The organism is Bradyrhizobium genosp. P (assembly GCF_049949265.1).
GTDB lineage: Bacteria > Pseudomonadota > Alphaproteobacteria > Rhizobiales > Xanthobacteraceae > Bradyrhizobium.
The window spans coordinates 9,678,880-9,791,067 of the sequence record NZ_CP188195.1; the positions used below are offsets into that span (position 1 = coordinate 9,678,880).

General features: G+C 64.2%; 108 protein-coding genes, 1 tRNA gene and 3 pseudogenes (2 of these 112 cut by a window edge). 51 read left to right on the plus strand and 61 right to left on the minus strand.

What is annotated here, in order from left to right; translation table 11 throughout:
- On the minus strand, positions 1-545 hold the 5' portion of the coding sequence (gene maiA / locus ACP2YO_RS46520; protein WP_426437836.1) for a maleylacetoacetate isomerase. Its footprint begins 88 nt before the window's first position; 545 of the gene's 633 nt are visible here — the first part of the coding sequence; its start codon is at positions 543-545; its stop codon lies off the left edge, out of view.
- Between the two features lie 99 nt (positions 546-644).
- Between maiA and gtdA the strand changes: the two genes are divergently transcribed.
- On the plus strand, positions 645-1,685 hold the full coding sequence (gtdA, locus tag ACP2YO_RS46525; RefSeq protein ID WP_426437837.1) for a gentisate 1,2-dioxygenase: 1,041 nt from the start codon (positions 645-647) through the stop codon (positions 1,683-1,685).
- Between the two features lie 185 nt (positions 1,686-1,870).
- Complete coding sequence (locus ACP2YO_RS46530; RefSeq protein WP_426437609.1) at positions 1,871-2,911, plus strand: IS110 family transposase; 1,041 nt, start codon at positions 1,871-1,873, stop codon at positions 2,909-2,911.
- A 304-nt stretch (positions 2,912-3,215) separates the two neighbouring features.
- Here the strand turns inward: ACP2YO_RS46530 and ACP2YO_RS46535 are convergent, their stop codons facing one another.
- The 4 genes from ACP2YO_RS46535 to ACP2YO_RS46550 all read right to left on the minus strand — a co-directional run bounded on the left by ACP2YO_RS46535 (position 3,216) and on the right by ACP2YO_RS46550 (position 7,382).
- Positions 3,216-4,043 carry an ABC transporter permease gene (locus ACP2YO_RS46535; protein WP_426443485.1) on the minus strand — a complete coding sequence of 276 codons (828 nt, stop codon included), beginning with the start codon at positions 4,041-4,043 and terminating at the stop codon, positions 3,216-3,218.
- Complete coding sequence (locus ACP2YO_RS46540) at positions 4,036-4,809, minus strand: ABC transporter ATP-binding protein (protein ID WP_426437838.1); 774 nt, start codon at positions 4,807-4,809, stop codon at positions 4,036-4,038. Before ACP2YO_RS46540 ends, ACP2YO_RS46535 begins: the two co-directional genes overlap by 8 nt.
- 155 nt (positions 4,810-4,964) lie before the next feature.
- Positions 4,965-5,969 (minus strand): ABC transporter substrate-binding protein, encoded by a 1,005-nt coding sequence (locus ACP2YO_RS46545; RefSeq protein ID WP_426437839.1) that lies wholly within the window; start codon positions 5,967-5,969, stop codon positions 4,965-4,967.
- 51 nt (positions 5,970-6,020) lie between these two features.
- On the minus strand, positions 6,021-7,382 hold the full coding sequence (locus tag ACP2YO_RS46550) for an FAD-dependent oxidoreductase (protein ID WP_426437840.1): 1,362 nt from the start codon (positions 7,380-7,382) through the stop codon (positions 6,021-6,023).
- A 107-nt stretch (positions 7,383-7,489) separates the two neighbouring features.
- On the opposite strand from ACP2YO_RS46550, the gene ACP2YO_RS46555 reads away from it, so the two are divergent.
- Complete coding sequence (locus ACP2YO_RS46555) at positions 7,490-8,374, plus strand: LysR family transcriptional regulator (RefSeq protein ID WP_426437841.1); 885 nt, start codon at positions 7,490-7,492, stop codon at positions 8,372-8,374.
- A gap of 72 nt (positions 8,375-8,446) precedes the next feature.
- On the plus strand, positions 8,447-8,689 hold the full coding sequence (locus ACP2YO_RS46560) for a hypothetical protein (protein ID WP_426443486.1): 243 nt from the start codon (positions 8,447-8,449) through the stop codon (positions 8,687-8,689).
- Between the two features lie 16 nt (positions 8,690-8,705).
- Here the strand turns inward: ACP2YO_RS46560 and ACP2YO_RS46565 are convergent, their stop codons facing one another.
- Entirely contained in the window at positions 8,706-9,503 is a 798-nt protein-coding gene (locus ACP2YO_RS46565) for an enoyl-CoA hydratase-related protein (RefSeq protein WP_426437842.1), read from the minus strand.
- Positions 9,504-9,672: 169 nt separating this feature from the next.
- Between ACP2YO_RS46565 and ACP2YO_RS46570 the strand changes: the two are divergent.
- A pseudogene (locus ACP2YO_RS46570) lies at positions 9,673-10,646 on the plus strand (2-dehydropantoate 2-reductase).
- A 39-nt stretch (positions 10,647-10,685) separates the two neighbouring features.
- Positions 10,686-11,465 (plus strand): SDR family oxidoreductase, encoded by a 780-nt coding sequence (locus ACP2YO_RS46575; RefSeq protein WP_426437843.1) that lies wholly within the window; start codon positions 10,686-10,688, stop codon positions 11,463-11,465.
- A gap of 14 nt (positions 11,466-11,479) precedes the next feature.
- On the opposite strand, the gene ACP2YO_RS46580 is transcribed toward ACP2YO_RS46575, so the two are convergent.
- Complete coding sequence (locus ACP2YO_RS46580) at positions 11,480-12,160, minus strand: alpha/beta family hydrolase (RefSeq protein ID WP_426437844.1); 681 nt, start codon at positions 12,158-12,160, stop codon at positions 11,480-11,482.
- 239 nt (positions 12,161-12,399) lie between these two features.
- On the opposite strand from ACP2YO_RS46580, the gene ACP2YO_RS46585 reads away from it, so the two are divergent.
- Positions 12,400-14,238 (plus strand): di-heme-cytochrome C peroxidase, encoded by a 1,839-nt coding sequence (locus ACP2YO_RS46585; protein ID WP_426437845.1) that lies wholly within the window; start codon positions 12,400-12,402, stop codon positions 14,236-14,238.
- Between the two features lie 23 nt (positions 14,239-14,261).
- Here ACP2YO_RS46585 and ACP2YO_RS46590 read toward each other — a convergent pair whose 3' ends face one another.
- Positions 14,262-15,662: an FAD-binding oxidoreductase gene (locus ACP2YO_RS46590; protein ID WP_426437846.1), complete on the minus strand. Its 1,401-nt coding sequence runs from the start codon at positions 15,660-15,662 to the stop codon at positions 14,262-14,264.
- Between the two features lie 72 nt (positions 15,663-15,734).
- On the opposite strand from ACP2YO_RS46590, the gene ACP2YO_RS46595 reads away from it, so the two are divergent.
- The gene (locus ACP2YO_RS46595) at positions 15,735-15,896 is read left to right on the plus strand and encodes a hypothetical protein (RefSeq protein ID WP_426437847.1); all 162 of its coding nucleotides are present in this window, start codon (positions 15,735-15,737) and stop codon (positions 15,894-15,896) included.
- Between the two features lie 39 nt (positions 15,897-15,935).
- Here the strand turns inward: ACP2YO_RS46595 and ACP2YO_RS46600 are convergent, their stop codons facing one another.
- Positions 15,936-17,474, minus strand: coding sequence for an aspartate ammonia-lyase (locus ACP2YO_RS46600; protein WP_426437848.1), 1,539 nt, complete (start codon positions 17,472-17,474; stop codon positions 15,936-15,938).
- Positions 17,475-18,459: 985 nt separating this feature from the next.
- Between ACP2YO_RS46600 and ACP2YO_RS46605 the strand changes: the two genes are divergently transcribed.
- Positions 18,460-19,599, plus strand: coding sequence for an FAD-dependent oxidoreductase (locus ACP2YO_RS46605; RefSeq protein ID WP_426437849.1), 1,140 nt, complete (start codon positions 18,460-18,462; stop codon positions 19,597-19,599).
- A 193-nt stretch (positions 19,600-19,792) separates the two neighbouring features.
- Here ACP2YO_RS46605 and ACP2YO_RS46610 read toward each other — a convergent pair whose 3' ends face one another.
- From ACP2YO_RS46610 to ACP2YO_RS46620, 3 genes are all read right to left on the minus strand, one after another.
- Positions 19,793-19,984: a hypothetical protein gene (locus tag ACP2YO_RS46610; protein ID WP_426437850.1), complete on the minus strand. Its 192-nt coding sequence runs from the start codon at positions 19,982-19,984 to the stop codon at positions 19,793-19,795.
- 160 nt (positions 19,985-20,144) lie between these two features.
- Positions 20,145-20,221, minus strand: a tRNA-Arg gene (locus ACP2YO_RS46615).
- 99 nt (positions 20,222-20,320) lie between these two features.
- Positions 20,321-21,826, minus strand: coding sequence for a flavin-containing monooxygenase (locus tag ACP2YO_RS46620; RefSeq protein WP_426437851.1), 1,506 nt, complete (start codon positions 21,824-21,826; stop codon positions 20,321-20,323).
- Between the two features lie 78 nt (positions 21,827-21,904).
- Here ACP2YO_RS46620 and ACP2YO_RS46625 point away from each other — a divergent pair, with 78 nt between their 5' ends.
- The 4 genes from ACP2YO_RS46625 (at position 21,905) to ACP2YO_RS46640 (ending at position 25,818) form a co-directional block, all read left to right on the plus strand.
- Positions 21,905-22,552: a TetR/AcrR family transcriptional regulator gene (locus tag ACP2YO_RS46625; RefSeq protein ID WP_426437852.1), complete on the plus strand. Its 648-nt coding sequence runs from the start codon at positions 21,905-21,907 to the stop codon at positions 22,550-22,552.
- 10 nt (positions 22,553-22,562) lie between these two features.
- Entirely contained in the window at positions 22,563-23,645 is a 1,083-nt protein-coding gene (locus tag ACP2YO_RS46630; protein ID WP_426437853.1) for a zinc-binding dehydrogenase, read from the plus strand.
- Between the two features lie 232 nt (positions 23,646-23,877).
- Positions 23,878-24,975, plus strand: a complete 1,098-nt coding sequence (locus ACP2YO_RS46635) for a helix-turn-helix transcriptional regulator (protein WP_426437854.1) — start codon at positions 23,878-23,880, stop codon at positions 24,973-24,975.
- Between the two features lie 210 nt (positions 24,976-25,185).
- Positions 25,186-25,818 (plus strand): hypothetical protein, encoded by a 633-nt coding sequence (locus ACP2YO_RS46640; RefSeq protein WP_426437855.1) that lies wholly within the window; start codon positions 25,186-25,188, stop codon positions 25,816-25,818.
- Positions 25,819-25,824: 6 nt separating this feature from the next.
- Here the strand turns inward: ACP2YO_RS46640 and ACP2YO_RS46645 are convergent, their stop codons facing one another.
- Genes ACP2YO_RS46645 through ACP2YO_RS46655 form a run of 3 tightly spaced genes read right to left on the minus strand, consistent with a single transcriptional unit; the run spans position 25,825 to position 27,561 of the window.
- Positions 25,825-26,247: a CAP domain-containing protein gene (locus tag ACP2YO_RS46645; RefSeq protein WP_426437856.1), complete on the minus strand. Its 423-nt coding sequence runs from the start codon at positions 26,245-26,247 to the stop codon at positions 25,825-25,827.
- 24 nt (positions 26,248-26,271) lie between these two features.
- The gene (locus ACP2YO_RS46650; protein WP_426437857.1) at positions 26,272-26,475 is read right to left on the minus strand and encodes a hypothetical protein; all 204 of its coding nucleotides are present in this window, start codon (positions 26,473-26,475) and stop codon (positions 26,272-26,274) included.
- 60 nt (positions 26,476-26,535) lie between these two features.
- Complete coding sequence (locus ACP2YO_RS46655) at positions 26,536-27,561, minus strand: 2-dehydropantoate 2-reductase (RefSeq protein ID WP_426437858.1); 1,026 nt, start codon at positions 27,559-27,561, stop codon at positions 26,536-26,538.
- A 136-nt stretch (positions 27,562-27,697) separates the two neighbouring features.
- Here ACP2YO_RS46655 and ACP2YO_RS46660 point away from each other — a divergent pair, with 136 nt between their 5' ends.
- Together ACP2YO_RS46660 and ACP2YO_RS46665 are read left to right on the plus strand one after the other, a co-directional pair.
- Positions 27,698-28,288 carry a YidB family protein gene (locus ACP2YO_RS46660; protein ID WP_426437859.1) on the plus strand — a complete coding sequence of 197 codons (591 nt, stop codon included), beginning with the start codon at positions 27,698-27,700 and terminating at the stop codon, positions 28,286-28,288.
- Positions 28,289-28,324: 36 nt separating this feature from the next.
- Entirely contained in the window at positions 28,325-28,603 is a 279-nt protein-coding gene (locus ACP2YO_RS46665; RefSeq protein ID WP_426437860.1) for a GlsB/YeaQ/YmgE family stress response membrane protein, read from the plus strand.
- A gap of 132 nt (positions 28,604-28,735) precedes the next feature.
- Here ACP2YO_RS46665 and ACP2YO_RS46670 read toward each other — a convergent pair whose 3' ends face one another.
- A complete protein-coding gene (locus ACP2YO_RS46670; protein WP_426437861.1) occupies positions 28,736-29,518 on the minus strand; it encodes an SDR family NAD(P)-dependent oxidoreductase in 783 nt (260 codons plus the stop codon).
- A 261-nt stretch (positions 29,519-29,779) separates the two neighbouring features.
- Between ACP2YO_RS46670 and ACP2YO_RS46675 the strand changes: the two genes are divergently transcribed.
- The 3 genes from ACP2YO_RS46675 (at position 29,780) to ACP2YO_RS46685 (ending at position 32,931) form a co-directional block, all read left to right on the plus strand.
- Positions 29,780-30,844, plus strand: coding sequence for an acyl-CoA dehydrogenase family protein (locus tag ACP2YO_RS46675; protein ID WP_426437862.1), 1,065 nt, complete (start codon positions 29,780-29,782; stop codon positions 30,842-30,844).
- Positions 30,845-30,866: 22 nt separating this feature from the next.
- The gene (locus tag ACP2YO_RS46680) at positions 30,867-32,027 is read left to right on the plus strand and encodes an acyl-CoA dehydrogenase family protein (RefSeq protein WP_426437863.1); all 1,161 of its coding nucleotides are present in this window, start codon (positions 30,867-30,869) and stop codon (positions 32,025-32,027) included.
- A 103-nt stretch (positions 32,028-32,130) separates the two neighbouring features.
- Positions 32,131-32,931 carry an enoyl-CoA hydratase/isomerase family protein gene (locus tag ACP2YO_RS46685; RefSeq protein WP_426437864.1) on the plus strand — a complete coding sequence of 267 codons (801 nt, stop codon included), beginning with the start codon at positions 32,131-32,133 and terminating at the stop codon, positions 32,929-32,931.
- A 161-nt stretch (positions 32,932-33,092) separates the two neighbouring features.
- Here the strand turns inward: ACP2YO_RS46685 and ACP2YO_RS46690 are convergent, their stop codons facing one another.
- The 4 genes from ACP2YO_RS46690 to ACP2YO_RS46705 all read right to left on the minus strand — a co-directional run bounded on the left by ACP2YO_RS46690 (position 33,093) and on the right by ACP2YO_RS46705 (position 38,161).
- Complete coding sequence (locus ACP2YO_RS46690; RefSeq protein ID WP_426437865.1) at positions 33,093-35,207, minus strand: acetate--CoA ligase family protein; 2,115 nt, start codon at positions 35,205-35,207, stop codon at positions 33,093-33,095.
- A 157-nt stretch (positions 35,208-35,364) separates the two neighbouring features.
- On the minus strand, positions 35,365-36,120 hold the full coding sequence (locus ACP2YO_RS46695; RefSeq protein WP_426443487.1) for a VOC family protein: 756 nt from the start codon (positions 36,118-36,120) through the stop codon (positions 35,365-35,367).
- Between the two features lie 3 nt (positions 36,121-36,123).
- Complete coding sequence (locus ACP2YO_RS46700) at positions 36,124-36,918, minus strand: enoyl-CoA hydratase (RefSeq protein ID WP_426437866.1); 795 nt, start codon at positions 36,916-36,918, stop codon at positions 36,124-36,126.
- 37 nt (positions 36,919-36,955) lie between these two features.
- Entirely contained in the window at positions 36,956-38,161 is a 1,206-nt protein-coding gene (locus ACP2YO_RS46705) for an ABC transporter substrate-binding protein (RefSeq protein WP_426437867.1), read from the minus strand.
- 149 nt (positions 38,162-38,310) lie between these two features.
- On the opposite strand from ACP2YO_RS46705, the gene ACP2YO_RS46710 reads away from it, so the two are divergent.
- On the plus strand, positions 38,311-39,096 hold the full coding sequence (locus tag ACP2YO_RS46710; RefSeq protein ID WP_426437868.1) for a thermonuclease family protein: 786 nt from the start codon (positions 38,311-38,313) through the stop codon (positions 39,094-39,096).
- A gap of 106 nt (positions 39,097-39,202) precedes the next feature.
- Complete coding sequence (locus ACP2YO_RS46715) at positions 39,203-40,636, plus strand: M48 family metalloprotease (protein WP_426437869.1); 1,434 nt, start codon at positions 39,203-39,205, stop codon at positions 40,634-40,636.
- 127 nt (positions 40,637-40,763) lie between these two features.
- Here the strand turns inward: ACP2YO_RS46715 and ACP2YO_RS46720 are convergent, their stop codons facing one another.
- Positions 40,764-42,074 (minus strand): MFS transporter, encoded by a 1,311-nt coding sequence (locus ACP2YO_RS46720; protein WP_426437870.1) that lies wholly within the window; start codon positions 42,072-42,074, stop codon positions 40,764-40,766.
- A gap of 189 nt (positions 42,075-42,263) precedes the next feature.
- Between ACP2YO_RS46720 and cyoA the strand changes: the two genes are divergently transcribed.
- From cyoA to ACP2YO_RS46760, 8 genes are all read left to right on the plus strand, one after another.
- Entirely contained in the window at positions 42,264-43,430 is a 1,167-nt protein-coding gene (gene cyoA, locus ACP2YO_RS46725; protein ID WP_426437871.1) for a ubiquinol oxidase subunit II, read from the plus strand.
- A gap of 9 nt (positions 43,431-43,439) precedes the next feature.
- On the plus strand, positions 43,440-45,449 hold the full coding sequence (gene cyoB / locus ACP2YO_RS46730; RefSeq protein WP_426437872.1) for a cytochrome o ubiquinol oxidase subunit I: 2,010 nt from the start codon (positions 43,440-43,442) through the stop codon (positions 45,447-45,449).
- Entirely contained in the window at positions 45,446-46,075 is a 630-nt protein-coding gene (cyoC, locus tag ACP2YO_RS46735; protein ID WP_426437873.1) for a cytochrome o ubiquinol oxidase subunit III, read from the plus strand. The genes cyoB and cyoC overlap by 4 nt, the downstream gene beginning before the upstream one ends.
- A complete protein-coding gene (cyoD, locus tag ACP2YO_RS46740) occupies positions 46,072-46,455 on the plus strand; it encodes a cytochrome o ubiquinol oxidase subunit IV (RefSeq protein ID WP_426437874.1) in 384 nt (127 codons plus the stop codon). Before cyoC ends, cyoD begins: the two co-directional genes overlap by 4 nt.
- Before the next feature lie 44 nt (positions 46,456-46,499).
- The gene (locus ACP2YO_RS46745; protein WP_426443488.1) at positions 46,500-47,288 is read left to right on the plus strand and encodes an SURF1 family protein; all 789 of its coding nucleotides are present in this window, start codon (positions 46,500-46,502) and stop codon (positions 47,286-47,288) included.
- Between the two features lie 25 nt (positions 47,289-47,313).
- Positions 47,314-48,645: an ATP-binding protein gene (locus ACP2YO_RS46750; protein ID WP_426437875.1), complete on the plus strand. Its 1,332-nt coding sequence runs from the start codon at positions 47,314-47,316 to the stop codon at positions 48,643-48,645.
- Entirely contained in the window at positions 48,635-49,171 is a 537-nt protein-coding gene (locus ACP2YO_RS46755) for a response regulator transcription factor (protein WP_426437876.1), read from the plus strand. Before ACP2YO_RS46750 ends, ACP2YO_RS46755 begins: the two co-directional genes overlap by 11 nt.
- A gap of 198 nt (positions 49,172-49,369) precedes the next feature.
- Positions 49,370-49,972, plus strand: coding sequence for a plasmid pRiA4b ORF-3 family protein (locus tag ACP2YO_RS46760; protein WP_426437877.1), 603 nt, complete (start codon positions 49,370-49,372; stop codon positions 49,970-49,972).
- Between the two features lie 130 nt (positions 49,973-50,102).
- On the opposite strand, the gene ACP2YO_RS46765 is transcribed toward ACP2YO_RS46760, so the two are convergent.
- From ACP2YO_RS46765 to ACP2YO_RS46785, 5 genes are all read right to left on the minus strand, one after another.
- Positions 50,103-50,957 carry a CarD family transcriptional regulator gene (locus ACP2YO_RS46765; protein ID WP_426437878.1) on the minus strand — a complete coding sequence of 285 codons (855 nt, stop codon included), beginning with the start codon at positions 50,955-50,957 and terminating at the stop codon, positions 50,103-50,105.
- A gap of 409 nt (positions 50,958-51,366) precedes the next feature.
- Complete coding sequence (gene fdxA / locus ACP2YO_RS46770; RefSeq protein WP_426437879.1) at positions 51,367-51,705, minus strand: ferredoxin FdxA; 339 nt, start codon at positions 51,703-51,705, stop codon at positions 51,367-51,369.
- Between the two features lie 128 nt (positions 51,706-51,833).
- The gene (locus ACP2YO_RS46775; RefSeq protein ID WP_426443489.1) at positions 51,834-52,103 is read right to left on the minus strand and encodes an RNA-binding S4 domain-containing protein; all 270 of its coding nucleotides are present in this window, start codon (positions 52,101-52,103) and stop codon (positions 51,834-51,836) included.
- Between the two features lie 72 nt (positions 52,104-52,175).
- Positions 52,176-55,673: a helicase-related protein gene (locus ACP2YO_RS46780; protein WP_426437880.1), complete on the minus strand. Its 3,498-nt coding sequence runs from the start codon at positions 55,671-55,673 to the stop codon at positions 52,176-52,178.
- 661 nt (positions 55,674-56,334) lie between these two features.
- Positions 56,335-57,165 (minus strand): DUF3108 domain-containing protein, encoded by an 831-nt coding sequence (locus tag ACP2YO_RS46785; RefSeq protein WP_426443490.1) that lies wholly within the window; start codon positions 57,163-57,165, stop codon positions 56,335-56,337.
- A 348-nt stretch (positions 57,166-57,513) separates the two neighbouring features.
- Between ACP2YO_RS46785 and rpmB the strand changes: the two genes are divergently transcribed.
- Positions 57,514-57,822, plus strand: coding sequence for a 50S ribosomal protein L28 (gene rpmB, locus ACP2YO_RS46790; protein WP_426437881.1), 309 nt, complete (start codon positions 57,514-57,516; stop codon positions 57,820-57,822).
- A gap of 221 nt (positions 57,823-58,043) precedes the next feature.
- Here rpmB and ACP2YO_RS46795 read toward each other — a convergent pair whose 3' ends face one another.
- Both ACP2YO_RS46795 and ACP2YO_RS46800 read right to left on the minus strand, forming a co-directional pair.
- A complete protein-coding gene (locus ACP2YO_RS46795; protein ID WP_426437882.1) occupies positions 58,044-58,406 on the minus strand; it encodes a hypothetical protein in 363 nt (120 codons plus the stop codon).
- The gene (locus ACP2YO_RS46800; protein ID WP_426437883.1) at positions 58,384-58,650 is read right to left on the minus strand and encodes a hypothetical protein; all 267 of its coding nucleotides are present in this window, start codon (positions 58,648-58,650) and stop codon (positions 58,384-58,386) included. Before ACP2YO_RS46800 ends, ACP2YO_RS46795 begins: the two co-directional genes overlap by 23 nt.
- Before the next feature lie 203 nt (positions 58,651-58,853).
- On the opposite strand from ACP2YO_RS46800, the gene ACP2YO_RS46805 reads away from it, so the two are divergent.
- Positions 58,854-59,108: a transcriptional regulator gene (locus tag ACP2YO_RS46805; protein ID WP_426437884.1), complete on the plus strand. Its 255-nt coding sequence runs from the start codon at positions 58,854-58,856 to the stop codon at positions 59,106-59,108.
- A 12-nt stretch (positions 59,109-59,120) separates the two neighbouring features.
- Here the strand turns inward: ACP2YO_RS46805 and ACP2YO_RS46810 are convergent, their stop codons facing one another.
- Together ACP2YO_RS46810 and ACP2YO_RS46815 are read right to left on the minus strand one after the other, a co-directional pair.
- Positions 59,121-59,318: a hypothetical protein gene (locus tag ACP2YO_RS46810; protein ID WP_426437885.1), complete on the minus strand. Its 198-nt coding sequence runs from the start codon at positions 59,316-59,318 to the stop codon at positions 59,121-59,123.
- 931 nt (positions 59,319-60,249) lie between these two features.
- The gene (locus ACP2YO_RS46815) at positions 60,250-60,507 is read right to left on the minus strand and encodes a hypothetical protein (protein WP_426437886.1); all 258 of its coding nucleotides are present in this window, start codon (positions 60,505-60,507) and stop codon (positions 60,250-60,252) included.
- Between the two features lie 105 nt (positions 60,508-60,612).
- Between ACP2YO_RS46815 and ACP2YO_RS46820 the strand changes: the two genes are divergently transcribed.
- The 3 genes from ACP2YO_RS46820 to ACP2YO_RS46830 all read left to right on the plus strand — a co-directional run bounded on the left by ACP2YO_RS46820 (position 60,613) and on the right by ACP2YO_RS46830 (position 63,440).
- Positions 60,613-60,831 carry a hypothetical protein gene (locus tag ACP2YO_RS46820; protein ID WP_426437887.1) on the plus strand — a complete coding sequence of 73 codons (219 nt, stop codon included), beginning with the start codon at positions 60,613-60,615 and terminating at the stop codon, positions 60,829-60,831.
- A gap of 160 nt (positions 60,832-60,991) precedes the next feature.
- Complete coding sequence (locus ACP2YO_RS46825; RefSeq protein ID WP_426437888.1) at positions 60,992-62,197, plus strand: ABC transporter substrate-binding protein; 1,206 nt, start codon at positions 60,992-60,994, stop codon at positions 62,195-62,197.
- A gap of 202 nt (positions 62,198-62,399) precedes the next feature.
- Entirely contained in the window at positions 62,400-63,440 is a 1,041-nt protein-coding gene (locus ACP2YO_RS46830; protein WP_426437609.1) for an IS110 family transposase, read from the plus strand.
- Positions 63,441-63,730: 290 nt separating this feature from the next.
- On the opposite strand, the gene ACP2YO_RS46835 is transcribed toward ACP2YO_RS46830, so the two are convergent.
- The 5 genes from ACP2YO_RS46835 to ACP2YO_RS46855 form a co-directional block, all read right to left on the minus strand.
- Positions 63,731-64,705, minus strand: coding sequence for an alpha/beta hydrolase (locus ACP2YO_RS46835; protein WP_426437889.1), 975 nt, complete (start codon positions 64,703-64,705; stop codon positions 63,731-63,733).
- 38 nt (positions 64,706-64,743) lie between these two features.
- On the minus strand, positions 64,744-64,887 hold the full coding sequence (locus tag ACP2YO_RS46840) for a hypothetical protein (RefSeq protein ID WP_426437890.1): 144 nt from the start codon (positions 64,885-64,887) through the stop codon (positions 64,744-64,746).
- A gap of 7 nt (positions 64,888-64,894) precedes the next feature.
- The gene (locus tag ACP2YO_RS46845; RefSeq protein ID WP_426437891.1) at positions 64,895-66,508 is read right to left on the minus strand and encodes an NAD(P)-binding domain-containing protein; all 1,614 of its coding nucleotides are present in this window, start codon (positions 66,506-66,508) and stop codon (positions 64,895-64,897) included.
- Between the two features lie 63 nt (positions 66,509-66,571).
- Entirely contained in the window at positions 66,572-70,042 is a 3,471-nt protein-coding gene (locus ACP2YO_RS46850) for an acyl-[ACP]--phospholipid O-acyltransferase (RefSeq protein WP_426437892.1), read from the minus strand.
- A 312-nt stretch (positions 70,043-70,354) separates the two neighbouring features.
- Complete coding sequence (locus ACP2YO_RS46855; RefSeq protein WP_426437893.1) at positions 70,355-70,612, minus strand: hypothetical protein; 258 nt, start codon at positions 70,610-70,612, stop codon at positions 70,355-70,357.
- Between the two features lie 52 nt (positions 70,613-70,664).
- On the opposite strand from ACP2YO_RS46855, the gene ACP2YO_RS46860 reads away from it, so the two are divergent.
- Positions 70,665-71,282 carry a TetR/AcrR family transcriptional regulator gene (locus ACP2YO_RS46860; RefSeq protein WP_426437894.1) on the plus strand — a complete coding sequence of 206 codons (618 nt, stop codon included), beginning with the start codon at positions 70,665-70,667 and terminating at the stop codon, positions 71,280-71,282.
- 4 nt (positions 71,283-71,286) lie between these two features.
- Here the strand turns inward: ACP2YO_RS46860 and ACP2YO_RS46865 are convergent, their stop codons facing one another.
- The 3 genes and pseudogenes from ACP2YO_RS46865 to ACP2YO_RS46875 all read right to left on the minus strand — a co-directional run.
- Positions 71,287-71,706, minus strand: a complete 420-nt coding sequence (locus tag ACP2YO_RS46865; RefSeq protein WP_426437895.1) for a hypothetical protein — start codon at positions 71,704-71,706, stop codon at positions 71,287-71,289.
- Between the two features lie 239 nt (positions 71,707-71,945).
- The gene (locus ACP2YO_RS46870) at positions 71,946-72,551 is read right to left on the minus strand and encodes a glutathione S-transferase family protein (protein ID WP_426437896.1); all 606 of its coding nucleotides are present in this window, start codon (positions 72,549-72,551) and stop codon (positions 71,946-71,948) included.
- Positions 72,552-72,591: 40 nt separating this feature from the next.
- Positions 72,592-72,777 (minus strand): annotated as a pseudogene (locus tag ACP2YO_RS46875) (transposase domain-containing protein); the annotation flags it as partial.
- A gap of 303 nt (positions 72,778-73,080) precedes the next feature.
- On the opposite strand from ACP2YO_RS46875, the gene ACP2YO_RS46880 reads away from it, so the two are divergent.
- Positions 73,081-73,272, plus strand: a complete 192-nt coding sequence (locus ACP2YO_RS46880) for a hypothetical protein (protein WP_426437897.1) — start codon at positions 73,081-73,083, stop codon at positions 73,270-73,272.
- On the plus strand, positions 73,253-75,331 hold the full coding sequence (locus ACP2YO_RS46885; RefSeq protein WP_426437898.1) for a recombinase family protein: 2,079 nt from the start codon (positions 73,253-73,255) through the stop codon (positions 75,329-75,331). Before ACP2YO_RS46880 ends, ACP2YO_RS46885 begins: the two co-directional genes overlap by 20 nt.
- Before the next feature lie 19 nt (positions 75,332-75,350).
- Here the strand turns inward: ACP2YO_RS46885 and ACP2YO_RS46890 are convergent.
- From ACP2YO_RS46890 to cobS, 6 genes and pseudogenes are all read right to left on the minus strand, one after another.
- Positions 75,351-75,764, minus strand: a pseudogene (locus ACP2YO_RS46890) (IS66 family transposase); the annotation flags it as partial.
- 68 nt (positions 75,765-75,832) lie between these two features.
- Positions 75,833-76,945, minus strand: a complete 1,113-nt coding sequence (locus tag ACP2YO_RS46895; RefSeq protein ID WP_426437899.1) for an NADH:flavin oxidoreductase/NADH oxidase — start codon at positions 76,943-76,945, stop codon at positions 75,833-75,835.
- 58 nt (positions 76,946-77,003) lie between these two features.
- Complete coding sequence (locus ACP2YO_RS46900) at positions 77,004-78,149, minus strand: esterase-like activity of phytase family protein (RefSeq protein ID WP_426437900.1); 1,146 nt, start codon at positions 78,147-78,149, stop codon at positions 77,004-77,006.
- 3 nt (positions 78,150-78,152) lie between these two features.
- Positions 78,153-80,051, minus strand: coding sequence for a cobaltochelatase subunit CobT (cobT, locus tag ACP2YO_RS46905; protein WP_426437901.1), 1,899 nt, complete (start codon positions 80,049-80,051; stop codon positions 78,153-78,155).
- Positions 80,048-80,458: a GNAT family N-acetyltransferase gene (locus ACP2YO_RS46910; protein WP_426437902.1), complete on the minus strand. Its 411-nt coding sequence runs from the start codon at positions 80,456-80,458 to the stop codon at positions 80,048-80,050. Before ACP2YO_RS46910 ends, cobT begins: the two co-directional genes overlap by 4 nt.
- A 3-nt stretch (positions 80,459-80,461) precedes the next feature.
- A complete protein-coding gene (gene cobS, locus ACP2YO_RS46915; protein ID WP_426437903.1) occupies positions 80,462-81,460 on the minus strand; it encodes a cobaltochelatase subunit CobS in 999 nt (332 codons plus the stop codon).
- A gap of 290 nt (positions 81,461-81,750) precedes the next feature.
- Between cobS and ACP2YO_RS46920 the strand changes: the two genes are divergently transcribed.
- Positions 81,751-82,413: a DedA family protein gene (locus tag ACP2YO_RS46920; protein WP_426437904.1), complete on the plus strand. Its 663-nt coding sequence runs from the start codon at positions 81,751-81,753 to the stop codon at positions 82,411-82,413.
- Between the two features lie 2 nt (positions 82,414-82,415).
- On the opposite strand, the gene ACP2YO_RS46925 is transcribed toward ACP2YO_RS46920, so the two are convergent.
- The gene (locus ACP2YO_RS46925; RefSeq protein ID WP_426437905.1) at positions 82,416-83,639 is read right to left on the minus strand and encodes a citrate/2-methylcitrate synthase; all 1,224 of its coding nucleotides are present in this window, start codon (positions 83,637-83,639) and stop codon (positions 82,416-82,418) included.
- Positions 83,640-83,714: 75 nt separating this feature from the next.
- Here ACP2YO_RS46925 and ACP2YO_RS46930 point away from each other — a divergent pair, with 75 nt between their 5' ends.
- Entirely contained in the window at positions 83,715-84,827 is a 1,113-nt protein-coding gene (locus tag ACP2YO_RS46930; RefSeq protein ID WP_426437906.1) for a citrate synthase/methylcitrate synthase, read from the plus strand.
- Positions 84,828-84,990: 163 nt separating this feature from the next.
- Here ACP2YO_RS46930 and ACP2YO_RS46935 read toward each other — a convergent pair whose 3' ends face one another.
- Positions 84,991-85,632: a J domain-containing protein gene (locus ACP2YO_RS46935; RefSeq protein ID WP_426437907.1), complete on the minus strand. Its 642-nt coding sequence runs from the start codon at positions 85,630-85,632 to the stop codon at positions 84,991-84,993.
- 107 nt (positions 85,633-85,739) lie between these two features.
- On the opposite strand from ACP2YO_RS46935, the gene ACP2YO_RS46940 reads away from it, so the two are divergent.
- Entirely contained in the window at positions 85,740-86,015 is a 276-nt protein-coding gene (locus ACP2YO_RS46940; protein WP_426437908.1) for a BolA family protein, read from the plus strand.
- Positions 86,016-86,141: 126 nt separating this feature from the next.
- Complete coding sequence (locus ACP2YO_RS46945; protein ID WP_426437909.1) at positions 86,142-86,591, plus strand: hypothetical protein; 450 nt, start codon at positions 86,142-86,144, stop codon at positions 86,589-86,591.
- Between the two features lie 61 nt (positions 86,592-86,652).
- Here ACP2YO_RS46945 and ACP2YO_RS46950 read toward each other — a convergent pair whose 3' ends face one another.
- The 3 genes from ACP2YO_RS46950 to ACP2YO_RS46960 form a co-directional block, all read right to left on the minus strand.
- On the minus strand, positions 86,653-87,963 hold the full coding sequence (locus ACP2YO_RS46950; RefSeq protein WP_426437910.1) for an HlyC/CorC family transporter: 1,311 nt from the start codon (positions 87,961-87,963) through the stop codon (positions 86,653-86,655).
- Between the two features lie 95 nt (positions 87,964-88,058).
- Positions 88,059-89,204 carry a 3-dehydroquinate synthase gene (gene aroB / locus ACP2YO_RS46955; RefSeq protein WP_426437911.1) on the minus strand — a complete coding sequence of 382 codons (1,146 nt, stop codon included), beginning with the start codon at positions 89,202-89,204 and terminating at the stop codon, positions 88,059-88,061.
- Entirely contained in the window at positions 89,201-89,836 is a 636-nt protein-coding gene (locus tag ACP2YO_RS46960) for a shikimate kinase (protein ID WP_426437912.1), read from the minus strand. Before ACP2YO_RS46960 ends, aroB begins: the two co-directional genes overlap by 4 nt.
- Here ACP2YO_RS46960 and ACP2YO_RS46965 point away from each other — a divergent pair.
- The 7 genes from ACP2YO_RS46965 (at position 89,742) to ACP2YO_RS46995 (ending at position 97,453) form a co-directional block, all read left to right on the plus strand.
- Positions 89,742-89,957: a hypothetical protein gene (locus ACP2YO_RS46965; RefSeq protein WP_426443541.1), complete on the plus strand. Its 216-nt coding sequence runs from the start codon at positions 89,742-89,744 to the stop codon at positions 89,955-89,957. The genes ACP2YO_RS46960 and ACP2YO_RS46965 overlap by 95 nt on opposite strands.
- Before the next feature lie 21 nt (positions 89,958-89,978).
- Complete coding sequence (locus tag ACP2YO_RS46970; RefSeq protein ID WP_426437913.1) at positions 89,979-90,125, plus strand: histidine kinase; 147 nt, start codon at positions 89,979-89,981, stop codon at positions 90,123-90,125.
- A gap of 17 nt (positions 90,126-90,142) precedes the next feature.
- Positions 90,143-91,120 carry a site-specific tyrosine recombinase XerD gene (gene xerD / locus ACP2YO_RS46975; RefSeq protein ID WP_426437914.1) on the plus strand — a complete coding sequence of 326 codons (978 nt, stop codon included), beginning with the start codon at positions 90,143-90,145 and terminating at the stop codon, positions 91,118-91,120.
- A 168-nt stretch (positions 91,121-91,288) separates the two neighbouring features.
- Positions 91,289-92,251 carry an acetyl-CoA carboxylase carboxyltransferase subunit alpha gene (locus ACP2YO_RS46980; RefSeq protein ID WP_426437915.1) on the plus strand — a complete coding sequence of 321 codons (963 nt, stop codon included), beginning with the start codon at positions 91,289-91,291 and terminating at the stop codon, positions 92,249-92,251.
- A gap of 227 nt (positions 92,252-92,478) precedes the next feature.
- A complete protein-coding gene (locus tag ACP2YO_RS46985; protein WP_426437916.1) occupies positions 92,479-93,930 on the plus strand; it encodes a L,D-transpeptidase family protein in 1,452 nt (483 codons plus the stop codon).
- A 535-nt stretch (positions 93,931-94,465) separates the two neighbouring features.
- Positions 94,466-95,989 (plus strand): Do family serine endopeptidase, encoded by a 1,524-nt coding sequence (locus tag ACP2YO_RS46990; protein WP_426437917.1) that lies wholly within the window; start codon positions 94,466-94,468, stop codon positions 95,987-95,989.
- 120 nt (positions 95,990-96,109) lie between these two features.
- Positions 96,110-97,453 carry a S41 family peptidase gene (locus ACP2YO_RS46995; RefSeq protein WP_426437918.1) on the plus strand — a complete coding sequence of 448 codons (1,344 nt, stop codon included), beginning with the start codon at positions 96,110-96,112 and terminating at the stop codon, positions 97,451-97,453.
- Between the two features lie 178 nt (positions 97,454-97,631).
- Here the strand turns inward: ACP2YO_RS46995 and ACP2YO_RS47000 are convergent, their stop codons facing one another.
- From ACP2YO_RS47000 to ACP2YO_RS47010, 3 genes are all read right to left on the minus strand, one after another.
- Positions 97,632-98,645, minus strand: a complete 1,014-nt coding sequence (locus tag ACP2YO_RS47000; protein ID WP_426434110.1) for an IS5 family transposase — start codon at positions 98,643-98,645, stop codon at positions 97,632-97,634.
- A gap of 123 nt (positions 98,646-98,768) precedes the next feature.
- Positions 98,769-99,836 (minus strand): nickel/cobalt efflux transporter, encoded by a 1,068-nt coding sequence (locus ACP2YO_RS47005; protein WP_426437919.1) that lies wholly within the window; start codon positions 99,834-99,836, stop codon positions 98,769-98,771.
- A 4-nt stretch (positions 99,837-99,840) separates the two neighbouring features.
- The gene (locus tag ACP2YO_RS47010) at positions 99,841-100,119 is read right to left on the minus strand and encodes a metal/formaldehyde-sensitive transcriptional repressor (RefSeq protein WP_426437920.1); all 279 of its coding nucleotides are present in this window, start codon (positions 100,117-100,119) and stop codon (positions 99,841-99,843) included.
- Positions 100,120-100,331: 212 nt separating this feature from the next.
- Between ACP2YO_RS47010 and ACP2YO_RS47015 the strand changes: the two genes are divergently transcribed.
- Both ACP2YO_RS47015 and ACP2YO_RS47020 read left to right on the plus strand, forming a co-directional pair.
- Complete coding sequence (locus ACP2YO_RS47015) at positions 100,332-100,718, plus strand: nuclear transport factor 2 family protein (protein ID WP_426437921.1); 387 nt, start codon at positions 100,332-100,334, stop codon at positions 100,716-100,718.
- 52 nt (positions 100,719-100,770) lie between these two features.
- Positions 100,771-101,334: a dihydrofolate reductase family protein gene (locus ACP2YO_RS47020; protein WP_426443491.1), complete on the plus strand. Its 564-nt coding sequence runs from the start codon at positions 100,771-100,773 to the stop codon at positions 101,332-101,334.
- A gap of 23 nt (positions 101,335-101,357) precedes the next feature.
- On the opposite strand, the gene ACP2YO_RS47025 is transcribed toward ACP2YO_RS47020, so the two are convergent.
- From ACP2YO_RS47025 to ACP2YO_RS47060, 8 genes are all read right to left on the minus strand, one after another.
- Entirely contained in the window at positions 101,358-102,062 is a 705-nt protein-coding gene (locus ACP2YO_RS47025) for an ABC transporter ATP-binding protein (protein WP_426437922.1), read from the minus strand.
- Positions 102,055-102,789, minus strand: coding sequence for an ABC transporter ATP-binding protein (locus ACP2YO_RS47030; protein ID WP_426437923.1), 735 nt, complete (start codon positions 102,787-102,789; stop codon positions 102,055-102,057). Before ACP2YO_RS47030 ends, ACP2YO_RS47025 begins: the two co-directional genes overlap by 8 nt.
- Positions 102,776-103,894, minus strand: coding sequence for a branched-chain amino acid ABC transporter permease (locus ACP2YO_RS47035; RefSeq protein WP_426437924.1), 1,119 nt, complete (start codon positions 103,892-103,894; stop codon positions 102,776-102,778). Before ACP2YO_RS47035 ends, ACP2YO_RS47030 begins: the two co-directional genes overlap by 14 nt.
- A 6-nt stretch (positions 103,895-103,900) precedes the next feature.
- Positions 103,901-105,118: a substrate-binding protein gene (locus ACP2YO_RS47040; RefSeq protein WP_426437925.1), complete on the minus strand. Its 1,218-nt coding sequence runs from the start codon at positions 105,116-105,118 to the stop codon at positions 103,901-103,903.
- A gap of 4 nt (positions 105,119-105,122) precedes the next feature.
- Positions 105,123-105,980 (minus strand): branched-chain amino acid ABC transporter permease, encoded by an 858-nt coding sequence (locus ACP2YO_RS47045; RefSeq protein ID WP_426437926.1) that lies wholly within the window; start codon positions 105,978-105,980, stop codon positions 105,123-105,125.
- 42 nt (positions 105,981-106,022) lie between these two features.
- Entirely contained in the window at positions 106,023-107,537 is a 1,515-nt protein-coding gene (locus tag ACP2YO_RS47050) for an amidase (RefSeq protein ID WP_426437927.1), read from the minus strand.
- Positions 107,538-107,742: 205 nt separating this feature from the next.
- A complete protein-coding gene (locus ACP2YO_RS47055; RefSeq protein ID WP_426437928.1) occupies positions 107,743-108,924 on the minus strand; it encodes a substrate-binding domain-containing protein in 1,182 nt (393 codons plus the stop codon).
- A gap of 64 nt (positions 108,925-108,988) precedes the next feature.
- The gene (locus tag ACP2YO_RS47060; RefSeq protein ID WP_426437929.1) at positions 108,989-110,170 is read right to left on the minus strand and encodes a substrate-binding domain-containing protein; all 1,182 of its coding nucleotides are present in this window, start codon (positions 110,168-110,170) and stop codon (positions 108,989-108,991) included.
- 177 nt (positions 110,171-110,347) lie between these two features.
- Here ACP2YO_RS47060 and ACP2YO_RS47065 point away from each other — a divergent pair, with 177 nt between their 5' ends.
- The gene (locus tag ACP2YO_RS47065; protein WP_426437930.1) at positions 110,348-110,791 is read left to right on the plus strand and encodes a MarR family winged helix-turn-helix transcriptional regulator; all 444 of its coding nucleotides are present in this window, start codon (positions 110,348-110,350) and stop codon (positions 110,789-110,791) included.
- A 218-nt stretch (positions 110,792-111,009) separates the two neighbouring features.
- The gene (locus ACP2YO_RS47070; RefSeq protein WP_426437931.1) at positions 111,010-111,447 is read left to right on the plus strand and encodes a VOC family protein; all 438 of its coding nucleotides are present in this window, start codon (positions 111,010-111,012) and stop codon (positions 111,445-111,447) included.
- 288 nt (positions 111,448-111,735) lie between these two features.
- Here ACP2YO_RS47070 and ACP2YO_RS47075 read toward each other — a convergent pair whose 3' ends face one another.
- Positions 111,736-112,188 carry the 3' portion of a hypothetical protein gene (locus tag ACP2YO_RS47075; RefSeq protein WP_426437932.1) on the minus strand. The gene runs 249 nt beyond the window's last position, so 453 of the gene's 702 nt are visible here — the last part of the coding sequence; its start codon lies beyond the right edge, outside the window; the stop codon is at positions 111,736-111,738.

The following is a 112,188-nucleotide window of genomic DNA, read 5'->3' on the forward strand; positions in this document are numbered from 1 at the left end:
TAGGCCGAGACGTCGACGCCGAAGCGCCGCGCATTGGCGAGCTGCGGCACGAGACAAAGATCGGCGAGCGTCGGCGCATCGCCGAAGCAGAACGGCCCGGCCTCTTCAGCGATCAGCGTTTCGCAAGCCGACAGCCCCTCGCGATTGGCCCAGGCCGCCCATTCCGTCACCTTCTCTTCGGGCAAACCGAGCTGACGCAGCCGCGCCAACACCTTCAGGTTCTGTACCGGATGGGTGTCGCAGGCGATCGCCTGCGCGAACGCCCTCACCTTGGCACGACGCATCGGATCGTCAGGCAGCAGCGGCGGAACTGGATTGATTTCATCGAGCCATTCGATGATCGCGAGCGACTGGGTGAGGATCGCCCCGGCATCGTTCTCCAATGTCGGCACCAGCCCCTGGGGATTGATCGCGAGGTAGGCCGGCGCACATTGTTCGCCCTTGCGAAGGTGATGCGGCAGATGCTCTGGCGTGAGGCCCTTCAGATTGAGCGCGATCCGGACCCGGTAGGACGCGCTGCTGCGGAAATAGCCATGCAGCTTCATCGGAACCTCCCTGCAATTTTCTCGTTCGGCTGGTTGGGTGACGTTGACGCTATCCATATTGTCAGTATGCTGTCAATCTCAACTAACGGGAGGCTAGCCATGGAAGCCGTGCAGAAGACCCCGGAGCGCGAGGCGTTCTACCAGAAGATCGACGGCGAAAACCTTTCGGCGCTGTGGAACGTGATGAACGACCTCATCACGCCGGAGCCGAGAAGCGCCTGCCGTCCGCATCTGTGGAAATTCGACCAGATCCGCGACTACATGAACGAGGCAGGCCGACTGATCACGGCCAAGGAAGCCGAGCGCCGCGTGCTGGTGCTGGAGAATCCGGGCCTGCGCGGCCAGTCGAAGATCACGACCTCGCTGTTCGCCGGCGTGCAGATGGTGGTGCCGGGCGACATCGCGCCGGCCCATCGCCATGCCCAATCGGCGTTGCGCTTCGTGCTTGAGGGCAAGGGCGCCTTCACCGCCGTCGACGGCGAGCGCACCGCGATGTCGCCGGGCGACTTCATCATCACGCCGTCGATGACCTGGCACGACCATTCCAACGAGACCAACGAGCCGATGTTCTGGCTCGACGGGCTCGACATCCCGATGGTGCAATTCTTCGATTGCTCCTTCGCGGAAGGCGCCAAGGAGGACCAGCAGCAAATCTCGCGGCCGGCGGGCGACAGTTTTGCGCGCTACGGCCACAATCTGCTGCCGATCGACCAGAAGCGGACGTCGAAGACCTCGCCGATCTTCAACTACCCCTACGACCACACCCGCGAGGCGTTGGAGCAGGCCAAGGCGAGCAATGAATGGGACGCCTGCCACGGCCTGAAGCTGAAATTCTCCAACCCGGAGACCGGCGACTTCGCGATGCCGACCATCGGCACCTTCATCCAGCTGCTGCCGAAGGGCTTCAAGACCGCGCGCTATCGTTCCACCGACGCCACCGTGTTCGCCGCGATCGAAGGCCGGGGCCGCACCAGGGTCGGCGACGAGACCTTCGAGTGGGGGCCGCGCGATCTGTTCGTGGTGCCGAGCTGGCGCTGGGTCACCCATGAAGCCGACGCTGACTCCGTGCTGTTCTCCTTCTCCGACCGCGCGGTGCAGCAGAAGCTCGATCTGTTCCGCGAAGACAGAGGGAATGCGTGACACCCGTCGTCCCGGGCAAGCGCAGCGCGACCCGGGACCCATAACCACAGGGTGTGGTTATTAGAGATGCTGGAGCCCCAGCCCGTTCCAACAACGACGCCCTGTGGTTGATGGTGTGGACGGCCCCCTACGGCATCAGTGTGCCAGAATGAGGTTGTTGCAAATCTCAGACAAGGGAGCCGTCCGTGAGAGAGATTATCCGCATTGGAATGGATACGTCGAAGTATATTTTTGTGCTGCATGGGGTTGATGCGGCGGAACAGCCTGTGTTGCGCAAGAAGCTTGCGCGCAAGCAGGTGCTGGAGTTCTTCGCCAAGTTGCCGCCGACCGTGATCGGGATGGAGGCCTGCGGGGCCTCGCACCATTGGGCACGGGAGCTTCGCAAGCTGGGCCACGAGGTGAAGTTGATGGCGCCGCAATTGGTGAAGCCCTATGTGTCGCGGAACAAGAACGACGGTCGGGATGCGGAGGCGCTGTGTGAAGCGATGAGCCGGCCGAGCATGCGGTTCGCGCCGGTCAAGACGGTCGAGCAGCAGGCCGCGCTGATGCTGACGGGTGTCCGCGCTGGATTGATCGCCCGGCGCACCCAGCTCGGCAATATGATCCGCGGCCATGCGGCGGAGTTTGGCCTGATCGGGGCCCAAGGGACCGACAAGATCGAGCCGCTGCTGGCGCGGATTGCGCAGGACGAGACGCTTCCTGCCCTGGCACGCGAGCTGTTTACGGTGCTGGGCCGCGACTACACCAGACTCGTGGGCGAGCTGCAGGAGATCGAAGCCAGATTGATGGCCTGGCACCGCTCCGACGCCGTGGGCCGGCGTCTGGCGCAGATCCCTTCTGTCGGGCCGATCGTTGCAACGACGCTCGTGATGAAGACACCCGATCCCCATGCTTTCCGCTCCGGCCGTCACTTCGCAGCCTGGCTCGGCCTCACCCCCCAGGATCACTCCACCGCCGGCAAAACCAGGCTTGGCAAGATCACGCGGGCGGGCGACGAGGACCTGCGCCGCCTGCTGGTGATCGGGGCAACGGCGGTCATCCAGCAGGCCAGACGCGGGCGCGGCCATCACTCGCGCTGGCTGTTGGCACTGATCAAGCGCAAGCCACCGAAGCTTGCCGCCGTGGCGCTCGCCAACAAGGTGGCCCGCATCGCCTGGAAGCTGATGGCGACCGGCGAGAGTTATGACGCCGCACGGATCAATGCCACCGCGGCAGTCGCCGTCTAACAGATTGGCCGGCTGGCGGGCTCGCTCGTCAGCCGACCCGGAGCTGCAGGAGCAGATGGAGCGATCGATCGAGCAACGATGCGAGACAGTCCGTGGGACCCATCGGCCGTCAACAGGCCGCGTGGTTGTTTGGAACTCGCATCGCGCAAACCATCTTGGCCAGCGATCCATCCGATCGCACTCAAAAGGCCGGACATATGGATGCAAGCGATCCGATCCGCTCAAAAAGCTCTTGTGCCACGGGGGCCGTCCACATATGGGTCCCGGCTTTCGCAGGGACGACGTCGTTGTTACGGCGACCAAATCACCGCCAGTGCAGCAGCTTCACCTCGAGCAGGTTGATCAGCCTGCCGACGGCAAGCCCGAACAGCGACAGGATCACGACGCCGGCAAGCAGCTGATCGGTCTGCATGAGGTTGCCGGCCTGCAGCACGAAGGCGCCGATGCCGTATTGCGCGCCAATCATCTCGGCGCTGACGACGAGCAGCAACGCGACCGACGCGGTGATGCGGAAACCGGCGAGGATCGAGGGCAGCGCGCCCGGCCAGATCACGCGGCGCACGATGGCGTGGAACGGTACGTTGAAACTCTGCGCCATCCGGATCAGATTGCGCGGCACCGCATCGACGCCGCTATAGACCGAGATCGCGGTCGAGAAGAACACGCCGAGCGCAATGGTCGCGATCTTCGGCTCCTCGCCGATCCCGAGCCACAGGATCAGCAGCGGCAACAGCGCGATCTTCGGGATCGGAAACAGCGCCGAGATGAAGGTGATGCCGACGCCGCGCGCCATGGTCGACAGCCCGATCGCAAAGCCCACGGTGATGCCGGCGATCGTGCCGATGATCCAGCCCGTGCCGATCCGCATGATCGACCATGAGAGGTGCTGCCACAGCGCGCCTGACATCGCGAGCCGGTAGATCGCGACCGCAATCGCCGACGGCGCCGGCAGGAACAGTGGATTGACCCAGCCGGTGCTACCCGCGAGTTGCCAGACCACGATGACGAGCGCGAGCGCGATCCAGCCCGCATAGCGGCTGCCTGCCGGCGTGAAGCCGCCGCCGCGAAACGCGACCGGCCGCGGCGCTTCGGTGGATGGCTGCTTCGTCTCAGGCGCCGCGCGGTCAAGCATGCTGAACCTCGCGCTCGGCATCGATCGCCTCCTTGCGGATCAGCGACCACAGCTCGCTTTGCAGTGCGGCCAGCCGGCCTCGCGCATCCGCAGCCCCGCGCTCGGCGCGCGTCATCGGTATCTCGACGATCTCCTGGATGCGGCCCGGGCGGCGCGACAGCACCACGATGCGGTCGGCGAGCCGGATCGCTTCCTCGAGATTATGCGTGACGTAGACCGCGCCCATCGCGCCGTCGGCGAGCAGGCGGACGAAATCCTCCATCAGGAGCTCGCGGGTCTGCGAGTCCAGCGCCGACAGCGGCTCGTCCATCAAGAGGATCGCGGGCCGCACCGCGAGCGCGCGCGCAATGCCGACGCGCTGGCGCATGCCGCCGGAGAGTTGCTTTGGATAGGTCGCGCGAAAATCCGTCAGGCCGGTGCGGCGTAGCGCATCGTCGATCACGGCGCGGCGTTCGGCAACGCTCAAGTTCGTATGCAGCAGCGGGAATGCGACGTTCTGCTCCACCGTACTCCAGGGCAGCAATGCAAAATCCTGGAACACAAAGGTCAGCGGATTGAGGCTGCCGGCCGGCGGCGCGCCGCGCAATTCGGCGACGCCCGCGGCTGGCCGCAGCAAACCGCCGAGAATCGACAGCAGCGTGCTCTTGCCGCAGCCGGACGGACCGACGATCGCGACGACCTCGCCGGCGGCGACCTGGAACGAGACATCGTCGAGCACGTCGAGTACGTCGAAGCGATGGCTGATATGGTCGGCGATCAGGTCCATCTAGCGCCCCAATATCAAACCCGTCATCCTGAGGTGCGAGCGGAGCGAGCCTCGAAGGATGAACGGCCATGCTGCATCCGGGCCGTCGATCCTTCGAGACGCCGCTGCGCGGCTCCTCAGGATGACGGTGAAGGAGTTTTGAGCGTGGCTCGACATCAATCCGCCTTCACATAATCCTTGGCGATGATCGCATTCGCATCAAAGCCCTTGTCGACGAAACCCTGCTCCTGGAGCCACTTGATCTGGTTGTCGACGTTCTTCACGTCCAGCTTGCCGTCGGGATCGATATAGGCGCAATTGCCGACCACCTGCTCGACGGGCAGGTTGGTGTATTTGGCGATGATCTCGAGCAGCGGTTTTGTCGTCTCGTCGATCGGGGCCTTGCCGTCCTTGACGGCGGTGAGGATCACGTCGTGATATTCGCGATCTGCACGAGCGAGCGCAGCGAGCAACTTGGTCACCAGCGGCGCGTCGGTCAGCGTCTTCGGCGAGGCGAATACGGCACCTAGCTGCCACGGCGTCTCGTCGCCGACCCAGCCCAGAAGCTTCGCGCCGTTGGAATCCATCAGCGTCCGCGCCGTCGAGACCGGCAGCAGCGCCGCATCCACGGTTTCGCCCTTCAGGGCCGCCGCCGCATTCGACAGTGACTGCAACGGCACGACCCTGACGTCGGACAGCTTGAAACCGTATTTGTCGGCGAGCAGACCGAGCGAATAGTGGAAGCTGGAGCCGACCTGGGTCACCGCGACGCGCTTGCCCGCGAGATCTTTCGGCGTCTTGAGCCCGGCGGCGTACGCGTTGTTGCTGGCGAAATAGCCGATCAGCGGATAGCCGGCCTTCTCGCGGCTCATGCCGCCGATCACCTTCAGCGTGCCCTTGCCAGCGAGATTATAGAGGCCGGCGGTGAATGCGGTGATGCCGACATCGATATCGCCGGACGTCGTTGCGACTGCGATCGGCTGCGCCGCGTCGAAGAATTTCAGCTCGACATCGAGGCCGGCGTCGCGGAAGTAGCCCTTGTCCTGCGCAATGAACACCGGTGCCGAGGAGGACAGGCGCAGCACGCCGATTTTCGCCTTCAGCAGACCATCGGCCCGCGCGACACCACTCCCTGCCAGCGCCAGCAGAGCCGCCACCGCAAGCCGCGCCCAACCTTTCATTGCCTTCCCTCCGCCTCAATGCCATCCGCCACAAACGGACGCGCGCGAATCTTAAAGTCCCGCAGGAACTGCCTGATGACGGCTGATGAAAGCACCCTGCTCGCCAAGCTGTTGTTGCAACTTTTCGACGGAAATGTCGCGTGGAATCGTATTGCCCGACAGCGCCAGCGCAGCCGCGGTTCCCGCCGCCTCGCCCATCACGAAACAGGCACCCGACACACGCGCAGCCGATTGCCCCTCATGGGTCATCGAGGCGCAGCGGCCAGCCATCAAGAGATTGTCAACGCCCTCTGGCACCAGCATGCGGTACGGCAATTCATTGTAGCCGCGCGAATCCGGGATCGGCGGAAACTCGAAGATGACGTCGCCCGCAACATGGGATTCCTTCGGCCAGCCATTGACGCCGATCGAGTCTTCGAACGAGGCGCAGCCGAGCACGTCCTCGCCGGACAGCATGTAGCCGCCGATCACCCGCCGGGTCTCGCGGATGCCGAGCTGCGGCGGCAAATCGACGATGTAGGAATTTTCGAAGCCGGGCACCGTGCGCAGGAACGCAAAGGCCTCGACCGCCTGGCGGCGGCCCTCGATCTCGCCACGCGTCATGTCGTCGGGGTCGATGCCGGAGATCGCGCCGCCATCAGGGCGCGCAAGCTGGGTGAAGTTCACCCGCCATTCGATCTGCGATTTCTGCGGCCGCACGATCGCAGACTTGCGTGGAAATGTGTGGGTGCCGGCGGCCTCGGCCTCTGCCATCAGCGCCGGGATGGTGCGCCACGCATCGCGCGCCCTCGCCGGATCGATGCCATTGAGGCGGAACATCATCGAGGGGTAGAGCATGCCGCCGGCATTGTCGCCGACTTCATAGGGCGCACCGGCCCACACCGCGAGATCGCCGTCGCCGGAGCAATCGATGAAGATGCTGGCCAGTACCGCCTGCCGGCCGGCCTTGGTCTCCACCATCAGTGCGCGGATGCGCGAACCATCCATCACGACGCTGGCGCCGAGCGCGTGGAAAAGGATGCCGACCTTGTGATGCGCCAGCAGACCGTCGGCCGCGATCTTGTAGGCCGCGGTGTCATAGGCCTGCGCGAGGATCTTGCCGAGGATCAAATGCGGCGCATTCAGGCCGCCGAGCCGGTCGATCCGCGCCAGCAGGTCGGAAGCGATGCCCTGCACCACCCGGTGCATCTCGCCGAAGACGTTGGCGTGCAGCCCGCAAAAGTTCGTCACCCCCGCCGCGGTGCCCATGCCTCCGAGGAAGCCGTAGCGCTCGATCAACAGCGTCCGTTGTCCAGCGCGGGCCGCGGCCACAGCCGCGGTGATGCCGGCCGGCCCGCCGCCCAGCACGACCACATCATATTCGCCGTAGACGGGGACCTGCCGCGCAGGTTCTTCGATCTTGCTCGCTACCATTCGAGATTTCCGCCCTGAACAAGTTGATTGAGCCAACTATGAATTGATGCAAATTGGAGTACAATCCACCAAATTATGTAATCAGCTTTCTCGAATCGAGAAAGATCATGGACACGCTGATCAACCTCGAGGCTTTCCTCGCCACCGCCGACGCCGGCGGCTTTTCCGCTGCCGCGCGAAAACTCAACGTCGCGACGTCGGTGGTCGCCAAGCGCGTCACCCAACTCGAGGAGCGGATCGGGACCGCGCTGTTTCACCGTTCGACCCGCCAGTTGCGGCTGACCGAGGCCGGACAACAATATGTGCACCGTGCGCGCGGCGTCGTCGCTGACGTCGGCGATCTGCTGTCGCGGATGGGCGAGAAGGATCGCGACCTCACCGATCATTTGCGCGTCAAGGCGCCGACGTCGCTGACCGTCGCGCGGCTCGCCGATGCCTTCACCGCGTTCCAGACGCAGAACCCGAGCGTGAAGCTCGATATCGTGATGATCGACCGCCCGGTCGATCCGGTCACGGAAGGATTCGACATCGCGATCGGTGCCTTCCCGCATTCCTTTGGCGGCGTCGTCGATGAGCCGCTATGCCGGCTACCGCGGCTGGTGTGCGCATCGCCCGCCTATCTCAAGACGCATGGCACGCCGAAGCATCCGCGCGATCTGGTCGATCATCGCTGCCTCAGCTTCCTGCCGACCGGGCCGGAATGGCCGTTCGAGGGACCGCGCGGCCGCATCGATATCCAGGTACGCCCGTATCTCTCTTCGAATGAGGGCCGCGTGCTGACGCAAAGCGCGATCGCCGGCAACGGCATCACGCTGATCTCGCATTATCTCGTCGAGGATGCACTGCGCGACGGCATGTTGCGGCCGGTGCTTAAGGAGTTTCCAATCCCGGAACTCTGGGTGAAGGCCGCCGTTCCCGAACGCCGCATTGATGCCGCCGCGGTGCAGGCGCTGCTGAAGGCGCTGAAAAGGTCTCTGTCGCAATCGCTGTGACGCGAAGCTGATCTTGCTCGTGCCGTGCGGACCTGAGACAACAGCGCGAAAGGACGGCCCGATTTGAAACTCGTGATAGCTTCGCTTGGTCTCATCGTCGCCACGCCAGCGATGGCGATCGAGCAGTGCCGCTTCATGCAGGCGAAGGCAGAACGGGAAGTCTGCTACCACCGCCAGGAGGACGAGCTAGCGGCTCGCCGCAAGCCCGAACCTGCGCCATCCGCCGAATCAAAGACGTTCGAATCGCTGCAGCAGATGCGCCGCGACGACGAAGAGGTCTACCGCAGCATGCACGGCATCTGCCGCGGCTGTTGAGCCGGTGCTGCAAGACCTACGCCTTGCCACCCCACCGGCCTGCGCGCTTCTCGGCAAAGGATGCCAGCCCTTCAGCCGCTTCGGCGGTCTGCCGCTTGGCTGAGTGGAGGCGGACGAGGCGCGCGTAGGCGTCATCGTCGATCGCCATGCCGCCAAACGAGCTTTCCATCGCGAGCCGTTTAGTCTCGGCCAGCGCATCCGGTGCATTCGCTAGCAACTGCTCCACGACCTTGGCGCCGGCACTCTCGAGCTCAGCCAGCGGCACCACCTCGTGCGCGAGACCGATGCGGTGCGCGTCCTCGGCGCCAAAGCGCTCGCCGGTCAGCGCGTAGCGCCGCACCTGCCGCACGCCGATGGCGTCGCAGAGCTGCGGGATGATGATCGCCGCCGTCAGCCCCCACCGCACCTCCGTGATCGAGAACAGCGCGTTGTCGGCCGCGATCACCACATCGCAGGCCGCGATCACGCCGGTGCCGCCGCCGAAGCAACCACCCTGCACCAGCGCGACGGTGGGAATCGGAAGGGTGTTGAGACGCTGCACGGCTTCGAAGGTCGCCCGCGACGCCGCCTCGTTTTCATCGGCAGATTGCGGCCGTACGCTGTTGATCCATTTCAGGTCGGCACCGGCCTGGAAATGCTTGCCGTTACCCTTGAGCACGACGACGCGCAGCGGCTTGGTCGAGAGTTCGTCGATCGCCGTGAGCACGCCCTGGATCAGCGCGTCGTCATAGGCATTGTTGACCTCCGGGCGGTTCAGCGTGACGGTTGCGACCCCGCGCTCATCAAGGCTCCACAGGACTGGGCTGGCGGGCATGGACGTTTCTCCCCTCGTTCGACATCTTGTAGCGGCACTATGGCGGAGAGCATGTGGGGCGATCCATCACTTTCGAGCGTGTCGGGCCGCGCCACGCGCATGACCGGTTGCGGGAGACAGCGCGCTCGTGGAAACTGGCGCGACACTTTCCAGGGAGTTCGTTCCATCCATGCGGATTTGCATTTTCGGCGCGGGCGCCGTCGGGAGCCATTTTGCGGTCCGGCTGGCGCGTGCCGGACACGACGTGGCCTGCGTGATGCGCGGGCCGCATCTCGACGCGGTCAAGGCTGATGGCCTGACGCTCAAGGTCGGCGACACCAGCATCACGGAAAGGGTGAAGGCATCTGCCGATCCAGCCGATCTCGGGCCACAGGACGTCGTGATCAGCACGCTGAAGGCCACCGGCATCGCTGCGCTTGCAAGCGGCCTCGCGCCGCTCCTGGACGACGACACAGCAATCATGTTCGCGCAGAACGGCATTCCCTGGTGGTATGATCTCGGCCTGCCGCCGCATCATCCTGCCATTCCCGGCCTTGATTTCCTCGATCCCGGCGGCCGCTTGCGCGCGGCGGTGCCGAAGCAGCGGATCATCGGCGGCGTGATCTTCTCCTCCAATGAGGTGATCGCGCCCGGCGTCGTGGCGAACCTCTCGCCCGAGCGCAACCGCCTCCTGATCGGCGAATGCGACGATCGCCAGAGCAGGCGCATCGCAAGGCTTCGCAACGCGCTCAACGAAGCCGCGATCGAATCGCCCGAGGTGACGGAGATCCGCGAGACGATCTGGTCGAAGCTGCTCACCAACATGTCGATGTCGGTGCTGTGCCTGTTGACCGGACTGACCGCGCGTGCGGTCCGCGACGCCCCGGCGATGCAGGAGGTGATCCCGCGCCTGCTCGAGGAGCCAACGCAATTGCGACGCGTTATATCCCGGAGGTCAAGCGCGTCACCCGCTCGGGGGCGGCGCCTGACCACAAGCCGTCGATCCTGCAGGATTATGAGCTCGGCCGCGCCATGGAGATCGACGTGCTGGTCCGCGCGCCAGCAGCGTTTGCCCGCGCCGCCGGTCTCGCCACCCCGATGCTCGACCTGATGGCCGCGCTCGCGGTCCAGAAGGCCCGTGACAAGGGGCTCTATCAGGGCTGACAATACGTAAAGCAACGATAACAAGCAGGACATCGAACCATGCAAGTCAAGGACAAGGTCTGCGTCGTCACCGGCGGCGCGAGCGGCATCGGCGAAGCGGTGGCACGGACCTATGCCGAGGCCGGCGCGCGCGGCGTCGTGGTGGCCGACCTCAAGACCTCGCGCGACCGGCTCGCCAGCGTCGCCGGCGACATCGACGCCCTTGCGGTGACTGCCGATGTCGGGCTGGAAGAGGACATCAAGGCGCTGATCGCCGCCGCCGAGGACAAATACGGCCCGGTCGACATTTTTTTCTCCAATGCCGGGTTGTCGCGCAAGGGACAGGAGACCGCGTCGGACGCCGACTGGGACGTGAGCTGGCGGGTGCATGTGATGAGCCATGTGTTCGCGGCGCGCGCGCTGGTGCCAGGCATGCTCGCGCGCGGCTCGGGCTACCTCCTCAACACCGCATCGGCCGCGGGACTATTGGCCTCGCTGAACTCGATGCCTTACGGCGTCACCAAGAACGCCGCGGTCGCGCTCGCCGAACATCTCGCCATCCAGTACGGCGATCGCGGCATCCGGGTTTCCGTACTCTGTCCGCAATCGGTGCAGACCGGCATGACCCTGCCGGGCCCGAGCGCCGCACGCGTCGATGGCGTGCTGCAGGCCGGTGAGGTCGCGCGCATGGTGATCGAGGCGATGGACGAGGAACGCTTCCTCATCCTCTCGCATCCAAAAGTGCAGGACTATTTGCAGCGCAAGGCCGCCAATCGCGACCGCTGGCTCTCCGGCATGCGCCGGCTGCGCGACAGGGTCTATGGCGGTGCGTCGTCGTGACAATTTCAACCGGGCTACGAAATCCTCGTGACCCACGCAGCGAAGGCATCGAGTATTTCGGCCATCACCTCGTGGTCGTTGCGGCCGGAGCGCTTGAGCACGTGGAAGGAATGGTCGGCCTCGTCGACCAGATGCAGCGTCGCCCGCGGCCCCAGCCCCTTGACCACGGGCTCCAGCAGATCGAGTTCCGCCAGCGCGTCGCGCGTGCCCTGAAGGAACAGCATCGGAATCTTGATCTCGCCGAGATGGTTTGCCCGCTCGCTCGATGGCTTGCCGGCGGAGTGCAGGGGAAAGCCGAGGAACACCAGGCCGCGCACATCCGCGAGCGGCGCCTTCGCCTGGGCCTGCGAGGTCATGCGCCCGCCGAACGACTTGCCGCCGGCAAACAGCGGCAGATCGCCGCAACGACGCACCGCTTCCGCCACCGCCGACCGTGCCGTAGCCTGCGCGATAACAGGCGGATCGGGCCGCTTGCTGCCTTTCTCCATGTAGGGGAACTGATAACGCAGCGTCGCAATACCGCGTTCGGCAAGGCCCACCGCAATCGTCTCCATCGACGCATGCGTCATGCCGGCACCCGCGCCATGGGCAAACACATACGCCGCCCGCGCCCGTGCCGGACGCAACAGCAGGGCGGACACCGCATTGCTGTCCGAGACTGAGATCGTGAGTTGTTGTGCGCCGGTGGCGTTCAAACGGAGGCCTCGCGAAAGACTGGCCGTTTATAGGTTTCCGTCGCCATGCGCGCAAATGCCACTGCCGCCGGTTGCGAAACGTGAGCTGGCTCACAGCCGATCAACATTTCCTTTGTTAGACCATGAGCTGCCACTGTAGGCTGGCATACGGCCTGATACACGCCAGACGCGAATCTGTTTCGGCGATTTTTAATACTTCGCGAATATGACGCGCGGTGACCGCGAATCGGGGGACGGGCATGCGTCGCAAGGCGATCGTTATCATCGGGCTGTTGATTGCCGCAGGCGTCTTCTACTTCAAGGACGATCTGAAATTCCTCGCAGAAAGCTTCCAGGTCAAGGCGGTGGACTATCAGCCGCCGGCGAAGACGGTGTGGCTGGACCAGAAGGTCAGCGCCGAGCGGCTGAGCTGGTTCTACCACGCCGATCAGGGTACCCGGACCTTCCTCATCCCTCATGAATGGTTCATGGTGCTGGAGCAGCCGACCATCCCGTGGCTGCTGTTCACCGCCGCGCCGCGCCTGAGCGACATCAATTACCTCGGCCGCTTCGGCTTCATTCCGGATACCGTGATCCCCGGCAAGCCCGATCCGCTGCCGATCGGATTCGCGCGTGGCACCGCGATGCTGGATGCGAACGGCGCGCCCTGGCGCAACCCGCGCGGCGAGACCGACATGACCGGGATCGGGCTGACCTGCGCGGCCTGTCACACCGGAAGCTTCACCTATCGCGGCACCGAGGTCGTGATCGACGGCGGGCCCGCCAACACCAATCTGTTCGAATTCCAGAACACGGTCGGCCTGTCGCTGCTGATGACACGGTTCTGGCCGGGCCGCTTCTCCCGCTTCGCCGACGAGATCCTCGGCAAGGACGCCAGCCCCGACGACCAGATGGCGTTGCGCGGCCAGCTCGATCTGGTGCTGAAGCAATACGACACAATCAATAATCTTGAGCACAAGGTCGCCGCCAACAGCGTCGAGGAAGGTTACGCACGGCTCGACGCGCTCAACCGGATCGGCAACCAGGTGTTCTCGATCGACCTGAACAACCCGAACAATTACGCCTCGCATTTGGCGCCGGTGCATTTCCCGCGGATCTGGAACGCGCCGTGGTTCAGCTGGGTGCAATATGACGGCTCGATCATGCAGCCGATGGTGCGCAATGCCGGCGAGTCGCTCGGCGTCAGTGCCGATCTCAACCTGCTCGATAAGTCCAAGGGCCTGTTCACGTCGAGTGCGCGGATCGATGTGCTCCACGACATGGAGCAGATGATCGCAGGCGACCCGCCGAGCGAGGACAAGGGCTTTGGCGGCCTGGCGTCGCCGAAATGGCCGGAGAACATCCTGCCGCCGATCAACATGGATCTCGCGAAGCAGGGCGGTGATCTTTACAAGACGCACTGTCAAGGCTGCCATGGTCCGGCGATCGACAGCAAGGCGCTGCCAGCGAGCGAAGGTTTTGCGCTGTTCAAGGACAAGAAGCGATGGATCCAGAACGACGCCGGCCAGCCGCTGCTCGACGTCGAGTTGATTCCAATCAGCCAGATCGGCACCGACAGCGCGCAGGCCGATGGCCTTGCGACGCGCACGGTCGAGACGCCGGCCGATCTTCAGATCAAGGACAACGACTTCGGATTTGCGCTGGGTGACCTGGTCGAGAAGACCATCGACACCTGGTACGACCAGAACAACGTCCCTGCCGCGGACCGCAACCGGATCAACGGCTACCGGCCCAACGAGATCCAGGCGCCGCGCGCCTACAAGGTCCGCCCGCTCAACGGCATCTGGGCGACGCCGCCCTATTTGCACAACGGCTCGGTGCCGACCATCTACGCGCTGCTGTCGCCGGTAAAGGATCGGCCGCCGCAGTTCTGGCTCGGCAGCCGGGAGTATGACGCCAAGGATCTCGGCTACGTCTCGAATGTCAGCATCAAGAACGGCTTCCTGCTCGACACCACCAAGCAAGGCAACAGGAATACCGGGCACGAATTCTCCAACGAGAAGGGTCAAGGCGTGATCGGGCCGGAGCTGACGCCAGACCAGCGGCGTGCGCTGATCGAGTTCATCAAGACGCTGTAGGTCCTCCTCAATCCCACCGAGCCTCATGCCACGGGAACACTCAACGGCACGCTCTGGGCGTGGTGGAACAGATCGTCGGGATCGTATTGCTGTTTCACCGCGACCAGGCGGGCGAGGTTGCCGCCCCAATAGGCGGTCGCGTAGTCGGCAAGGTCGAGGTCGCAGTAGTTGACATAGGACGCGCCTGGCACGAACGGCCGCATGGCGGCATAGACCTTGGCGACATCAGCGATATGCGTCGCGGTGTCGGCGGCGTGGCTCCAGCTCGAGAAATACTGGATGCAGAATTGCGTGCCGGCGCGACGGGGAAACGCGGTCGCATCGGGGGCGACGTCGGCGATCTTGCCGCCATAGGAATCGCACAGCAGCGCAATTGCGCCCGGCGCGAGCGGCGCTACCGCCGCCATCATCGCGGCGATGCCGCTGGTGGGAAGCGGCGTCAGTACGTAGTCCGACTTCGCCTTCATCAGGATCGACTCGTAATCGAGCCCCCCGGCGAAGTGCTTGATGGCATCGAGGAAGCCGAGCGACTGTATCGTCAGCGCCGACGACGGCGGCTGCAGCGAGGTCAGCCCCTTCAGCTCGCTGCGCAGCGCGCTCTCGCTGCCGACCGATTGGCCGATGCAGCGCATGCTGATCAGGCCATTCCCCGCCGGCCCGACCTTCATGATCGAGGTGATGTCCGACGGCGCGTTCGGCGCCCAGCTTTGCCAAGCCTCAAACAATTGCGCGGCATGCGCCCGCGACAATTTCCAGGACACGCCGAACACCAGCGCGGTCTTCAGCGGGAAGACGCTGATCTTGAACTCGGTCACGATGCCGAAACTGCCGCCGCCGCCGCCGCGGCAGGCCCAATAGAGATCGGGCTCCGAGGTGGCATTGGCCTGCAGCGCCCTCGCCTGCGCATCGACGATCGTGGCCTGTTGCAGGCCGTCGCAGGTCAGCCCGTGCGAGCGCGCCAGCAGCCCATGACCGCCGCCCGTGAGGTGACCCGAGATTCCGACGGTCGGACAGCTGCCCGCCTGCACCGCCAGGCCTTGGGCCGCGAGCGCGGAATACAGCTCGAACAGCGACACGCCGGAGCCTGCGGTCACGACCTTCGAGGCCTTGTCGACGGTGATCTGCTGCAATCCGCGCACGTCGATCGCGACGTCTGATGATTGCGAGAGGCCCTCATAGGAATGCCCGCCACAGCGCACGGCGAAGTTCAGGCCGTTGCTGCGCACCCAATCGACCATCACCGCAACGGCATGTTCGGTCTTGCAGACCGCGCGCAGCGCCGGAGCCAGTTGCGTCAGTCTGTTGGCAGCCGGAAGGAAGTCGGCGTAGTGCGGATCCTGCGGCCGCAGGAACTGGACGTCGCTGGCCGGCAGATTGGGCAAGGGCGGCAGCGGCGTTGCAGCCGCCGGGGCGAACGCGGGCATCGCCGCTGTCGATTGGGGCGAGGAAGGCGAAAGCTCGTCGACTCGTTGTGGATGTTCCATGGGAATGCCTCGTTGCGCAATACGCGCATTTTGACACAGAACAACCTGAGATTAAACGCACGTTTCCGCTATCGGTTCGTCGTCATGGCCGGGCTTGTCCCGGCCATCCACGTCTTTGCAGCCAAGACGTCGATGCCCGGCACAAGGCCGGGCATGACGGGTTGGGTCAAATGATCGCATCTATCGCGCGCACTCTACATCACCCTCCCGTCCTCACCCCTTCGGCGGCGGAGGCTGGCGGCGCGCCGGGCGCGTCATCGCTTCCAGTTCGAGCAGCTCGTTGAGCTGATCCTCGGTCAACAGCTTCTCTTCCAGTACGATCTCGGCGACCGAGCGGTTTTCCTTCAGCGCGCGACGTGCGACGCGGGAGCTCGCTTCATAGCCGAGCGACGGCGCCAGCGCGGTGATCAGGCCGATCGAGCCCTGCACCAGGCTGCGGCAGCGCTCGCGGTCGGCCTCGATGCCCTCGACGCAGCGCTTGGTCAGCGTATCGATCGCCGCCGTCAGCATCCGAAGCGAGCTCAGCACGCAATAGCCGATGGTCGGCTCGAAGGCGTTGAGCTGGAGCTGGCCGCCCTCGGCGCACATCGTCACCGTGAGATCTTGTCCGATCACGAGAAAGGCAACCTGGTTGACCACTTCGGGGATCACCGGATTGACCTTGCCGGGCATGATCGAGGAGCCGGCCTGCACCGCGGGCAACCTGATCTCGCCGATGCCGGTGCGCGGCCCCGACGACAGCAGGCGCAGATCGTTGCAGATCTTCGACAGCTTGACGGCGACGCGCTTCAGCACACCGGAGAACAGCACGAAGGCGCCCATGTCGGAGGTCGCCTCGATCAGGTTCGAGGCCAGTGCCATCGGCTGGCCCGACAGCCGTGACAGTTCCTCGACCGCGAGCGCGGCGTAGCGCGGGTCGGCATTGATGCCGGTGCCGATCGCGGTCGCACCGAGATTGATCTCGCGGAACAGCGCCGAGATTTCGTTGAGTCGCGCGACGTCTTCCTTCACCGTGGCGTGGAAGGCATCGAACTCCTGGCCGAGCGTCATCGGCACCGCATCCTGAAGCTGGGTGCGGCCCATCTTCAACACATCGGCGAACTCGACCGCCTTGCCCTTGAACGCATAGGCGAGATCGCCGAGCGCGCGCACCAGCGGCTGGGTCGCGAAGATCACCGCGAGCCGCAACGCGGTCGGGTAGGCGTCGTTGGTCGACTGCGCCATGTTGACGTCGTCGTTCGGATGCAGCGCGTGATAGTCGCCCGGCTTCCGGCCCATCTGCAGCAAGGCGACATTGGCGATCACCTCGTTGGCATTCATGTTGGTCGAGGTGCCGGCGCCGCCCTGGATCGCGTCGACCACGAAGGATTCCGCATAGACCTTGTCGGTCGCGATCGCCGTGCAAGCCTTGTCGATCGCGTCGGCCTTCTCAGGCGAGAGATAGCCGAGCCGCTTGTTGGCGCGGGCCGCGGCCTGTTTCACCAGCGCCAGCGCGCGGACGAAATCCGGGAAATGGCCGACCGGCACGCCGGTGATCGGAAAGTTCACCACCGCACGCTTGGTGTGAATGCCCCACAGCGCATTGGCGGGCACCTCGTCCTCGCCGAGCAGGTCGTGCTCGGTGCGGGACTGCGCCTGCTCGATCGGCACGGTGCGGACGGTCGCGACCGCAAGTTCGCTGGGGCCACTGCTCTCGCCGGACGGCGGCGCGGCGCCTGCATTGTTTGCGGTATCAACCTTGGAATCGGTCATCAGTAACCTCCGTGCACCTTGCAGAATGTCGTCATCGTTGACGCCCGACATGATGCGCCGGGCGGGCGTCGAAAGCCAATGCCTGCCGACAAAATCTTATCCAGACTGGTCAACGGAAATCGGGATTCGTGGCGGCCTTTTGCCACAGCGCAGCAGTTTCGAAGAATTGCCTTATCCTCGGCGATAACAACGGCTTATCGTCATTGCGAGGAGCTTGCGACAAAATTGCAAGGCAATTTGCGCTGAAGCGACGAAGCAATCCATCGCTCCGCGTATGCGGGCCGATGGATTGCTTCGCTTTCGCTCGCAATGACGCAAGAAATGCGTTCGTGTTCTCGCGACATGACTTGTCCGAGTCTTGCATTTCGTTTGCCCTCTCTCTTGGTAGAGGGCGCAGGGAAAGCTGGGTGCCGATTGCACCCATGGGCCCGGTGCAACAGAAAGCACCGGGGTAGGACCACAGGTGTAACCGGAAACAACCCGGCTTTCCCTGCGCGATGGGTTACGGCTTATACGTGCTCTCCCCGGTGAGACTGGGCTCTTTTGTCACCGTCGTCAGCAGAGAGATTTCCCCTCTGCTGATGAGACACCTGCCACCAGGGCGTCAGGCCTGCACGACTTCGCCGTCCGCTGTCTGCCACGATCGTCCATCGTGACATCGGCGTCCACCGCATCCCACCGCAACACTCGTGACGACCGCGACGCGCCCCTCAATCGGGTGAGACGGGTGGATTCATACACTGAGTTGCGCTTCTGATAAAACGAAATATTTTTGCTGCGAGGGCTTGTCACGTCGGGCAAATCAGTGGCATGGGGCCTCGCTCGATCCTCTCTTCATTCCGGGGCGAGCGAAGCGCAAGCTATGACGCGCGATTGGGCATGCGCCTCCGTCACGATCTCCCGCAGCATGGTCACGCGCGGCCTTCCATTCAGCGGAAACCAGGGCAAGACTGTCCGCGTTATCGACCGGATCGGAGGAGCCGCCATGCGAAAGTGCGATGTCGCCGTGATAGGCCTCGGCCTCATGGGAAGCGCGGCCCTCGATGCCTTGCTCAACTCCGGCGTTGATGCGCTGGGTTTCGACCCTGTCGGCCCGGGCGCGAGTCGAGGCTCGTCGCACGGCTCCTGCCGGGTATTTCGTCGCTTCAATTTCGAGAACCCCAATTACACCGCGCTGAGCGACGAGGCTTATGCCGGCTGGATTCGGCTCCAGAACGACCACGGGAAAACCATTCTCACATCGACCCCGGTTCTCGAGGCCGGCCTGCCCGGCTCGAAGATGGTGGCGGCTTCGCGCGCCGCGGCCATCATGAAAGGCCATCCAGACCCCGTTTTGACTCCAGCCGAGGCGAACCGGAGATTTCCCGCTTTTGACCTGCCCGACGATTGGGACGTGGTCGTCCAGGACGGTGGCGCCATACTGAAGACTGAAGTGGTCATGCAAATCATGCGCGCGCGAGCCGGCGACCGCATCATCGCGCAATCGGCGCAGTTCGAGCCACGCCATGACGGCGTGTCAATCCGGACGGCCAACAACGAATTTTTTGCCGAACGCGCCATCCTGGCTCTCGGTCCGTGGCTCGGTCGCGCGCTGCCGAAGCTCGGCACGCTGCTCCGGGTGACCCGCCAGGCGGTTGGCTGGTTCAGACCCGCCAGGCCGGAAATGGTGGAGCTCGACCGCTTCCCGATTTTCCTTCTCGAGCGCGGCCCCAACGATGTCGTCTATGGCTTTCCGAATTTTGAGGCGCGCGGCGTGAAGGCGGCGCCTCACAATCACGGTCCGGCGGTCGGCCCCGACGATTGGGATCCACCGGCGACCGAAGGCGAACTGGGCTCGGTCAGTGAAGCCTTGGCCGCGCTGGTGCCGGGCGCTGCCGGACCGATCGTCGATCGCGATGTCTGCCTCTACACAAACACTCTCGCTGCCGATCGCCGGCCGGATCAGGGCGAGGAGTTCATTATCGATCGATGGCCGGATTCCCGGCTGGTCGTCTGCTCGGCCTGCTCCGGACATGGTGCGAAGTTCGCTCCGGCCATCGGGCACAGGCTCGCGCGCCTGGCGACGGATCCGACCTTCGAAGCCGAACCCTTTTTCCGCCTGTCGCGCTATTCGGCCTTCGACTGACCGCCGCGACGAGGCGCCCCGATCCGAGGCGACTAACGTCAATCCTCCTGTTCGGAAATACGCGATGCGGCGACGGTGCGCTTAGTCGCCTCATCCCGCCATGCCCAGAGCTCTACCGGACACAATCCTGCCGACAAAGAGATAAGTGCACTGTCACCGTAATTCTACGAAGTCACCCGTGCACTGAGCGACGTCATTCAAAATCCACCCCAGAAATGGAACGAAACCGTTGCAGGGTGCCTCCGGCATGAGCGGGGTCGGGCAGCAGCCGCATCCGCACGACCAAAAGGTTTTGGCTGGTGGCTACTTGCCCCGCGCGATTGCGCCGGAATTGATCGCCATCAGGACTCCGACGAGAAAACAGGACGGCCGCCTTCGTCTTCATCAAGATGGTCTCCGCTTGCTGACGGCCGGGGAGGGAGGGCAGGTCGATCGTATCGCACAGAGTTTATCGTCGGACGCGCGTGCGCGAGATCTGTTAGTCAGTACGCGCTATGCGCTGATCTCAAGGTGTAGCTCGAATGGGGTACTCAAAGGCTGGAAAATGGCGATCCCGGCATGACTCGAACATGCGACCTACGGTTTAGGAAACCGTCGCTCTATCCGGCTGAGCTACGGGACCGCGAACCCGCGCGAAGCAGGCGTGCATCCCATAGCAGAGCCGGTGCCTGATCGCTAGCCCGCGCTGCCCTCCGACCTGCGCGAGGCGGCGCGCCGGTTCCTACGCCACCTGCCTCGCCGGCGTCGTATCCGCTCCCGCCGCCGCGGCCCGTCGCGCCGGCAGATACTCGATCGCACCGTCCTTCATCGAGCCGAATTTCAGGCTCACGATATCGAGCGCGTAGTTCTGGTAGAGCCGCCACGGGCGGCGCGAGCCCTGCTTGGGGAATTTTTCGACAGCGCGCTGCACGTAGCCGGAGGAGAAATCGACCCACGGCATTTCGGTGATGGTCGGATCGTTCTGCCGCGGCGTAGCTTGCGCGTAGCCATTGGCCTTCATGTAGTTCAGGGTCCGGCAGACATATTCGCAGGTCAGGTCGCATTTCAGCGTCCAGGATGCATTGGTGTAGCCGAAGGCGGCGGCCAGATTCGGGACGCCCGAATACATCAGCCCCTTGTAGTTCATGGTTTTCGAGAGATCGACCGGCGCGCCGTCGACACTGAGTGCGAGGCCGCCGAGCACCTGAAGGTCGAGGCCGGTCGCCGTCACCACGACATCGGCGTCGAGCACCTTGCCGGACTTGAGCTTGATGCCACCGGGCGTGAAAGTGTCGATCTGGTCGGTGACCACCGACGACTTGCCGCTGCGCAGCGAGGCGAAGAGATCGCCGTTCGGCACCAGGCAGAGCCGCTGGTCCCACGGCTTGTAGCGCGGCGTGAAATGGGTGGCGACGTCGTAGTCCGGACCGAGCGCGTGGCGCACGCCGCCGAGGATCAGGTTCTTCACGTGATCGGGTTTGCGCTTGCACAGCCGGTAGAAATACATGCCGAACAGCACGTTCTTCCAGCGCGTGATGCCGTAGGCGAGCTTGGCGGGCAGCCGCGCGCGCAGCCAGTCGGCGACCTTGTCCTTGTCGGGGCGCGCGACGACATAGGTCGGCGAGCGCTGCAGCATCGTGACATGGTCAGCCGTCTTGGCCATCTCCGGCACCAAGGTCACCGCGGTCGCGCCGCTGCCGATCACCACGACCTTCTTGCCGGCATAGTCGATATCGTCGGTCCATTGCTGCGGATGGACGAGGCGGCCGGCGAAATCGGCGAGGCCGGGGAAATCGGGCGTATAGCCGTGCTCGTATTTGTAGTAGCCGCTGCACATGAACAGGAAGTTGCAGGTGAGCCGCTCGATCGCCTTCTCGGGCCCGCGCTCGACCTCGACCGTCCATTGCGACTCGACTGAGGACCAGTCGGCGCGCACGACGCGGCTGTTGAAGCGGATCTTCTGGTCGATGCCGTAGGTCGCTGCGGTCTCGCGCACATAATTCAGGATCGACGCGCCGTCGGCGATCGCCTTCGCTTCGGTCCACGGCCGGAACGAATAGCCGAGCGTGTACATGTCGGAGTCGGAGCGGATGCCGGGGTAACGAAACAGATCCCAGGTGCCGCCGATGCAATCGCGGCCTTCGAGGATGGCGTAGCTGCGATCCGGGCAGTTGGTCTGCAGATGATAGCCGGCGCCGATGCCCGACAGCCCCGCGCCCACGATCAACACGTCGAAATCAGCGGACATGCGGTCTCTCTCCCGATTTGACAACATCTCTTGTCAGATACCTTGACATTTGACAATGCGCCATGTCAATACCCTTTCATGGCAAGCAGCCCGAAAGCCCGCCTGTATGGCGGCATGGACGCCGAGGAACGCCGCGCCGAGCGCCGCCTCAAGCTGATCAATGCGGCGGTCGAGGTCTATGGCGAGGTCGGCTATCGCGGCGCCACCGTGAAGGCGATCTGCGAGGCCGCCGAGTTGACCGAGCGCTACTTCTACGAATCCTTCGCCAACAGCGAGGCCCTGCTGATCGCGGCCTACAACCATGTCGTCGACCATCTGCATGAGGACATGGCGGCAGCAGCCAGCGCAGCGGGCGACGATGCCGAAGCACGGCTGCACGCGGCGCTGACGCTGTATTTCACGCGGCTGAAGGAGCATCCGAAGCCCGCGCGGGTCTTCCTGCTCGAGATCTCCGGTATCAGCCCCGCGGTCGACGCCGTCACGCTCGACGCCGCGCGTGCCTTCAGCGACATCCTGGCACCGTCAACGACCGATCCGAAGCGAAGCGACAAAGGCGCGTCTGACGTGCTGCTCTCGATCGGACTGGTCGGCGCCGTGATCTCGATCGCGCGGCGCTGGGTGTCGAAGCAATATCCGCACGCCATCGAGGACGTCGTCGCCGTCGCCGCCAGCTTCTGCCGCGTGGCGCTGGATGCGAACCGCGAAAACCATTTGCGTTCATTGTAGGAGACGGACCATGCGCGCCGCCGTGTTCAGGGACGGAAACATCATTACCGATACCATCGCCGATCCCGTGCCGGGCGCCGGACAGGTGCTGGTCAAGACGCTGGCCTGCGGCATCTGCGGTTCCGATCTGCATGCGCGCAAGCATGCCGGACACACTGCGAAGCTGATGAAGCATTTTCCCGGCCGCAAGCCGATGGATCTGTCGCGCGACGTCGTGTTCGGCCACGAATTCTGCTGCGAGGTGCTCGACTACGGCCCAGCGACCCAACGGCGCTTCAAGCCGGGCACGCGCGTCTGCTCGGTGCCGGTTCTGCTCGGCGCAAGCGGGATGCAGGGCATCGGCTATTCCAACGACATCGCCGGTGGCTATGCCGAGCGGATGGTGCTGAGCGAGCCCTTGATGATCGAGGTGCCGAACGGCCTTGCCGCGGAGCACGCGGCCCTGACCGAGCCGCTCGCGGTCGGCCTCCATGCGGTGGCAAAGGCCAACATTCGCGGCGACGAGGTGCCGCTGGTGATCGGCTGCGGGCCGGTCGGGCTCGCCGTCATCGCCGGACTGAAGCTGCGCGGCCTGCATCCGATCGTGGCGTCGGATTATTCGCCGGCGCGCCGGGCGCTGGCCGCGAAGATGGGCGCCGATGTCGTGGTCAACCCGGCGGAGACCCAGCCGTTCACGGCCTGGGCGCAACACGCCGAGATGACACCGGAGCAGAAGGCGGCACGGCCGCCGTTCCAGGCCTTCCTGCCGGCGCTCAAGCCCGGCCTGATCTTCGAATGCGTCGGTATTCCCGGCTTGCTGCAACAGCTGTTCGAGGGTGCGCCGCGCGATGGGCGCATCGTCGTGGTCGGGGTCTGCATGGCGAGCGACACCTCCGAGCCGCTGCTTGGCGTGCTAAAGGAACTATCGCTGCAATATGTCTACGCCTACACGCCGGAGGAATTCGCACTGGCGCTGCGCCTGATCGCCGAGGGCAAGGTCGACGCGGCGGCGATGGTGACCGCCACGACCGGACTCGACGGCGTGGCCCAGGCGTTCAGTGATCTCGCCAATCCCGAACGTCATACCAAGATCATCATCCAGCCCGATCGCTGAGTTCAGGGACACCAGCGAGCCTGTTTGCACGAGCCGGGCGAGACGCGACCGATTACGATGAGGTTTCGCGAGAACACCGGAATCTTACGTGGCGGTCTTTAGACCCGCTGCCGGCGATTTCGCTTGCAAGTTCGGCGGCTTCAGCTTTCTTAAGCACGGTAGCGGGCGCAAGCCGGTGCGGCAGGTTTCGTCTCGCAAAACAAAGCGTTTTGCATCAGGCGGAGCTGAAACCTTGATCGACCTGCGCAAGCTTGACGATGTGACCACGCGTCTCGGCGACGTCGTTCTCGATCCGACGCGCTGGCCGTCCTTCATGGATGAGGTCTGCACCGCCGTCGGTGCGACCGGGGCCGCGATGCTCCAGAGCGACATCCGTACCGAAGACATTCCGCGCACGGATTCGATCTCGGACTATTTCACCAAGACCTATTTCCCCAGCAACCTGCATGTCACCGACATCCGCGCGGCGCGCGGGGTGCCGCGGCTGCTCGCCGGCACTGAAGTGATCACCGACGCGGACCTGTTCGACTCCGAGACCGAGATGCTGCGCGATCCGCTCTACGCCAGCCTCGGCGAGTTCGGGCTGAAATGGTTTGCCGGCGTTGGCTTCCGCGCCGGTTCGGCCTTGTGGGCGCTGACCATCCAGCGCTCGCCCAAGGAAGGCATGTTCGACAATGACGAGGTCAAGGCGTTGTCGCGCGTATCGGCGCGTCTCACGGAAGCTGCAACGCTATCCACTGTCGTCGGCCGCTCCGCGATCACAGGCATCACCAACGCGCTCGAACTGATCCAGATGGCGGCAATCGCCGTCGGGCGCTTCGGCGCCGTCATCGGCATGAACTGCCAGGCGGAATCCTCTCTCGGCCATGACCTGACGATCCGCAACAATCGGCTGATGCTGCGGGATCGGCAAGCCAATGCCGACCTGACGAGGCTGATCGATCAACTGCGCCACACCTCCGATATGCTGACGCTGCCGTCATCACCGATCGTGATGCGGCGGATCGACAAGCGCCCGATCGTGATCCAGATGCAGCCGGTGCCGCCGGCGGCGCGCTCACCATTCCTCGGCGCGCGCGCCATCCTGTTGATCCGCGACCTCGAAGGCAATGCCGCGTTCGACCAGACTCTTCTGGCCACGACCTTCGAGCTGACACCGGCGCAGGCGCGCCTCGCCGTCATGCTTGCACGCGGTGATTCGGTCGAGGAAGCCGCGCGCCAGATCGGCGTTGCGGTTTCGACCGCGCGCAATCAGCTCAAGACGATCTTCCAGCGAACCGGCACGCACCGGCAAGCGGAACTCGTCGCGCTGCTCCACAAGGTGAAATGAAAGCAGCGAAGCGAATTATTGTGGGATGCCACATTCGCGACGCAAATCGCACACGAATTTCTCAAATGTTGTCACGATGTGAATGGGTTCCATCTGACACAGCGGCCGAATAGCGGATCTCCGACCTCAGGAAATCATCAGGTTCCGGGGTGACAAGCGTCACCAAAATGGCGACAATCCGTTAAATCTGTGTCGTTCGAGTTTGACTAAATGTCCGTGATGTCTGTGCGATCATCGACGTTGGCTATCGCTGCGTTTACGGCCTGCTTCGCGCTGGCGCCGATCGGCGCGCACGCGCAATGGTGGCGCAGTGCGCCGAAGGACTTTGAGGATTGCGCCGATCTCGCCGAGAAGGCGAAGACCAAGGAAGACAAGACCGCGCAACTTGCCGACTGCAACGCCAAGTTTGCCGGACGCCGCAAGCCCGGCGGCGGCTACACCTATTACGACTTCATGCAGGACCGCAGCTTCGACATCGCCGGTCCCAATCCGACGCCGGACGAGCAGAAGACGATCGACCAGGAATATACCGTCTATCTGGAGCAGCAGCGCCGCTCAAGCATCGTCGCGGCATTCAACGCCAAGCAGCTTCAGCAGCAGGAAAAGCAGCAGCAGCAACAACCGCCGCAGCCGATCCAGCCGGCGTCGCTGCGCAGCGGCACCGTGAAGATCCCCGTTCCGGTCGCGAGCCCGGTCAAGCAGGCCGCGCGGATCAGGGCGGCTCAGTGCGCGAAAAACGCATTCTCGTGCGAGTGGCCGCGCCTGTCGCAGGGGCTGGACGATCTCAAGAAGCTGTTCACCTCGCAGCCGTCGACACCGACCAGAACGGCGAAGCGCGGCTGAACTGCGTCAGTCGGTAATCACCATCGCCCAGAACCTCCGGTACGGCGACTTCGCGTTGTCGACGTAGGCGACACCGACGCGCTTGGCACCCGGCATCAAGAGATTCTCGCGATGGCCGGCCGAGTCTTCCCACTGCTTCAGCATCTCGGCGAAGGCGATATAGCCGGCGCCGATATTCTCGGCGACGCGCTGTTTCTTCAACGGCGCCACGCGCGTGAAGAAACTGCCGCCTGCGGAGTGGCTGACCGATCCCGTCGCTGACATCGCCTGCGCCTGCTTCAGCGCCATCGCGTTCAGTTTCGCATCGAGCTTCACGGCGGGCATTTTGTGGGCGCGCCGATAGGCGCTGATGGCGCCGGCATAATCGGCGGCGCTTGCCGTCGTGACGAGGCCAAGCACGAGAGCAAACGCGAGGACAAACAGCTTCATCTCATCATCTCTTGCGAAATGGGCTCAGCGCGCGCGGTCGCGCTTGCGGTGCCGTGGCGCGATCCGCTTGGCGGCCGGAGCGGCTGGTTCGCTTGATGCCGGCGCCGCGCGCTGCTCCTGCAGCCGCGCGTCATAGCCCGGTGACGGCGTCACGGTCGGCGGCGCGGCACGGGCGGAGCCGATGCCGAGTGCCGCGAGCGCGAGAACCAAGGCGCAGGATCGTGTCATGATGTCTCCTCCTCTGACGTCTCGACAATGTTGATCAGCGATCGGCGCCATTTCAAGGCGTCATTCCGCACGGACCTGCTCCGGAGTCAGTCCGGGCGAACCCTTGCCGTCGGCTTCCGCCTGCCGGATCAGTTGAATGACACGGCGCGACAGCGGCGCGTCCAGCCCGCGCCGATCGGCGATCGCGGTGATCACGCCCTGCAGATAGTCGATCTCGGTGCGCCGGCCGCGCAGCAGATCTTCCCACATCGAGGAGCGCGCCTCCGGATCGATCTTCATGGTGCGGCCGAGCAGCACATCGAACAGCGTATCCGGCAGCCGCAGCAAGGGAGGCATCCAGTTCGAGGGCAGCGGCGTCGGCGACACCGGCGTAATGCCCTCGGCGCGGATTGCGGCCAGCCCCTCCACCATCTGATCGGCGAACAATCGCCGCCAGCCGCGCTGCGCGAGTTGCCGGCGCAGCGGAATGTTGGAGAGCGCATTCAGCGCGTTGTTGAGGTTGACGATCAGCTTGCCCCATTGCACGCCGTCGATATTGCCGGTTGGGCGCATCGCAAGGCCCAGGACCGACAGCTTCGTGGTGGTGCCGGCATCGTCCTGCGCGATCACGATGTCGCCCGAAGTCGAGCGATGAAATCGGCCGTCGCCCAGCGCGACCACATTGAACGGCACCATGCCGCCGAGCACCCGCCTATCGGGCAAACGGTCGCGCAGCAGCGGCACATTGCCGACGCCGTTCTGCAGGCTGACCACCACGACATCCGATGGCGCGTGGCGTGCGATGAGATCGGCCATCTCGCGCGTGTCGGCGCTCTTCACGGTCACCAGCACGATCCGGGCATCGGCGAAGATCGACGGGTCGTCCGACAGCGCGAGGCTGCCAGCGGCTACCGTCTGCGCCGCGCCGTCGAAACTGGTGACCCGCAGGCCGTTGGAGGTGATCTCCTCGACCATCCGCGGCCGCGCCAGCAGCGCAACGCGGCGGTGGGAGGCCGCCAGCATGCCGCCGACGAAGCAGCCGATGCTTCCGGCGCCGGCAATCCCGATCGGCCGGTCCTTGCTGACCGCTCCTGAACATCCGTTCATCAGGGCTCGATAGCAGACCTCGCGCCGGTTGCCCATTGAACGCGCGCTGCACCCCCGGGCCACGCCTTGTAACCGTCATTTGCCGCAGCTATGTTTCTCCCGCGGGGCATGGTTGCAGTTGCGGCAGGAGACGATCATGGGACTACTCGACGTACTCAATGGCATGCAGAACGGCCCCCGCGGCCCGAGCACGCCAAGCGCACAGTCCGGCAGTGGCGGCGGGATGTCGCCGATCACGATGGCCATCATGGCGCTGCTCGCCTGGAAGGCGGTCAAGCACTTCACCGGCGGCCAGCCCGGCGCTCCGGCGCCCACACCGACGCAGGCGCCGCAGCTCCCCGGTAACGTCACCGCGGGCCTGCCCGGCGGATCGAGCGGCGGCGGCCTGTCTGATGTGCTGAAGGGTGGCCTGGGCGGACTTCTCGCAGGTGGCGCGGCCGGCTCCGTGCTGAGCGGCGGCCTCGGTGACCTCCTCAATCAGCTCCAGCAGAAGGGCCACGGCGACGCGGCCAATTCCTGGGTCAGCAACGGTCCCAACAAGCAGATCGCGCCCGGCGATCTCGCCAACGCGCTCGGCGCCGACCAGATCGACTCGCTGGCCTCGCAGAGCGGCATGTCGCGCGACGATTTGCTTCAGGGCCTGAGCCGGTATCTGCCTGACGCCGTCAATCATCTGACGCCGGACGGGCGGCTGCCCAGCGACGATGAAGTGTCCGGCAGGCTTTGACGGCGGCATTGATTTGAGCGGAGGAGGACGACAGACATGGGCGGCATCATCTGGGTCATCATCGTCGGCTTCGTCGCCGGCATCATCGCGCGACTGTTGTCGCCGGGACCGAACAATCCGAGCGGATTCATCCTCACCACCATCCTCGGCATCGTCGGCGCGTTCCTGGCAACCTTCATCGGCCAGGCGATCGGCCATTACGGACCGGACCAGGGCGCCGGCTTCATCACCGCCACGATCGGCGCGCTGGTGGTGCTGTTCATCTGGAACCGGCTGGTTGCGGCGCGCGTGATCCCGGATCTGGGTAACAAGTGACGGCGTAGGCTGTCATTTCGTAATTTGTCATTGCGAGGAGCGAAGCGACGAAGCAATCCATGGCTCTGCATATGCAGAGGTATGGATTGCTTCGCTTTGCTCGCAATGACAGAAGGCGCCGCTAACGCCGGCTCACTGAAGCAAATGCATGCCGGCGTCCATGCGGACGAACTCGCCGGTCATGTTGCTCGATGCCGGGCTCGCCAGGAAGCAAACCAGATTGGCGATATCTTCCGCCGTTGAGGCAACCTTCAGCGGCACCCGCGCCACCACCGAATCGCGCACCTGCTTGGCGCCGTCAGCGCCGCGGCCCTTGGTGAACCAGGGCGTGTCGATGTAGCCGGGGCACACGGTGTTGACGCGGATCAGCGGCGCCAACGCGCGCGCCAGCGACTGCGTCATGGTGTTGAGCGCGCCCTTGCTGGCGGCATAGGCGACCGACGAGCCGCCGCCGGAAATGCCCGCGACAGAGGAGATGTTCACCACCGCCGATGGCAGCCCCGAGGCCTTCGCGCCCGCCTCGAGCAATGCGCGTGCGGCGCGGACCATCTGGAATGGACCGATGGTGTTGACGGCATAGATGCGCTGGAAATCTTCGGCGGTCAGACCGTCGAGATCGTGATGCGGCACATGCTTGGTGGTGCCTGCGTTGTTGATGAGCACGTCGAGCCGGCCCCAGCCCGCTGCGGCCGCAGCGATCTTCTTGCAATCCTCATCGCGCGAGACGTCGCCCTGCACCACCAGCACCTCGGCACCCTGCTTGCGGAGGAGATCGGCGGTCGCTTCGGCTTCCGCCTTGCTGTTGGAATAGTTGACGATGATGCGCGAACCCTCCGTGGCGAGGATTTGCGCGGTGGCAGCACCGAGGCCGGATGCAGACCCCGTCACGATCGCGCACAAACCATCCTTCGACATCTGCATTTCCTCTGAGTTGTTATGAGCCAGACCAATTGCGGCGGTGGCATACCATATCGCGCGGACAGGTCCCTGAAAATCTGCGAAATCCGCACTGCGGAATTAATTCTTCCGCATGGCTGATAGCATGCCGTTGTCGCAAGCCGCCCTGCGGGCAACGCTTGTCACGGCTATGGCTTTTCAGCATCATTGAGCGCAAGACAAGGCCGCATAAGGGTCAGGCCGAACGGGCCGACTGAGCCAATCAACAAAGGGAACGCTGTGGCGGACAGTGAGAACATCGTCGCCGAGACCGCGGAAAAAATCTTTGCCGATCTCGCCGATGCCCAGACCATCAATCACGACAAGCAGGGCGCATGGAAGGCGCCGCTGTGGCAGGCGCTGACCGAAGCCGGCCTGCCGCTCTCCTGGGTGCCTGACGATCTCGGCGGTTCCGGCGCCAGCCTCGCCGAAGGTTTTGCCGTTCTCAACGTCGCCGGACGCCACGCCATCGCTGTTCCGCTGGCTGAAACCATGTTGGCCGGCTGGCTACTCTCGCAGGCGAAGATCGCCTCCCCCGAGGGCGAGATGACGGTGGTGCCGGCAAGTCCAAAGGACAGCATCACGCTCAATGCCGACGGCAGCCTCTCCGGCCGCAGCCGCGGTGTGCCGTTCGCAAAGGACGCGAAGCATGTCGCCGTGCTGGCGAGCGGCAATGGCGCGCTTTCGATCGCGCTGGTCGATGCCGCAAAATGCCGGATCGAAGCCGGCGTCGGGCTCGGCGGCGATCACAGCGATACCGTCACGCTCGACAAGGTGCAGCCGGTCGCGATCAAGCCGGCACCAAAGGAATTTGACCAGACCGCGCTGATGCTGATGGGCGGCGTCGTGCGCTCCTTGCAGATTGCCGGCGCGCTGGAATCGATGCTCGATATTTCGGTGCGCTATTCCAACGAACGCATAGCCTTCGAAAAGAAGATCTCGAAATTCCAGGCGGTGCAGCACAACCTCGCCCGCCTCGCCGGCGAATCCGCCGCGGCGCTGGCCGCCGCGACCTCGGCGGCCGACGCCATCGTGCATGCCACATCGTTCGACGATGCGGTGTTCCTGGAAGCGGCGTCGGCAAAGATCCGTTGCTCGGAAGCGGCGGAAAAGGGCGGCGGCATCGCGCATCAGGTGCACGGCGCAATCGGCTTCACCAACGAGCACATCCTGCATCGTTATTCGCTGCGCGCATTGGCCTGGCGCGACGATTTCGGCTCGGAGAGCTATTGGGCGGTCGAGCTCGGCAAGCGCGTGGCCGAACGCGGCGCCGATGAATTGTGGCCGCTGGTAGCCTCGCGTTGAGACTGGTGAGAAGAGACGTCAGATGACCGCAGCCCTTCGTTTCGATCCGATCCGCCTGCCCCAGAAATGCGAGCAGCTCCGCAAGGAAGTGCGCGCCTTCCTCGCCGAGGAAATCGCCGCCGGCACCTTCGATCCCTATTCGCCCAACCGCGAGGACAACGACGCGCCGGAATTCTCGCGTCGCGTCGGCGCCAAAGGCTGGCTCGGCATGACCTGGCCGAAGAAATATGGCGGCCAGGAGCGCTCGTTCCTCGAACGCTACGTGGTAACAGAGGAAATGCGGGTAGCAAACGCGCCGACCCGGCGCTTCTTCGTCGCCGACCGCCAGAGCGGGCCGGTGCTTTTGAAATACGCGCCCGAGCACATCAAGATGGACATCCTGCCGCGGATCTGCCGCGGCGAGGTCTGCTTTGCCATCGGCATGAGCGAGCCGAACTCAGGCTCCGACCTGTTCGCGGCCAAGACGCGGGCGACCAAGACCGACGGCGGCTATCTCATCAACGGCACCAAGATCTGGACCTCGTCGGCACACATTGCCGACTACATGATCGCGATCTTCCGGACGTCACCGCCGACGAAAGAGAACCGCCGACACGGCCTGACCCAGTTCCTGGTCAAGATGAAGCAGCCCGGCATCCAGGTGAACCCGATCGGCCAGATCACCGGGCAGTTCGAGTTCAACGAGGTCGTCTTCACCGACTATTTCGTGCCCGACGATCATATGCTGGGCGAGATCGATGGCGCCTGGAAGCAGGCGACATCCGAACTCGCCTATGAGCGAAGCGGCCCCGAGCGCTTCCTTGAGACCTACTATGTGCTGACCGAGCTGGTCCGCGCCGTCGGCAAGAATCCGGACACCCGCAGCGCCGAAGGCATCGGCCGTCTGGTAGCCCAGGTCCATACCATGCGCCGGATGTCGGTGTCGGTGGCGGGCATGCTGCAGGCCGGCAAGGAGCCAGTGGTGGAAGCGTCGATCGTCAAGGACATCGGCACGGTGTGGGAGCAGCAGCTGCCGCATCGCGTCCGCGATCTCGCCGCCTTTGTCGAGGAGACCGCGACCAACCGCGAGACGCTGGAGAAGCAGCTCGATTTCGCTATCAAGACCGCACCCAAGCTGACGATCCAGGGCGGCACCACCGAGGTGCTGCGTGGCATCATCGCCCGCGGGTTGGGTCTGCGCTAACGCCCATGAGTCCGATGATCCAACCACGCGCGCAATTCACCTCTCCCGGAGGGAGAGGTGGGATATTTTGCGCCGAGAGATTGAAGCCTTACGGAGACAACAGATGACCAAGTACACGGATATCGGCGTCGAGACCCACGGCCATGTCGGCCTGATCGAGATTCGCAAGCCGCCGCTGAATTTCTTCGACGTCGCGCTGATCAACCAGATCGCCGACGCGCTGGAGGAGATCGACAACAATATCGAGATTCGCGCCACGGTGCTGGCCGCGCAAGGCAAGGCGTTCTGCGCCGGCGCCAATTTCGGCGATCCGGCGCGCCAGGAGCAGGAAGATCGCGCCAAGTCCGACCCGGCCTCGAACCTGCCGATCAATCACCTTTACGTTCAGGCCGTGCGCATCTTCCGCAACAAAAAGCCGATCGTCGCGGCGATTCATGGTGCTGCCATTGGCGGCGGCCTCGGTCTTGCCGTCTCCGCCGACTTCCGCGTCGCCTGTCCGGAGGCGCGCTTCGCGGCCAACTTCACCAAGCTCGGCTTCCATCCGGGTTTCGGCCTCACCGCGACGCTGCCCGAGCTGATCGGCAAGAACAACGCCGAGCTGATGTTCTACACCAGCCGCCGCGTCACCGGCGAGGAGGCCTATCGCTGGGGTCTCGCCAATGTGCTGGTGCCGCAGGACCAGGTGCGATCAGAGGCGATGAAGCTTGCGCAGGAGATCGCCGAATGCTCGCCGCTCGGCCTGGTCTCGACGCGCGCGACAATGCGCGCCGGCCTCGCCGACCGCGTGCTCGCCGCGACCAACCATGAGCTCGCCGAGCAGACCAAGCTCCGCGCGACCGAGGATTTCAAGGAAGGCGTCAAGGCGACCTCCGAGCGCCGCGTCGCGAATTTCAAGGGGCGGTAGGCCCCGCGCCCGTCTCTCTCAACGGGTCGTCCCTGCGAAAGCAGGGACCCATACGCCGCGGCCTGCGGAAAAGACACAAGCGGCAACGGCTTTCTCTCACGACTTCGTTTGGTGGTTGTGGGTCCGTGCTTTCGCAGGGACGACGATGAGGAGATGGCGCGCTATCGCTTCGGCACCACCAGCGCATCGACGATGGTGACGCCCTGCCCCTCGGCGTGCACCAGCACCGGATTGACCTCGATCTCAGCGATCTCGCGCGCGTGCTCCGCCGCCAGCGCCGACACATCCGAGATCAACTTCGCCAGCGCCGCGACATCGGCCTTCGGCGCGCCGCGGAATCCGTGCAACAGCGGCGCGGCTTTCAGGCTTTCCAGCATCGCGGTCGCCTCAGCGGCGCTCACCGGCGCCGGCCGATAGACGACGTCCTTGAACAGCTCGGTCGTGATGCCGCCGAGCCCGACCATCACCAGCGGCCCGAACGTCTGGTCCGTCATCGTGCCGACGATGATCTCGACACCCCTCTTCGCCATCGGCCCGACCAGCACGCCCTGGATCGCGGCTTGCGGCCGGCGCTTCTGCACGGTCTCCAGCATGTCGCGATAGGCCGTGAATGCCTCACCCTTGGTGGTGATGTTGACGCGGACGCCGCCGACCTCGCTCTTGTGCGGGATGTCGGGCGACTGGATCTTCATGGCAAGCGGAAGCCCAACCCGTGCGACCGCGGCATCGAGCCCGTCGCGGTCGGTGACCAGTACCTCGTCCGGCAGCGCGATGCCGGCTGTGCGCAGCAGCGACTTGCTGTCGAATTCGGACAGCGTCTTTGACGCGAGATGCACCGAGAGATCGTGCGCCGGCGCTGCCACGCTCTCCACCTTCGGCGCCAGCTTGAATTTCGCGTAGTCCGCCAAACGGCGCATCGCGACGCCGACATGCGTGAGGCCCGACAAGACCACCGCGCCTGACTTTGCGAATTCATGCCGCGCAAATTGCGACGGCAGCGTGTAGGAATAGAACACCACCGGTTTGTTCTGCGCCGCAATCACCGGCCTGAGCTCGGCCTCCTTGAACGGCATCCGCACCTCGCTCGACAGCGACAGTACGACCAGCGTCGCATCGACCTCATCGGAGGCATCAAACAGCTCGATGCTCTTTTGCAGGCCGCCGGAGGAGACGCCCTGCGCGGTCACGTCGACCGGATTGCCCGCGGCCCCATAAGAAGGCATCCATTGCTTGATCTGGCTCTGGACCTGTGACGAGAGCTCCGGCACACGCAGCCCCTGCATCGACACGGTGTCGGCGCCCCAGATGCCGGCGCCCCCGGAGACGGTCAGTACCGCGACGCGATCGCCCTTCGGCAACGGATTGGTTGTCAGCAGCGCTGCAATGGTCACGGCCTCGTCGAGATCGTTGGAGACGATGAAGCCATATTTGGCAAACACCGCGTCATAGGCCGCCGACCAGCCGGCCATGCTGGCGGTATGCGAGGCCGCGGCACGCTCGCCGGCGCCGGAGCGGCCGACCTTGGTCACAATGACGGGTTTCTTGATTTCGGCGGCGCGCTTTGCCGCGGCCAGAAACTTATCGACGTCGCGGATGCCTTCGATAAACAGCAGGATTACGTCAGTCGAAGAGTCCTGCACCATGTAGTCGAGGAATTCGCCGGCGCCGAGATCGCTCTCATTGCCGGCGCTGACGACATAGCTGATCGCGACGCCAATCGCCTTGGCACGGTGCTTGATGGCAAAGCCGATGCCACCAGATTGCGCGACAATGCCGACCCGGCGTTTGGTTGCGACGAGGGGCACATGGCCCGGTTTGACGTCGACGGTCGGACTGAAGGTGGCAGCGACCTTCTGCACCTCGCTGTAAAAGCCCTCGGCATTGGGGCCGGAAATCCGCATCCCCGTCCGCTTCGCCAGCGCCACGATCGCATCCTGCATCGCCGCGCTGTCGCCGCCCTCTTCCGCAAAGCCGGACGAGATGATGACGGCATTCTTGACGCCGACGGCCGCGCACTGCTCCAGCGCCGACAGCACCGCGCGGGCCGGAATCACGATGACAGCGAGATCGATCGGCGCGCCGATCTCGGCGATCGACTTGAAGCATGTGAGTCCGTCGATCTCGTCGTAATTCGGGTTGATCGGGTAGAGTTGTCCGGGATAGCCGTTCTTGCGCAGCATCGCGAGCAACCGCCCGGGAATCTTCTCGTGGTCGCGCGAGGCGCCGATCAGCGCGATGCTTGCGGGCGCGAAGAAGGAATCGAGCGGATGCGGCATGGGGGCGTTCCCTTATTGTTGTTAGGCGCGACGATATTGAATCGCCGCCGCCGGCTCAATCCATCCCCGTCATTGCGAGCGAAGCGAAGCAATCCACTTCACCCCTCGGGGAGAGAATGGATTGCTTCGTCGCTTCGCTCCTCGCAATGACGGCCAATTATGCCGTCAGCTTAAACGTCACGCCGCAAAGGAAGAACTCATCGCCCGACACGGCGCAGCCTTTTGCCTTCGCCGCATCAAGCACCTTCGCCTTGTCAGCGACCTTGAACGTCAATCCGCTCATGATCTCAGCCTCGCCCTGCACGAAGCGGAAGGTGCTGTTCGGCAGCTTCACGCTGGCTCCGTCGGCGGGAATGCCGAGAATCCTGCCCCAATGCTCGGCCAACGCTTGCGGCTCCGGGCTCTGCATCTCGACCTCGGTCAGCGCCAATGTCGTGTCGTTGCGGATCGATTTCTGCCAGTCCGGGCCGGCCGGCGGATACGGGCCCAGGATGTCGTCGCTGCCATCGGTGTGGTTGAACTCGATGAAGGCAGCGCGGCAGTCGCGCGGGTGCAACTGCACGCCGTGATAGGGCGCATGCGTGATCACGTTCGCGGTGCGCACGCCGATCGCGTTGGCCCTGGCGCCGCGCGCGTCGGGATCTTCGCAACAAAAGATCGCCATGTAGCCGCCGCGACCGGCGGTCTTCTCGATGAAGCGGCCGGCCGCCGTGCCTGGCCCCGGCTCGAACGGCGCAACGACCTCCAGAAGGATGGTGTCGACCGGCAGCAGCGCGTTTTCGAGACCGTATTTGGCGACATTGCCGTCGCGGTAGCAGACATCGAGGCCCATGATCGCGGAGATGTCCGAGATCACAGGCTTGAGCTGCGGCGCCACCAGGCAGATCTGCCGCAGCCGCATGTAATCGGCCACCACTTACTGCCCCTGGAAGGTGGGCTTGCGCTTCTCGACAAAGGCCTTGGCCGCTTCCTTGTGGTCGGCGGTCTCTCCAGCGCGCGAGTGATGGATCGCCTCGCCGTCGAAGCAGGCTTCCAGCGTCATCGTCTCGGCATTGTTGATGTTGCGCTTGATGTAGCCGAGCGCCACCGACGGTCCCTGCGCCAGCGAGCGCGCAAGTTCTAGCGTCTCTGTTTCGATATCGGCATCAGGCACCACCTTGGTCACCATGCCGAGATTGTAGGCCTCCTGAGCCGACAGCACCGGCGACATCAGATAGAGCTCGCGCGCCTTGGCGCTGCCGAGCATCCTGGTGAGAAAATAAGTGCCGCCGTAGTCGCCGGAGAATCCGACCTTGGCGAAGGCGGTGGTGATCTTGCAGGAGGCGCTGGCGACGCGCAGGTCGCAGGACAGCGCGATCGACAATCCGGCGCCGGCCGCCGCGCCGTCGAGCTGCGCCACCACCGGCTTCGGCATCTGGTGCAGGATGCGCGAGACTTCCATGCCACGGCGCAGGTTCGCCATCTTGGCTTCGAACGACATCGGCGCGCGGCCTTCCGCCATCGACTTGACGTCGCCGCCGACGCAGAACGTGCCGCCGGCGCCCCTGATCAGCACCGCGCGCACCTCGGTATCGTCCTGCGCGCGCCGCGCGGCGTCGACGAGCCCGCGCGTCATGTCGGGATTAAGCGCGTTGCGCCGATCGGGACGATTCATCGTGATGGTGAGAAGGCCCTGGTCGAGGGATTGAAGAACCATCTGATTGTCACTCATGGCATTTTGCCTTTCGTTGTTGTTGGTTGTCGCAGCGTCACTTCTTCACCAGCGGGCAGCGCGAGGCTTCCAGCGGCTGGAAGGCCTGATCGCCCGGCACGGTGGCGAGCAGCTTGTAGTCGTCCCAGCGGCCTTTCGATTCCGACGGCTTCTTGACCTCGAACAGGTACATGTCGTGCACCATGCGGCCGTCCTCGCGAATGCGGCCGTTCTTGGCGAACATGTCGTTGATCGGGGTCTCCTTCATCACCTTCATGACGGCGGCCGAATCCGTGGTGCCGGCGGCCTTCACCGCCTTCAGGTAATGCAATACGGAGGAATAGACGCCGGCCTGAGCCGAGGTCGGCACCCGCTTGGTGCGCTCCATGAAGCGTTTTGTGAAGGCGCGGGTATCGTCGTTGAGGTCCCAGTAGAAGGCCTCGGCGAGCAGCAGGCCCTGCGCGGTCTCGAGGCCAACGCTGTCGATATCGGTGACGAAGGCGAGCAGCGGCGAGATTTTCTGGCCGCCTTTGGTGAGGCCGAATTCGGCGGCCTGCTTGATCGCATTGATGGTGTCGCCGCCGGCATTGGCAAGGCCGATCACCTTGGCCTTGGAGGCCTGCGCCTGCAGCAGGAAGGACGAGAAATCCGAGGTGTTGAGCGGATGCCGCACGCTGCCCAGCACCTTGCCGCCCGACTTCAGCACCACGGCGGTGGTGTCCTTTTCCAAATCCTGGCCGAAGGCGTAATCCGCGGTCAGGAAGAACCAGGTGTCGAGGCCGGATTTCACCGCGGCAAGCCCGGTGACGTTGGCCTGCGCGAAGGTGTCGAACACGTAGTGCACGGTATAGGGGCCGCAGGCCTCGTTGGAGAGGCGAATCGAGCCCGGACCGGAGAACATGATGATCTTGCCGCGCGCCTTCGCGATCTCGCCGGCAGCGAGCGCGGTGGCGGACGCCGCGACGTCGAAGATCATCTCGACGCCCTGATTGTCGAACATGTCACGCGCGATGTTGGCAGCAAGGTCAGCCTTGTTGAGATGGTCGGCGACCACGATCTCGATCTTGCGCCCGAGCACCTCGCCGCCAAAATCCTCCGCCGCCATCTTCGCCGCGGTCTCGCTGCCGGTGCCGGTGATGTCGGCATAAAGGCTCGACATGTCGAGGATGCCCCCGAGTTTCAGCGGAGGCTTGCCCTGCGCCAGCGCCGCAGTCGCCGAGATCGCAAGCGCGCAGGCCAGCACACCGGCCAAAACTCGTTTCATCAAAAGCCTCCCTTGAAGCCCGCGCCGTCGTTGCGGCCGGTCCGTTGTTTCGCGCGGGATCATGCCGCATGGCATCCATAGCGGCAAGCCACGGAGCCGCGACGTGTTTTCCGCTCAACGGAATGGCGGAGATGTGCGAAGATCGATCCATGCAAACAATCTCGATGCGGATTCGGCCTGTTGTAATCCGCAGCCTGTTGCTGGCGTCCGCGACGCTGCTCGCGTGCAACGACGCCGGCGCGGCGGGATGCAATTTCGCCGACCAGGGCGAGGGCCGCGTTGCCGCTGTTGTCGACGCGCGCAGCTTTCGGCTGGATGATGGGCGCGAGGTCAAGCTGGCCGGCATTGAGGTGGCTGACAGGGCGCAGGCCACCGCGGCGCTGTCGACATTGCTGGCCGGCCGCGACGTGACGTTGCGTGGGGCTGACGATGCGCCGGACCGCTACGGCCGCCAGCCGGCCTATGCCTTCCTGGCTGGCGCTGAGGCTCCCGTACAGAGCGAGCTGCTGAGGCAGGGGCTCGCTCTGGTTTCATCCGAGGTTGGCGACAAGGACTGCGCCGCGCTGTTTGTGGCGGCCGAAGCCGAGGCACGGCAGGCCAAATCGGGAACCTGGGCCGGGTCGACGGTCATAAAAAACGCGGAAAGTCCGGGCGATATTTTGGCCGGGATCGGGCGCTTTGCAGTAGTCGAGGGCAGGGTTTTGTCCGTGCGGCAGGCAGGGGCAACGACCTATTTGAATTTCGGCCGAAACTGGACACGGGACTTTGCCGTGACCATTTCAAGGCGCATAGTCCCTGCGTTCGAGGCGGCCGGGCTTGCGCCCAAGTCGCTCGAAAATCGAAGGATTCGGGTTCGAGGCTGGGTCGAAGCACGGCGCGGACCACGAATCGAATTGCTCCGGGTGGGGCAGGTTGAAGTGCTCGGCGGGAACTAGGGGTTGTGTCCCACAGACCATACCCCGACAATTTTGGGTTGTTGACTTGATTGAGCGCGAAGGACGGCGTGAGGGAGTGACAGGCCGCTGCCTTTCGGCTGCGCCGATGCTCGTCTGCGCCGCGCTGACGCTCTCGGCCTGCGGCAGCACCGGCCGCTTCGAACAGGCCTCGCCCACCGCATCGATCACGCCCGCGAAGCCGAACCGCGTGGTGCAGCCGACGCCAGCCAGCGAACGCGAGCATGAGCGCATCCTGTCCTCCTATGGCGGCGCGTACGACGACCCGCAGCTCGAGGCGCTGATCACCAAGACCGTCGACCGGCTGGTCGCGGCCTCCGACCGCCCCGACCAGGCCTACAAGGTCACGATCCTCAATTCCGGCGCGGTCAACGCCTTCGCGCTGCCGACCGGCCAGCTCTATGTCACGCGTGGCCTGATCGCGCTGGCCAGCGACACCTCCGAATTATCCTCGGTGCTTAGCCACGAGATGGCGCACGTGCTGGCCAAGCACGCCTCGATCCGCGAGGACCAGGCGCGGCAGGCGGCTGTGGTGACGCGTGTCGTCACCGACATGAGCAGCGACCCTGATCTCACCGCGCTGGCGCTGGCCAAGACCAAGCTGACGATGGCGAGCTTCTCGCGCCAGCAGGAGTTCGAGGCCGACGGCATCGGCGTCGGGATCGCCGCGCGCGCGCATTTCGACCCCTATGGCGCGGCGCGCTTCCTCACCGCGATGGAACGCAACGCGGAGCTCAAGGTCGGCAGGAGCGCGCTCGATCCGCGCGCGCAGGACTTTCTGTCGTCGCATCCGGCCACCCCCGAGCGCGTCGCCAATGCCCAGGCGACCGCGCGGCAATACTCCTCGCCCGAAAACAACGAGCGCGACCGCGAGACCTATCTCGCCGCGATCGACAACATCGTCTATGGCGAGGATCCGAGCGAAGGCTTCGTCCGCGGCCGGCGCTTCCTGCACCCAAAGCTCGGCTTTACCTTCACCGCGCCCGACACCTTCACACTCGACAACACCGCGCAGGCGGTGATCGGCGTGCGCGAGGGCGGGAGCCAGGCCATGCGCTTCGACGTCGTGCGGGTGCCGGCCGAGCAGTCGCTCGGCGACTATCTCAATTCCGGCTGGATGGAAGGCGTCGACAAGGCATCGACCGAGGACATCACCATCAACGGCTTCCCGGCGGCGTCGGCGACCGCGCATGGCGAGCAGTGGCAGTTCAAGGTCTACGCGCTGCGTTTCGGCAGCGACGTCTACCGCTTCATCTTCGCCGCCAAGCAGAAGACCACCGAGAGCGAACGCAATGCGCGCGAGACCGTCAACTCGTTCCGTCGCCTGACGCTCGACGAGATCCAGGCCGCGCGCCCCCTGCGCATCAAGGTCATCAACGTGCAGCCCGGCGACACCGTGGAATCGCTCTCGCATCGCATGGCCGGTGTCGATCACCCCACCGAGCGCTTCCGCGTGCTCAACGGCCTCGATGCCCACGCCCAGGTGAAACCGCGCGACCGCGTCAAGATCGTGGTGGAGTGAGATCGGTTGCATCCGTGAAGGATGCACCGGCGGCAGGGTTCCCTCCCCCCTTGCGACCCGCAAGGGGGAGGGAGCCTGACTACGGCGCTCGCCTCACATCGCGTGACGGCTAACTATCAGCCGATCGTCAATCGACTTCGGCTTCGTGCAGACCGCTCAGCCACAGCGCCAGCAGCGTCCAGACTGCGCCGGAGAGCAGATAAGCACCCGCCGAGATCAGCCCGAAATGGGTCGCGAGTAACAGCGCTGCCAGCGGCGCGAAGCCGGCGCCGAACAGCCAGGCAAAATCCGACGTCAGTGCGGAGCCCGTGTAGCGATAGGCCCGCGCGAAGCTTGAGGCGATCGCGCCCGAGGACTGGCCAAAGGACAGGCCGAGCAGGATGAAGCCGAGCACCATGTACACAGTCTCGCCGACCGCGCCGGCATCGAGCAGTTGCGGGGCGAAGCCGCTATAGACCGCGATCGCGATTGCCGAGCCCAGCAACAGCGGCTTGCGCCCGACGCGATCGGCGATCACGCCCGAGGCCACGATCGCGCCGACGCCGACCATCGCGCCGACCATCTCGATGATCAGGAAGCGCACCGGGCTCTCGCGGGTGAACAGGAACACCCAGGACAGCGGAAACACCGTGACCATATGGAACAGCGCAAAGCTCGCCAGCGGGGCGAATGCGCCGAGCAGAATGTGGCGGCCTTCCTGCCGGATCGTCTCGGCGACACGCGCCGGCTGCAAATCGCGGCTTTCGAACAGATCCGAATATTCAGGCGTCGCCACCATGCGCAGCCGCGCGAACAGCGCCACGACGTTGATCGCGAAGGCGACGAAGAACGGATAGCGCCAGCCCCAGTCGAAGAAATCCTCGGCCGAGAGATTGCCGGCAAAGAAAGCGAACAGCGCGCTCGCCACGATCAGCCCGAGCGGGGCGCCGAGCTGCGGCACCATCGCGTACCAGCCACGATGGCGCGCCGGAGCATTGAGTGCGAGCAGCGAGGCGAGTCCGTCCCATGCCCCGCCCCAGGCGATGCCCTGCGCCAGACGCGCCGCGGCGAGCAGCCAGATCGCCGCCGCGCCGATCTCATTGTAGCCGGGCAGGAACGCGATCGCGACCGTGGAGGTGCCGAGCAGGAACAGCGCGATGACGAGCTTGGCGCCCTTGCCGTGGCGGCGGTCGACCGCCATGAAGATGACGGTGCCGAGCGGCCGCGCGGCGAAGGCCAGCGCAAAGATCCCGAACGAATACAGCGTCCCGGTCAGTTCATTGACGAACGGGAACACCAGCTTCGGAAACACGATCACCGAAGCGATCGCATAGACAAAGAAGTCGAAGAATTCCGACGTGCGCCCGATGATGACGCCGATGGCGATTTCGCCGGGTTTGGCCTGGCCGTGACTGGCGGCCTCCGGGGCTCCAAGGGTCGTTGCAGGGGCCTGTGCCATCGCCATCACGCCGTTGTCTGTCGTTGAACATGGTGGACCGCGGGCGGATTCGACCACGCGGTCCAGTTGTCTGTTTGGCTTCCTATCCCGCACTGCAACAGTGGACAAATTGTCCAATGTCCACTTTGCTGCATCGCAGCTACCCCTTGGCGGAACTCATAAAATTCCAAGAATCCTGCGGGGTCAGCCGTGCGCGCCTTGAAATTGTTGGCCTTATTGCCGTTTGCGGCCCTGCTCGGCGGGTGCGATTTCGTTGTCCTCGCCCCTGCCGGCGACGTCGCCGTCCAGCAGCGCGACCTCGTCGTCATCTCCACCGTTCTGATGCTGCTGATCGTCATCCCCGTGATGGCGATGACGGTGTTCTTCGCCTGGCGCTACCGCCAATCCAACACCGCGGCCCCCTACGAGCCGGAATGGGATCACTCGACCCAGCTCGAGCTGGTGATCTGGTCGGCGCCGCTTCTCATCATCGTTTGCCTGGGCGCGCTGACCTGGATGGGCACCCATCTGCTCGATCCCTACCGCACGCTCGGCCGCATCGACACCAACCGCCCGATCGCAGGCCAGGATGCCCCGCTCAATGTCCAGGTGGTCGCGCTCGACTGGAAATGGCTGTTCATCTACCCGGACTACGGCGTCGCCTCCCTCAACGAGTTCGCTGCCCCAACTGATCGGCCGATCAGCTTCCGCATCACATCGTCCTCCGTGATGAACTCGTTCTACATCCCCGCCCTCGCCGGCCAGATCTACGCGATGCCGGGGATGGAGACCAAGCTGCACGCCGTCGCCAACAAGGAGGGCACCTTCAGGGGCTTCTCCGCCAATTACAGCGGCGCCGGCTTCTCCGGCATGCATTTCGAATTCAAGAGCCTCTCTTCCACCGACTTCGCCAAGTGGATCGCGGCAGCCAAGGCCAGCGGCGGCATGCTCGGCCGCTCCGATTATCTGCAGCTCGAACGCCCGAGCTCCAATGAACCGGTACGCCTCTACGGCGCGGTCGATCGCGACCTCTACAAGGCGATCCTCAATTTGTGCGTCGAAACCGGCAAGATGTGCATGAGCGAGATGACGGATATCGACGCCAAGGGCGGCCTCGGCCTTGAAGGCCTCAACAATACGCTGCCGCTGGCTTACGACAAATACGCCCGCCGCGGCGCGCCCCTCGGCTCCGAACCCACTTTCGTTGCGGGCATCTGCGCCATCGATGAGATCAAGGATACGCCGACGCGCGAGATCAGCGCGCCGTTCGACATGACGCCGCTGCGCGGCGTCGGCTTGAGGCGCCCGCCCTTCTTGCCCGCACACCCGTCATCGACGTCGCTGCTGTCAGGCGCGCGTCCGAAATCAGAGTCCTAAGAGGGCCACATGTTCGACAATCCTGAACTCATCAAGGCGATCTTCGGCCGCCTCAATCTGGAAGCGCTGCCGCTGCACGAGCCGATCCTGGTCGGCACATTCGCGGTGGTGGCGACCGGCGGCCTCGCGCTGTTTGCGATCGTCACTTACTTCCGGCTGTGGGGCTATCTCTGGCGCGAATGGTTCACCACCGTCGACCACAAGCGCATCGGGATCATGTACATGATCCTCGGCATCGTGATGCTGCTGCGCGGATTTGCCGACGCGTTGATGATGCGATTGCAGCAGGCGATCGCCTTCAATGGCTCCGACGGCTACCTCCCCGCGCATCACTACGATCAGGTCTTCACCGCGCACGGCGTCATCATGATCTTCTTCGTGGCGATGCCGCTGGTGACGGGCCTGATGAACTACGTCGTGCCGCTGCAGATCGGCGCCCGCGACGTTTCGTTCCCGTTCCTCAACAATTTCAGCTTCTGGATGACCGTCGGCGGCGCTGTGCTGGTGATGATGTCGCTGTTCATCGGCGAATTCGCCCGCACCGGCTGGCTCGCCTACCCACCGCTGTCGAACCTCGGCTACAGTCCCGATGTCGGCGTCGATTATTACATATGGGGCCTGCAAGTCGCCGGCGTCGGCACGACGCTGTCGGGCATCAATTTGATCTGCACCATCGTCAAGCTTCGCGCGCCGGGCATGACGATGATGAAGATGCCGGTGTTCACCTGGACCTCGCTCTGCACCAACGTCCTGATCGTCGCCTCCTTCCCGGTCCTCACCGTGGTGCTGGCGCTGCTGGCGCTCGACCGTTACGTCGGCACCAACTTCTTCACGAACGATTTCGGCGGCAACCCGATGATGTACGTGAACCTGATCTGGATCTGGGGTCATCCCGAAGTCTACATCCTGATCCTCCCGGCGTTCGGCGTCTTCTCCGAGGTGACGGCGACGTTCTCGGGCAAGCGGCTGTTCGGCTACACGTCGATGGTCTACGCCACCGTCGTCATCACCATCCTCTCTTATCTCGTCTGGCTGCATCATTTCTTCACGATGGGCTCCGGCGCCAGCGTCAACTCGTTCTTCGGCATCACCACGATGATCATCTCGATCCCGACGGGCGCGAAGATGTTCAACTGGCTGTTCACGATGTATCGCGGCCGCATCCGCTTCGAGCTGCCGATGATGTGGACCATCGCCTTCATGCTGACCTTCGTGATCGGCGGCATGACCGGCGTGCTGCTCGCGGTGCCGCCGGCCGACTTCGTGCTGCACAACAGCCTGTTCCTGATCGCGCATTTCCACAACGTGATCATCGGCGGCGTCGTGTTCGGTGCCTTCGCCGGTATCAACTACTGGTTCCCGAAAGCGTTCGGTTTCAGGCTCGATCCGTTCTGGGGCAAGCTGTCGTTCTGGTTCTGGGTCTCCGGCTTCTACCTCGCCTTCATGCCGCTCTATGTACTCGGCCTGATGGGCGTCACCCGGCGCCTGCGGGTGTTCGACGATCCGTCCCTGCAGATCTGGTTTGTCCTCGCCGCGATCGGCGCGTTCCTGATCCTGCTCGGCATCATGTCGATGCTGGTGCAGTTCGCGGTCAGCATCCTGCGCCGTGAACAACTCAAGGACGTCACCGGCGATCCCTGGAACGCGCGGACGCTGGAATGGGCGACCTCGTCGCCGCCGCCGGACTACAATTTCGCGTTCACGCCCGTTGTCCATGACAACGACGCCTGGTGGGACATGAAGCGCCGCGGCTATCAGCGTCCGCTCACCGGATTCAAGCCTATCCATATGCCCGCCAATACCGGCACCGGCATCATCCTCGCCGGCCTCGCGACCGCAATGGGATTCGGCCTGATCTGGTACATCTGGTGGCTCGCCGCCGTCTGTTTCATCGCCCTGCTCGCGGTCGCGATCGGCCACACCTTCAACTATCACCGCGACTTCCACATCCCGGCGGGTGACGTGGTCCGAACCGAAGACGCGCGCACGCAGATGCTCGCCGCGGGAGCCAAGTCATGACAATTGCCGTCGTCCCCTCACAGAACTCCGAGCCGGTCTTCCATCTGATCGACGAGCACGAGCACCCGGAAGGCGCCAGCACCATGCTGGGCTTCTGGCTCTATCTGATGAGCGACTGCCTGATCTTCGCGATCCTGTTTGCGACCTATGGCGTGCTCAGCGGCAACTACGCCGCCGGCCCCGCGCCGAAGGACCTGTTCGACCTCAAGCTCGTCGCGCTCAACACCACCATGCTGCTGCTGTCGTCGATTACCTATGGCTTCGCGATGCTGACAATGGAGAAGTCGCGGGTCGGCGCGACGCAGGCATGGCTCGCGATCACCGGCCTGTTCGGCCTCGCCTTCATCTGCATCGAGCTCACCGAGTTCGCCCACATGATCCATGAGGGCGCAGGCCCGCAGCGCAGCGCCTTCCTGTCGTCGTTCTTTACGCTGGTCGGCACCCACGGCCTGCACGTCACCTGCGGCCTGATCTGGCTGGTCACGCTGATGACGCAGGTCGCCCGGTTCGGCCTGATCGAGGCCAACCGGCGCCGGCTGATGTGCCTCTCCATGTTTTGGCACTTCCTCGACGTCGTCTGGATCGGCGTCTTCACCTTCGTCTATCTCCTGGGAATGCTGCGATGACATCCGAATCTCACGCCCTGCACGCCGACGCCGGCGACCACGCCCATGATGCGGCCTCGCACGGCTCGCTGAAGAGCTATCTGATCGGCTTCGGCCTCTCCGTCGTCCTCACCGCGATCCCGTTCTGGCTGGTGATGACAGACGCACTCGGCGACAAGCAGGTCACCGCGCTGATCGTCCTGCTGTTCGCCGCGGTGCAGATCGTCGTACACATGATCTACTTCCTGCACATGAACACCCGTTCCGAGAACGGCTGGACCATGTTGGCCCTGATCTTCACCGTGATCATGGTGGCGATCGCGCTGACCGGTTCGCTGTGGGTCATGCATCATCTCAACGTCAACATGATGCCCATGCACGACATGAGCCAGATGCCGTGACGAGGCGCCCCTCCAGGCCCTCGCTGCTGCTGCTCACGCTCGGCATGCTGGGCGTGGTGATGCTGACCGCGCTTGGCGTCTGGCAGATCGAGCGCAGGACCTGGAAGCTGGCGCTGATCGAGCGGGTCGAGCAGCGTATCCATGCGGCGCCGGTCGCAGCGCCGGCACCGTCATCGTGGCCGTCGGTGTCCGCCGCCGGCGACGAATACCGGCACGTCGCTGTGAGCGGCACCTTCCTGCACGAGGACGAGACGCTGGTGCAGGCCGTGACATTGGATGGTCCCGGCTTCTGGGTAGTGACCCCGCTGCGGACCAGCGATGGAACCACGGTGCTGGTCAACCGCGGCTTCGTCACGTTCGACCAGCGCGATCCCGCAACCCGGCGCGAAGGCGACCAGCACGGCACGGTGACCGTCACCGGCCTGTTGCGGATGTCCGAGCCGAAAGGCGGCTTCCTGCGCAGTAACGAACCGGCATCCGGCCGCTGGTATTCGCGTGATGTGGCCGCGATCGCCGCCGTGCACGGATTGTCGCAAATTGCTCCCTTCTTCATCGATGCCGATGCGACTCCCAACCCCGGCAGTTACCCCGTGGGCGGCCTCACCATTGTCCGGTTTCCCAACAACCACCTGATTTACGCGCTGACATGGTTCGCTCTCGCCTTTATGCTGGCCGGTGCGCTCCTGCGCATCATCAGCGGCAGGGGGCGCCCCGGCGCCTCCGATCCAGGGTGGGACTCAAGGCGCGCCGCCGTGCGCCGCCTGATCGGCGCCGCACGCAATCCGTCTCGCACCACAGGCCCAGATGCTCGAGCGCACATCGGATTTGCATGAAGGGGAAGCAGCAGGCGAGGCTGTGATGCCGACCGCTGGAAGCGCACCCACGGGCACGCCCTTCGACCTCGCCTCGCTGCCGACCGACGACGCCGTCAATCGCAAGAACATGGCGCTGCTGATCCAGCTGCGCTGGACGGCGGTGATCGGCCAGATCGTGACGATCGCCTTTGTCGAATTATGGCTCGGCATTGCCTTGCCGCTGGCCGCCATGGTGGCCGTGATCGGCGCGCTGGTCACGCTCAACATCGCGAGCCTGATCTGGGTGCACGACCGCGCCGGGATCGGCCAGCGCGGGCTCCTGATCGCGCTGATGCTCGACGTCGCCGCCCTGACCGCCCAGCTCTATCTGAGCGGCGGTGCGACCAACCCGTTCACCTCGCTGTTCCTGCTGCAGGTGACGCTCGGCGCTGTCCTGCTCGACACGAGGGCGAGTTGGTCGCTGGTGGCACTGGCCTGCTTGAGCTTCGCCTTTCTGACGGTTGCCTATCAGCCGCTTGGGCTGCCGCAGCAAGGTTTCAACGACCGCTTCAGCATGTATCTGGCCGGGATGTTCATCGGCTTCGTGCTGGATGCGGTGCTGCTCGTGGTGTTCGTCACCCGTATCAATTTGAACCTGCGCGAGCGCGACGCGCGTCTCGCCGCGCTGCGCCAGCATGCCGCCGAGCAGGATCACATCGTCAGGATGGGCCTGCTGGCGTCGGGCGCCGCCCACGAACTCGGCACGCCGTTGTCGTCGCTCTCGGTGATCCTCAGCGACTGGCGCCGGATGCCGGCGCTCGCCTCCGATCCTGAATTGTCGCACGATCTCGGCGAGATGGAGACCTCGCTGCAACGCTGCAAATCGATCGTGACAGGCATTCTGCTCTCGGCCGGTGAGGCACGCGGCGAAGGCTCCGCGCCGACGACGGTCACAGCCTTCCTGAGGGCGCTGGTGGACGAATGGCGGACCACGCGGCCGTCGGCGATGCTGTACTTCCGCAACGCGTTCGGCGCTGACCTGTCGATCGTCTCCGATATCGCGCTCAAGCAGGCGATCTTCAACGTGCTCGACAATGCCGCCGAGGTTTCGCGCGACTGGATCGAGCTGATGGCCGAGCGTAAGGCCGACACGCTGGTGCTGTCGGTGACCGATCGCGGGCCCGGCTTTCCGCGAGAGATGCTGCCGCATGTCGGAAAACCCTACCAGTCGACCAAGGGCAGCCCCGGCAGCGGGCTCGGCCTGTTCCTGGTCGTGAACGTCGTGCGCAAGCTGGGCGGCGTGGTGACGGCGTGCAACCGACCGGATATTGGCGCCGCGGTCAGGCTCGAGCTTCCGCTGGCGACGCTTGCGATCGGAGACGGCCTTGACGGATGAACGCCAGCTTCTGATCGTCGAGGACGATGCCGGCTTCGCCCGCACGCTGAAGCGCTCGTTCGAGCGCCGCGGCTACGACGTCGTCGTCGCCGCTTCGCTCGATGAAGTCCGTCACATGCTGGAGGAGCAGTCGCCCGGTTATGCCGTTGTCGACCTCAAGCTCGCCGGCGGCGCCTCGGGGCTGGCCTGCGTCGAGGCGCTGCACGCCCATGATCCGGAGATGCTGATCGTGGTGCTGACCGGGTTTGCCAGCATCGCGACCGCGGTGGAAGCGATCAAGCTCGGCGCCTGCCATTATCTGGCCAAACCGTCGAACACCGACGACATCGAGGCCGCGTTCCAGAAAGCCGCCGGCAACGCCGCCATCGAGGTCGGCGCCCGCCCAACCTCGATCAAGACCCTGGAATGGGAGCGCATCCACCAGACCCTGATCGAGACCGATTTCAACATCTCCGAGACGGCGCGGCGGTTGGGTATGCACCGCCGGACATTGGCGCGGAAGCTCGAGAAGCAGCGCGTGAAGTGAGATGTAGCCCGGCTGGAGCGCAGCGCAATCCGGGATTGTCCAACCGCGGTTCGGCAAAGATCTTGGAGACGAACGTAGTTAAGTGCACTGGCACCGCAATTTCGTGCTCGCGCGGATCAACGCGCACGCCGTCCGCAGGTTCGACGAACTTCTGCCCTGGAACTAGTCCGCTGGGAAGGAAGGGCGTAAGGTCGCGGCATGACCGCCGACACCATTGCTCGCCTCAAGATCACGCTCGACAACATCAAGCCGACGGTTCTGCGCCGGATCGAGGTTCCCCTCGATATCCGGCTCGACCGGCTGCATCTGACTATCCAAGCCGCCATGGGCTGGACCAACAGCCATCTTTACGAGATCCGCGCCGGCGATGTCGGCTGGAGCACGCCGTATCCCGAGGCCGACGGGTCCAGCGATCTCCTCGATGCCCGCAAGGCCAAGCTCGGCGATGTCCTGGAAGACGTCGGCAGGAAGAAGCTCATCTACCTATACGACTTTGGCGATGGCTGGGAACATGTGATCAAGGTCGAGCGCCTCGCCGATCCCGAGCCAGGCGCGCTCTATCCATGCCTGATCGAAGTCGCCGGCCGCTGCCCACCGGAGGACTGCGGCGGCCCCTGGGGCTACAGCGAACTCATCGAAGCCCTCAAAGACCCAAGCCATGAACGCCACGACGAGCTAAAGGAGTGGATCGGCGACGACTTCGATGCAAACGACGATCAGGCCGAATGGCTCATCGCGGAGGTCGCAACGCTCACCAAAAACTGGTCACGCAAGCCCCGTCGCCGAGTCAAACGTCGCTAACCCGTAGTCCTTACCGGAGGGTTGCGCCTCTGTGGGGAAGGTGAAACGGGGGCATACGGAGAAACCCTGCATCAAAACAAAAAGCCCAGTCTTGCGACCGGGCTTTCCGTCTGAATTCTTTGGATGCAGCTCAGGCGGCTTCGTCGGCCACCGCGGTATCGTCGCCGTCGGCATCCTCACCTTCGGCTTCGCCCTCGGCATCGCCTTCACCGGCTTCCGACTTGGCGCCGCGGCGCGGGCTCTTGGCGAGCTGGCTCTCGATCTCCTTGACCGCTTCGGTCTCGGTCGAGTGCTGGACGACGGCGATCTCGCGCGACAGGCGGTCGAGCGCCGCTTCATAGAGCTGGCGTTCCGAGTAGGACTGCTCGGGCTGCGATTCCGAACGATAGAGATCGCGGACCACCTCGGCGATCGCGACGATGTCGCCCGAGTTGATCTTGGCTTCGTATTCCTGGGCGCGGCGCGACCACATGGTGCGCTTGACGCGGGCGCGGCCCTTCAGCGTCTCCAGCGCCTTCTTGACCAGCGCCGGGTCCGACAGCTTGCGCATGCCGACATTGGCGACCTTCGCCGTAGGCACCCGCAACGTCATCTTGTCCTTCATGAAGTTGATCACGAACAGTTCGAGCTTGGCGCCCGCGATCTCCTGCTCCTCGATCGCCAGGATCTGGCCGACGCCGTGAGCGGGATAGACGACGAATTCATTGGCCTTGAAGCCCTGACGCTGGGTCACGACCTTCTTGGGCTCTTCCACGCGCGGCGGAGCGACCGGCTTCGCGGCAACCTTCGGCGCGGCGGCGACGGGGGCGGCAGCCTTCGGGGCAGCCGGCTTCGGCGCAGCGGCAGCCGGCTTGGCTACGAAAGGCTTGGCTACGAAAGGCTTGGCTACGAAAGGCTTGGCAACGGCGGGCTTGGGGGCGACCTTCGCGGCAGCGGGCTTCGCAGCTGTCGCTTTCGCGGCAGTCTTGGCAGTCTTGTCTGGCATCAGGCTTCTTTTGTTCTTTGAGGACTTTGCGGCCGCGGCCTTCTTGGCGTCCTTCACCGACGCCTTGGCACGGCCCTTGGTTGCGCTGCGAGCAACGACAGCGGCTTTCTTCGTCGTCTTTGAAGCACTCTTTTTACGCGTTTTCTGTGACACAGCCTGCGCGCGGAAACTGCCACGCCCCTGTTCGATGTTGCGGGAACCTCGCAGCCACAGGATACGCATGGCCAGGGGGTTCTTGGCTTTAATGTGCTCAATATAGCACATTTTCCGCAAAAATCAATGATTTAGGCCCGATTCAGGGCATATCGAGCGACCTTCCGGTCATATGTCCGTCATTAGGGTTAAATCGGCGGGCGAAACAGGGTCGGGGCGGCCTAAAGGCCGCCGGTTTAGGCCTGAGATCAGCGAATCAGTCGCCGCTTCCGGGCTTCGGGGAGAAATATTTCTCGAACTTGCCTTCCTTGCCCTCCCACTCCTTGGCGTCTTCGGGCGAGTCCTTCTTCTGGGTGATGTTCGGCCAGCTCTTGGCGTATTCGGTGTTGACCTCGAGCCACTTCTCCAGCCCCGGCTCGGTATCCGGCTTGATGGCGTCGGCCGGGCATTCCGGCTCGCACACGCCGCAATCGATGCATTCGTCCGGATGGATGACCAGCATGTTCTCGCCCTCGTAGAAGCAATCGACGGGGCAGACCTCGACGCAGTCGGTATATTTGCACTTGATACAGGCTTCAGTGACGACGTAGGTCATCCAAAACTCCGGAACGGTCAACGTTTTCTGGGGTTGCCTAGCGCAGGAATACCGCAGCCGCAAGGGAAGCGGGCCCCGAAAAAGCGATAGGCATTCCGGCACATATCCGACTTGCCGGCCCTAGATATCTATTCCTTGCCGGCTTGCAAATCCTCACAGAGCAGGCGCGCGGCAGCCGCATCGCCGCGCCGCTCGGCAAAGCCGATCACTTTCAGCACGCGGACGCTGTTGTCGAGCGCGACGGTGACGACGTCACCGAGCTTGACCGCATGCCCCGGCGATTTCTCGCGCGTGCCGTTGAGCCGGACATGGCCGGATTCAACGAGCTCGGCCGCGCCGGTGCGGGCCTTCACCACCCGCGCATGCCACAGCCATTTGTCGAGACGCTGCCGATCCAAAGAGATTCTTTTGTGTAACGCGTTTTCTTCACGCGAACCGGGATCCACTTCGCTCGAAAACGCTACGTTTGACTATTCCTTGCGATTGCCCGCGAGCTGTTCCTTCAGCGCGGCGAGCTTGGCGAATGGCGAATTCGGATCGATCGGCCGGTCGCGCTCGCGCGGCGCCGCACTCGAGGCATAGGGCCGATGCGACGGGCCGCCCTTGTCGCGACCGCCCTTATCGCGGCCGAAATCGCGGCCGCCGCGGTCACGATCGCCGCGCTCGCCCTTGCGGTCGCCGCCGAATTTCTTCGGGCGGTCATTGTCGCGATCGCGGCCCTTGCCCTCGAAGCGCTCGCGGCGCGGGCCGCGATCACCTCTGGTGTCCGGCGCCGGTGCGCCGTCAGCAGGCGCGGCAGCGACAGCGGTTACTGTGGCCTCGGCAGGCGCGCCCTCACGCGGCGGCACGCGGAAATCCTGGTGGCGGCGCGGACGGCGGTGATGCTCGCGCTTCTCGCCCGGGGCTGCTTCGCCCGATGCGGCCGCGGGCGCGCCACCATCGGCGGGCTTGCCCTGATGACGACCACGATTGCGGTCGCGGTTGCGATCGTGCTGACGGGGGCGATGCTCGTCGGAGCGGCCACCGGGGCGCCAGACCTCGACCAGTTGCGGCTCGGCCGGCGCCTCGGGCGCGGCCTCTGACGCGGCTTCGGCGGGAGCAGCCTCAACGCTTGCCGTCTCCGCAGGCGCTTCGGCTGCGGCTTCCAGAGGGGCCTCGGCAGCAGGCGCTTCCTCGGCGACAGGCTCAGGCGCGGCCTCGGCAGCGGGTGCTTCGGCCGGAGCGGCCGGCTCCGGCGCGGTCTCGGCGACAGCCTCCGGCGCGGTCTCGGCCTCCTGTTGTGTCTCGATGAAGGAAGGCGTCTCCTCGCCGGTCACGACCGAGGCGAAGCTGACATCGGGCAGCAGCGCGGCGGAGGGCGCGGGATCGCCGGAGACCGGCAGATCGGCGGCAGCTTCCGCCTCCGGCGCGTCGTGAGCGACCTCGGTGGCGGCATCGACCGGCGCGTCCGCGGCGGCAACGGTCTCCGTGGTCTCGACCGGCGCAGCCTCAACCGGCTTCGGCGGCAGCGGCGGACGGCGGTCCATCCGATAACCGAGCGCGCGGAGGATCGAGGCGAAATCCTCGCCGGCCGATCCGGTCAGCGAGGTCATTGCCTGCGTCACGACAAAGCCGCGGCCGTCGAATGCGCCGGTGGGCTTGTCGCCGGGATTGGTCTCGCGCCAGGCCAATGCGGGACGGATCAGATCGGCGAGCCGTTCCAGGATGTCGACGCGCACCGCGCGCTCGCCGCACTGGCGATAGCCCAGCACGCGATAGGCATCGCGGGCTAACTGCTTGTCGACCGGGAACGAAGTCCGTCCGCTGGAAGCCAGATGCTGCACGTTCGACAGGATGGACATGTCGACATTGCTCTGCTTCTCGGCCCACAGCAGCGAAGCCAGCGAGCGCGCCGCAGGCTTCAGCAGCAGCGGAAAATAGATGTGGTAGGCGCCGAACCGCACGCCGTACTTGCGTAACGTCGCGCGCGAGGGCTGGTCGAGATCCTTCATCTCGGCGGAAATCTTCGAGCGTTCGAGCACGCCGAGGGCTTCCACCAGCTGGAACGCGATGCCGCGCGCGATGCCCTGCAAATCCTCGGCCTTGGAGAGTTCGAACAGCGGCCCGAGCAGCTTCTCGATATGCGTCTTGAGCCAGAGGTCGAGCCGGGTCTGTACGGCTTCGCGCGGCGCGCCGGTCAGCCGCTCGTCGGAAATGATGCGTAGCCGCGGATGCAGCGCGTCTTCGGCGGCGACCAGCTTGGCCACCGCATCGCCGGTCCAGCGGATGGTGCCGTCGGAGGTCAGCACGAACTGATCGTCCGCGCCGGCGCTCAATTTCTCGGCACGCGTGTCGATCTCTTTCGCCAGCACCTGCTGGGCGGCGGCCTGCAGGGCCTTGGCGTCGCTGCCGGCTTCCGCCGCGTCTGGTGCAAAGGTGAAACCGCCGAGGCGGCCAATGGCATGGCCTTCCACGATCACTTCGCCGGTCTTGCCGATTTCCGTATTCAAAACTGAGTTCTCCCGCAGGCGGCGCATCAATACACTGGTCCGCCTGTCAACGAAACGCTCCGTGAGCCGTTCGTGCAGCGCATCGGATAATTTATTTTCGAGCTCGCGCGTGATCCCCTGCCAGTGCTCCGGGTCGTACAGCCAGTCCGGCCGGTTGGCGACGAAGGTCCAGGTCCGGATTTGCGCGATCCGGCCCGACAGCGTGTCGATATCACCGTCGGTGCGGTTGGCCTGGTCGACCTGGGCGGCAAACCATGCGTCAGGGATACGCCCCTTTTGCATCAGGAAGCCATACAGCGTGGTCACGAGTTCGGCATGGGCGGCGGGTGCCAGTTTTCGATAGTCCGGAACCTGGCAGGCCTCCCACAGCCGCTCAACGGCGGCGGCGCCATGCGCCATCGCCCGCACATCGCCGTCGCGCGCGACGTGATCGAGCACGCGCTGGTCTTCGGCGGCCGGCGCCCGCGTCAGCGCCTCATGGCCGGGCGATAGCGCCAGCGACACCTGCAAGGCCCCGAGCGAGGCGAAATCGAGTTTTGCATTCCGCCATTGCAGCATTTTCACGCTGTCGAAGGTGTGGTTCTGCAACGCGTTGACGAGTTCGGGCTCGAACGGCGCGCAGCGGCCCGTCGTGCCGAACGTGCCGTTGCGGGTGGCGCGCCCTGCGCGGCCTGCGATTTGCGCGAATTCCGACGGCGTCAGGCGGCGGAACTGATAGCCGTCGTACTTGCGGTCGGACGCGAAAGCGACGTGATCGACGTCGAGATTGAGCCCCATGCCGACGGCGTCGGTGGCGACGAGATAATCGACGTCGCCGTTCTGGAACATCGAGACCTGCGCATTGCGGGTGCGGGGCGAGAGCGAGCCCAGCACGACCGCCGCGCCGCCATGCTGGCGGCGGATCAGTTCGGCGATCGCGTAGACTTCATCCGCCGAGAACGCGACGATCGCGGTGCGTCGCGGCTGCCGCGTGATCTTGCGGTCGCCGGCGAATTCGAGCTGCGACAGACGGGGCCGCGTGACGATCGAGGCGCCCGGCAGCAGCCGCTCGATGATGGGGCGCATCGTCGCAGCGCCCAGCAGCAGCGTCTCGTCGCGGCCGCGGCGGTTGAGGATGCGGTCGGTGAAGACATGCCCGCGCTCGAGATCGGCGGCGATCTGGATCTCGTCGACGGCGAGGAACGAGACATCGAGATCGCGCGGCATCGCCTCCACGGTCGAGACCCAGAAGCGCGGCGCCTTCGGCTTGATCTTCTCCTCGCCCGTGATCAGCGCGACATTGTCGACGCCGGCACGGTCCGCGATCTTGTTGTAGACCTCGCGCGCCAACAGCCGCAGCGGCAGGCCGATCAGGCCCGACGAATGCGCCAGCATCCGCTCGATCGCCAGATGCGTCTTGCCGGTGTTGGTCGGGCCCAGCACCGCAGTGACGCCTGCGCCGGGGGCACGGTCATTTCCGAACGAAGATGAGAAAGCCATATTTTACAGGTGTTTCTTCTTGCTGCTCGCCGCGCGCACGCGCGCCTAGAAAGTCACCTCGCCCCGCCTGCGGGGAGAGGTCGGCGCGAAGCGCCGGGTGAGGGGGATTCTCCGCGAGCGGCGCTCGTGGCGAGAGCCCCTCACCCCGACCCTCTCCCCGCAAGAGCGGGGCGAGGGAGAACATGCAGCGCGCTCTTTCAATTTGGTCACTCCAGCGCGATCCGACAATCGCCCGTTATTTCGCAAAATCTGTCTCACAATGCGACGTTCCCTGCGCCAACTTAAGCTTCAGAACGAGTCCGGAACGAATCGCGGCCGAATCGCTGACTCGGTTTCAGGCCTGATCCGTTCACCGCAACATCTCGCGTAGGCATCCCCGCGGCGGCACTAGATCAAGTTTGGGAGGGCTCCACAAGCGGGGGATATGGGGACTGAATTCCTTAAGTCTGGGAGAACATCGAGTCGAATCAGAAGCGAACAAGAGTCAACTGGATTCCACGGCCTCCCACCTCCCCTTGAAAAGGGGAGGTCGCTTTGCTCACCAGAGCAAAGCGGGTGGGGATCATGTCTCTCCACGAGCAGCGGTGCGTGTGGCTGACCCCCATCCCGACCTTCCCCCTTGCAGGGGAAGAGAAGCAAGATTCGAAGCCTGCCTCCGCGCCTACTGCGTCTTCGCCACGCGGGGCGGCGCGGCTGTGGTGACGAATGAGGTCGCTTCCAGCACCGCGGGTCCCAGCGGGGTCGGGATCACCATGCGGAACGGCACCAGGATGCGGGTGCCGGCGATCGGCACGAAGGCGATCTCGATGTTGCGCTGGGCGGCGAGGTATTTGATGACCGGGCGATCCGGGATGTAGCCGGCGATCGGCACGAAATAGATCGCGCAGACCAGCGCCGGGCCGTGATAGCCGTGTTCGGCCTTGACGGTTTCCAGCCGCTTGAAATCGAGCTTGAGGTCGTAGCGCATGCGCCCGTCGAACACGCCGGCGGCGGTGCGGCAGGAGTCCGGGCTCATCAGCTCGGTATTGCCCGCCACCCGCAGCATCGAGCCGGTCATCGGGTCGAAGACGCCCTTCTTTTGCGCCTCCGTGACCGGGATGCGGTCGGCATCGACCGGCGGCTCCGGCTCGATCGAGAAATCCTTGATGTTGCCGTTGGCCAGCACCATCCGGATGGTCTCGGATTTCTTCGAGGTGGAGGTGGTCGCGGTATAGGCGGTCGCGACCGGCATGCCGTTGACGACGCGGCCCTGCGAGGCGCCCGCGCCCTTGCCGCCGGAAAACGCCTTCAGCAGCCCCGCGGTACCGCCCTGGGCCGAGGCCTGGAACGTGTCGTCGCCGATTTCGATGGTCCAGGCGCCCTTGCCGACCGGAATACCGGCAAGTGTCGCCTCATACTGGGCATCGAGCCGCCCCTGGGCGCTCGCGGTCTCCGACCCGAACAGCAGGACAACGCCGGCACAAAGGCCGAGCAGCCGCCCGAGCGGGGGCAAAAAGGCAATTGGGGTGGTCACGTACCTGACGGTCCTGCTATCGGGCGCGGCGTCGTGTCCATGTAGGCAGTCCATTCGGCCGGACAACGCGCGCGTCTCGTATGGAACCCAGATTTGCAGCCGAATACGCCCTTTATATGGTTGCAATCTCAGGGGTTAGGTGGCTGCAACGGCTTATGAACCGGGCGATTTGCTTAGACCGCCATCCGCTTTAGAACCTTGACGCTGCGGCGATCTCCCCCTATACACCCGCGGTTCCTGGAAAATGGACGTGAATTCAAAACCCCTGCGCGGGCCGCGTGATCGCACGTGCCGCCCAAGGCGGGGATGGAAAAGGATTTTTGCAAGATGTCCCGGCGCTGCGAACTGACGGCCAAGGGCCCGCAAGTGGGCCACAAGGTGAGCCACTCCAACATCAAGACCAAGCGGCGCTTCCTGCCGAACCTGGCCAACGTGACCTTCATCTCCGAAGCGCTCGGCCGCAATGTGCGCCTGCGCGTCTCGACCAATGCGCTGAAGAGCGTCGACCACAATGGCGGCCTCGACGCCTATCTGATCAAGGCCAAAGCCGACCTGCTCTCGCCCCGCGCCCTCGATCTCAAGCGCGCGATTGAGAAGAAGGTCGGCAAGCCGGTGTTCGTGAAGAAGGCGAGCTGAGTTTTAGCTGCAGCGCAGAAAAGCGCGGAGAGAGTTTTGAGCGGCCGGGTCGGAAGACCCGGCCGCTTTTTGTTTTTTTAGGCGCTGTCCATCCTAAACAATTGACTGTCGGTTGACCGTTTGCATCTATCGGCCATTGGACCACCAAGCTTCCGGTTCGCAAATCGGAGCTTGTAGGCGTTCAACAGTCGAGCTGGCGCCTAAAAAAGGGAGAAGCATTGTCATTCAATATTGATATGGCCAGCGCTGCTAGGCGCAATTTGGAAGCTGCCATCACTCTCGAAACGGCTAATCGGCGAGTAGTTGCTGGTTATCTTTTCGGCATCGCCGCCGAGTGCGCGATAAAAGCGATGATCGGTGAATTTCAACTCCCCTAAGACACCAGACCAGAAGCTCTTTCCCGTGCCACGTGCGCCAACGACGATGGATGTAGCTGGGTCGAGGGCAGCTGCGTGGTTCTGTGGAGCGAAAATGTCATCGAGTCTGGGAACAGCCGATCCTACCGCGTCACTCGAGACGTCAGAAGGAAGCGAGGCAATTCCCAAGCGGATGCTTTGAAAGTCACTGCTCGTTAGCTTTTTCATTTGCTTCTGCCGCCGCCGATAGAGTTTCGTCGACCCACTCTAAGAAAGCACCATATGTGCTCAGATAGATTCTTGGCTGCATCAAGTCAGCTCGTAGCTGCGGGGAATAATGCTTGAATCGTTCGTCTTCTAAGATGATCAGAGGAGGGCGGCTTTCAAGGACCTCTTCCAGAGCGGTTGAGAGATTGACTGTCGCTTCATCTTCCCAAGGCACGTCCCTGAAGGGTTCTGCTGGTATAGGCACGCGCACCAACTCGTCTTGCCGTCTAATCAACCCCGTCGATTGAAAGAGGTTTGTACAACGTTCGGAGAATAGTTCTTGATCCTCTATCGTTCCTTCGGCCTTCGCCTGAGCGTCCCACGCCGCCCTTCAAGCTAGCGAACACGATTCGAGGGGGAGGAGAGGCCGGTTCGCCACGCGAGCACGAGCCTTCGTCTCGCAAGGCGTTGTTCCAGGAGGCGATCCAGGCCCTGCTGGCCGGCGAAACCGATAACGGCCGCGCGGCGCTGCGGGCCTATATCAATGCGACGGTTGGTTTTGACCGGCTGGGCGAGGTGCTGGGACGACCTCCGAAGAGCCTGATGCGCATGTTCGGACCGGACGGCAATCCGACCGCCGAAAATCTGCTTGGCGTCATCAAGGCGCTACAGGACGAGACTGGCGTGCAATTGAAAATTCGCGTGGTCACCGAAGCGGCCTGATCGCCGCCCCGCTCACTTCGGCGACTGCAATCCCGGCGATGCCAGCCACGCATTGACGCGCGATGCGGTCTCGGCCTGGCGGGCCATGCGGATCAGGCGGTCGCGCTCCACGCCGGGAGGCATGGCGCCGGCTTCGTCGCGCAGGCGGATCGATTCGTCGGCGAGGTGCTGCTCGACGGATCGGCGGCGGTTGGAAAGGTTGATCTGCATCACGCTGCTCCGTTCGTTCAAGAAGGCGGGAGCGCAACTGGCGTTCTCGGTCACCGATGTTTGCCGGGATATCGGCGCGGTGATGATGCGAGGCTATACCTGCCTGACAGCGCTGGTCGGTGCACTTGTGAACACAGCGAAATAGGAAATCGCGCGCGTGGCACAAGACGCCGCGGCCGCCCCCCGTAGCGCGAGCGCCCCCCGAGGAGTGCACGGCCTTGGCTTTGGGGGCAGGAGAATGCAAGGCCGTGCAGGCCGGAAACCCAGCCCGCTGCACCAACTCGAAGCCCCGGCGCGGGTTCCTCGGCGGCGGCCAATCGCCGCGGGGTGTGACCATCCGCGGATGGCTGCTTTTCTTCGCCTCTCCCGCTTGCGGGGGAAGCCGAAGCGCTCGGCGACGCACTCGCGTGCCGGAGCGCTGCGGGTTGGGGGTTTCTCCGCGGAAAGAACGCGATTCGTGGAGAGACCCCCACCCTAACCTAACCCTCCCCCGCAAGCGTCGGGGCAATTGCACATGACTACGGCCACGTCCATAGGCCGGCCATGACGACGAAACGCCAGCTGGAGAAGTCCGCAAGTGCCATATGCGATGGCCCGGGGGCGAGCGGCGCCTGCGCGATTTCGGAATAATGGAATAATGCCGCTGATTTGCCCGACGTGTCAAATTGTCGTGTAGAACGCCGGCAGTCGCCGGCTACTTTGCATGGGGTTGTTTTCGGTATTTTGGCAGTGCGCCGCCCGCAAGCGGGAGAGAGAGAGAGTCGGAGTCCAGATTCGGCCACAGATCGCTGCGTCATGGCTTGGCGCGAGCGCGTGGTGACGGCGCGAAGGAGATTTTTCTGCGTGTTGTTGCGAACAAAGCAAAGTCATCCATCGTGCGGTGCGCGGAGAGATGGATTGCTCTCCGTGTTCGTTAACACTCTCGCATTCGTTAACGCCAAGTCGGCGCAAAGCTGCTCACAATGGCGGCAACGCTGCGGAGTGCTGCTGTTACAAGCAAATCATAGCCGTTGGCCGGCACCATCCCGGTGAAGAAAACCCTAACAAAAGCGGGCTGTTCACGGCATTGCGCGCGCATGAGGCGCATGCATCTGGACGCGATCATTTCCAATTGTTTGTATTCAAACGACGCAGTAAACCGCGCGTCCGATTCGGGAGTGGACGCAGCTTTCGGGGCCGTGATGATCACGGCAGGCACAACTCATCGTGAGGCGCGTGCGCTGCACCCTTGGGAAGAAACCGATCCGCTCCTAAATCGTATCTGCGGGAAGACCCGAACAAAGGACTTAATAAAATGCAAGTTCGCGCAATCGATCCGCGCGGAAGACTGGTGCCCGCGCTCGCAACCGCCGCCGTGGCGGTGCTGGCGACGACCGCGCTGTTTCTCCTCGAAATCCACCCGCCCCGCAATGTGCCGACCGGCAGCCCCGGCATGATCACCGCAGCCGCCGCCGACCGCGCCGGCGCCACCGTGCTGCCGACCGACCCGATCACCACGGGCAGCGTGCGCTAGGATTCTCGCCATCGTCGTCCCGGCGCAGGCCGGGACGACGGTAATATTAGCGCCCCATTTTCGCATCCCTGCCCCAGCTTCTCCCCGCAAGCCTGATCCCTGCGACCTGCGTAAGCTCTCCCCCGCGAACAACAAGCAAAACGCGTTAGGGAGGCTAACAATGAGATGGAAGGCCATCACGGCCGCGGCCGTGCTCGCGCTCGCCGCATCGGCCCACGCCGCCGAGAAGCGATACGGCACCGGCGCCAGCGATACCGAGATCAAGCTCGGCCAGACCTCGCCATTCTCTGGCGCGGCGTCGGCCTACAGCGTGATCGCGAAGGCGCAAGCCGCCTACTTCAAGATGATCAACGATCAGGGCGGCGTGAACGGGCGCAAGATCACCCTGATCACGCTCGACGACGGCTACTCGCCGCCGAAGACGGTGGAGCAGACCCGCAAGCTGGTCGAGCAGGAGGAGGTCGCGCTGATCCTCAATCCGCTGGGCACGCCGACGGGACTGGCCGTACGCAAATATCTCAACGACAAGAAGGTGCCGCAGCTGTTCGTCGGCGCCGGCGCCACGCTGTGGGGCGACTATGCGCATTACCCGTGGACGATGGGCTTCCAGGCGTCCTACCAGGCCGAGACCGCGGTCTATGCGAAATATGTGCTGACCAACAAGCCGGACGCGAAGATCGCGCTGTTCTACCAGAACGACGACGCCGGCAAGGATTACGGCAACGGCTTCAAGAAGGGGCTGGGGCCGGAGAACACCGCAAAAATGGTGGTGGCGGAAGCGACCTATGAAGCGACCGATCCGACCATCGACAGCCAGATCGTGAAGCTGAAATCATCCGGCGCCAACGTGCTGTTCGTGCACGCGATCCCGAAGCAGGCGGCGCAGGCGATCAAGAAGATCGGCGAGATCGGCTGGAAGCCCGACCTGTTCTTCCTCGCCGCGACCTCGACCTCGGTCGCCTCGGTGCTGAAGCCGGCCGGCTTCGAGTATGCCAAGGACATCATCTCGTCCTACTCGCTGAAGGATCCCAACGATCCGCAATGGAAGGACGACAAGGATGTGATCGCCTGGCAGAGCTTCATGAAGAGCTACTTTCCGGACGGCAATCTGCAGGACCAGCTGATCGTCTACGGCTATGTGGTGGCGGAGGCGACGGTGCAGGTGCTGAAGCAGTGCGGCGACGACCTCACCCATGAGAACATCATGAGAGAGGCCGCCAACCTCGACATCGCGCTGCCGATGATGCTGCCCGGCATCAAGGTGAAGACCTCACCGACCGACTACTTCCCGATCGAAGCAATGCGGCTGCAGAAGTTCAACGGCGAGACCTGGCAGCTGTTCGGCGACACGATCGGGAATGATTGAGGGGGTAGTCGGACGCTGAACCCTCCACATCGTCGTCCCGGCGAAGGCCGGGACCCATTACCACAGGATCGCGTTGTTGAAGACGGCTGTGGCCCCAGCGTCCCGCAACAATGACCAGCGGTGGTTGATGGTGTGGACGGCCCCCTACGGCATCAGTGTGCCAGAATGAGGTTGTTGCAAATCTCAGACAAGGGAGCCGTCCGTGAGAGAGATTATCCGCATTGGAATGGATACGTCGAAGTATATTTTTGTGCTGCATGGGGTTGATGCGGCGGAACAGCCTGTGTTGCGCAAGAAGCTTGCGCGCAAGCAGGTGCTGGAGTTCTTCGCCAAGTTGCCGCCGACCGTGATCGGGATGGAGGCCTGCGGGGCCTCGCACCATTGGGCACGGGAGCTTCGCAAGCTGGGCCACGAGGTGAAGTTGATGGCGCCGCAATTGGTGAAGCCCTATGTGTCGCGGAACAAGAACGACGGTCGGGATGCGGAGGCGCTGTGTGAAGCGATGAGCCGGCCGAGCATGCGGTTCGCGCCGGTCAAGACGGTCGAGCAGCAGGCCGCGCTGATGCTGACGGGTGTCCGCGCTGGATTGATCGCCCGGCGCACCCAGCTCGGCAATATGATCCGCGGCCATGCGGCGGAGTTTGGCCTGATCGGGGCCCAAGGGACCGACAAGATCGAGCCGCTGCTGGCGCGGATTGCGCAGGACGAGACGCTTCCTGCCCTGGCACGCGAGCTGTTTACGGTGCTGGGCCGCGACTACACCAGACTCGTGGGCGAGCTGCAGGAGATCGAAGCCAGATTGATGGCCTGGCACCGCTCCGACGCCGTGGGCCGGCGTCTGGCGCAGATCCCTTCTGTCGGGCCGATCGTTGCAACGACGCTCGTGATGAAGACACCCGATCCCCATGCTTTCCGCTCCGGCCGTCACTTCGCAGCCTGGCTCGGCCTCACCCCCCAGGATCACTCCACCGCCGGCAAAACCAGGCTTGGCAAGATCACGCGGGCGGGCGACGAGGACCTGCGCCGCCTGCTGGTGATCGGGGCAACGGCGGTCATCCAGCAGGCCAGACGCGGGCGCGGCCATCACTCGCGCTGGCTGTTGGCACTGATCAAGCGCAAGCCACCGAAGCTTGCCGCCGTGGCGCTCGCCAACAAGGTGGCCCGCATCGCCTGGAAGCTGATGGCGACCGGCGAGAGTTATGACGCCGCACGGATCAATGCCACCGCGGCAGTCGCCGTCTAACAGATTGGCCGGCTGGCGGGCTCGCTCGTCAGCCGACCCGGAGCTGCAGGAGCAGATGGAGCGATCGATCGAGCAACGATGCGAGACAGTCCGTGGGACCCATCGGCCGTCAACAGGCCGCGTGGTTGTTTGGAACTCGCATCGCGCAAACCATCTTGGCCAGCGATCCATCCGATCGCACTCAAAAGGCCGGACATATGGATGCAAGCGATCCGATCCGCTCAAAAAGCTCTTGTGCCACGGGGGCCGTCCACATATGGGTCCCGGCTTTCGCAGGGACGACGAGGGGATTAGATGCCCTTCTCCAGCAGCACCTTGAAATCCGCCCGCGCGCGCTGCGCCTCGGCGCGCGCGGCTTCCGAGGCATCGCCGAGGCCGAAATAGCCGTGAATGAGCCCCTCGCCGGAATGGTAATTTACCAGCACGCCGGCGGCAGCTAATGCCTTCGCGTAGGCCGCGCCCTCGTCGCGCAGCGGATCGAACCAGGCGGTGGTGACGACGGCCGGCGCGAGACCCGCGAGACTGTTCGCGCGCAACGGCGAGACGCGCCAGTCGGCGCCATCAACCTTGTCGGCGAGATAATGCCCGGCGAACCACTCCATCACCGCGCGCGACAGGAAATAGCCTTCCGCATTCTCGGCACGCGACGGATATTTCGCGTTCTCGGCCGCATCGGCGAAATTGCCGGCGACGTCGGTGACCGGATAGACCAGCAATTGCGCGGCAAGCTTGATCCCGGCATCGCGGCAGGCGAGCGCCACCGCAGCGGCAAGATTGCCGCCGGCAGAATCGCCGGCAATACCGAGGCGTGACGCATCGCCGCCGAATTCGCCGATGCGGCCGATCACGTCGCGGGTGGCCGCGAACGCATCCTCGAACGCGCCGGGAAAACGCGTCTCCGGCGGGCGGCGGTAGTCGACGGAGATCACCACCGCGCCGGTCTCGATCACGAGGTTGCGCGCCTGGCGGTCATGGGTTTCGAGATCGCCGGCCACCCAGCCGCCGCCGTGGAAGAAGATCACGGTCGGCGCCTTGCCTTGCTCGTTTCCTTGCCCATTGCGATAGAGCCGCGCCGCGAGTTTTCCGGCACCGCCCTCCACCTCGATGTTCTCGGCGCGATCGACCGGCGGTGGCGGCACCGCGGCCCGCGCATCCGAAAGCGCGCGCAACGAGTCGCGCGCGCTCTGCGGCGTCATAACGGCCGGATCGCGCAACGGCAGCAGCGGGATGATTGTCTCAATGACGGGATCGAGCGGGAGCGGCATGGGCATCCTTTAGGTCAGTTGCTTGCAGGTCAGGTCAGTTATTTGGAAAGTGTCCCCGCCTCGATCGCGGCGATTTGCAGCGCGATGAAGCGGCTGAAGATGCGGGCTTGCGAGAAGGCGCCGCCGGTGAACCAGAGGCCGGGTTGCGGCGTGCGCGTCCACATGTTGCGGAGTTCTTGCATGGCATCGTCAAAACCCCAGACACGGCCGACGCGCGCGGCGACATCGGCGCCGAACAATTTGGCCAAGAGATGATCGAGGCCCTTGTCCGGTCGCGAGCACGAACAGCTCGGCATTCAGCGCGGAGCCGTCCTTCAGCGCGAGGCCATCGGCGTTGAATGCGGCGATGTCGGCAGCCTGGATCAGGCGGATCTTGCCGTCGGCGATCAATTCCGAGCAGCCGACGTTGAAATAATAGCCGCCGCCGCGAGAGCGGAATTTCAGCGGCCAGCCGGTGCCGTCCTCGCCGAATTCGAGCCGGAAGCCGGCAGCCTCCAGCCGCGAGAGCAGCGGCGCGTCGAGTGCCTTCACCTCGTCGGTGATGATCTTGTGCGCGATCTTCATCACCGGCAACGGCAGGGAGGAATTGAGGATGTCGCGCACGCCGATCGGCGGGCCGTCGCCGAGATAGGCCCTGTCGTAGAGCTGGGCGGGTTCGACATTGACGATCATGGTCGGGCTGCGCTGCACCATGGTGACGTGGCTGCCGGCCGCGTGCAGCTCCTGGCAGATGTCATGCGCGCTGGTGCCCGTGCCGAACACGACCACGGAACGCCCGGCCCATTCGCGTCCCGCTGCGAACTGGCTGGAATGCAGCACCTGGCCGTTGAAGCGCTCGATGCCTGATATCGCGGGGATGTTCGGCGTGCCGCTGACGCTGGTCGCGAGCACGATATGCTTCGGGTGCATCGTACGCACGCCGCCGGTTCGTTGCAGCGTCACCGTCCAGCGTTGCGTGGCATCGTCATAGGACGCACCCTCGAACGAGGTCTCGGTCCAGAAGTCGAGCTCCATGATATCGACATAGCTTTCGAGCCAGTTCGCAATCTTGTCCTTCGGGATGTAGTCCGGAAAGGCCTGCGGGAACGGCAGATAGCGGAGATGATTGACCGGGGTCTTGTTGTGCAGCTTCAGCCCGCGATAGCGCAGCCGCCAATTGTCGCCGATGCGCCGCTCGCGGTCGACGATCAGCGCGTCGAGCCCGATCCGCTTGCATTCGACTGCGGCCGCGATGCCGGCATGGCCGCCGCCGACGATCAGGACATCGGGCTCGCGGTCGGCATAGGCGCGCGACGCCTGCCGCTGCTCGGTCCAGTCGGGCGCGGCGAAATCGCGGGTATGGGATTCGCTCGCCGCGTGCTCGGCACGCGCCGCGCAGATGCGATCGAAGTCGAGCAGGGTCGAGATCGTCCACGCCACGGAATTTTGGTTGTCGTCACGCAACAGGCGAACGGCACCGGTGCCCGGTCCGTTGGCGGTCTCAAAGGTGAAGATGGCCTCGACGACCTCGCGCCCGGCGACGACCGCCCGTCGCGGTATCAGCGCATCTGTGGCGATGCGAAATTCGCCCGCATGGACGGCGGACGCGCGCTGTAACAATTCAGCGACAACCGTTGGCCTGCCGCTGAACGTCGCAAAGTGCCAGGAGATGCCGAGCAGATTGCGCCAATGGCTGTCGGGGGCGAACAGCGTGGCAAGATCGTCGCTGCTGCGTCCGGCGAGCGCCGCGTTGAGGGCCGCGATCCACTGCGACGCGGCGGTTTCAGGTTGTTCCTCGGCAGCCGGGTTCAGTCTGTCCAGCATCGTCGTGCTTTCTCGGGAGCAGTTGCCGGCTATCTGACAACATGCTCCCGAAAAGCACAACCGTCATGCGACGTGTTGCTGCCGCGACTCCGGCTCGGCCTCGGGCTCCTCGTCGGCGGGCTCGGCCTGCGGTGCAGGCGCTGCGGCGAGTTGCTCAGCGAGTTCCTTGGCCAGCGCCGTGGCGCCGACATAGTCGGTCTTGCCGGTGCCGAGCAGCGGTATCTTGTCGACGATGCGGATATCGGCAGGAACGGCGAGCTCGGAGGCGCCCACGCTCTTGGCCTGACGCTGCATGGCGGCGCGGTCGGCGTCCTTTTGCGTGGTCAGGAGCACGATGCGCTCGCCCTTGCGCGCGTCGGGGATCGAGACCGCCACCGACATCGCCTGCGGCCAGAGTGCCGCGGCCATGGTCTCGACCGCCGACAGCGAGACCATTTCGCCGGCGATCTTGGCAAACCGCTTGGCGCGGCCCTTGATGGCGATGAAGCCCTGCGCATCGACGCTGACGATATCGCCGGTGTCATGCCAGCCGTCCACCAGCGGCTCGAGCACGCCGGGATTCTCCGTGCGGAGGTAGCCGAGCATGACGTTGGGCCCACGCACCGAAAGGCGTCCGCCTTCCTCGATGCCGGGGACCGGATCGAGGCGGTATTCCATCAGCGGCGAGATTCGGCCGACAGTGCCCTGGCGGTTCGCCATCGACGTGTTCATCGCCAGCACCGGCGCGGTCTCGGTGACGCCATAGCCTTCGAGGATACGGATGCCGTAGCGCTCCATGTAGATCTGCCTTGTGCGCTCCTTCACCGCTTCCGCACCGGCGATCACCAGCCGCAGCGTGCGGAAGTCATAGGCATGCGCCGAACGCGCGTAGCCGGTGAGGAAGGTGTCGGTGCCGAACAGGATGGTCGCACCGGTCTGGTAGATCAGCTCGGGCACGATCCGGTAATGCAGCGGCGACGGATACATGAAGATCGGGATGCCGCCGAGGATCGGCATCATCATGCCGCCGGTCAAACCAAACGAGTGGAACACCGGCAGGACGTTGAACACCTTGTCGTTGGCGTTGGCGTCGACCCGCGCAAACGCCTGCGCCGCGTTGGCAAGGATGTTGCGGTGGGACAGCACGACGCCCTTCGGCGTGCCTTCCGAGCCGGAGGTGAACAAAATGACGGCGGGATCGTTCGCCTTGCGGGCGACGCGCGGCGCGATCCCGGCGCGAAAGCCCTGGATCTTATCCGTGAGACTAATTCCCGCCCTGACGTCCTCGAGATAGACGACGCGCGCATGGCCCGCCATCGCCGCGATCAGTCTGTCGAGCTTGCCCTTCTCGATGAACGCCTTCGAGGTCAGCACGGTCTTGACCTGCGCAGCCTTCATCGCAGCCAGCACGTTGATCGGACCGGCAGAGAAGTTGAGCATGGCCGGAACGCGGCCGATGGTCTGCAGCGCCATGAACACGACGGCAACGCCGGCCGAGTTCGGCAACAGCACGCCGATGTTCTCACCGATTGTAGTACCCTGCTCGAGCTTGCGGCTCAGCACCTGCGCGCCGAGGATCAGCTTGCGGTAGGTCAGCTTGGTGCCGAGAGCGTCCTCGATGATCGGCTTGCCGGTGTCGCGGTCGCGATAGGCGTGGCCGAGGCCCTCGAACAGCGTCTGGTCGAGCATCGCGTTCTTGACCATGGCGTCGATCATGACGTCCTGCAGCGCCGCGCCGGCGGCGTTGCGGCGGGCCTTTCCCTTGAGCGACTGGTCGATCGGCAGTTTCACCGGCGGCAGGATCGAGATCGTCACCTTGGGGAACCAGGAGCGCTTGATCTCGCCATGCTTGAGATAGCTGAGATGCGAGCGCTGCGCGCCCTCGATGCGGACCGGCACGACGACCGCATCCGCCTTGTCGGCGATCATCGCGGTGCCGTCATAGACCTTCATCAGCGACCCGGAGAGGGTGATGCGGCCCTCCGGGAAGATCACCACCGGCTCGCCGGCGGCGACCAGCTTGATCAGGTCGCGCGCGGCCAGCGGCTTGCTCGGATCCATCGTGTAGTGCTTGATCATCTTGAGGAACGGCTTGGCCCACCATGCCTTCGAGATGCCGGTGTCGACCGCGAAGCTCGCGTCGATCGGCAGCGTGGCGTGCAGCAGCGGACCGTCGACCAGGCTGACATGGTTGGGTGCGATCAGCATGCGCGTGCCCGCGGGCGGCAGATTCTCGATGCCCCGGACCTCGACGCGAAACAGCGCACGGAACAACAGTGCACCGAAGTCGCGCACGCCCTCCTTGCCCCACTTGCTCAACACGAACCAAACCGTGCCGAAGCTCGCAATCGCAAGGCCAAAGAATATCCAGGCGATCGCGAGACCCGCGGCTTGCAGCAGCGCGACGAACAGCGCACCGGCAACCATGAATCCCGCCTGCAGGATGTTGCCGGCGGCGATGATACGGGCGCGCTCGGTCGGCGCGGTCCAGGCCTGCACCGCGGCAAAGGACGGCACCACGAACAGGCCGCCACCAAAGGCGAACAGGAAGAAGTCCAACAGCATACGGAAGCCACCGAACGAGGTCGCGAAGGCGCCCGCGCTGACTTCCTTGCCGAGCGACGTGTGGCCGACCGCCCATGCGAGATCGAGGCCGACGATGCCCATCACGATGGCACCAATCGGTACCAGCGCGAGATTCGGTCTGGTATGGCTGAGCTGCGCGGCGAACAGCGAGCCGGCGGCGATGCCGATCGCGAAGATCGCAAGGCACAGCGTGACGACGCCTTCGGTGCCACCGACGTCTTGCTTGATCAATGCGGGCAGCAGCGACAGCACGATCGCGCCGACCATCCAGAACCAGGAGACGATGATCATGCCGTCCCAGAGCCGCTGCTCGGCGTAAAGCGCCTTCAACAGACGCACGGTCGAGGTCCAGGGATTTTTGGTGATCGGCAGATCGGGCGCGGACGGCTGCGTCACCGCAATGCGCGATGCAAATCCCCATGAGAGCACCGAAAGGCCGACCACGGCGGCACAGATCCAACCCATGTGGCTCGCACCGGCGACAAACAGGCCGCCGGCAATGGTGCCAATGAGGATCGCCATGAAAGTCGCACCCTCGACCAGCGCGTTGCCGGTCGCGAGTTCCGATACCGAGAGCTGATCAGGCAGCACGGCGTACTTCACCGGTCCGAACAATGCCGCGACCGTGCCGAACAGCCCGAGCGCGACGAACAGCAGCGGGATCGAATGCATGAAGAAGCCGGCGGCGGCAAAGGCCGCGGCGAATATCTCGACGAATTTCAGCCGCCGCGCGACGACCGACTTGACGTATTTGTCGGCGAGTTCACCGCCGAGCGCCGACAGCACGAAGAACGGAAAGATGAAAACCGCGCCGGCGACCGTGACCAGGGTCGGGCCCTGCTCGGTGGCGGCACCGTAAAGCAGCATGATGACCAGCGCATTCTTCAGCACGTTGTCGTTCAGCGCCGAGCAGAACTGCGCCCAGAACAGCGGCGCGAAGCGGCGGGACGACATCAATTCCTTGATCATGACCGTTTCCTTGTGTCCGGGCGTGCGGCCCCGAGGGATCTGCAATCTTGGGTGTCGGGGGAGGAGCGACGCGAAATGAACTGACTGCCGCAGCCTTTAGTCTTCTTCGTCAGGTATCGGTTCGATCCGGCGCAGATCGCGTGCGCCGGGGCGGCGCCACCATGCCCGGTAGAAATGTACGAGACCTTTCCCGGGATTGTGGTCGGCCGATATGGAAAGGCGCTGGCGCGGGACATGGTGAGTGCTTTGTTGAGCATTTGCCGACAATTGGGCGCTCGCATGGCTGCTTCCACCATCAGGTCAGGATTGGCCTCAGGTCAGGTCGCTCAAGCCGCCGAACGGCGAGAGCGGGCAATTGCGCGGATTGCAGCGGCCGCCGGTTCGTAGCGCCGGACGCGGCGCGCGTGCGTCCGCGCGCCGCTGCTCCAGAACGCCTGCAACGTCGCAGGCAAGGGCGATGCGCTCGATCGGCGCGGTCGCGAGGTCGACGATACGGCGGGCGATGCCCTTTACGAATTCGATCGCGTCGTCGACCAGGGTAGTGGTCCGTTGAAGTGCTAGGGTCTGCATTTGAGTGGCCTCCTGCGTTAACTTGAGCAACGCTCAAACAAATAGGACAAAAATGAACATTGTTCAAGAAAAATCGCGTCGAGAACGAAAAAAACTTTCGCGCCGGGCCCTGCTGATCGAGATCGCGCGCGGATTTATTGCATCTAAAGGATTGAGATCATTGAAAGTTCGTGATGTCGCCGAGGCCGCCGGCTGCTCGATCGGCAGCGTCTATAACGAGTTCGGCGACTTCGACGGGCTGATCCTGACGGTGAACCGGGAGACGGTTCAGGCCCTCACGGCCACGCTAGGGGCGGTTCCGGCCGGCGATCCCGTCGATCAGCTTCACGGGCTCGCCGACGCCTATCTCGGCTTCGCGACCGAGCACGCGAATCTGTTGCGCTCGCTGTTCGAGCACCGGATGGAGGATGACCGGCCGTTTCCGGAAGACATCCTGACGATGGTGATGGATGCGTTCGCGTTGATGCATGCGCCGCTCGTGCGGCTGCTGCCCGGTCGCGATGGCGAGGATATTGCGCTGCTGTCGCGGATGATGTTCTCCGCCGTGCACGGCATCATCTCGCTTGGCCTCGAAGAGCGCATGGTCGCGGTGCCGCCGGCGCGGCTGCGCGAGCGGCTGGCGCAATTCATCGACACGCATCTTGCGGGATTGGGCATCTCGCGCCAGTGACGGCTCACGCGCGCATGCGCGCGATCGTACCGGCAACGATCTGCATCGCGATGCCGAGCACCCAGCCCACCATGATCGCCGCGGTCCAGCCGATCTGCGGCTCGCCGCGCAACACGATCACGCCGACCGAGAAGAAGGCGACCAATGTCGCAAGGAAAGTGCCGACCGCGCTGAGGAACTCCGCCGCATCGATGTCGCTGGTCGAGCCGCCATTCTTCGGATGAAAGGCCAGCTGCGGCGTATCGATGCCGAGATAGAAGCCGACGGCGCCGCCGAGCATCATGATCAGCAGGAAGGCCTGCGAGGTCAGCGCCGATACGCTTGAGCCGACATGGATGGCCACGAACAGCCCGCTCCCGGCGCCAGCCATGGCAAGGCCGAAGCGTTCCAGGATATGGGCAAATTTTCGCACGCGGGCCCGCATCACCGTGCCTCACCGATCGCCCCGATGATCAGGCTAGGCCTTTTTGCCGCGTTGCGAAAGGCATGCCATCTCACATGGCCGCGACTGGGTCCGAACCACGCAACGCCGCAGACGTGTGATCGAACTTATAGACACGGTTGTAGACCAGCCGCCATACTCCCCCTGCTAGATGCTCAGCGGAGCGAAGCCGGCACGTTTTTCGAGGCCAAGACCCCAGAGTTGACCTCAAGTCACCGTCGCTAGGACCCAAAGGAAAGCGCTGCGGCCTTTTGGTTCGCCGGCCTCGCCTGGAGCCTCGCACTGTATGCAGTAAGGACCGGATCGTTTGGCAGCGTCTGGCCGTACATTCCCCAGATCACCATCCCTCCCAATGCAACATCGGCAGCGGTGAACCGCGCGCCAAAGAGGTAGTCCTTGCCTCGAAGTGCAGTCCGCAGAGTCTCGACCATTGCGTCGTAGTCTCCCCAACCGACCGTGTTCGCCGGGGCGTCCAATTTCAGCGCGCGGGCATTCAGACCTGGATCAACCACTCCGGTGGAGTAGACCATCCAACGAAGGTAAGGCCCGCGCTCCGGGTCTTCCAACTTGGGTGCGAGTTGGCCGTAGGAATAACGGTCGGCGAGATAGGTGCAGATAGCCGGCGTCTCGGTGATCACGACTCCGTCGATCGTTATCGCAGGAACCTTGCCCATTGGATTCACCGCGAGGTAGGTGGGGCTCTTCTGCTCGTTCTTGCGGATGTCGACCGTTTCTAGACGGTATCGAATCCCAAGCTCCTCGATCATCCAGAGCGCCATGAAAGCGCGACTCGCGGGTGAGAAGTACAGTACGATCTCGTCGGCCATGAGCCCTCCTTGTTCGATAAGCGTCGGGTGTTTGTCTTGCTCAGCTTTTGACAGAATCTTCGGCTTTCCACGTCCACGGCAGCAATTCGTCGAGACGGTTTATCGGGTATCCCTCGACCATGCGCGAGAGCTGCAGGTAGGCACAGGGCTCGACGTCGTTAAGCTTGCAGGTTTCGATCAGCGAACACAGCACGGCCCATCTGTGCCCGCCGCAATCCGAAGGGGCTGCATAATGCAGGGATTTCGGGCAACGAAGTTCGAGTAACATATCCATTCCATCCTGACGCCGGCCGAGACCTAGTCGTGCTCGGCGAACAAATCCACGATGGCCACCGCCACTTCACGGTTCGCCGCGAGAACGGCCGTCTCCATCTTCTGCCGGCTTGGATGACCGAGCCCGAAGCAGCGTCGGCTAAAATTGTAACAGATCCGTTTCTCCCGGTGGACCGACTTCTTGAACTTCGCACGTACCTTGACGTCCTCGTAGCCTCGCGTTGGGAGGAATCGCCTCCCGTCGAGGGAGGAGCCCATGTCCAAGACGATGCAAAAAAGACGGCAACCGGATCTGTTCGCGACGGCGCGAGCGGAGCATCTGCCTCAGGTGGTGCAAGCCGAGGCCGCAAAGTTGCTGTCGCTTCTGCTAAAGGAAGCCGTCGCAAAGGCGCCCGCCGCGCCAGCTCAGTCAGGTCAGGAGGCGGGTCATGACGAAGATCTCCGCTGATCACCTGGCGCGTAGTGCCGTGGTTTACGTTCGCCAGTCATCGGTCGATCAGGTTGTACACAACCTGGAGAGCCAACGCAGGCAATACGGCCTTGAGGCTCGCGCCCGTGCGCTCGGCTGGAGCGAAGTCGAGGTTATTGACGATGACCTCGGCAAGTCCGGTGGCGGCGTTGCAAGACGTGGATTTGAGCGGTTGTTGGCGTTAATCTGCGAGGGGTGCGTCGGCGCAGTGTTTTCGATCGAGGCTTCCCGCCTCGCTCGAAACGGTCGAGATTGGCACACGTTGTTGGAGTTTTGCGGCTTGGTCGGCACGCTCATTGTCGATGAAGATGGCGTCTATGATTCGCGGTCGATCAACGATCGATTGCTCTTGGGGATGAAGGGAACGATGAGCGAGCTGGAGCTCAGCGTCATTCGACAGCGATCAGTTGAAGCCGTCAAACAAAAGGCTCGGCGCGGCGAGCACTTCACGACGGTCGCCGTCGGGTACGTGAAAACGAAAGATGACCGAATCGAGAAAAACCCGGACGTACGTGTCTGCGAAGCGCTGGATCTCGTCTTCAGGAAGTTTGTGGAGTTGCAATCGATCCGGCAGGTCTTGCTCTGGTTGATCCAGGAGAAGATCGCGCTACCGTTCGCCGTTGGAGGTTCGAACGATCCGAAAATCGAATGGCGTACACCAAGCTACACGACGTTGAATCACATGCTCACCAACCCTGTTTATGCCGGGGCGTACGCGTTCGGACGACGGGGTGTCCGGACGACGATTGAGAACGGCCGGAAGAAGGTGAAGCGAAATCCCCAACGAGATTGGAAAGCCTGGGACGTGCTGATCCGCGAACATCACGAGGGCTATATCTCATGGGATGAGTTTGTTCGAAACCAGCGCCTCATTGCGGACAATGCCAACGGCAAGAGCTATCTGGGTCGAGGAGCCGTCCGACGCGGCGAAGCACTTCTCCCTGGGCTTCTGCGCTGCGCGCGATGTGGTCGCCGGTTATACGTTCAGTATTCTGGGAGAGGCGGCGACACGCAGAGATATGTCTGCCGCGGAGACTTCAACAAGGCGGCCGTCGCAGCCTGTCTTGGCTTCGGTGGAATGCGCCTCGATCGGATGGTGGCGCGAGAGGTGCTGGAGCGGCTTCAACCGCTTGGCGTTGAGGCTGCGCTAAATGCAATGAAAGCTCAGGGCGCCGAACAGTCGGAAAAATTGCGTCAGCTCCAAAGGTCTCTCGAACGGGCGCAGTACGAAGCGAGCCGGGCGTATCGCCAATACGATGCGGTCGACCCCGACAATCGTCACGTCGCTGGTGAACTTGAGCGTCGCTGGAACGAGCGCATCCAAGCTGTACGTACGATTGAGCGAGAAATCGAGGGCTTGACCAGCTCGCCTTCTCCTGGACTCTGTGCCGGCGATCGCGAAGCGATGCTTAAGCTCGGGGACGATCTGAATAGAGCCTGGCAACGCCCCGGTGTTACGTCGGAGATCAAAAAGAAGATCTTGCGTACAGTGCTGTCGGAAATCGTCGTCGACGTGGATCAAGACAATGAGCATCTTGACCTCGTGATCCATTGGCAAGGTGGCGATCACACCCGCTTGAAGGTTAAGAAGAACCGTGTCGGCGTGACGCGTTGGACGACCGACACCGAGGTAGTTGATCTTGTGCGCGCGCTCGCACGTCAAATGCCTGACTACGCGATCGCCGCCTTACTCAATCGCTCCGGAAAAACAACCCCGCACGGGGCGTCCTGGACGAGGACCAGCATTTGTTCGTTGCGCAGAACCCGCGAGATCGCCGGTTATCGTGAGGGGGAACGCCAGGATCGAGGTGAGCTCTCGTTAATCGAAGCAGCGGAGATGCTCGACGTCAGTCCATCAACCATACGTCGCATGATCATCGAGGGACGATTGCCTGCGGAGCATTTATACAAGGGCTCGACATGGATCATCAAACAATCTGATCTCACGCGACCGGACGTGCGCCAAGATGCCTCTCGCAGGCGATCGCGCCGCAGTCCGCCGTCTTGCGACGCCAACCAGAAATGCCTTGAGTTATAAGAGGATAGACAGATGGGCAGTATGAAGCGCCGTCGTCGCTGCCCGCGAAGAGATGGTTCTTGCGGCCGAGTGCAACAGGCCTGATCGCGCGTTCAACCGGGTTGGTATCGAGTTCAATAGGACCATCATGGAGGAAGCGCGTCAGACCCTCCCAGCGCGAGAGCCCATAACGGATCGCTTCGGCCAGCGTGCTGCGTCCCGGCAGCAGCGGGAGCTGAGCTTCGAACCAGAGTCGCATGGTATCGACAATGGGCTTCGAGCGATTGTGACGCGCCTCGAGCCGGTGCGCGGGCGACTGACCGCGAACTTCGGCTTCGATGGCATAGAGTTCGGCTATCCGGCGCAGCGCTTTGGTCGCGATCGGCGCGTTGGTGGCCTGCGCCACCTCGTAGAACCGTCGCCGTGGATGGCTCCAGCAGGCAGCGAGCACGACGTCGACTTGGGCATTCAGGAGAGAAGACGTGGATGGCCGGTCAAGCCCGGCCATGACGAAGTCTTGGATTAGCGCGCCCCGAAGGTGGTCGTGCCGAACAGCGCCTTCTGGGTCGAGGGCTGCGAGCGCCAGTATTGCGGCGGGGCCGTCACCTCGCCACCGAGCGCGGCGGCGGCGTGCCAGCCCCAGCGTGGGTCGTAGAGCATGCCACGGGCAAGCGTGACCATGTCGGCCTTGCCGGACGAGACGATCTCCTCGGCCTGCCTGGCTTCGGTGATCAGGCCGACCGCCATCGTGGTGACGCCGGTCGCCTCCTTCACGGCTTCCGCTGCCGGCACCTGATAGCCCGGGCCGAGCGGAATCTGCTGCAACGGTGATATGCCTCCGGAGGAGACATCGATCCAGTCGACGCCGCGCTTCTCCAACTCCTTGGCGAACTCGATGGTCTGGGGGACGTCCCAGCCGCCCTCGACCCAATCGGTCGCCGACACCCGGACGCCGACGGGCTTGCGGCCCGGAAATACGGCGCGCACCGCGTCAAACACTTCCAGCGGGAAGCGCATGCGGTTTTCGAGCGAGCCGCCATATTGATCGGTGCGCTTGTTTGATATCGGCGACAAGAATTGGTGCAGCAGATAGCCGTGCGCGCCGTGCAGTTCGAGCGCGTCGATGCCGAGCCGCGCGGCGCGCTTCGCCGAGGCGACAAAGGCCTCGCGGATGCGCTTCAGCCCGGCATCATCGAGCGCCACCGGCGCCGCTTCGCCATCCTTGTGCGGGACGGCGGACGGCGCCACCGTCTGCCAGCCGCCTTGCGCGATCGGGATCAATTGGCCGCCCTCCCAGGGGCGCTGGCTTGATCCCTTGCGGCCGGCGTGGGCGAGCTGCATCGCCACCGCCGCCTTCGAACGCTTGCGCACCGAAGCCAGGATCGGCTTTAGCGCCGCTTCGTTGGCATCGCTGTAAAGCCCGAGGCAGCCCGGCGTGATCCGCCCGATATCCTCGACATGGGTGGCCTCGATGCAGAACATCGCGGCACCCGACAGCGCCAGCATGTTGATGTGGGTGAAGTGCCAGTCATTGGCCGAACCGTCGTCAGCCGAATACTGGCACATCGGCGAGACCATGATGCGGTTGGCGAGTTTCAGGCCGCGCAACTCGATCGGGGAGAACAGGGTGCTCATGCAGGAATATCCGGACCGTAATGAAAGGGCGCGGCTAACATAGAGACGGCGCGTGCAATCACCAACCGCCCGCAACGCCAAAGAGGCCGGCACGCAGGGCAGCAATGCGGTAACGGCGCCCCCTCGCCACTCGCTGCAACAGCGTGAACTGCAGCAGCAGGTTGCGCTGGATTAGGGAGAAATTGTCGTCGGAGATCATGGTCAGCACGGTCTCGCCCTCCGCCGTCACATGGGCGTCGATGCCTTCCATGTTGTCGATCTCGTTGGTGAGATCGGCATTGAAGATCGCCGGACCGTCGACCACGGCGCCGGGTGCGATCTCGGACAGTGCGAGCCGGCGGATACGGATGCCGACGCCGCCGAGCCAGGAGAATTTCCGCTCCAGGATCAACAGGTCGCCCGAGGGCAGCAGCACGGCATCGCTGATGTCGAAAGTCTCGGTGCGGCGGATGCTGAACTGGCCGGGTGTCTTGCCGCCGACCAGGAAGGCGATCAGATTGCCGCTGGCGTCGAGCCCGCGCTCGGACATCGCGATCAGCGTGCCCGCAAGCGGCAGGCCCTTGGGCACGAAGACCAGCGCCTCAAGCCCCTTGTTGGAGGGAAGCTTGCGCACCGCCGGCGGCATCGGCACCACCTCGCCGGCCGCGCGGGTAAAGCCCTTGGCGAAATCGTAGCGCAGCACCTGGTTGACGCGCTCGAGCCCGACATAGGCGATCGAGCCATCGAACGCGAGCGACTCCGAATCATACCAGCCGCGCGAGGTGATCGGCTTGCCGTCGGGCCCGAGCAGCGGCGCGGCCTCGACATCGTCGAGCCCAGCCATCTCGCGGCCACGATAGACGATGCGGCCGGTAAACCACGTTGCCTTGTCGCTGAGCGAAACGAAGCGTTCGCCCCTGGGATCGAGCCGCAGCGCCGACAGCCCTCCGAACCCCGAAAATGCCGAGGTCAGGATCAAGCCGCTGCGATATTCCAGCGCGCCGAACCGCACCCGTGAACGATCGCGGATGTCGAAGGACGGCAACGGCCGGGCCTTGACCTCGATCGCGACAGGCACGTCGATGGAATACGGGCTGGGCTTGGCGGCGCGTTTCGACAGCGGCCGCGTGGCATTCTGTGCGTGTGCAAGATGCGGCAGCGCGGCGACCGAAAGCCCCGCCACCACATCCTGCACGAAGCGGCGGCGGCTAGAAGTTAAGCGCATGTCTCACGAGTGGAGACGGCGCCGGGGCCCCGGCGCCGGCGCGGCACCGCTGGTCTCGCTGAACAATTCGGCGAGCTTTTCGGTGATGGCGCCGCCGAGTTCTTCGGCATCGACGATCGTGACCGCGCGGCGATAGTAGCGGGTGACGTCGTGACCGATGCCGATCGCGATCAGTTCGACCGGCGAACGGGTCTCGATCTCCTCGATGATGTGGCGCAGATGCCGCTCGAGGTAATTGCCGGGATTGACCGACAGAGTGGAATCGTCGACCGGCGCGCCGTCGGAAATCATCATCAGGATCTTGCGCTGCTCGGAGCGCCCGAGCAGGCGCTTGTGCGCCCAGTCCAGCGCCTCGCCGTCGATGTTTTCCTTCAGCAGTCCCTCGCGCATCATCAAGCCGAGGTTCTTGCGCGCACGCCGCCACGGCGCGTCGGCAGACTTGTAGATGATGTGGCGCAGATCGTTGAGGCGGCCGGGATTGGCCGGCTTGCCGGCAGCAAGCCACGCCTCGCGCGACTGGCCACCCTTCCAGGCGCGGGTGGTGAAGCCCAGGATCTCGACCTTGACGCCGCAACGCTCGAGCGTGCGCGCCAGGATGTCGGCACAGGTCGCGGCGACCGTGATCGGGCGTCCGCGCATCGAGCCGGAATTATCCAGCAGCAGCGTCACCACGGTATCGCGGAACGTCGCCTCCTTCTCATGCATGAAGGACAGCGGATGATAGGGATCGGTGACCACGCGCGACAGCCGCGCGGGATCGAGGATGCCCTCTTCGAGGTCGAACTCCCAGGCGCGGTTCTGCTGCGCCATCAGGCGGCGCTGCAGGCGGTTGGCAAGCCGCGCCACGATGCCCTGCAAATGCGCGAGCTGCTTGTCGAGATAGGAGCGCAGCCGCTCCAGCTCGTCGTGGTCGCAGAGGTCTTCGGCCGCGATCACCTCGTCGAACTTCGGCGCGAACGCATGATACTCCGGCCCGCGCGGCTCGTTCTGCCCGCGCGAATTCGGCCGCGTCGCTTCCCCCGGCGTTTCGTCATCGCCAAGCTCGCCGTCGTCGAAGGTGTCGCTGGTGGAGGCCTGCGCGCTTTCCATCGCGCTTTCGCTCATCTCGTCCGCCGTCGCCTGCGCCTGGTCGGCGCTCATCTCCTGCGCGGCATCGGAATCGGGCGAGCCCTCGGCACCGGACTGATCGTTCTCGCCGTCCTGGTTCTCGTCCTGGTCGTCGTCATCGTCGCTGTCCATGTTGCGGTCGTCGCCGAGATCGAGCGCCGACAGCAGATCATGCACGAGGTCGCCGAATTTGGCCTGGTCCTCGGTGAAACGGCTCAACTTGTCGAGCCGGGTCCCGATCTTGTCCTCCAGCACCGGGCGCCAGAGATCGACCATCTTCTTCGCGGCCGCGGGCGGCGCCATGCCCGTGAGGCGCTCGCGCACCAGCATCGCGAGTGCGTCCGACAGCGGTGCATCGGCGCGGTCGGTGATCTCGTCATACTTGCCGCGGTGGAAATGATCGTCGAGCATCGCGGTGAGATTCTTCGCGACACCCGACATGCGCCGCGAGCCGATCGCCTCGACGCGCGCCTGCTCGACCGCCTCGAACACGCCGCGGGCCTGCGGATTGCCCGGCATCAGCTTGCGATGCACCTTGGGATCGTGGCAGGCGATCTTGAGCGCGATCGAATCGGCGTGACCGCGCACGATCGCGGCGTCGCGCTTGGTCATCTTGCGCGCCGGCTCCGGCAGCCGCGCCTTGCCGGGCGCAAGGCCCGGCCGCTCGGCGGCGAAGGTCACTTCGAGCTCGGGCTTCCTCGCGATCGCCTTCAGGCATGCGCTTACCGAGCGCTTGAACGGCTCGGTCGGCGCTTCCTTTGATCCAGGACGGAATTTGATGTTGGAGGTTGTCATAGCGATTTCGTAAGCCAATGGCGCGTAGCGCCATCGGGATACCCCTCAATCGAGCCGAACTCTTCATAACCGTTGGCGCGGTAGAAACCCGGCGCCTGGAAACTCATCGTGTCGACATAGGCGCGAACAGCCCCAAAGCGCCGCGCCTCGTCCTCGATGGCCTTGATCAGTTTCCCGCCAAGGCCCTTCTTGCGAAACTTCTGCTCCATCCAGAAGTACTGGATGAACAACACCGCGGTCCACAGCTCGCCGATAATGCCGCCGACGATCTCATTGCCTTCACGCAGCGAGATGGCGAAGCGCTTGTAGGTCTGCTTCCCCATCTTCTCGCCGTTGTAACGGCCCAATCCGCCAAGCACCGCCTTCTTCGTCTGGGTCAGCGTGCGCTCGACGGAGATTTTCGGCATGGGTTAGCTGAGCGCCACGTTGACGGAGGATTCCGGCAGCTCGACGTTGAAGCAGCGCTGGTAGAATTCGGCGACCAGCGGCCGTTCCAGTTCGTCGCACTTGTTGAGGAAGGTGACGCGGAACGCAAAGCCGATGTCGCTGAAGATGTCGGCGTTCTCGGCCCAGGTGATCACCGTGCGCGGGCTCATCACCGTCGACAAATCGCCATTGGCGAAGGCGTTGCGGGTGAGATCCGCAAGCCGCACCATCTTGTTGACGATGTCGCGGCCTTCCTGCGTGCGGTAGTGGTGCGCCTTCGCCAGCACAATCTCGACTTCCTCGTCATGGGCGAGGTAGTTCAGCGTGGTGACGATCGACCAGCGGTCCATCTGGCCCTGGTTGATCTGCTGGGTGCCGTGATAGAGGCCCGAGGTGTCGCCAAGACCGACCGTGTTGGCGGTCGAGAAAAGACGGAACGCCGGGTGCGGCTTGATCACCTTGTTCTGGTCGAGCAGGGTCAGCCGGCCGGAGACTTCCAGCACGCGCTGGATCACGAACATCACGTCGGGGCGGCCGGCGTCGTACTCGTCGAACACCAGCGCGATGTTATGCTGCAGCGCCCAGGGCAGGATGCCGTCGCGGAATTCGGTCACCTGCTTGCCCTCCTTGACCACGATCGCATCCTTGCCGACCAGATCGATACGGCTGATGTGGCTGTCGAGGTTGACGCGCACGCAGGGCCAGTTGAGGCGGGCCGCAACCTGCTCGATGTGGGTCGATTTGCCGGTGCCGTGATAGCCGGTGACCATCACGCGCCGATTTCTGGCGAAACCGGCGAGGATCGCAAGCGTGGTGGCGCGGTCGAAGCGGTAATCGCTGTCGACTTCGGGGACGTGCGGGTCAACTTCGGAATAGGCTGGAACTTCCAGGTCGCTATCGATGCCGAAGACCTGCCGGACCGACACCTTCATGTCGGGCAAACCGACGGGTTCCTGCGTTTTGGTCTGGACGGCGGTCGTCATTCATCCTCCGAGGTCCCGGGCGTTTCCCGAAACCAGATTTGTCGTTTGGCTACGGATTGGGTGCTAAGCACAAGCCTAGCAGAGAGCAACGGCGGGCAGAAGCCCGCGGGCCAATCAAAGTTCCGTTGTTCTATCATGAAGATAGGGGCAGGCCTCGGTTTTTGGAAGGCTGCCCTGCGAATCACGCCGTACTTTCGCCGCGCCGCACGCCGAGCAGCGTGGCCAGGCACTTTTCACCCCGGTGGGGAGTTGTTACCTCTCGAACCACACCACCGTCTGACAGGAATTTTGTGACTGCTTTCCTTGATCCCCTGATCGGCTTTGTCTCGGCGCATGCGTGGCTGGCCTATCTAACGCTGTTCCTCGCCGCCCTGCTGGAGGCGGTCCCGGTCGTCGGCTCGCTGGTGCCGGGCTCGACCATCATCTTGGCGCTGAGCGCGCTGATCCCCGGCGGCGAATTGAAGCTGTGGCCGGTGCTCGCGGCCGCCGCGGCTGGGGCGTTGCTCGGCGATGGCACCGCCTACCTGATCGGCCACCGCAGCCAGCGCGAGATCCTCTCGGCCTGGCCGCTGAGCAATTACCCGAGCGTGGTCGCACAGAGCGAGGCCTTCTTCAATCGCTGGGGCGTGCTCGCAGTGTTCTTCGCCCGGTTCGTGCCGCCGATCCGCGCTTTCGTGCCGATCACGGCAGGGGCGCTCGGTATGCCGCCGACGCGGTTCTACGCCATCAACATCCCAGCAATCCTACTCTGGGCGCCGGCTCATGTGCTGCCCGGCGTGTTGGCCGTCACCGCGCTGCACAACTACGCCGGCCTGCCGCATCATGAGCATGTCGGTAAGCATCTCTGGATGTTTGCGGTCGCGGGTGCGGCGGTGATCATCTGGTTGGCGATCTGGACCATTCGCCGCCGCAACGGCGGCGGCCTGATCGAGCCAGCACGACCCGCAAAATAGAGTCAGAGGCTGTTGGTCGTACCGCTGCGTCCCGGCGCGGGGCCGACATAGCGCGCGCGGGGCCGGATCAGCTTGCCGTGCTGCAATTGCTCGCTGGCATGCGCGATCCAGCCGACGCTGCGCGCCATCGCAAATAGCGCAAGCTCGCTGCCCGCCGGCATCCTCAGAGCATGCACCAGCACCGCCAGCGCATAGTCGATGTTCACGAACTCGCCGGTCGCCTCTGCGATCCGCTCCGGCACTTCCCTGGTGAATTTACGCGGCGCGCCGGCGCGCGTCAGCGCCTCGAGCAGCGAAATCGCGCGCGGATCTCCCTTTTTGTAGACGCCGTGGCCGAAGCCGGCGAAGCGCTCGCCGAGCGCGACGCGCTCGCGAATCACCGGGGCGACATCGTTGTCGATCAGCGTTCTGACCAAATGTGAGGCGAGCACGCCGGCGCCGCCATGCTTCGGGCCCTTCAGCGCCACGAGACCCGCGATAACAGCGTCGTAGAGATTGAGGCCGGTCGACGCCGCGCAGCGCACGGTGAAGGTCGAAGCGTTCAGTTCGTGATCGGCGAGCAGCACGAGCGCACGGCGGATCAGGTCCGGCGCGTGCTTGTTGCCTGATGTCCAGACCCGCGCGGCCTGCTCATGCAGGGGATCGGCCGATACTGGCGCGTTCAACATGGTTGCGACCAGCAGTCGCAAAATTCGGGCGCCCACGATTGCGCGGCCGTCGGGCGCGCGAGTGAATGCGCCGGGATCGGCGCTCGCCGCGAGCGCCAGCACCGCGACCGTGCGGTCAATCGGCGCAGCGCGGCGCGCAGCCTCCGCGATCGCGCGCATCTCGTCCGAGACATGCGGGCAATTGTCGGAAGCGAACGGATCGACGCCAGTGACGTCCCACAGCAGCGTCGCGGTATGCTCCAGCGTGTCCCGCTCCGCAAGTTCGACGCAGTTCACCCCGCGATAGATCGGCCCCTGCTCGGTGATGGTCGCAATGGCCGAATCCATCACCGGCAGGTCAGCATCGAAATTCCTCAAGCCGCGCGGCTCCGGCGACGGCACGCGGCGCTCCTTCAGTCCCCTGATGTCTTCGGCGCGGTAGCGGTGGCTGCGCGAATCCGGCGACGGCTCGGAGCGGATCATTCCGCGGCTGACATAGGCGTAAAGCGTCGCCGGCGAGATCGCGAGTTCGGCGGCAGCTTCCCGGGCGGACAGGTAGAGCGCGGCAGATTTTTTCATATTGATTGATATAATCAAGATTGATCAACTCGTCGAGAGGTCCGATCTTTCAAATGTGAAACAGGAGATCAGGCCATGAATATGCATCTCACCAAGAGCCAGATCGGTCTGGACGGCGTTCCGGCCGCCGAGACCGTGTTGAGCCATGTCGACGGCGAGCGCGGCGAATTGATCATCGCCGGCGAGCACGTCGCCGACCTCGCGGACAAATCCAGCTTCGAGGGCGTCACCGCACGGCTGTGGAACGGCGCCACCGGTACGACGCTGAGCGAGGCCAATGTCCGCGCCAGCCTCGGTGCCGGCCGCGAACGCGCGTTTGCGCGCCTGCCGGATCTGCTGCCCGCAACACGCGGCATGTCCATCGTCGATGGCTTCCGTGCCGCGATCGCCGGACTGCGCGGCGAGAACGGGCTGGAGCACGAGGCAACCATCGTCGGCGCGTTTCCCGTGATCGCTGGCGCACTGGTTCAGCGCGCCAGGGGCCTTGATGCCATCGCACCCGACCCGAATGTCAGCCACGCCGCCGACACGTTGCGCATGCTGCTCAACCGCAAGGTCGAGCCGCGCGAGGTCGCGGCGCTGGATGCCTATTTCGTCACCGTCTGCGATCACGGCATGAACGCATCGACCTTCACCGCGCGGGTGATCGCATCGACCCAGGCCGATTTGTTCGCAGCGATCACCGGCGGCTATTGCGCACTGACAGGCCCGCTGCACGGCGGCGCGCCGGAGCCGGTGCTCGAAATGCTCGATGCGATCGGCACGCGCGAGCGCATCGAGCCCTGGGTCGACGACGCACTGGCGCGCGGCGAACGGCTGATGGGCTTCGGCCATCGCGTCTATCGCGTGCGCGACCCGCGCGCCGACGTGCTGAAGGTTGCGATCCAGCGGCTCGAGGCCGACGGCGCCGACCTGCCGTTTGCCGGCGAGGTCGAAGCCTACATCCGCGCAGCCTTGCGGAAGAAGAATCCAGAGCGGCCGCTCGAGACCAATGTCGAGTTCTTCACCGCGATCCTGCTCGATGCGCTGCAGATCCCGCGGCAGGCGTTTACGCCGATTTTCGCCACAGCCCGCGCCGCCGGCTGGACCGCGCACGCGAGGGAGCAGCAGCGCACCGGACGGCTGATCCGGCCAAGTTCGTCCTATGTCGGGGTGATGCCGAAGAGCTCTGGCAACCAGGCTGTTTGAACGCATACGACGGCGGAGCCACACACTCCGCCGTCGTCCCTGTGAACTCAGGGGACCCATACGCCGCAGCCCATCAATGGGCAATCGGGCAGACATCTCGTGTGAACAATAACCGCCGGTGGTTATGGGTCCCTGCTTTCGCAGGGACGACGAAGGCGAGAGATCAGGCCTCGCGCACCACGGTCTTCAGGTAATTATACGCCTTGATGATTTCGATCAGGCGGTCCTCGGTGGAGCGGTCACCGCCATTGGCGTCGGGGTGGTGCTGCTTGACCAGCGCCTTGTACTTTGACTTGACGTCCTCGAGCGTCGCGCTGGGGCCGAGCCCCATCACCTGCAACGCCTTGCGCTCGGCGTTCATGACCTTGCGCGTTTCCGGCTTGGCCTCCTGCGCGCCACCCGGACCCGGCCGCCAGCGGCCGCGGCCATTGAGTTCGGAGAACATGTGGAACGGATCGGACGCCGCGTCGATATCGCCCTCGCCCTTCTTGGAGCCATTGGCCCCCATCTTCCAGGTCGGGCGATGGCCGGTCAGCGCATCCTTCTGGTAGCGCGCGACGTCATCCGGGTTCATGCCCTGGAAGAAATTGTAGGACTGGTTGTACTCGCGGACGTGATCGAGACAGAAGTGCCAATACTCGCGCGAGTTCTCACGACCCTTCGGAGCGCGGTGCGCACCCTTGTTCTGGCAGCCCGCCCACTCGCAGGCGACCGCCTCCGTGCCGGCCTGCGCCTGACGCTTCGCACTCACCTTGGTCGGCTTGATGCGAATGGAGTCGAAGAATTTTGATGAATCGATCGGCATGTTCTCTTTGACTACGCAATGCACAATTCTTCAAGTCTTGACATTGCGTAGACCCCGTTTCCCGCTGCACTATTGACGAAAAGCCGTCGCGAACGTAAGCCGCCGCCATGAGCACAAAAGACGCTATCATAAACAAGTTGCGTGAAGCTTTCTTGCCGGAAAGCCTCGACGTATCAGATGAATCACATCTGCATGAGGGCCACGCCGGCCATCGGCCAGGCGGCGAGACGCACTTCCGGGTGTATATTGTGTCGCCGGCCTTCGAAGGGAAGAGCCGGATCGAACGTCACCGGATGATAAATGGGACGCTGGCGCAGGAACTCGCCGGCTCCGTGCATGCGCTGGCGATCCGCGCGCACGCGCCCGGGGAAAAGCAGGGCTAGTTCGCGCTTGCCTCAAGACGTCGCAGCGGTTTTTATCTATCTGGAAGAGAGACCACCGGCGATGGACCCGCTCCGTGAGGGCGGTCGGTTTTGGATCACGTCGCCACCAATTTGAGGGGCTGCTTGATGATCCCTTGCTGGGCACGTTTCCGAACCATCGCAACCGCCGCCGGCCTGCTGCTGATGGCAGCAACACTTCCGGCCTCGGCGTTGGATATGCCGAGTCCCTTTGTTCAGGAAGTGTTGATCAAGAGCATCCTGGTGTCGCTCAACGATGCGGTGGCCGCCGATAACTTCACGGTGTTCCACACCAAAATCTCAAAGCCATTCCGCGACCAGTTTTCGCCGGACAAGCTTAAGACGACCTTCAAGGACCTGGTCGACAAGCACGCGGTGTTCGATGCGGTCGTCGCCAAGCCGATCGTTCTGGACGAGGACGCCAAGATCGACGAGAAGGGCGTGCTGCAGTTGAAAGGCCATTTCGACACCACGCCGAAGCAGGTGAAGTACCAGCTCGGCTTCATCCCCTCCGACGGCGCGTGGAAGCTCTCGGGCGTCTCGATCGATATCGAGTAGTCGCTCGCCTCAACTTCACAAGCTGTCAGGGTGACGGAGATCAAGAGTACGCCCTGAGAAGCTAGAACGCTGTGCCGGCCCGCTTCGGCTTCTTCTCGTCCAGCTCGGCGCCCTCGCGCGGAACGGCGACGATGCGCAGCGCGGCGATGCGGTTGCGCTCGCGGCGCAGTACGCGGAAACGGAATCCATGGAAGGTGAAACTCTGGCCGCGGTCGGGGATCGACCGCGCCTCGTGGATCACGAGGCCGGCGACCGTGGTCGCCTCTTCGTCCGGCAGGCGCCAGTCCATCGCGCGGTTGAGATCGCGGATCGGCACCGAGCCGTCGACCACGACAGAACCGTCCGGCTGGGCGCGCACGCCGGCCACGACGACGTCGTGCTCGTCGGAGATGTCGCCGACGATCTCCTCCAGGATGTCCTCCAGCGTCACCATGCCTTCGACCTCGCCATATTCGTCGACGACCAGGGCGAAGTGGGTCTTGCGGCGGCGGAACGCCTTCAACTGCTCGGAGACCGGGCGCATCTCCGGCACGAACCATGGCGGCAGTGCGATCGCCGAGGCATCGATGGCAGACATGTCGCCCTCGTTGGCACGGATGGCGCGCAGCAAATCCTTGGCGTGCAGCACGCCGACGATGTTCTCCGGCTTCTCCCGCCACAGCGGGATGCGGGTGTATTCGCTCGCCAGCACCTCGCGCACCAGTTCCTCCGGCGGCAGGTCGGCATTGACCGTGGTCATTTCGGTGCGGTGGACCATGACGTCGGAAACCTGCAGCTCGCTCAGATCGAGCAGGCCGCCGAGCATGTCGCGGTCCTGCTTCTCGACCTTGCCTTCATGATGCAACAGGTCGACCGCGCCACGCAGACGTTCCGTGGGCGACAGGATGGCCTGATAGGCACCGATCCTGATGCCGAGCAGCCTCATCAGGACACGAACGATGGCCTCGATGACGGTCAGGAGCGGACCGAGCACAAGCACCGTGAGCCGCATCGGCCGCGCCACCAGGAGCGACATCCGCTCCGGCGCATTGATGGCGACGGTCTTGGGCAGCACCTCCGCGAAAATCACCACCAGCACCGTCATCACGCAGGTGGCATAGAGCACACCGACATCGCCGAACCATGCGGTGAAGATGCCGGTCGCCAGCGCGGAGGCGCCGATATTGGCGATATTGTTGCCGAGCAGCAGCGCACCGATCATCCGCTCGCGCATCGCCATCAGGCTGGAAACGAGGGTGGCTTCGCTGTTGCCCTGTTTCGACAGCCGCAACATGCTGGCGCGCGAGGCGCCCGTCAGCGCGGTCTCACTCGCCGAAAAGAAGGCGGAAACCACAAGGCAGCCGATCACGATGGAGAGGGTTATCCAGTCCAACTTCGTTCACCCGAACAGTGTTCTTCGCATGATCCCTTTGGCAAACCGGTACCACCTTTGGCTGACGCGGCTTTCCGGGTCCACATCATCATGCCCTAGTGCTTCGCAAGTTTCGCCTGCAGGAAGTCGCGCACCAGCGACGGCTCGACATTGTTGGCGATCACGGCGCGGCCGACGGCCTCCAGCAGGATGAAAGTGAGCTTGCCGCGCTTGACCTTTTTGTCCTGCGCCATCAGCGCCAGCAACGCGTCGGCATCGGCGAGGCCTTCCTGGGCGAAGCCCGCAATATCCGGCAGGCCCGTCGGCAATCCTACCGTGGAAAGATGACGCGCGATCCGCGCCGCGTCGTCGGGCGCGATCATGCCGAGCTGTGCGGAAAATTCCGCCGCGAGCACCATGCCGACCGAGACGCCCTCGCCGTGGAACAGGCGGTCGGAGAAGCCGGTCGCGGCTTCCAGCGCATGGCCGAAGGTATGGCCGAGATTGAGCAGCGCGCGCTCGCCGGTCTCGCGCTCGTCGCGGGAGACGATCGCTGCCTTGGCGCGGCAGGATGCCGCGATCGCATGCTCGCGCGCCGCGCCGCCGGCGACGATGTCGGCGTGATTGGCCTCAAGCCAGCTGAAGAAAGCCTCATCGCCAAGGACGCCGTACTTCGCGACCTCGGCGTAGCCGGCCCGGAACTGGCGCGGCGACAGCGTATCCAGCACCGACGTATCGGCGATGACCAGCACCGGCTGGTGGAACGCGCCGATCAGGTTCTTGCCCTGCGGCGAGTTGATGCCAGTCTTGCCGCCGACCGAGGAATCGACCTGCGCCAGCAGCGAGGTCGGCACCTGCACGAAATCGACGCCGCGGCGCAGGATCGACGCCGCAAAGCCGGCGAGATCGCCGACCACGCCACCGCCGAGCGCGATCACGAGATCATTGCGCTCGATCTTCGCCGCGACCAGGGCTTCGCTGACCTGCGACAGGGTGGCATAGCTCTTCGAGCCCTCGCCTTCCTCGACCACGATCCGCGAGGTCGGAATGCCCACAGCGGCGAGCGACGCCTCGGTCGGCTCCAGCCAGTGCTTTGCAACGGTGCGGTCGGTGACGATGGCGGTGCGCACGCCGGGCCGCAGCGCTGCCACGCGCGCGCCCAGCGACTTCAGCACGTCGCGGCCGATGACGATGTCATAGGCGCGATCGCCGAGCGCGACGTCGACCGTAACAGACGCGGAATGTTTCAGCGGCGCAGTCATGAGGTCGTGTTCATCCCATCCTGTGGTGTCGGTTCGATCGGTGGAGGCGTGCCGCACAGATGGGCGTGCAGGGCCTCGAGGCATTCGTCGACGATGCGATCATGCGGCACGTCGCGCGAGGCGATCGTCAGGTCGGCATTCCGGTAGATCGGCTCGCGCTCGCCGAGCAGGCGGTTAATGGTCGCCTCGGGGTCGGGGGTCTGCAACAGCGGGCGGTCGGCGCGGCGGCGGACCCGGCGCATGATAATATCGGTATCGGCCTTGAGCCAGATCGAGATCGCTCGCTCCCGGATCCGGTTGCGGGTCTCCTCGCGCATGAAGGCGCCGCCGCCGGTGGCCAGCACGATCGGACCGCTGTCGAGGATTCGCGCAATCACCCGCGCCTCGCCGTCGCGAAAATACGGCTCGCCATGGGTTTCGAAAATCTCCGGGATCGACATGACCGCCGCTGTCTCGATCTCGGTGTCGGCATCGGTAAAAGGCAGCCGGAGGCGCGCGGCCATCCGCCGGCCAATGGTCGACTTGCCGGCGCCCATCATGCCGACCAGCACGATCGACCGCCGCCCCAGCGCGGCCGTGATGTCGGCCTCCAGGGTCGGGGTGGTCGGGGCCGGTACGGCTGTATCGGACATCAAAAAGCTCGGTTATCGGATGATTTGCCGGGTTTCGGTCACCTATACTACCCCCGGCGATACCGTTACCAGCGACTCTTGCAACCGCGCGGGGAACATGATGGATGATTTCATTGGTTAATTCGCCCCCCGAGCCCCCTCCATGCCCAGCCTGTTCCGCTTCCTGACGGTCGTCGCCGTGATCTTCGGGATCGGCTACGGCATCGTTTTTTCGCTGGCAAATTTTGTACACCCGAAGCCGCGGGAAATGACCGTGACCATCCCGCCGGATAAGTTCCTCAAGAAATAGGCGCTATCGTCTCGGCCATGCGTTCCAAGACCACATCTGCCAAGAACTCTGCCAAGACCTCCGATGCCAGCCTGACTGCGCTGTTCCTCGACATGCTCGCCGCGGAACAGGGGGCCGGCGCCAACACGCTCGACGCCTACCGGCGCGACCTCACCGATTGCTCCGACTACCTCGCCCGCTCCGGCCAAGCCTTTGTCGGCGCCGACACCGAGGCGCTGCGCGGCTATCTCGCCGATCTCGATGCGAGAAGTTTCAAATCGTCGAGCGTGGCGCGGCGGCTGTCGGCGATGCGGCATCTCTATCGGTTCCTGCTCAACGAGCGGATCCGCAGCGACGATCCGGCCGCCATCCTGTCCGGACCGAAGCGCGGCCGCGGCCTGCCCAAGGTGCTGTCGATCGCGGACGTCGACCGCATGCTGACGCGCGCCAAGGAGCTCACCCAGACCGACGTCTCGCCGGCACAGCGGCTGCGCGCGCTGCGGCTCTATTGCCTGCTCGAAGTGCTCTACGCCACCGGCCTGCGTGTCTCCGAACTGGTCTCGCTGCCGCTCGCCGCCGCGCGGCGCGACGCGCGGATGATCGTGGTGCGCGGCAAGGGCAACAAGGAACGGCTGGTGCCGCTCAACGACGCCTCGCGCCACGCGATGGCGGATTATCTGGCGGCGGTGGCAGTGATGCAGCCGGAGAAGAAGAAAGCCGCGCCCTCGAAATGGCTGTTTCCCTCCTTCGGCGAGAGCGGCCACCTGACGCGGCAGCATTTCGCCCGCGACCTCAAGGAGCTTGCGGCCGCCTCCGGCCTCGCCCCGCGACTGGTCTCGCCGCATGTGCTGCGCCACGCCTTTGCCAGCCATCTGCTGCACAATGGCGCCGACCTGCGGATCGTGCAGACCCTGCTCGGCCACACCGATATCTCGACCACCCAGATTTACACCCATGTGGTCGAGGAGCGGCTGAAGAGCCTGGTCCGCGACCTGCATCCGCTGGCGGAAAAATGACGGCCGCCTTGACTTCCGCGACATCTCCGCAGAAAGAGCGTCACCTGCCTGCGACCCGCAACGTGCGTTCGGCCCGGGATGCACGTTAACCAATTGAAGTTACGAAACTTCTCTTTCCCACGCGGAAACCGCTTCGTCCCCCGCACTGTTCCTCCCTATATTGAGTTGATGCCCGACCCGATGCGCAGCTATCTCGACTTCGAAAAACCCGTCGCCGAGCTTGAATCCAAGATCGACGAGTTGCGCGCGCTTGCGGCCAGCGGCAGCGACATCGGCGACGAGGTCGCGCGGATCGAAGACAAGGCGGCGCAAGCGCTCACCGAGCTCTATGCCAATCTGACGCCGTGGCAGAAGACGCTGGTCGCGCGCCACCCGCAGCGCCCGCACTTCACCGATTTCATCAACGGGCTGGTCACCGAATTCACGCCGATGGCCGGCGACCGCAAATTCGCCGACGACGAGGCGCTGATCGGCGGCTTCGGCCGTTTTCGCGGCGAGAGCATCTGCGTGGTCGGCCAGGAGAAGGGCGCCACCACCGACAGTCGCATCAAGCACAATTTCGGCATGGCGCGCCCCGAGGGCTATCGCAAGGCGGTGCGGCTGATGGAGATGGCGGACCGGTTCGGCATCCCCGTGCTGTCGATCGTCGATTCCGCCGGCGCCTATCCCGGCATCGGCGCGGAGGAGCGCGGCCAGGCCGAGGCGATCGCGCGCTCGACGGACGCCTGCCTGTCGCTCGGCGTACCCAATGTCGCGATCGTCACCGGCGAGGGCATGTCCGGCGGCGCCATTGCGATTACCACCGCCAACCGCGTGCTGATGTTCGAACACGCGATCTACAGCGTGATCTCGCCGGAAGCGGCGTCCTCGATCCTGTGGCGCGACGGCAGCAAGGCGCAGGAAGCCGCCAACAGCATGAAGATCACCGCCCAGGACATGCTGCGCTTCGGGGTGATCGACCAGATCCTTAAAGAGCCCGCCGGCGGCGCCCACCGTGACGCCGAGGCGATGATCGCCACCACCGGCGATGCCATCGCCCAGGCGCTCGGCGACCTACGAAATCTTGATCCGGATGCGGTGCGCAAGCAGCGGCGGCAGAAGTTCCTCGATATCGGCCGGAAGCTCGGCTAGCCTGCCCGAACGACCGGATTTTTCCCCGAATTGGCCGATTTGGCCGCAATTAGGCCCCGAGGCGGGTCTTTAACATTCCTTGAACCATGCCCGCTAGCATAGGGACGGGTCGACCCTGTTTGGGTTGCGAGCAGGGGGACCGAAGGCTAATATTTTAGACAATGGCTTCAGGGCATATTCGCCGTGTTGGGGTCGCGAAAATTGCCCGGTGGGTGTGGAGCTTCGACTTGATTCATCGCACGCTCGTTCGCGCGCTTGTCACCTCCGCCGCTCTTGCGGTGGGCGTGCTGCTTGCCGGCTGTGACACCGACCAAGTCTCGCTCGCCACCAACGCCAAGGCCAACCAGCCGGTCTCGCCCAAGCTCCTCGCCGCCATGGTCGAGAAGGACATGGACCTCCAGTCGCCGATCCTGGTGCGGCTGTTCAAGCAGGAAGCCGAGCTCGAGGTCTGGAAGCAGACCCGCTCCGGCGATTTCGCGCTGCTCAAGACCTATCCGATCTGCCGCTGGTCGGGCGATCTCGGCCCCAAGGTCCGCGAAGGCGACCGCCAGGCGCCTGAGGGGTTCTATTCGATCAACCCCAGCCAGATGAATCCGCAGTCGGCCTATTATCTGTCGTTCAACACCGGCTATCCCAATGCCTTCGACAAGGCGCTCGGCCGCACCGGCTCGGAGCTGATGGTGCATGGCGACTGTTCGTCGCGCGGCTGCTACGCGATGACCGACGAGCAGATCGCGGAAATCTATTCGCTCGGCCGCGAGTCCTTCTTCGGCGGCCAGAAGGCGTTCCAGTTTCAGGCCTATCCGTTCCACATGACGCCGGCCAACATGGCCAAGCACCGCAACAACCCGAACATGCCTTTCTGGAAGATGATCAAGGAAGGCAACGATCATTTCGAGGTGACGAAGCGGGAGCCGAAGGTCGACTTCTGCGAGAAGAAGTACGTCTTCGACGCCGCCAAGCCGCCGGATGCGACGCGCGATCCGGTGTTCAATGCCGCCGCGAAGTGCCCGGCCTATGTGATCCCCGACGACATCGCGAACGCCGTGCGCGAGAAGGAACAGCAGGATAACACCGAGACCGCGAGGCTCGCCGCCAAGGGCATACCTGTGGCGCGCCTCAACACCGGTATCGACGGCGGCATGAACGCGATTTTCGCCTCGAAGATTCCGGAAGGCAACACCGGTCTCTCCGAGGGCGGCGACAGCCAGTCGCTGCAGACCCTGGCACTGTCGCGTGCCCCCGGCACGATCCCCGGAACGGTCAATCCGCCGCACCCGAATCTCGCCGTCCAGCCGGAGGAGCCGGTGGTGGCGACGACGGCGACCGCGACATCGACACGCGTTGCGACGGCGGCACCGGCCGGCAAGTCCGAAGGATTCTTCTCCAGCTTCGCCCGCAAGGTCGGGCTCGGCGGCACTGCCGACGTGACCCACGTGGCCGCCGCCCCCTCGCCGGCCCCCGCGCCGAAACTCGCCGAGGCCAAGCCGCAATCGGTGCTGCGCGTCGCGCCGAAGCCCGCGACCAAACAGGCCGCGAAGCCGGCGCTGAAGCCCTCGGTCACCGACACGGCCGCAGCCGCTCCGGCGCCCGCACCTGTAACCAACACCCAGCTCGCCGGCTCGACGCCGGTGATACAGTCGAACTCGTTCGACACCCGCTTCTCGGCGATGAAGTAAGCGCGGCGGCGCTTTCCGGATTTTGATGGTCAGTTCGGTGCTCCTTGAGGCGCGCGAATTTCGACCGATGCGCGCCCCAGCCCAGCCGTCGTCCCGGCGAAAGCCGGGACCCATAACCGCCAAATTTGGTTGTGACAGGGAACGCGGCCCCAGCGTCGTGCGACAATTTTCATTCGTGGTAATGGGTCCCGGCTTTCGCCGGGACGACGCTGAATGTGTTGCGCCGACGCGCCCCTCAATCGGGTGAGACGGACGGACGGATTCATACACCGAGTTGCACTTTCGATAAACCGAAATCTTTTTGCTGCGAGGACTTGCGCCGTCGGGCAAATCAGTGCCAACGAGACGCGCTACCCGTCATGCCGGGAAGATCGCGAAACGATGCACGATGCATTTCGCGCGTCGTATCGTCTGCCGCGCGTTACCGCGAATTTAGCAACCTATCCCTCGAATTAATGCTCCCGACAGGACGCCGTAATGCTGCGGCGATATGTTTCTCATCAGCCATATGAGGCAACCACTCCTGGGAGACATCATGTCAGACGACAACAACAAACTGCATCGCAAGCCGCTGTCGGCCCGGCGGCTCACGCTGCTCGGCTCCGTTGCGATGATCGGCGCCGCCGTCGCTGTTGCGGGTCCGTTGAGCCATGGCGGATTTATCGGACAGGCGCTCGCGGCCACGCCGATATCACAGACGCAAGGTCCCGCGGGCTTCGCCGACCTGGTCGCGAAGGTCAAGCCGGCCGTCATTTCGGTCCGCGTGAAGCTGGACGAAGGCAGCAATGCAAACGCATCCGGTCCCGAGGCGGAGAACCTGCCTCCGTCCATGAAAGGCACACCCTTCGAAAAATTCTTCCGACAATTCGGTCCCGATGGCTCGCCTGGCGGCAGCATGCAGCGCCATGAGATCATCACCGGCGTCGGCTCCGGCTTCTTCATTTCCGCGGACGGTTATGCCGTGACCAATAATCACGTCGTCGATCATGCCACGTCGGTACAGGTCACGACGGACGACGGCGCCATCTATACGGCGAAGGTGATCGGCACCGATCCGAAGACCGATCTTGCGCTCATCAAGGTCGAGGGCAAGAAGGACTTCACGTACGTCAATCTTGAAAGCCAGGTTCCTCGCGTCGGCGACTGGGTCGTCGCGGTCGGCAACCCCTATGGCCTTGGCGGCACCGTGACGGCCGGCATCATCTCGGCCGAAGGGCGCGATATCGGCTCAGGCCCCTATGACAACTACATCCAGATCGACGCACCGATCAACAAGGGCAATTCCGGCGGCCCGACCTTCGACACCAATGGCAACGTGATCGGCGTCAACACCGCGATCTATTCGCCGTCCGGCGGCTCGGTCGGCATCGGCTTCGACGTGCCGGCAACGACCGTCAAGATGATCGTCGCCCAGCTCAAGGAGCACGGCTCCGTGACGCGCAGCTGGCTTGGTGTGCAGGTGCAGCCGGTCACGGCGGGCATTGCCGAAAGCCTCGGCCTGAAGCAGGCCAAGGGTGCACTGGTCGACCAGGCCGAGCCGAATACGCCGGCGGCACAGGCCGGCATCCAGCCGGGCGACGTGATCACGTCGGTCAACGGCAACGCGGTCAAGGACTCGCGAACCCTGGCGCAGGAGATTTCAGCGATGGCGCCGGGCAGCTCGGCGAAGCTCGACATCCTGCGCAAGGGCGAGGCGCAGACCATCACGGTGACCCTCGCCAAAATGCCAAATGATACCCAGAAAATTGCCCGAGCGGACGAGTCCGAGCAAGGATCGAAAGGCATTCCCCATCTCGGTCTGTCGGTTGCGCCGTCAGGCGACGTCGGCGGTGCCGGCGACAGGGGCGTTGTGGTCACGGCGGTCGAGCCGGACGGTCCGGCGGCCGAGCACGGCATGCAGTCCGGCGATGTCATCCTTGCGGTCGGAGGCAAGAGCGTCAGCTCCGCTGCGGACTTGCGCAATGCGCTTTCGGAAGCGAAGTCCGAGGGCAAGCATGATATCCTGATGCGCGTGAAGACATCGGACAATACCCACTTTGTCGCCATGCCGATCGGCTAGGCATGACGACCGGCCTGCCGTCGCGTGGCTCCTAGCGCGACGGCAGCGCCCAATATCGCTGCGCCGCGCGGGTTGCGCGGCGCGCTCGCGTCTCAAGCGCATTCACCGGACGGGCAAGCAATGAAAACATCCTATTTATGTGCGATCGGAATCGCCTGCACGGTATCGGCCGCCGTCGCAGGCTTCGCTCTCGCATCCGACGTCGCGGCTGGCCCTTCAAGGACCGATCTCGGCCTTCTCGCGGGCGTGATGCAGCTCGTGCAGCAGGACTACGTGCATCCGGTCGATTCGGGCGAGCTTACCGACGCGGCCCTGAAGGGAATGCTGTCCCGCCTCGACCCACACTCCGCCTACATGACCGAGCCGGAATTCCACGAGTCCACCGAGGATATGAATGGAAAGTTCGGCGGCATCGGCCTCAAGATCCTGGATCACAACGGGTTGCCGACCGTTCTCTCGCCGATCGACGACACCCCGGCCGCCAATGCGGGCTTGCAGCCGGGCGACGCGATCGTTTCGGTCGACGGCCAAACCACGTATGGCGCCGATCTGATGGAGGTGATCAGGAAGATTCGCGGAGAACCGGGAACGATCGTGAGATTGACGATCCTGCGCAATGGCACGCCTCCCTTCGATGTGCCCCTCACCCGGCAAGTCATTGAAGTCCACAGCGTCAAGTCGAAGCTGGAAGCGAATGACATGGGATATCTGCGGATCAGCGAGTTCGGCCAGGAGACGCCGAAGGAGCTGAACCAGGCGATCTCGACGCTACAGCGCGAAGCCGGCGGCAAGCTTTCCGGCGTCGTTCTCGATTTGCGAAACGATCCCGGCGGCCTGCTCGCCTCCGCGGTCGACGTCTCCAGCGATTTCCTGAACGGCGGCACCGTCGTCTCGATTCGCGGGCGCAACGGCAGCGACGATCAAGCGTTCACGGCTCCTGCAACAGGCGCGTTGCTGCCGGACACCCCGATGGTGGTTCTCGTCAACGGCGCCTCCGCGTCAGCGTCCGAGATCGTTGCAGGCGCGCTGCAGGATCGCCACCGCGCGACGGTGATGGGAACGCAAAGTTTCGGCAAGGGATCCGTTCAAACCATCATTCCGATCAAGGGCCACGGCGCCCTGCGGCTGACGACGGCGCTTTACTACACGCCGTCAGGCCGCTCCATTCAGGGCGATGGGATCACACCCGACACCGTCATTGAGGCGGCCAAGGATCAACAAATCGCAAACTCCCTGGTTTGGCGCGAAGCCCAGCTCCACGGGTCATTCGCCAATCCCGGAACGCTGTCAAAATCCGACGCTGCGCCGGCGGCCAAGGGCGCATCCCCCGAGAGTGCTTCCCCGCCGATCAAGGAACAACTGATCGGAACCGATCAGGACAGCCAGCTCAAGGCAGCACTGAATTTTCTCGAACGCCCGCCGGCAGCGAATCCATCCATCATCCGCACGAGTGCACCGGGATGATGCGCCTTCGGTCTGGCGGCAGACTCTCTGCACCTCTCCCGCTTGCGAGGGCTTTGCGCAATCGCCTCTGCGGGAGTGTGAGGGCCTGTATCAGGGATTTTTTTGCTTGCTCTTGGACGGCGCGCGAGGATGTACGGCCTCGTTTGCCCAGCCGATCGACAGTATTGCGGAGCGGCGGTCATGCCGGAACTCCGATTGGGCGCAATATTGCCCATCGTTTGAGGTTCATGGCCAGGCAGAGAAGGCGCAGATGAGTGTGGTTGCGTGCCAAGCCCAGATAGCGAGCGCGGGCCCAGCCGTAGACGCCCTTGAGGCGCGCGAAGACTTGCTCGACCGGCGCGCGGCGCCGTCCCACGGCATCGTTGAAGCGCTTCTGTCGCTCGGTCAGGGCATGATGCTTGTTGGGCCGGAACATCAGCCGCGGCTTGATGCCCCGGGCCGCGAGCCCGGCGCGGCGCTCGTGCTTGTCATAGGCTTGGTCGGCGTAGACCGCCTTCTCGTCACCGCTGATCAACTCGTCGGCCGGCACCGTGTCGTTGACCGCGGCGTCGGTCAGCTTGCTGCGACGGATGATCGCCGAGCTCTGGTCGACGCCGACATGCGCCTTGTAGCCGAAGTACCGCTTGCCACCCTTCTTGGTCCATCGCGCATCCGCATCGCGCTCGCTGTTGACCAGCTTGCTCGGCGCGCGCCCGTCCGGGCCGGGCGGCAGTGGCTCCTTCGGTGGCTTCGGCGGCTTCACCGCCGACGGGATCAGGCTGGCATCGATCAATGTGCCTCGGCGCAGCACCAGCCCGCGCGCGTCGATCTGGCGCAGGATCTCGGAGAACAGCGTCTCGTCCAGACTGGCCTGCTGCAAAGCTTCGCGGAAGCGCCAGATCGTCGTGTGGTCGGGCGTCTCGTCACCGAGCACAAAGCCGCAGAATTCTCGGAACGAGGTCCGGTCATCGAGCGCTTCTTCCAGCTCCGGATCGGACAGCCCGTACCATTGCTGCAACAGCAGCGCCTTAAACATCACCAGCCGCGGATAGGGCGGCGCGCCACGCTCCGGTTCCGGGAGGCCGCGCAGCACGCGCTCGATAGCCGCCCAATCGACCAGCTCGCAAATCCGCCTCAGCACCGCACCCCCTTTCCCCCGCCGCGACGCCAGCGCATCTGCGAAGCTCGCTTGCCCAACCTGCCGATACGCCATCCCCAGCTCCATGTTCAGCTCGGTCTTAGAGAATCGCAGATTCGCCTTTACGCAAAGCCCTCGCAAGCGGGAGAGGGAGCGCAGTTCCCTCGCGGCTGCCATTCGATCTAGTCGCATGCCACGCTAGATCGCACTCAAGCCTAGCCATCCCGTGTAGACTCCGACGAGCACGATGAGCGCCGCGGAAGCGTAGGGCGCCCGGCGGGCGAAGCCGCTGAAGCCGGTCCAGTGCCGTTCGATATGACGCAAGCTCAGCGCTGCCAGCACGCCGGCTGAGACCATCGTGATCGCCAGCCCAATTCCGAAGCACACCACCAGCGTGAAGCCGAGGCTGAACTGCTTGAGCTGGATGCAGAGCAGCAGCACGGTGATCGCTGCCGGGCAAGGGATCAGGCCGCCGGAGAGGCCGAACAGCACGATCTGCCATGTCGTGACCGTCCGCCCCGCAAAGCGCTTGCGGATATCGGCGGCATGAGCGCGCGCGTGAGCGTCGTCCTCCTCGCCGAGGTTCATGTGCGAATGGTCATGCTCTTCAAAGGCGTCCTCGAACACCTTGCCGCGTCCGCGCAGCGATAACGCCACCTGGAACGCGTGCGGCTCGGGAATCTCCTCGATGCTTTCGAGGAAGCCGTCCTTGCCGGCGAATGCAAACGACTGCCGCGCCCCATCGGGCCGCTGCGTTTCCAGAACCATCTCTTCCGGCGGTGGCAGCGCGCCATGCTCGGCACGAAGGCGCCAGCGCGGCGGCACGCCGTCCTCGAAAATCTTCAGTATCAGCACGGCGCCGCCAGTTTCGATCCGCTTTGCCTCGTCATCATGATGATGGTGGTGATGGTCTTCGGCGTTTTGTTCGCGCCAGGTGCGCCAGGCCATCCAGACGGCGATGCCGACGATCACCACGCTCGATGCGATCTGGAACCAGGCCTCGCTCGCTTCGCCGCTCCATTGCCGGCCGAAATACAATCCGCCGAGCGCCACCGCCCACACAATGGCGGTATGCGAGATCGCGGCCGAGAGACCGAGCAGCGCTGCCTGCAGCACGGTGCCGCGCACCGCGATGATGAAGGCCGCCATCATGGTCTTGGAATGGCCCGGCTCCATGCCATGCAGCGCGCCGAGCAGAATTGCGCTCGGCACGAACAGCCACGCATGGGCTGAGCCCTGCTGCAGCAATTGTGCAAGCCCGGTCATCGCTTCACTTGAGATAGGTGCGGACGACGTCGATCAGGTCCGCAGCACCCTGGGCCCTCTCGGGATCCTTCTCGTGCGCGGGATCGACGACGTGATGACGAATATGGTCCTCGAGCAGCTCGGCGGTCAGCCCGTTCACGGCCCCGCGCACCGATGCGACCAGCATCAGCACATCGGCGCAGCCGAGCTCGGTTTCGAGCGCACGCTCGACCGCCTCGATCTGCCCCTTGATGCGCCTGACGCGGCCGACGAGCTTCGATTTGTGCTTGATGGTGTGCGACATGAACCTAATATAGGGGGGTACCCTATATGGATCAAGCACCGAGTGGACTACTCGGGTTCCCGGCGACCGACGTCTTCAAGTCTTCATCCGGCGGGCACATCCCCGAGGCAAGCTGCAGTCGCCACATCGTGACTGGCGCGCGATTGGCAAGAGCGCCCACGTTCAACTTGAAGCCGGTCTCCGTCGGCCGGGCGCGTAGATGGGAGATTGAGATGGATGATCGAACCGTGCGGGCAGCGCTGCAGCGCCATTGGGCGGCTTCGGATGCCAGCGACTTCGAGGTCGAACATCAAATCTATCATGAGGACGCCGTGCTCGACTATCCGCAATCGGGCGAGCGGATCCGGGGCCGGCGCCACATTCAGGAGAGCCGGACCGTCCAGCCGAACAAGAAGCACTTCACGGTCCGGCGGATGATCGGCAGCGGCGATCTCTGGGTCACGGAATTCGTGCTGACTTATGACGGCATCCCGTCCTACACCGTGAGCATCATGGAATTCCGCGACGGGCTGGTGGCCCACGAAACGCAGTATTTTGCTGACCGGTTTGAGCCGGGACCCTCGCGTGCGCATCTTGCCGAGCGAATGGATGGTAAATAACCGGCCGCACCGGAAAGCTCCCGATCCGGCCTCGATCACTGGTGGTTACACAATGCGACCCCTTCGGTATTCCATCAACGTCACATTGGACGGGTGCTGCGATCATCGTGCAATGTGCGCGGACGAAGACTTGCATCGTCACGCGGCCGAGAACCTCGCGCAGGCCGATGCCCTCCTCTTTGGTCGGGTCACCTACGAAATGATGGAGGCCGCGTGGCGTCCGCCGGCGCGGACGGGAGTGAGGCCTGACGGGATGGCCGATTGGATGGAACCCTTCGCTCGGACGATCGACGCGGCAAAGAAGTACGTCGTGTCGAGCACCCTGGACCGGGTCGATTGGAACGCGGAGCTCGTGCGCGGGGATCATCTGGAGAAGGCCGTCCAGCAGCTGAAGCGGGAGTCGGGTAAGGGACTGCTCGTGGGAGGCGTGAAGGTCCCGCTGGCGCTGGCGGAGCTGGGATTGATTGATGAGTACGAGTTCGTGGTGCAGCCCAGGCTGGCGGGCCACGGGCCGACCTTGTTCGCAGGGCTATCGAAGCGTGTCGACTTGAAGCTCGTGAGCCGGCTGGAGTTCGGCTCGGGCGCGGTGGCGATGCGGTATCAGCCTAGACGATAGCCATCTGGCTTGTCCGCTTCGCCTCACGGCGCGAGATACCGCAGCAACTCCGGATCGCTTCGCACCTCGCCCGCGGCACCCTGCAGCGCGACGCGGCCACGGTCCAGCACATAGGCGTAATCGGCGACGCGCAGCGCGAGGTCGAGATGCTGCTCGACGATGACGACCGCGATCTCCCTGGCGAGTTCGATCAATCGCTCGGTGATTTCCTCGATGACGCCGATCCAGACGCCCTCGGTCGGCTCGTCCAGCAACAGGAGCTTTGGATTGCCGAGCATGGCGCGGCCGACCGCCAGCATCTTGCGCTCGCCGCCGGACAGCGTGCCGGCCGGCTGGTCGAGGCGCTGGCCGAGCTTCGGGAAGATGGTCAGCACCCGATCGACCGCGCGCGCCGCATCCGGATTGGACAGCGAGCCGACCGCGAGATTGTCGCGCACCGAGAGGCGGGCGAACACCGAATGCTCCTGCGGCACGTAGCCGATGCCCGAGCGCACGCGCTCCTCGGTGCGGCGGCGCGTGATGTCGCGGCCGTCGAAGAACAACTCGCCCTTCGAGCTCGCGAGCTCGCCGACGATGGTCTTCATCAGCGTGGTCTTGCCGGCGCCATTGCGGCCCAGCACGGCAACGCCGCCGCGCCAGGGAATGCCGATGTTGACGTCGAACAGCACCTGGCTGCGGCCATAGCCGGCATCGAGATGCCTGATATCGAGGAATGACTGGTCAGGCACGGCGCAGATAAATCTCCTGGACGCTCTTGTTGGCCTGGATCTCCGCAACGGTGCCCGACGCCAGCACCCTGCCCTGGTCGAGCACGGTGAGGCGGTCGCAGATGTCGCGGATGAAATCCAGATCGTGTTCGACGATGACGAGCGAGCAATGCTGCTTGATCGGCTGCAGCAATTCGCCGGTGACGCGGCGCTCCTCGAGGCTCATGCCTCCGGTCGGCTCGTCCAGCAGCAGCAGCCGCGGCTTGCCGGCCAGCGCCATCGCGATCTCCAGCCATTGCTGCTGGCCGTGCGACAGATTGGCGGCGGCCTCATGGGCGCGATCGGCGAGCCGGAACTGGGTCAGCATCGTCATCACCTGGTCGTGCAGCGCGCGGCGGGTGCGCGAGAACACGAGATCAAGCAGCGAGGACTGCCCCTGCAGCGCCAGCAGGATGTTGTCGTACAAGGTCAGCGTCGGCAGCACGGACGTGATCTGGAACTTGAGGCTCATGCCGGCGCGGGCGCGCTCGGTCGGCGTGAACGCGGTGATATCGGTGTTGACGAAAGAGACCTTGCCTGATGTCGGCACCTCGGCGCCGGCGACGCATTTCATCAGCGTGCTCTTGCCAGAGCCGTTCGGGCCGATCAGGCCGTGAAACTCGTTCTCGCCGACGGTGAGCGCCGCCCCGTCAAGCGCGGTGAGCTTGCCGAATATCTTGCTGATGCCTGACGCCTCAAGGAGCGGCATTGCGCGTCTCCTTTGGTGCCTTGTTCGGAGTCTTGTTAGGCCCCTTGCCGAACCGGCCGACCCGCTCGCGCTCGTCGAGCAGGAAGGAGATCAACCCGAGCGGGCGGAACATGATCACGAGCAGCAGCAGCACGCCGAGAATGATCGGCCAGATGTCGCGGTAATTGTCCGACAGCCAGAAGCTGACGCCCTCGATGATGACGGTGCCGATGACGGCGCCGATCAGCGTGCCGGAGCCGCCGAACAAAACGTAAAGCACGACCTGGGTCGAGAACACGACACCCAGCATATTGGGCCAGACGAAGCCCTCGTGGAAGGCATAGAGGCTGCCGGCAAGCCCGGCGATGGCGCCGCCGACGGCGAACACGATCGCCTTCAGATGCTGGGCTTTGTAACCAAAGAAGGCGATGCGCTGCTCGTTCTCGCGGAGACCTGCGAGCGCCAGGCCGAATTGCGAACGCACCAGGAAGCGACAGAGCAGATAGACGACGACGAGGATGCCGAGCGCCATGTAGTAAAACACCGGTCCTTCGTCGATGTCGGTCGAGCCGAGCGACAGTGACGGGATCGACGGGATGCCGTTCTGGCCGCCGAGATAGTACCAGCCGCGCGCCAGCCGGTCGGCCGCGTAGGAGCCGGTCAGGGTGCCGAGCGAGACGAAGATCACGCTGGAGGGATGCCGTCCTAGCAGCAGGAAGCCGCCGAGCAGGAGCGCTGCGGTCAGCCCGATCAGTGTTCCCGCGGGCAGGATCAGGAAGATCGAGGTGACGTTGAGATCGCGCGCCAGCAGCGCCACGCCGTAACCGGCCGAGCCGAAAAACAGCGCCTGGCCGAAGCTCATGATGCCGGCATAGCCCCACACCAGGTCGAACGACAATGCGAACAGCGCGAGGATGATCACGCGGGTGGCGAACACCGTCAGGTAATCCTGCAGAACCAGCGGCAGGACCAGCGCGATCAACAGCACCAGTCCCTCCACGATCGGCAGGACCTTTCCTCCTGCCGTCATACGTCCCGCCGGCCGGCTTTCGGCCGGTGCACTTTCACCCGTCACGACATCCGGTCCTTCGCTGAGCTCAGCGACGGCCTGCTTTGCTGCACCCATCGTCGCTCAGCATTCCTTGGGATCGACGAGGCCGTTGCTGCGTGCCACGACCTCGTAGGTCCCGCCCTTGGCGACGGCAGTATACATGTTCATCTTGCAATGGCGCTTGCCCGGCACCATCTCGGCCGGCCCGCCCGGACCCTCGGCGATCTTGGCGTGATCGAGCGCGGCCGCAACCGAATCGCGGTCGACCTTGCCGGCCTCCTTGACCGCCGCCTCCCACAGCTTGAGGCCGCGATAGGTTCCGGTGGCGGCGCTGCCGGCCGCGAACAGGAAGGTGCCCGGGAAATCCTTGTCATAGGCCGCCTGGATCTTGGCGCTGACCGGATCGTCCTTGGTCAGCACCTTGAAATAGTCGAGGCAGCTCGCCAGCCCCTCGATCTCGTTGGCCTGATTGATGGCAAGCGTGTTCTCGTCATAGTAGACGCAGGCGAGCCGTCCACCGTTCTTGAGGAAACCGGCTTCATAGAGCTGCTTGAAGAACGGGCCGACGCCCGGCGGGATCACGGTGTTGAAGACGACGTCGACCTTGTTGGAGATGATCCGGTTCACAGTGGACGAGAAGTCGACCTGGTCGAGCGGGTAGTATTCCTCGAACACGACCTCGCCGCCGTTGTCTTCGATCACCTTGCGGGCATAGACATTGAGCGTATGCGGCCAGACATAATTGGCGCTCGGCAGCGCGAACTTCTTGCCGCCGTTCTTGATCAGCCAGGGGATGAACTCGTCGCATTGCTGCGCCGGGGTCGGCCCGGTACAGAACAGATAGGGCGTGCACTCCTTGCCCTCGTAGAGCTGCGGATAGATGTAGAGCGTCTTGCCGCGCGCCACGATCGGGTCCTTGATCGCATTGCGCATCGACGAGGTGATACCCCCCAGCACCATGTCGACCTTGTCGCGCTGGATCAGCTTGCGGACGTTGCCGACGGCGACCGATTCGTTCGACGCAGTGTCCTCGATATAGAGTTCGAGCGGCCGGCCGAGCAGGCCGCCGCCGTCGTTGATCTGCTTGATCACCATCTTGGCGACGTTGGCGTCGGCGTTGCCGGCATAGGCGATCGGACCGGTCAGGTCGGTCGCGATGCCGACCTTGATCGGGGCTTCGGCGGCATTGGCCCAGTCGGGCCGGATCACCCAGCTTCCGACGCCGGTCGCGAGCGCACCGGTCGTGAAGGCGAAATTGCTCATGAAGCGGCGGCGTGTGAGATTGAGATCCATGGACATCTGACTAAACCCCTTTTCCAGCAATGAGGCCCTGCGGCCGGAATTTGATGAAGGCGATGGCGAGTACGAAGACGAGGACGTCGGCAACGACCGGTGACATCACCCATGGCAGCGCCGCGCTGAGCGTGCCGATCACGCCGGCGCCGGCGACCGGCCCGATGAAGGATCCGACCCCGCCGACCATGACGGCGACAAAACCCTGGATCAGGAAGCGGATGCCGAGATCGGCGAACAGGCTGAACACCGGCACGATCAGCGCGCCGGCGAGCCCCGCCAGCGCCGCGCCGAACGCGAAGGTCGTGCCGTAGATCAGCGGCGTCGAAATTCCCGACGCCCGCGCCAACGCCGGATTCTCCAGCGTGGCACGCACGCGCAACCCAAAACTGGTGCGCGACAGCAAGAGATAGCAGGCGGCCATCACCAGCAGCGTGATCACGATGATGGTGAAGCGCCAGGCCGAGATATGGATCGAGCCGATATCGATCGAGCCGCCGATCGGCTCCGGCACCGTGAGATAGAACCCGCCGATCAACGTGCGCACGCTCTCGCGGATGATCAGGCCGAGCGCATAGGTGCCGAGCATTGCCACGATCGGCGCGGCGTAGAAGCGCCGGATGATCAGCGCCTCCAGCACGAATCCGAGCGCGCCGACCACGAAGGGCGCGGCGACCATGCCGGCCCAGATTGGCACACCATGGCTGTACGCGAGATAAGTGACATAGGCCCCGAGCAGGACGAACTCGCCCTGCGCGAAGTTGAAGATGCCCATCATGCTGGCGATGATGCCGAGCCCGAGCACGACCAGAACGATGATCGCGCCGAAGCTCACGATCTCGAACGCCGCGGCGAAGGTGCTAGCCATGGTGTCCGATCCGTCCCGCTTGCGTCTGCAACAAGGAGCGCCTCACATCTTCTTCCAGTCGCCGGCCTGTTCGAAGGCATGCGCCGCGCGGTAGATGGCCTGCTCCTCGAACATCCGGCCGACCAGCATCAGGCCGACGGGCAGCCCGTCGACCATGCCGCAAGGCAACGACATCGCCGGGTGATGGGTGATGTCGAACGGCGCGGTGTTGGTGATCATCTCGAGCGCGCGGGCGATATAGTCTTCGCGGCTGGCATTAGGCTCGGGCAACTTCGTTGCCTTCATCGGCGTGGTCGGCAGCAGCAACAGGTCGTAATCCCCAAAGGCCTTGTCGTAGGCCGCGGTCAGGCGCCTGCTGATGTTGAGCGCCTTGCCGTAATAGCGCGGGCCGAAATTGTTGTTGATGTAGGTGCCGAGCAGCAGGAACAGCTTGGTGGTTTCCGACAGGGAATCCGCCTGGCGTCGCCAGCCGCGATGGAAATCCATCAGCGACGTCGAATAGAGGTCGGAGCGGCTGAGGCCGTAACCGTCGCCATACATCATGGTCTGGGTCATGCCTTCGGTGCCGATCGGCGTCCAGATCGCGGGGCCCATCATATGCATCGGGATCGAGACGGTCTCGACCGACGCGCCGAGGTCCTTGAAGCGCTTCGCCGCCTCGCGCACGCTCTCGTTCACCGCGGCTTCTGCGCCTGCCTGTTCAAAACCTTCCTTGAGGATACCGATCTTCATGCCCTTGACGCCGGCGCCGAGCGCCTTGGTGTACTGCTCGACGATCGGCGCCTTGATGCGCGGATCGTAACCGTCGTCGCCCGCGAGCACCTCGAGCAGCAGCGCATTGTCTTCCACCGTCGCGGTCATCGGGCCGGTGTGGTCGACGAAGATCTCGATCGGCATGATGCCGGTATAGGGCACGAGGCCCCAGGTCGGCTTCATGCCGTAGGTTCCGCAGAACGAGGACGGCATGCGGATCGAGCCGCCCTGGTCGCCGCCGATCGCCATGTCGACCTCGCCGAGCGCGACGACGACGCCGGAGCCCGATGACGAGCCGCCGGCCGAATAGCCCATCTTGTGCGGATTGTGCACCGCGCCAACGGCGTTGGTGTGGCTGCCGCCGGACATGCAGAAGGATTCGCAGTGCACCTTGCCGGCAATCTCGGCGCCGGCGTCGAGCATGCGCGTGACGATGGTGGCGTCGAAATCGGGCACATAGCCCTCCAGCGTCGCCGAGCCGTTCATCATGGGCACGCCGGCCAGCATGATGTTGTCCTTCAGCGCCACCGTCTTGCCCTTCAGCTTGCCGCTTGCCGCGCCCTTCACCGTCGACTTGCGGTACCAGGCGTTGCGCGGATTCTCCTCCGGCGAGGGCCGGTAGCCCGGCGTGCGCGGATATTTCACCTCGGGGACTTCGTCCGGCAGCGAGCCGACGAGATTGTAGGCTTCGATCGAGCCCTGCATCAGGCCGCGGAACGAGGCCACGTCCTCATCGGTCAGCGACAGGCCGCATTGATCGGCGACGGCACGAAGTTGCATTGGCGTGGGAAGGACGACTGTCACGGCGCTCTCCTGAAGTTTGATCCCGGTTAGCCCTGGCGTTCCCTGATGATTCTCGAGACGATTTTTGGGACGATCCTTGGGCACGAAGCCGCGGTCCGCTTGACGCTCGCGAACCGCCGGCCTCGTGACACTATTCAAAACGGAAATATTTTCCTTTTCAAGCATTATTTCGAATATCGCATCCGAAAGATGGCCGCACCGCCGGTCAGATCGCCTTGATCACCCTGAAGTCGAGGCCGTCAGCCTCGGCGAGATACATCGGCATCCTGGCATGGCCGCCGCGAACGGTGACCGCTCCGCGCGCGCCGCGATAGACAAGGTTGTCCGCTGCCGCGAGCAGCGGCCGCATGTCCAGCGTGCCGGCGCGGTTGGCGGCCGCTTCGAGCAGGCAGAATCCTTCATACGCGGACTCGCCGCACGATCCGACCGGCGGCGCGAATGGACCGAACATCGCGCGATAGCGATCCCTGAAATCGTCGCCGGCGTGCGAGCCGACGCTGGGGAAATAGCCGGAGGCACAGAACAAATTCTCGGTCTTGTCGGCGCCGACGCCGAGCAGCACGGTTTCGTCGACACAGCCGGCAAAGCGCAGCGTGGTCGCGGCGAGACCGGAATCGGCGAAGGCGCGGTTGAAGGTGATGCAGTCGTTCCCGATCAGCGAGATCAGCACCACATCGGGCTTTGCCGCACGGATGCGCGCCAGATGCGCCTCGTGATTGTCCTCGCCGACCGGCACGAACTCCTCACCGACCACCTGGCCGCCGGTCTCCCTGATGTAGCGCTTCACCGCTCGGTGCGACTGCCATGGCCACACATAATCGCTGCCGATCAGGTACCAGCGCGCGGCCCGCTTGACCTCGGCCAGCCAGTGGATCGAGGGCCGGATCTGCCAGCGCGGCGTCTCGCCGATCGCCACCACGCCCGGCGTGCGCTCGCCGCCCTCGTAGACCGACGCGTAAATGTAAGGAACGCGGTCGCGGGTCAGCTTGCGCAGCGCGACGCGGACCGCGCTGGTGTGCATGCCCATGATGAGATCGACTTCGTCGAACGCGATCGCCTGCTTGGCTTGATCCAGCACTTCGTCGAGCGGCCCGCCGGCGTCATAGACCGACAGCTCGATCTCGCGTCCGAGGATGCCGCCGCGCCTGTTGATCCCGGCGACCGCAAGCTGCGCCGCGCTGGTCGCGCAGGGGCCCCAGACCCCTGGCGAGCCCGTGCAGCAGATGAAGGCCCCGACCCGCAGCCGGCTGCTGGCGCCGCGCCGCCACAACGAGGCACGATCATCCGGCGCCATCGGCCAGCCGGCCGGCGACGACAGGTTTCTCAGCAGCATGGACGGCGGGAATGCAGGACCGCCGCGGACCGGGACGTCTACCGTCGAGAGCACACCATCTCCTGTCTGGCACCAGCACGTTCGGCTGATGACCGCGGCATCTTCGCTCGAAAACGCTCTAGTTCGTCTTGATCACCTTGAAGTCGAGGCCGTCGGCCTCGGCGAGATAGATTGGCATTTCGGCCCGGCCGTTGCGAATCGTAACGGCGCCGCGGGCGCCCGAATAGACGACGTTGCGGGCCGCCGCGAGCAGCGGCCCCATCGACAGCGAATTAGCGCGATTGGCCACCGCCTCCAGAAAGCGCAGCCCTTCGTAGTTGGACTGCCCGACCGAACCGACCGGCGGCGCGTGCGGTCCGAACATGGCACGATAGCGGTTCCGGAAGTCTTCATTGGCACGCGAGGCCACGCAACTGAAATAGCCGGAGGAACAGAACAGGTTCTCGGTGCTATCAGAGCCGATGCCAAGCAGCACCGTCTCGTCCATGGCGCCTGCGAAGCGCAGCGTGGTGGCGGCCAGCCCGGAAGCGGCGAAGGCGCGATTGAAGGTGATGCTGTCCGTCCCGATCAGCGTGATCAGCACGACGTCGGGCTTGGCCGCGCGAATCCGCGCCAGATGCGCCTCGTGATCGTCCTCGCCGAGCGGGACGAATTCCTCGCCGACGACCTGGCCGCCGGCCTCGGCAATGTAGCGCTTCACCGCGCGATGCGACTGCCAGGGCCAGACATAGTCGCTGCCGATCAAATACCAGCGCGAAGCCTTCTTGACGTCGGCCAGCCAGTGGATCGCCGGCCGGCTTTCCGCGCGCGGCGTCTCGCCGATCGCCATCACGCCGGGTGTGCGCTCGCCACCCTCGTAGACCGGCGTGTAGATGTAGGGCACGCGGCCGCTTGTGACCTTGCGCAGCGCGACGCGGACCGCGCTGATATGTGAGCCCATGACCAGGTCGATTTCGTCGAGGGCGATGGCTTGTTCGGCACGCTCGACCACGTCGTCCATCGGGCCGCCGGCGTCGTACATCGACAGCTCGATCTCGCGGCCGAGGATGCCGCCGCGCTTATTGATCTCGGCGACCGCGAGCAGGACGCTGTTGGTGGAGCTCGGACCCCAGATCCCGGGCGAGCCCGAGAAGGTAATGAAATTGCCGACCCGAAGCTTGCTGCTGGTCGCGCGGCGGCGCGACGAGCCGGGCTTGAAGGTCAATGCGAGATCGGCCGCGCAGGACGACGGATTTTTGAACAGCAGCGGCGGCGCGACGGGCAAGCCGCCGTGTGCCTGGAAATTAACCGTCGATAGCACGCCAACTCCTGTCTGGGAGCAATACGCAACGCAGCCAGCGGGGCGGCCGCGGCATCCGCCCTTGGTTGGGGGAATATTCTATGTGAAAATATTGAATATTCAACAATTGAAGTGCATATAGAAACGGCATGAGTTGCCGGACATTCACTCAACCGGGTCAGGACCCAGGTCGCAGCCGTGGCTAAACCGCCGAAAGAAAATTCCCCCATCACCGAACATCTCGCCTACCTGCTCGCGCAAGCGAACCGGGAGATCAACCGGCAGTTGGAGACGCGCCTGAGCAAGGAAGGCGTGCCGGTCGAACAGTGGCGCATCCTGAAAGTGCTGTCCGACGGCAACGGGCATTCGATGGGCGAGCTCGCCGATGCGGTGCTGCTCAACCATCCGACCCTCACCAAGATGATCGACCGCATGGTGTCGGACGCGCTGGTCTATCGCGTCCAGGATCCCAAGGATCGCCGCAAGGTGCTGATGTTCGTCTCCGATCGCGGCAAGGCGCTCTCCAGACGGCTGAACTCGCTCGCCGTGAGTCAGGAAGAGCACATCGTCGAGAGCTATGGCGACAAGTCGACCAACGAGCTCAAGCGCCTGCTGGAAAGCCTGATCGGCAGCGCGAACTGACGGCGAATCACCACCGCACCGGAACATCGAAAAAGAACCCGGTGCCAATGTCGGGTTCCCGCCATCCGGTCCGTCCTCTGGGCGCACCCGCGCCAGCGGAACCCATGACGGCAAGCGATATCGTCAACTGCCCGTCTTCAGTCCGCCCGCGGTGCGGCCTTCGCGACGAAGCGCGAAGGCTCTGATTCATTCCGCCCCATCAGCGAGGACATCCATTCATGACTTCGATCACGCCGTTCCTCTGGCTCGACAACAACGTCCGCGAGGCCGTCGCCTTCTACAAATCGGTATTTCCCAATGCCAAGGTGGAGACCGTCAACGACTTCATGGCGACATTCGAGCTCGAGGGCCAGCGGTTCAACGCCCTCAATGGTGGCCCGAAATTCAAGTTCAATGAGTCGGTATCCTTCTTCATCAGCGTCGAGACCCAGGAGGAGGTGGATTACTTCTGGACCAGGCTCACCGCCGACGGCGGCCAGGAAGGAAATTGCGGATGGCTGAAGGACAAGTTCGGGCTGTCCTGGCAGGTCGTGCCGACGGCACTTGGCCGCTATCTGAGCGACCCCGACCGCCCAAAGGCCGATCGCGCCATGCAGGCCATGATGAAGATGCGCAAGATCGTCATCGCCGATCTCGACAAGGCCCACGCCGGCTGAGATGCGAACATCCCGAGGATGCCGATGGTCGCCGGCGGCTCACTGGAGAGGCCGCCGGGCCAAAGGCTCCGCCCTGTCGGAAGTGACGGCAATCGGAGCCACGTGGCAAAGGAGGTGCCGACGACGGCAACGAATCCAATTGCGAATCGATCAGGGACAAGTTCGACCTGTCTCGGCAGGTTTCCTGGCAGGTTATTCAGGAGTGTTACGGCAAACGTAACGCGGCCGCCTTAGGGCGGCCGCGGCGTTCTTTCATTCGCGCCGTAAGTAAAGTCGTTGGCGGGAGAACTAACGTTCGGGATCCAGTTGCGCCGTTTGGCGCCCGCCGTTCAGTTCCTTCAGCTGGTTCACGTATTCCTCAGGCTTCATCAAAGGGAATGGAGCCTTCAAACCCATGAAGCTGGCGATACGACCAATAAAAGCCGTGCAATTGGTCGTTTCCGCATTCCAAAGCGGCGATGTCGCCTGAAGGTGCCTGATATACGCGAAGACCCGCTTCGCGTCGGGCTCGCTCAAGTACACGCGATAGCTGGCCGTCAAGTATTGCTCATCCAGGTCACCATAGCTCGCTCCGGTCTCGGAGGGCACCCACGTGAGATGTCCGAGCACGTAGGGCAGGACGTCGCCCGCGGGGTGCAGTCCTGCAACGTCGACCTTCCTCTCGCTGGTCTTGCCGAACCAGACAAACGCATGGCCATAAGAAGCTGCCGTGCGGGCACGAAAGTCCACGTAATACGGCCC

Coding starts and splice junctions, on each gene's coding strand:
- gtdA (WP_426437837.1), top strand. CDS start 645: ATGGAAGCCGTGCAGAAGACCCCGGAGCGCGAGGCGTTCTACCAGAAG.
- ACP2YO_RS46535 (WP_426443485.1), bottom strand. CDS start 4,043: ATGCTTGACCGCGCGGCGCCTGAGACGAAGCAGCCATCCACCGAAGCG.
- ACP2YO_RS46540 (WP_426437838.1), bottom strand. CDS start 4,809: ATGGACCTGATCGCCGACCATATCAGCCATCGCTTCGACGTACTCGAC.
- ACP2YO_RS46545 (WP_426437839.1), bottom strand. CDS start 5,969: ATGAAAGGTTGGGCGCGGCTTGCGGTGGCGGCTCTGCTGGCGCTGGCA.
- ACP2YO_RS46550 (WP_426437840.1), bottom strand. CDS start 7,382: ATGGTAGCGAGCAAGATCGAAGAACCTGCGCGGCAGGTCCCCGTCTAC.
- ACP2YO_RS46555 (WP_426437841.1), top strand. CDS start 7,490: ATGGACACGCTGATCAACCTCGAGGCTTTCCTCGCCACCGCCGACGCC.
- ACP2YO_RS46565 (WP_426437842.1), bottom strand. CDS start 9,503: ATGCCCGCCAGCCCAGTCCTGTGGAGCCTTGATGAGCGCGGGGTCGCA.
- ACP2YO_RS46575 (WP_426437843.1), top strand. CDS start 10,686: ATGCAAGTCAAGGACAAGGTCTGCGTCGTCACCGGCGGCGCGAGCGGC.
- ACP2YO_RS46585 (WP_426437845.1), top strand. CDS start 12,400: ATGCGTCGCAAGGCGATCGTTATCATCGGGCTGTTGATTGCCGCAGGC.
- ACP2YO_RS46590 (WP_426437846.1), bottom strand. CDS start 15,662: ATGCCCGCGTTCGCCCCGGCGGCTGCAACGCCGCTGCCGCCCTTGCCC.
- ACP2YO_RS46600 (WP_426437848.1), bottom strand. CDS start 17,474: ATGACCGATTCCAAGGTTGATACCGCAAACAATGCAGGCGCCGCGCCG.
- ACP2YO_RS46605 (WP_426437849.1), top strand. CDS start 18,460: ATGCGAAAGTGCGATGTCGCCGTGATAGGCCTCGGCCTCATGGGAAGC.
- ACP2YO_RS46610 (WP_426437850.1), bottom strand. CDS start 19,984: ATGAAGACGAAGGCGGCCGTCCTGTTTTCTCGTCGGAGTCCTGATGGC.
- ACP2YO_RS46620 (WP_426437851.1), bottom strand. CDS start 21,826: ATGTCCGCTGATTTCGACGTGTTGATCGTGGGCGCGGGGCTGTCGGGC.
- ACP2YO_RS46625 (WP_426437852.1), top strand. CDS start 21,905: ATGGCAAGCAGCCCGAAAGCCCGCCTGTATGGCGGCATGGACGCCGAG.
- ACP2YO_RS46630 (WP_426437853.1), top strand. CDS start 22,563: ATGCGCGCCGCCGTGTTCAGGGACGGAAACATCATTACCGATACCATC.
- ACP2YO_RS46640 (WP_426437855.1), top strand. CDS start 25,186: ATGTCCGTGATGTCTGTGCGATCATCGACGTTGGCTATCGCTGCGTTT.
- ACP2YO_RS46645 (WP_426437856.1), bottom strand. CDS start 26,247: ATGAAGCTGTTTGTCCTCGCGTTTGCTCTCGTGCTTGGCCTCGTCACG.
- ACP2YO_RS46650 (WP_426437857.1), bottom strand. CDS start 26,475: ATGACACGATCCTGCGCCTTGGTTCTCGCGCTCGCGGCACTCGGCATC.
- ACP2YO_RS46655 (WP_426437858.1), bottom strand. CDS start 27,561: ATGAACGGATGTTCAGGAGCGGTCAGCAAGGACCGGCCGATCGGGATT.
- ACP2YO_RS46660 (WP_426437859.1), top strand. CDS start 27,698: ATGGGACTACTCGACGTACTCAATGGCATGCAGAACGGCCCCCGCGGC.
- ACP2YO_RS46665 (WP_426437860.1), top strand. CDS start 28,325: ATGGGCGGCATCATCTGGGTCATCATCGTCGGCTTCGTCGCCGGCATC.
- ACP2YO_RS46670 (WP_426437861.1), bottom strand. CDS start 29,518: ATGTCGAAGGATGGTTTGTGCGCGATCGTGACGGGGTCTGCATCCGGC.
- ACP2YO_RS46680 (WP_426437863.1), top strand. CDS start 30,867: ATGACCGCAGCCCTTCGTTTCGATCCGATCCGCCTGCCCCAGAAATGC.
- ACP2YO_RS46685 (WP_426437864.1), top strand. CDS start 32,131: ATGACCAAGTACACGGATATCGGCGTCGAGACCCACGGCCATGTCGGC.
- ACP2YO_RS46690 (WP_426437865.1), bottom strand. CDS start 35,207: ATGCCGCATCCGCTCGATTCCTTCTTCGCGCCCGCAAGCATCGCGCTG.
- ACP2YO_RS46700 (WP_426437866.1), bottom strand. CDS start 36,918: ATGAGTGACAATCAGATGGTTCTTCAATCCCTCGACCAGGGCCTTCTC.
- ACP2YO_RS46705 (WP_426437867.1), bottom strand. CDS start 38,161: ATGAAACGAGTTTTGGCCGGTGTGCTGGCCTGCGCGCTTGCGATCTCG.
- ACP2YO_RS46710 (WP_426437868.1), top strand. CDS start 38,311: ATGCAAACAATCTCGATGCGGATTCGGCCTGTTGTAATCCGCAGCCTG.
- ACP2YO_RS46715 (WP_426437869.1), top strand. CDS start 39,203: ATGCTCGTCTGCGCCGCGCTGACGCTCTCGGCCTGCGGCAGCACCGGC.
- ACP2YO_RS46720 (WP_426437870.1), bottom strand. CDS start 42,074: ATGGCACAGGCCCCTGCAACGACCCTTGGAGCCCCGGAGGCCGCCAGT.
- cyoB (WP_426437872.1), top strand. CDS start 43,440: ATGTTCGACAATCCTGAACTCATCAAGGCGATCTTCGGCCGCCTCAAT.
- cyoC (WP_426437873.1), top strand. CDS start 45,446: ATGACAATTGCCGTCGTCCCCTCACAGAACTCCGAGCCGGTCTTCCAT.
- cyoD (WP_426437874.1), top strand. CDS start 46,072: ATGACATCCGAATCTCACGCCCTGCACGCCGACGCCGGCGACCACGCC.
- ACP2YO_RS46745 (WP_426443488.1), top strand. CDS start 46,500: ATGCTGGGCGTGGTGATGCTGACCGCGCTTGGCGTCTGGCAGATCGAG.
- ACP2YO_RS46750 (WP_426437875.1), top strand. CDS start 47,314: ATGCCGACCGCTGGAAGCGCACCCACGGGCACGCCCTTCGACCTCGCC.
- ACP2YO_RS46760 (WP_426437877.1), top strand. CDS start 49,370: ATGACCGCCGACACCATTGCTCGCCTCAAGATCACGCTCGACAACATC.
- ACP2YO_RS46765 (WP_426437878.1), bottom strand. CDS start 50,957: ATGCCAGACAAGACTGCCAAGACTGCCGCGAAAGCGACAGCTGCGAAG.
- fdxA (WP_426437879.1), bottom strand. CDS start 51,705: ATGACCTACGTCGTCACTGAAGCCTGTATCAAGTGCAAATATACCGAC.
- ACP2YO_RS46780 (WP_426437880.1), bottom strand. CDS start 55,673: ATGGCTTTCTCATCTTCGTTCGGAAATGACCGTGCCCCCGGCGCAGGC.
- rpmB (WP_426437881.1), top strand. CDS start 57,514: ATGTCCCGGCGCTGCGAACTGACGGCCAAGGGCCCGCAAGTGGGCCAC.
- ACP2YO_RS46795 (WP_426437882.1), bottom strand. CDS start 58,406: ATGAAAAAGCTAACGAGCAGTGACTTTCAAAGCATCCGCTTGGGAATT.
- ACP2YO_RS46810 (WP_426437885.1), bottom strand. CDS start 59,318: ATGCAGATCAACCTTTCCAACCGCCGCCGATCCGTCGAGCAGCACCTC.
- ACP2YO_RS46820 (WP_426437887.1), top strand. CDS start 60,613: ATGCAAGTTCGCGCAATCGATCCGCGCGGAAGACTGGTGCCCGCGCTC.
- ACP2YO_RS46825 (WP_426437888.1), top strand. CDS start 60,992: ATGAGATGGAAGGCCATCACGGCCGCGGCCGTGCTCGCGCTCGCCGCA.
- ACP2YO_RS46835 (WP_426437889.1), bottom strand. CDS start 64,705: ATGCCGCTCCCGCTCGATCCCGTCATTGAGACAATCATCCCGCTGCTG.
- ACP2YO_RS46840 (WP_426437890.1), bottom strand. CDS start 64,887: ATGCAAGAACTCCGCAACATGTGGACGCGCACGCCGCAACCCGGCCTC.
- ACP2YO_RS46845 (WP_426437891.1), bottom strand. CDS start 66,508: ATGCTGGACAGACTGAACCCGGCTGCCGAGGAACAACCTGAAACCGCC.
- ACP2YO_RS46850 (WP_426437892.1), bottom strand. CDS start 70,042: ATGATCAAGGAATTGATGTCGTCCCGCCGCTTCGCGCCGCTGTTCTGG.
- ACP2YO_RS46855 (WP_426437893.1), bottom strand. CDS start 70,612: ATGCAGACCCTAGCACTTCAACGGACCACTACCCTGGTCGACGACGCG.
- ACP2YO_RS46860 (WP_426437894.1), top strand. CDS start 70,665: ATGAACATTGTTCAAGAAAAATCGCGTCGAGAACGAAAAAAACTTTCG.
- ACP2YO_RS46865 (WP_426437895.1), bottom strand. CDS start 71,706: ATGCGGGCCCGCGTGCGAAAATTTGCCCATATCCTGGAACGCTTCGGC.
- ACP2YO_RS46870 (WP_426437896.1), bottom strand. CDS start 72,551: ATGGCCGACGAGATCGTACTGTACTTCTCACCCGCGAGTCGCGCTTTC.
- ACP2YO_RS46880 (WP_426437897.1), top strand. CDS start 73,081: ATGTCCAAGACGATGCAAAAAAGACGGCAACCGGATCTGTTCGCGACG.
- ACP2YO_RS46885 (WP_426437898.1), top strand. CDS start 73,253: ATGACGAAGATCTCCGCTGATCACCTGGCGCGTAGTGCCGTGGTTTAC.
- ACP2YO_RS46895 (WP_426437899.1), bottom strand. CDS start 76,945: ATGAGCACCCTGTTCTCCCCGATCGAGTTGCGCGGCCTGAAACTCGCC.
- ACP2YO_RS46900 (WP_426437900.1), bottom strand. CDS start 78,149: ATGCGCTTAACTTCTAGCCGCCGCCGCTTCGTGCAGGATGTGGTGGCG.
- cobT (WP_426437901.1), bottom strand. CDS start 80,051: ATGACAACCTCCAACATCAAATTCCGTCCTGGATCAAAGGAAGCGCCG.
- ACP2YO_RS46910 (WP_426437902.1), bottom strand. CDS start 80,458: ATGCCGAAAATCTCCGTCGAGCGCACGCTGACCCAGACGAAGAAGGCG.
- cobS (WP_426437903.1), bottom strand. CDS start 81,460: ATGACGACCGCCGTCCAGACCAAAACGCAGGAACCCGTCGGTTTGCCC.
- ACP2YO_RS46925 (WP_426437905.1), bottom strand. CDS start 83,639: ATGAAAAAATCTGCCGCGCTCTACCTGTCCGCCCGGGAAGCTGCCGCC.
- ACP2YO_RS46930 (WP_426437906.1), top strand. CDS start 83,715: ATGAATATGCATCTCACCAAGAGCCAGATCGGTCTGGACGGCGTTCCG.
- ACP2YO_RS46935 (WP_426437907.1), bottom strand. CDS start 85,632: ATGCCGATCGATTCATCAAAATTCTTCGACTCCATTCGCATCAAGCCG.
- ACP2YO_RS46940 (WP_426437908.1), top strand. CDS start 85,740: ATGAGCACAAAAGACGCTATCATAAACAAGTTGCGTGAAGCTTTCTTG.
- ACP2YO_RS46945 (WP_426437909.1), top strand. CDS start 86,142: ATGATCCCTTGCTGGGCACGTTTCCGAACCATCGCAACCGCCGCCGGC.
- aroB (WP_426437911.1), bottom strand. CDS start 89,204: ATGACTGCGCCGCTGAAACATTCCGCGTCTGTTACGGTCGACGTCGCG.
- ACP2YO_RS46965 (WP_426443541.1), top strand. CDS start 89,742: ATGCCGACCAGCACGATCGACCGCCGCCCCAGCGCGGCCGTGATGTCG.
- ACP2YO_RS46960 (WP_426437912.1), bottom strand. CDS start 89,836: ATGTCCGATACAGCCGTACCGGCCCCGACCACCCCGACCCTGGAGGCC.
- ACP2YO_RS46970 (WP_426437913.1), top strand. CDS start 89,979: ATGCCCAGCCTGTTCCGCTTCCTGACGGTCGTCGCCGTGATCTTCGGG.
- xerD (WP_426437914.1), top strand. CDS start 90,143: ATGCGTTCCAAGACCACATCTGCCAAGAACTCTGCCAAGACCTCCGAT.
- ACP2YO_RS46980 (WP_426437915.1), top strand. CDS start 91,289: ATGCCCGACCCGATGCGCAGCTATCTCGACTTCGAAAAACCCGTCGCC.
- ACP2YO_RS46990 (WP_426437917.1), top strand. CDS start 94,466: ATGTCAGACGACAACAACAAACTGCATCGCAAGCCGCTGTCGGCCCGG.
- ACP2YO_RS46995 (WP_426437918.1), top strand. CDS start 96,110: ATGAAAACATCCTATTTATGTGCGATCGGAATCGCCTGCACGGTATCG.
- ACP2YO_RS47000 (WP_426434110.1), bottom strand. CDS start 98,645: ATGGCGTATCGGCAGGTTGGGCAAGCGAGCTTCGCAGATGCGCTGGCG.
- ACP2YO_RS47005 (WP_426437919.1), bottom strand. CDS start 99,836: ATGACCGGGCTTGCACAATTGCTGCAGCAGGGCTCAGCCCATGCGTGG.
- ACP2YO_RS47010 (WP_426437920.1), bottom strand. CDS start 100,119: ATGTCGCACACCATCAAGCACAAATCGAAGCTCGTCGGCCGCGTCAGG.
- ACP2YO_RS47015 (WP_426437921.1), top strand. CDS start 100,332: ATGGATGATCGAACCGTGCGGGCAGCGCTGCAGCGCCATTGGGCGGCT.
- ACP2YO_RS47020 (WP_426443491.1), top strand. CDS start 100,771: ATGCGACCCCTTCGGTATTCCATCAACGTCACATTGGACGGGTGCTGC.
- ACP2YO_RS47030 (WP_426437923.1), bottom strand. CDS start 102,789: ATGCCGCTCCTTGAGGCGTCAGGCATCAGCAAGATATTCGGCAAGCTC.
- ACP2YO_RS47035 (WP_426437924.1), bottom strand. CDS start 103,894: ATGGGTGCAGCAAAGCAGGCCGTCGCTGAGCTCAGCGAAGGACCGGAT.
- ACP2YO_RS47040 (WP_426437925.1), bottom strand. CDS start 105,118: ATGTCCATGGATCTCAATCTCACACGCCGCCGCTTCATGAGCAATTTC.
- ACP2YO_RS47045 (WP_426437926.1), bottom strand. CDS start 105,980: ATGGCTAGCACCTTCGCCGCGGCGTTCGAGATCGTGAGCTTCGGCGCG.
- ACP2YO_RS47070 (WP_426437931.1), top strand. CDS start 111,010: ATGACTTCGATCACGCCGTTCCTCTGGCTCGACAACAACGTCCGCGAG.